This is a genomic window from Hyphomicrobium sp., assembly GCF_003987855.1.
Classification (GTDB): Bacteria; Pseudomonadota; Alphaproteobacteria; order Rhizobiales; family Hyphomicrobiaceae; genus Hyphomicrobium_B.
In genome coordinates, this window is the sequence record NZ_RXIZ01000007.1 from 194,477 (window position 1) to 306,576 (window position 112,100).

The following is a 112,100-nucleotide window of genomic DNA, read 5'->3' on the forward strand; positions in this document are numbered from 1 at the left end:
GGCGCTGCTCCATCGGGAAATAAGAGCCCCAATCCCAGGCCGCCACAGCAAGGTGAATTTTCGCATTCTGGGCGGAAACGCCCATCTGCTCGCTGCCGCGCCAGGCAACAGGCCGGACATAGCAATCGGTCAGTTTATTGGCCGCGACGACCTCACGGCACGCCTGATCGATTTCAGCGACAGTGTACGGGATTTCGAAGTCGAGAATGCGTGCGCTTTCGACGAGACGCTCGGAGTGTTCGGTAAGCTTGAAGATCTCGCCATCGTAAGCGCGCTCCCCCTCGAAGACCGAGCTGGCGTAATGCAATGCATGGGTGAGGATATGGACCTTCGCATCGCGCCAAGGGATGAGTGCCCCATCCATCCAAATGAGCCCGTCGCGGTCGTGAAAGGGGATAAGGTCGGCCATCCCAGTGTTATCCTTCCTGGTCTTTCTTATTGGCGAAACAGAAGCGCCGGTGTATGTCGCGCGATCCGATAAGGATACGCTGGGCACCTTGAAACGTCATTGAAAACCAGCGTTTCAGTGAGCCGAGTGCATGGCGAGGGACCGGCGCGACAGCCAGCAATTTGGCTTGCAACAGAATACAATCGAGGCCAATAAGTCAACATGGCTGACATAACGTCAGAAAGCCCTTCGGAAAAACTAGCGGCATCGGGACGCCCCCCGCACGCCGCGGACGATGATCGTCGCTCAACGAGCGACCTGCTCGCCTGCATCGAACTTTTTTATTTTGCTTACCGGGGCTTCACGTGTGAGGCCGACAGCATCCTCGAACAATATGGTTTTGGTCGCGCACACCACCGGGTACTGCACTTCGTCAATCGCAATCCGGGCCTGAAAGTCGCGGAATTGCTGGATATTCTTCGCATAACGAAGCAGTCGCTTGCGCGTGTTCTGAAGCAACTCGTCGACGAGGGCTTCATTATCCAGAAGGCCGGTCATGAAGACCGGCGGGAACGGCGGCTTTATCTCTCGGCGAAAGGCGCACGCCTGACCGATAAACTGACACAAATCCAGGCGAAACGGATCGAGGGGGCGCTCGCTGGCCTGGGATCTGGAGCGGACGCCATGACACGGAACTTCCTTTTTGCGATGGTGGCCGAGAAGGACAAGCCCCGTGTCGAAGCCCTTCTGAGAAGCCAGCGGGGCGGCTCGCCGATCGAGGAATCCGAAGATTGCAACCTATGAGAACCGCGATGGCGCAGGATAGAAGCGAGCCTTTGGCCGACAATGCCCCGCACATCCTCGTGGTTGATGACGACCAGAAGATCAGAGGCTTGCTCGGCCGCTTCTTGTCGAGCAACGGCTTCCGCGTCACGGAGGCTTCCGACGCCGGCGCGGCGCGCGCATATATGCGCGGCTTGGCGTTTGATCTCGTCCTGCTCGACGTGATGATGCCGGGAGAAAGCGGCCTCTCTCTCGCACGTGACCTGAAACTTACGCGACCGGTCCCCATCTGCATGTTGACGGCGCTGGCGGAGGCCGAGGATCGGATTTCCGGCCTCGAAGCTGGCGTTGACGACTATGTCTCCAAGCCATTCGAGCCCCGCGAACTGCTATTACGGATTCGCAACATCCTGCGCCGCGGCCAAACCCAGTCGGCTCCCCGCGATGAAATCCGTATGGGCGGCTGCGTCTTCAACATCACGCGCGGCGAACTCAAACGCGATGAGGAGGCGATCAAGCTGACCGAACGCGAACGCGATCTTCTGCGGCTTTTCTCTCAGCGTATTGGTGTCGCCGTTCCGCGCCATGAATTGTCGAGCGATGATAGCACCGGAAGCGAGCGCGCCATCGACGTCCAGATCAACCGCCTGCGTCGTAAAATCGAAGCCGATCCGTCGAACCCCGTCTATCTCCAGACTGTGCGGGGCAAAGGCTACATCCTCTACACGGATTGAGAAAACAGCGGCGCTATCCCGCGACGTGACTCGGACAACTATTTCATGGCGGTTCTGCCCGAAACGACACCGGAAGCCGGCAGCCTGAGCTCTCGGTACCGACGCTTTCGCGAGCACCCTATCGTGCTGCGGATCCTGAGCCTGGGCGGCGAAATGCTGCCGAAAGGCCTTTATGCGCGTGCACTTCTCATCATCATCACCCCCATCGTCGTCCTCGAGGGCGTCATCGCCTTTGCATTCATGGAACGTCACTGGCAGGCCGTTACGCGGAGGCTGTCGGAAGCGACCGCGCGCGATATCGCCGCTGTCATCGAAATTTACGGCGACATGGCGAAGTCGGAAGGGCCGCAAAAGATCATCGATCTCGCTCGCGAACGCTTGAACCTGCAAATGGAAGTGCTGCCCAATGGCGACCTGCCGCCGCCGGGCCCGAAGCCGTTTTTTCGCTTACTCGATCGAGCGCTCTCGAATGAGTTGCGCAAGCATGTCCAGCTGCCGTTCTGGATCAATACCGTCGGCGATGGAAACGTCGAAATTCGTGTGAAGCTAGATGACGCCATCCTGCGCTTCGTGGCGACCCGCAGTCAGACCTATGCTTCCAACTCACACATCTTCCTTCTTTGGATGGTCGGCTCGTCCGTCATTCTTTTGACGGTCGCCATCCTGTTCTTGCGAAATCAAATCCGACCGATCTTGCGCCTCGCCGACGCAGCTGATGCCTTCGGCAAAGGTCGCGGCATCCCTGAAGATTTTAGGCCTCGCGGCGCTCGCGAAGTGCGCCAAGCTGCGCTCGCGTTCCTGCAGATGCGCGACCGCATCAAGCAGCATGTCGAGCAGCGCACGACAATGCTAGCCGGCGTCAGCCACGATCTTCGCACCGTCTTGACGCGCTTCAAGCTTGAACTCGCTCTTCTCGAAGATACGCCCGAGACGCGCGCCCTCTCGAGTGACGTCGACGAGATGCAGCACATGCTTGAGGACTACCTTGCATTTGCGAAGGGCGATGGCGGCGAGGAAGCCAGACCCACAAATCTGAAAGAACTTCTCGAAGAGATCGTCGACGATGCATCGATCTACGGATGCTCGATCGAACTGAAGATCCGCAAGAGCAAAGGCGACATCGTTCTTCCTTTGAAACGCGCCGCGCTGAAGCGCGCCATCATGAACCTGGTCACCAACGCGGCACGGTTTGGCGACCGCATCATCATACGCGTCGCGCCGGAAGGCCGCTGGGTCCGGATCGAGGTTGACGACGACGGCCCCGGCATTCCGGAAAATGAGCGAGAGAATGTCTTCCGTCCGTTCTACCGGCTCGATCACGCGCGCAATCAGGACGAAGGGAATAGCGGTCTTGGGCTTGTCATCGCCCGCGACATTGCCAAGAGCCACGGCGGCGAGATCGCTCTGGGTGAAAGTTCGATGGGCGGCCTGCGCGCGATTATTTCTCTGCCCAAGTGATCTCAGATACCCATACGCGGTGACGAAGCTGGGAGCGCAAGGCCGCCGCCAAAAATCCCTTTCGTTATCAGAGCTCTGGCAGATCACACGGCGTTGTGAATTGACTGTTATGTTATGAAGTTACATCCTGCCCGCATCGGTGCCGGGGCGATCTCCCGTCCGACGATGGCGAAGGTGTCCTCCAAGCCTGCAGTCACCGGGACCGAAGTTTCGCGTTTGGGTCGCAAACCCTTCGAACGCGATCATGACCGCGAGCCTCGGCCGAGATCGGATCCCAGCCCCGATCAACGTCCGAGCTCGCGGCCTCGCTTTTGCGCCGCTTGCACAGCCTCCAACATCAACTCACGAAGGCCATCCCCGTCGCGCATCAAGACATTGAGCGCTGCCGCAGTGGTTCCGCCGGGCGAAGTGACGTTCTGTCGAAGAGTCGTGGGTTCTATTCCCGATTGATGCATAAGCTCGCCCGCCCCAGAAACGGTCGCAATCGCGAGCCGCTTAGCTGTGGCCGGATCGAGGCCGACGGCAACACCGGCTTCGGCTAGCGCCTCAGCGAGCAAAAACACGTAAGCAGGTCCTGACCCGGAAACGGCAGTCACCGCGTCGATCAGATCTTCGCTGGGCACCCAGACCACTTCGCCGACAGCCCCGAGCAACGCTTCGCAATTGGCTCTCTGCGCCGCCGACGTGTGCGAATTGGCGACGGCTCCGGTGATGCCTCGGCCGATGGCCGCTGGTGTATTGGGCATCGCACGCACGACGGCTGCGCCCGCCGGCAGGTAGCGTTCAAAGCTCGCGATAGTCTTTCCGGCGGCGATCGATACGACAACGGTTTCCGGTCCCGCGAGCTTAGCGAGTGCCGGAAAAACCTCGTCGATCACCTGGGGCTTAACCGCAACCACGATAACAGCGGGCGGCGGCGTTTCAGAGCCGAAGGTCGCACGAGCAACGATCCCTCGGCGCTGTGCGAGTTCAAGCGCTGAGCCGGTGAGGTGCGGCTCCTGAATGAGCACCTGTGACGGGAGAAGGCCGCGGTCGAGCCAGCCTGCCAGCATCGCCCCGCCCATTTTGCCCGCTCCAGCGAGCACGACGGAACCATTCAAATTCAGAGACATAGCCCGACACCTTGGGAAGATGCCGGGCGCTGAAACGAGCCCGGCCCTAAGCTTGCCCCTGGGTCTCGAACATCGTCGAAACCAGGGCTTCGCGGCTTTCCTTACCTGCCCAAACGACGAACTGGAAGGCCTGGTAATAGCGCTCGCAGCCTTCGAGCGCGGCCTTCAACATCGCCTCACACTGCCGCACGGTCGCGACCGCGCCGTTAAGAAGGAGCGCGTGGCGGAACATCACGAGGCCTTCCTGCGTCCAAAGATCGAAATGGCCGAGCCAAAGCTGCTCGTTGATCTGCGCAATCAATCGATACATTTCGGTGAGACGATTTTCCGGAACCCGGAAGTCGAAGGCGCACGCCAAGTGCAGCGCTTCGAGATCGTCACGCCAGTTGATTGACACGTGATAGTCGGCCCAGGTGCCCGCCACGATGAGAGTCATTTCTTCATCGCTCGCGCGATCGCAAGGCCAGTCATGACCGTGCGCGAGTTGCTCGATGAGATCGATTGGATTGAGAACGCGGTCAGAACCCTGTTCCGCAACTGCCATTTGTTATCGCTCTCCAGTCTGCCGCGCACGGGTGATCAAAACGAAGCGCGAGACAGTTCGAATACTTGCGCCGCTTTGTACTGGGCCGGACCAAACCAGACCCCCCTGCGAGTCGCAAGCTGACGAGATCAGCCCTCAGGCCTTGTCCACGATCAAAGTGGCAAAGCACAGGCGGAAGAGGCAGTTGCGCCACTTCCGCCTCTTAATGCTGGTGAAAAGCGGCGTTATCTGTGGATGTCTCTCAGACGTGGGTTCCACCCTGAGGAAGAAGCGTTGCGATCTGCGCTTCGAGCTGTGCGACGCGCAGGGAAAGCGCCTCGTTTTCCAACCGTGCTTTCTGAGCCATTTCACGAACGGCCTCGAAGTCCTCCCGCGTGACGACGTTCATGTCGCGGAGGAACTTCTCAGCCTGGCCACGAAAAAGCGCTTCGGTTTCCTTCTTGAATCCGTCGGCTGCTCCGGCCGCATCCGTCATGAGCTTGGCAAAGTCGTCGAAGAGTCTGTTCGTTGTTTGGGTCATATCACATCTCAGATTGGAGTTCTGACCAACTATGGGGGCTGGCGACCAGAGCGGCAAGATCAGGGCGGTGGACGCCGTAAACCCCTCCGCCGTTGGGGTCGCATGTCTGCTTGACATTGCGAGGGGGTTCCCAAACAACGCAGCCCGACCGGCCTTGCCTGGTACGGCGATCCGGCCGGTCGTGAAATCTCGCCCGGAGTGCCGATGACGCCCCTCGCCCTTCTCACCTATCCCCAAATCGATCCCGTGGCGGTTCAACTCGGGCCCGTGGCGGTCAAATGGTACGGCCTGTCCTACATGGCCGGGCTTCTGCTCGGCTGGTACTACATACGCAAGCTCGTCTCGACCCCGCGCCTGTGGGCCGGAGACAAGCCGCCGTTGACCCTGGAGCGCATCGACGACCTTCTTCTCTACATGACGGGCGCGGTCATCATCGGCGGCCGCCTCGGCCAGGTGCTGCTCTATGATCCCGAATTCTACTTCGCCAATCCCTCCGAGATCTTCAAAGTCTGGAAAGGCGGAATGAGTTTCCACGGGGGGGTCATCGCCTGCGCTATTCTGATCATTCTCTTTGCCAACATTTATAAGGTTTCGGCTCGATCGGTAGCTGACCTTGTTTGCGCGTCATCGCCTTTCGGGCTTTTCTTCGGCCGCATCGCGAACTTTATAAATTCTGAGCACTGGGGACGCGTCACCGACGCGTGGGTAGGTATGGTCTTCCCCAACGGCGGCGAGAACCCGCGGCATCCGAGCCAGCTCTACGAAGCTGCGCTCGAGGGCATCGTGATGTTTGCCATCACCCGCTTTGCCACCCATCATCTCATGACGCTGAAGCGTCCCGGCGTCACGACGGCGATCTGGATGATCTGGTACGCAATCGCTCGAATAATCGCTGAGTTCTTCCGCGAGCCCGAACCCGACCACTTCCTGAACATTGGACCGTTCACGGCGGGCCAGGTCTATTGCCTGCCGATGATACTCCTGGGACTTTATCTGCTGTGGACCGCCCGCAGGACGGCCGAGCCTGGAAAGGCAACGGTGTGATCGAAAACGGACTGCGTCGCGATACTCCGCTCGCTCGGCGGATCAAGGACCGCATTCGCCGCGACGGGCCGATGACGATCGACAGCTTTATGTCTGCCTGTCTGTGGGATGCGGACTACGGCTACTATCGCCGCCAGCGCATCTTCGGCGCATCTGGCGATTTCATCACCGCAGCCGACATCTCCCAGGTCTTTGGCGAACTTCTAGGCGTCTGGGCTGGCGTGGTTTGGCAAGGCGTTCTCGGCGCCCCCAATCCAATCACCATCGTCGAATACGGTCCGGGACGAGGCACGATGATGCGCGACGTACTGCGTGCATCCCGCATCATTCCCGGATTCTCGGATGTCGCCCGAGTCCATCTCGTCGAGGCGAGCAACGCGCTCGTGGAATTGCAGACTGCAACCCTTGCAGATTTTCGCAGTCTATTGAGCTGGGGTCGCGAACTCGATGAGTTCAATCCGCCGGCGATCATCTTTGCCAACGAATTTCTGGATTCTTGGCCCGTGGCGCAATGGATCAAGACGCCGGTCGGATGGCACATCAGAGGCGTCGTCGTCGACGGCGAAGACAATCTGCAATTCGCACCCATCAACGGCGATTGCCCGCGCGAAGCGTTTGAGGCGCTACGTCCCAATGCGCCGCCCGGGACGGTAGTCGAGAGCCAAAGACTGGACCAGCTTGCCGATGCCTTGAAGGCGCTGGCAGACCGTGGCCCCATCGCCGTTCTGATGATCGATTACGGTCACACCACCCCCGCTGCCGGCGATACCCTTCAAGCCGTCCGCGAGCACAAGTACGAGTCCCCGCTGACCTCGCCGGGTGAAGCTGACCTCACCGTCCATGTGAATTTCTATGATCTTGCGTCGACGCTGCACCGCTCCGGATTGGCGCTCGATGGCCCGGTGACGCAAGCTGAATTCCTGGGATCCCTCGGCATCGTCGAGCGCGCTTCCCGCCTCATGGCCGCAAATCCGGCGCGCGCCACCGAAATCGAAACTGGAGCGGCGCGCCTGCTCGCGGCCAATGGCATGGGATCGCGCTTCAAGGTGCTTGCGGCGCGCTCGCCCGGATTGCCCTCTCTCCCGGGCTTCGGCGCCTCTCGCGTATCAAGTGCTGCGCCCGGGCCCACCTGACGAAAGCTGGCGAGCTATGACCCCCAAACCCGTCGAAGCGCAAAACTTGGCTGCATTGTCTGGCATCCGCCACGGCTTCTTTACCCGCCACGGGGGCGTTTCCAGCGGTCTCTACGAGAGCCTGAACTGTGGGCTGGGTTCAGGTGACGATCAGAGCCTTGTTCTTGAAAACCGCCGCAGGATTGGCGCGCACCTTGGTGGCAATGATCGGTTCGGCGGCGGTGTCGTCACCCTGTACCAGGAGCACGGAACCACCGCGCTTGCCGTTTCCACCCCTCCCTCCCGCGAAGCATTGCCCCATGCCGACGCGGTCATCTCCGCAACCCCGGGATTGGTGATCGGCGTTCTCACAGCCGATTGTGCGCCGGTCCTGATGGCTGATGCGGAAGCCGGCGTGGTCGCCGCGGCCCACGCCGGCTGGCGCGGCGCTTTTAACGACATCATCGGAAGCGCTGTCCGGGAGATGGAGCGGTTGGGAGCCAAACGCGAGCGCATCGCGGCGGCCGTCGGGCCCTGCATTAGTCAGGCAGCCTACGAAGTCGGTCCCGAGTTCGAGGCGACCTTCATTGAGCGCGATCCCCTCTTCGCCTCGTTTTTCGCCCGGCGGAAACCAAAAGATCGAGCACATTTCGATCTACCGGGGTTCGTCATCAAACGGCTCGAAGGCGCCCGGGTCGGCAGTATCGAAGATCTGGCGCTCTGCACCTTCGAGAACGAATCGCTTTTTTTCAGCTACCGGCGTAAAACTCATCGCGGGGAACCCGATTATGGCCGTCAAATCTCCGCCATCGTGGTGGCTTAACGGCATAATCCACAGGGAATACCGAGGCTGTGCCTACGTTTACACCGGTCGATAACAGTTTCGCCGAGCCCACGTCTGGACGTGGCGTTCCGGCCTGATCTAGAGGGATATGGGTCAGTTCCGGTAGTAGAGATAGGAGTTCAGGCCGCGGGGGTAGCGTTTCCGGCCGCCGGGAAGTCGCGGTTGGATAAGGGGGGACGTCGAGTGACGACCTTTTGCTCTGCTCAGGCGCGCACGCGCCGGACACGTCGATGGACGCTTGAACCACGTCGGCTCGGCGTTCTAGGACCGCTCATCATGGCTTCGCTTATTGCCGTGGGGATGGGCGGCTGCGAGTCCTCATCGAACCTGCTCGGCGGCGGCAATTCGCCGGCGCAAACGTCTCTGGCAATCCCGACGACGCCGGCTCCGGCGACACAGAGCGCAAAGATTCAGATCGCGCCAGTCATCGGCTCGCCTGAAAACGTCGCTCACGACCTGCAGTCTCAGCTTGCTTCCGCCATCGGTCGAGAGGGCTTGACGGTCGTCACGGCAAACAACGCGACGGGCGAATACGTGGTCCGCGGCTACATCGTCGCCGCGCGCGAAAAAACGAAATCCAAGATCTCCTATATCTGGGATGTGACCGATCAGAGCGGCAAACGGGTCCACCGCGTGACCGGCGAGGAGGTCATTGCGAGCTCTGGCAAAGACCCCTGGTCGGCAGTGACGCCAGCCGTCGTTCAGAAGATTTCCGATAAGACCTCAAAGCAGATTGCCAGCTGGGTCGCGGGCGGCGGTGCTGTGCCTGTCGCGTCCAACATCAAGACCCAGTCGACGAACGTTGCGAGCGACTCCGCAAGTACGCCTGCGTCGTCAGCCAAGTACGCGTCAGCCGCGAGCACGCCCGCACCGACGACGGGTAGCATCACGCCATCCGGGCCCGTGACCGCGGTAGTGCCAATGGTCACCGGCGCGCCGGGCGACGGCAGTAGCACCCTGACCACCGCGATCCAGCGTGAGCTGACGAAAAGCGGCCTGAAGCTCGCGACCGGACCTGATTCCCAAGCCTATCGGGTTGAGGGCAAGGTCGCGCTCGGGGCAAGCAGTGACGGTAAGCAACCGATCCAGATTGACTGGAACGTCCTCGATCCGACCGGCAAAAAGCTCGGCACCGTGTCGCAGAAGAACGAGGTTCCGACGGGCTCTCTGGATGGTGCATGGGGCAAGACCGCCGACGCGGCGGCAGCAGCCGCGGCGCAAGGCATTATCAAGCTCTTACCGGCTAAAGCGGTCGATTAATCAATCCCGCCTCGGGCGCTCCCACAGCAGACCGATAGACCTTTGGGCCCGGACGGTTGAATCGTCCGGGCCCAATTGCTACAAGCCCGCGAATGATAAGGTTCTGGAGCGCATATGCCTTTTGATGCCAAGGGTGACTCGCGGAACGCGGACGGCCGAGGGAAACAAGGCGTGAAGATTATCGCGGGCAACAGCAATCGACCCCTCGCAGAGTCCATCTGCTCCTACCTCAAGCTTCCCATGGCAAAGGCTCAGGTGAAGCGCTTCGCCGACATGGAGATCTTCGTCGAAATCCAGGAGAACGTTCGCGGCCAGGACGTCTTCGTTATCCAATCGACATCGTTTCCAGCCAACGACAACATGATGGAATTGCTGATCCTCATCGATGCGCTGAAGCGCTCGTCGGCTCGGCGGATCACGGCCGTCCTTCCCTACTTTGGCTACGCTCGCCAGGATCGTAAACCCGGTCCGCGCACGCCCATTTCGGCGAAGCTTGTCGCCAACCTCATCGAACGCGCAGGGGCCGACCGCGTGTTGACGCTCGATCTCCACGCCGGACAGATCCAGGGCTTTTTCGACATTCCGACTGACAACCTCTTCGCTGCGCCCGTCATGACCCGCGACATCGAAGAGCAATACGGCAATACCGATGACATCGTCGTCGTATCGCCTGACGTCGGCGGCGTTGTCCGGGCTCGCGCCCTCGCCAAACGCATCAGTGCTCCCATCGCCATCTGCGACAAGCGTCGCGAACGGCCAGGCGAGAGCGAAGTCATGAACGTCATCGGCGAAGTCGATGGCAAGCGCTGCATCCTGATCGACGACATCATCGACTCGGGTGGCACGCTGGTGAATGCCGCTGAAGCACTCCTCAAAAACGGCGCGACCGAAGTCTCGGCTTACATCTCTCATGCCGTCTTATCGGGAGGCGCAGTGAGCCGCATTCAAAACTCGAGGCTGACCTCTCTCGTCATCACCGATTCAATCTTGCCGACAGAGGCCGTGAAGGCAGCGCGCAACATTCGCGTCATCTCTATCGCCACCCTGATCGGCGAAGCCATTCTGCGCACCAGCCGCGAAGAGAGCGTTTCCAGCCTTTTCTACTGAGTACCTGTACGCGCCGCACGACCCCATTCCTTGCGTAGAATCGCGTACTGCATCGTGTTCTCGAATATCGGAACACCATTGCTATCCTCAACGAAGGATATGAACTCCTTGAAGACCCCTTCCCTTCTCATGCCCAATCGGTCGCACAAACGCTGCGATGCAACATTATTCTCTTCCACGTAAGCGTACAGCCGCCGAGCGTTCTTCTTTGCGAACAGGTAGTCGAAGAGGGCTTGAGCCGCCTCCGTGGCAAACCCCGCGCCCGAGAAGCGCGCATTGAAATTCCACCCGACCGAATATGTGTCGGGTGGCTCCGGGCTGCAGAAAAGATCACCGATCACTTATCGGAGCTGCGCAAGCAAACCGCGATATGCTCATCGCTCTTGCTGCGCTCTTCCGCTTCTTTTTCAGCCGCGTTGAGATCGTCTAGCTTCAGCGACAGGAAGCAAGGCGCTCCTGGTTCGTGCAAATACGCGAACAGATCGCTGGCATCTCCCAACCTGAAATTCCGAAGGACGAGTCGATCGGTCTGGATAACGTCCATGTCTTCGCGTTTGGGCTGTTAGCTGAGGTGATGCGAGAAACCCAGATCAGCATCTTTCGATGCCGCTCCCTGCATCTGCCGCAACACTAATCCTGGCTGCCTGTGCAATCGCCGCATCGGCCGCGAAGCTCCATCGTCATGGAGCGGATGTGAAAATCGTTTTTGCCGGCCCACGTCTGTAGGCCTTTGACGGCCACCGGACTGTCGAATTCCTTCACCGTCCCGCACGAGTCGCAGATCGCGAACACAGCCCGCCCGGAGTGATGCGGGTGATCGCAAGCCACGAACGCGTTAAGGCTTTCGAGACGATGGGCAAGGCCATCGTCAATCAAGCGCTGCAAGGCGCGGTAAACGGTGGGCGGCGCGCTGACGCCCTTCCCCCTGACCTGCTCGATCAGTTCGTAGGCGCTGACCGGCCGCCCCACGCCCCTTAGGGCCTCGACGATGATCTTATCCTGATCGGCGGCGCTGCGGCGCTTCGTTGGCTTTTTAATCATTCCTGCGGGCATCTCCACGACCGATAATTGCACCGCGTCCAGGGGCCCGGGCAAGTCCGCCCCGAATATGCTGATCTTCTGTCAAACTTTCCAGTCCGGACCGCTATTCTCAAGCATTAAGGCTGCCCAGGGCGTTGCGTATCAGGGCAACCCCAGGTATACACCCGCCATCTCAAGAAGATCTTCCTGAGACGCCGCCCGGCACCCTTGGAGGCCGACTCGCGGCTTTTGGCTCTTCTGATTGGCAGGAGAGCCGTCAACACTCGGAGACGATGCCATGGCTGAGCTCATTACGCTCAAGGCTACGGCGCGCCCGCGTGCCGGCAAGGGGGCCGCACGCCAAGCACGCCGCGACGGAAATGTACCCGCCGTTATCTACGGCAACCAAGAAACCCCCGAGACGATCAATCTCGAATACAACGAGCTGTGGAAGCAGGTCCTTCGTGGCCATTTCACCTCGACCGCGATTGAACTCGACGTCGAAGGCAAGAAGCACATCGTGCTCGCTCGCGACGTCCAGGTCGACCCCGTCCGTGATACGCCTCTGCACGTCGACTTCCAGCGCGTCGGCAAGGATGGCGTGATCCGCGTTTCGATCCCAGTGCACTTCACGAACGAAACGCAGTCTCCTGGCCTGAAGCGCGGTGGCGTTCTCAACATCGTGCGCCACGACGTCGAGGTCTATTGCCCTTACGACAAGATCCCGCGTTTCTTCGAGGTCAGCCTCGAGGGCATGGAGATCGGACGCTCGATCCACATCTCGGCCGTCACGATGCCGGAAGGCGTTTCGCCGGTCATCAAGAACCGCGACTTCACCATCGCGACGATCGCTGGCGCTCTGAAGGGTGACGACGAGGCTGCTGCCACGTCGGCGGAAGCTGCTCCGGCCGCGGACGCGAAGGGCGCCGCCCCGGCTGCTGGCGCGAAGGCTGCTCCGGCCGCTGGCGGCAAGGCTGCTCCGGCTGCAAAGGCGGCAGCTCCTGCCGCGAAACCGGCCGCCAAGAAGTAATAGCGCTGGACCGGCGAATGCGCGCAGCTACGCCGGTCCATTGCTTTCGAAATCGACAATCCCGTGCCTTCCGGCCGGCTCTCCGGAGGCCAGTCGGAAGGCACAATCGTAATGAAGCTCTTCGTTGGCCTTGGTAATCCAGGCGAAAAATATCGCGCCAACCGCCACAACGTTGGCTTCATGGCGCTGGACCGCATCGCGGACCGCTTTGGCTTCGGTCCGTGGCGAAAGAAGTTCCAGGGCCTCATCTCCGAAGGCTCGATCGGCGATGAACGCGTTACGCTGCTGAAGCCCGAAACCTACATGAACGAAAGCGGCCGCGCCGTGGGTGAGGCCATGCGATTTCTCAAAATTCCGCTCGCCGACATTTACGTCTTCCACGATGAACTCGACCTCGCCCCGGGCAAAGTGAAGGTCAAGGCGGGCGGCGGCAACGCCGGTCACAACGGCCTGCGCTCGATCTCCGCTCATATCGAAAATGATTACAAGCGCGTGCGCCTAGGCATTGGCCATCCAGGCTCCAAGGACGCGGTCGTTTATTACGTCTTGAATGATTTTGCGAAATCGGACCGCGAATGGCTGCCTCCGCTCCTCGACGCCGTCGCCGACGCCGCGCCATATCTCGCGAAAGGAGATGACGCACGGTTCCTCAGCGACATCGCCCGCGTCACGCTCGACGAACCGGAAACACCGCCTCGCAAGTCGGGACGCTCCTCGGGGGATCAGCCGAAAGCGCCAAAGGCTTCTGGGCCACACCCAGCGGGCGAACGCGCCTCAAAACGTCAGTCAGCACTCGCCGAGAACTTGAAAAAGTGGCTCAGCTCGCGAAAATCCGGCGACGATAGCGCTTGAGTGATCGCTCAGCTTCACTGGTGGGGACCGTCGATGACTGAGTATCAGGACGAAGCCTATGGGGAACCTCGCAAGCGTTCCTATCCAAATACCATCGTCGGTGCGCTCATCCTTCTTTTTACGATGGGCGTTTTTGGCAGCGTAGCCTGGGACGCGTACCTCTCCAGCGACAAGGACAAAACCGGCGTCAGGCGCATTTTCGCCAAACGCTGGAACGATCGCACGCTCGTCTTCCCCATCGATGGCGTAGACCGGCAGGGACGGCGCGCACTATTTGATGTGGTCGTGCTGACGAAGAATTACGGCTGGGTCCGCGGCTCGACGACAGAGCTTGCAAAGGATGACCGCCGTCTCTCACCTGATCAGATCCAGGACGAGATCCTCGCCCCTCAGCTTCGCGAAGGCCTCGGGTCGGCGCGCGGCCTGATCGCTGTCGGGCTTGCAAGCCAGGAAGGAGAGGTTGCCCGCGAAGAGCAACGAGGCGGCCTGCGCGCCGTTCGCATCGCCCAGTTGGTGCAGGACGCTGTCGGCAACAATATTCCGATGTGGACGCTCAATCTTGGCCGCTATGTCGATCCCTGCGCCGAATGCGAGGACACGGATACGAGCTGGCAGCGCCCGTTCATCGTTATCGCCGTTAGGCAAGCCGATGAAGGGACCCACATTTCAGAAGCGCTCGCCGACGCGATGTCGGGCACGACCAACCTGCCCGCGCCATCGCGCTACTCGGCATTCGCATTTACGAAATTCCAGCGGTGAGCCATAGGGCCGCAGATTACGCCAATAAGGCTTCACATTGTGCGCCCGGTCGCTTAACCCACGGGCCACAACCTCAACGGATATTCCCCAACCATGGGCTTTAAATGCGGCATCGTCGGCTTGCCGAACGTCGGCAAGTCAACCCTCTTCAATGCGCTGACGCAAACCGCGCAAGCCGAGGCGGCCAACTATCCTTTCTGCACCATCGAGCCGAACGTCGGCGAGGTCGCGGTCCCCGACGATCGCCTCGAGACGCTCGCCAAGATCGCCGGCAGCAAGGAAATCATTCCGACTCGGTTGACGTTCGTCGATATCGCCGGTCTCGTGCGCGGCGCATCGAAGGGCGAAGGCTTGGGCAACAAGTTTCTCTCTCACATCCGCGAGGTCGACGCAGTTGCCTATGTGCTCCGGTGTTTCGTGGATGAAGACATCACGCACGTGGAAAACCGCATAGACCCGCTGGCTGATGCCGATGTGGTCGAAACCGAGCTGATGCTCGCCGATCTTGAAAGCCTGGAAAAGCGCATTTCGCAGATCGAGAAGAAAGCCAAGTCTGGCGACAAGGACGCAAAAGCGCAATTCGCGGTTATGGAGAAGCCTTTGCAGCTTCTTCGCGAGGGCAAGCCTGCCCGGCTTGCCAAGATGACCGCTGAGGAGATGCCGGCCTTTCGCGCACTCCAGCTGCTGACATCGAAGCCCGTCGTCTACGTTTGTAACGTGGAAGAAGGTTCCGCAGCCAACGGCAACGAATATTCAAAGCAGGTCGAGGAACGCGCGAAGACTGAGGGCGCCGCCGTGGTCATCATCTCTGCAAAAATCGAAAGCGAATTCTCAGGTCTAGCCCCTGAGGACCGCGACGCCTTCCTGGGCGAGATGGGCCTGGAGGAGCCGGGCCTCAACCGCCTTATCCGCGCAGGCTACGGGCTTCTCGATCTCGTCACCTACTTTACCGTCGGCCCCAAAGAAGCCCGAGCCTGGACGATCACACGCGGCACCAAGGCACCGCAGGCCGCAGGCGTGATCCACACGGACTTCGAAAAAGGCTTCATTCGCGCCGAAACCATCGCGTTCGCCGACTACGTTGCCGGGAACGGCGAAACAGGTGCTAAGGAAGCCGGAAAAATGCGGTTAGAAGGCAAGGAGTACGTCGTCCAGGACGGCGACGTCATGCACTTCCGTTTCGCAAACTGAATGAGCGTCCCAATGTCAGACGAATTCCCCGACCGCCTGTGCAACGATCCCAAAAGCCCCTTCTTCAACGAAGATCTGCTGAAGCGCGACATTGGCATTCGCTTCAACGGCGTCGAGAAGAATAACGTCGAGGAATACTGCATCAGCGAGGGATGGATTCGCGTCGCGGCAGGCAACGCCAAGGACAGGCTAGGCCGTCCCATGACGCTGAAGCTGAAGGGCAAAGTCGAGCCGTATTTCAGAGGCGCCTAGATCTCACGGCGCCTCACCTCCAACTAAGAACCGCGCCGTTTGCGCGTCGCTGCTGCCTTACGGGCCGAGGCGCTACGAGCTGCTGCAGGCCGCGCGGCAGAAGAGCGTCCGCCGATCTTCCCCCCGCGTTTGGAAGAGACGTGCGTTTCTTTCTTGCCGCGTCCTGAGCCGGTCTTCTTGCCGCCGCCGCTCTCCTTGTTCACGGTCGCCCATGCTCGCCGCTCAGCCTCTGCTTTACCGACGCCGCGCTTCTCGTATCCTTCCTCGATATGTTGCGCTTTGCGCTTCTGCTTACCCGTGTAGCTTGACTTGTCACCTCTCGGCATGACGCTCTCCTACTGATGGCTGTACAGTGCGAGCAACGCGCGATGACTTCACAAGTTGCACAAACAGCATCCAGCAGGCAGCACGAGCGAGTGTGAAATAGAAAAGGCCCCGCTGTTGCGAGGCCCTCTCGTTAACACCTCGTCAAATTCCTCATTCGGCTGCTTCAGCGCCCTGAGGCATCTTCTGTTGCTGTGCGGTCTCCGACGCTTTCTGGCGCGTCATGGATTCGCGAGCCGCACGCACGCCAGCCTCATAGTCAGGATGCACCTTCTTGAAGTGCGCCAGCTGACGCTCAGCGATGAAGTCCGGTACGCCCCACATCGCTTCGGCAAGGTTGGAGAAGAGGCGGGCCTTCTGATCCTTGTTGAAGAGATTGAAGAGCGCCGTTACCTGCCGATAGTCATCGTTACCGTCGCGATGGTTGTACTTGGCCGCATCGCCGCTGATCTTGAGCGGTGGCTCCGCAGCCGACTTGTCTTCCGCAGCGCCGCCGAATGAGTTGGGCTCGTAGTACGCGTCGACGTTGCCCGTTTCCGGCGCAAAGAAGCGCATCGGGCCATCTTTGTGGTAGTTATGGACGGGGCAGCGCGCGGCGTTAACCGGCAGATGCTCGTAATGCGTGCCGAGCCGGTAACGGTGTGCGTCGGCGTACGAGAAAATTCGAGCCTGCAGCATCTTGTCGGGTGAGAAGCCGATCCCCGGTACGATGTTCGACGGCGAGAACGCCGCCTGCTCGATTTCCGCGAAGTAGTTCTCCGGATTGCGGTTGAGCTCCAGAACGCCGACGTCGATCGGCGGATAATCGCCGTGCGGCCACACCTTCGTAAGATCGAACGGATTGTACCAATGCTTGTCGGCATCGGCCTCCGGCATCACCTGAACTTGCATCTTCCACTTCGGGAATTCGCCGCGTTCGATCGAGGTGAAAAGATCTTCCTGCGTCGACTCGCGCGTTCGCCCGACGATCTCGGTGGCTTCCTTGTTGGTCCAGTGCTTGTGACCCTGGAGCGTCTTGAAGTGAAACTTCACCCAAAAGCGCTCGTTGTTGGCATTGATGAACGAGAAGGTATGCGATCCGTAGCCATTCATATGGCGCACGCTGATCGGCAGCCCGCGATCCGACATCAGGATCGTTACCTGGTGCAAACTCTCTGGGGAAAGCGACCAGAAATCCCACATCGCGGTGGGCGAGCGCAAATTCGTTTTCGGATGCCGCTTCTGCGTATGGATGAAGTCGGGAAACTTCATCGGATCGCGAACAAAGAAGACGGGCGTGTTGTTGCCGACGAGGTCCCAATTGCCTTCGCTGGTGTAGAACTTCAGCGCGAAGCCGCGAACGTCGCGCTCGGCATCGGCCGCTCCAAGCTCGCCGGCGACCGTCGAGAAGCGCGCGAGCATCTCTGTCTTCGCGCCGGGCTGGAGCGCCTTTGCCTTGGTGTATTTCGAGATGTCGCCCGTTATCGTCAGCGTGCCGAACGCACCCCAACCCTTGGCATGAACGGTGCGCTCGGGAATGCGCTCGCGGTTCTGATGCGCAAGTTTTTCGAGAAGCTGATAATCCTGCATGAGCAAAGGCCCACGCGGTCCCGCCGAGAGCGAATTCTGGTTATCCGCGACCGGTGCGCCGGCGGTGGTCGTCAGTTTGGTGGTGTCGGTCATCTGATCGTCCTTCCTGGAGGGAACGGATGAGACCTAAGATCAGAAAAACTTCTTATTCCAATCGAATCTTCGAGAAAGTCTTATAAGACATTCTTATTGGACGAGCGCTCGATAGTTCGTTGGCCTTTACCGTTTTTTCTGATTGGGCTCTGCGTTCCTACCATACGCTTTGAATAGCTGGGCAATCTTGAGCATCTCGGCGTCATCCAGAAGGTTCACGGCGCCGAGCGTGAGTACTTTGTAGTACTGCTCGGCCAGAACTTCCACCTCATGCGCAATCTCGAGCGCATGTGACAGCGAAACCCCGCACGCGATCTGGCCGTGATTGGCCATCAGACAGGCGTCACGTTCGCGAAGTCCCGCCGCAACGTTGCGAGCGAGTTCTTCCGTTCCGAACGTCGCGTAAGGCACGCAAGGGATGTCTTTGCCGCCAACGGCACCAACCATGTAGTGGAACGGCGGTATCGGCTTATGTGCGCAGGCGAGAACCGTTGCGTGCATGGAATGCGCGTGGACGAGCGCGTTGCGATCGGGGCGCGCCCCATAGGCAGCGAGATGGAATTGCCATTCGCTCGATGGCTTCAGCTGGCCTTCAGAGACACTGCCGTCCGCCGCGACGAAAACAATGTCGTCGGGCTCGGTATCTTCGTATCGTTTACCCGTGGGCGTGATCAGCATCCCCGTCTCAAAACGGCACGAGACGTTACCCGATCGTCCCGGCGAGAGACCCGATCTGCTCATGGCAAGAGCCGTCGAGATGATCTCTTTCCTCAGGGATTTTTCGCTGAGCTGCTTCACGGTCAGGCCGCCGCGCTGCTTTTTTCCGGATAGAGGGATAGGAGCCCCTCCCGCGAAGCGGCGCAAATTCCGCGCTCCGTAATGAAGCCCGTGACGAGCCGTGCGGGTGTCACGTCGAACGCCGGATTACGCGCGTGCGTGCCCTCCGCTGAAATGAGCACCGAGCCCACGTCTCCATTCGGTAACCGGCCCTGCACCCGCAGCACTTCCTCCTCGCTCCGCTCTTCGATGGGAATATCGCTTCCTTTGGATGTTCGCCAATCGATGGTCGAATAAGGAAGCGCCACGTAGAACGGCACGCGGGTATCGTGTGCCGCAAGCGCTTTGAGGTACGTGCCGATCTTGTTGGCCACGTCGCCATTGGCGGTGACGCGATCCGTTCCCACGATAACGAGATCGACGCTGCCCTGCTGCATGAAATGCCCACCGGCATTGTCTGAGATGAGACTATGCGGCACGCCATGTTGAAGAAGCTCGAACGCTGTTAGCGCCGCCCCCTGATTGCGCGGTCGCGTTTCATCAACCCAGACATGGACGCGAATACCCGCATCGTGCGCGTGATAGATCGGCGAAGTCGCCGTACCCCAGTCGACGCAAGCGAGCCAGCCGGCATTGCAATGCGTGAGAACATTTACGGGCTGACCACCCTTTTTGAGTGAGATCTCCTGGATGAGCTTGAGCCCGTTGACACCGATCAGACGGCAGGTCTCGATATCTTCCTCGGCAAGCTCAGCGGCGCGCGCATACGCGGCCACGGCGCGAAGGCTCGGCGCGAGCGGCAGCAAGGTCATCCGCAGATCTTCGAGCGCCCAGCGCAAATTGACTGCCGTCGGCCGCTGTTCGGCGAGATAGGATACGGCTCTTTCCAGGCTGGCGTCCGAAGCATCAACGCGCATCGCCAGCGCCACTCCATATGCGGCCGTCACTCCGATCAACGGTGCGCCGCGCACCTGCATAGACTTGATGGCCCGCGCAGCATCTTCGACCGTCCGCAGCGGTAGACGGACAATCCGATGTGGCAACAGCGTCTGATCGATAATCCCGATCGACCATCCATCCGGCTCGAGCCAGATCGTTCGCGATGGCACTCCGTCAAGCTTCATAACGAGCCTCTGCAGTTGATCTTACAAAATGGATGATCTCGGCCGCCGCCTCGGCGGCGCGGGTTTGAAGCAGCATATGCGCTCCCGGTATGATGATCATGCGTGCACGACCCTTATCGCATACCGCGCTCTGGATCAGCGACTTTCGCACCAGCCAGTCACTGCGGCCGTGCAGCACAAGAACCGGACAGCTGAGTTTTTGAAACTCGCTCCGCACATCGACATCCGCTATGGCGCGAAGCCGGGCGGTACGCACGGCACGCGGCAGAGTCCTGACAATCTCGTCGACCTTGGCTTCGAGTTCGGCATCGCCGTATTGACCCATGAGGATGGCGTTGCGAATGTGCGGAGGCGTCGTCTGCGGATCGACGCGCGCGGCCCGCCGGATCAGCCAGCGCGGCCAGGGATTTTTGACGAACGTCGCCGCGAGCACCACGCCCCTGACTTGCTTGCGCAGCTGGCTCGCCACCCGGACGGCGACCGGCCCTGAAAAGGACTCCCCAACTAAAAACACCTGGCCGCTACCGACTTCTCTGCGGGCGATCTCGGTGTAGCCGCCGTACCCCAGGGATGCGTCCTGCGGATAGCGAACCACCTTCACCTCAAGGCTGGGCTGAAGCTGGGGTACGAGCCTATCGAACAAGTCCCCCGTGCCGTCCAGGCCTGGGAGGAGCACGATCTCTGGCGCACCGCTGGCCATCTCAATAATTCGTAGGGCCGGGCAGAGGTATCTGGATCGCGGCGTCCAGGCCGCAAGCTTTGCAATTCAGCGCATACCACTCCGAGTAAGGCCGCGCTGACCGATCGATGATCTCTAGTCCCGGCGCATGGCAGGCGGGGCACGTTTGGCGCACGCCAGCGTCGGTTCGCCAAGCTGCGATCCGATCGAGCGCGTCAGAGAGATGTTCGCCTGCAAGGTCCAAATCTGATCTCTAATGCCCGCCGAAAGCGATAAGCGCGTGGCTCATTATGCCAAGATCGTCGAGCCGCTTCATGCCTCCGAGATCCGGCAGATCGACGATGAAAGTTGCGCCAGCCACCTTCCCGCCGGAACGTTGAATGAGCTTTACCGCCGCCTCCGCGGTACCGCCGGTCGCGATAAGATCGTCGACCACCAGCACGCGAGACCCTTTCTCGAAGGCGTCCTCGTGTACTTCAATGACGTCGACGCCGTACTCGAGCGTATATTCCTGCCCGATCGTCTTCCACGGCAGCTTGCCTTTTTTCCGGATCGGAATGAAGCCACATTCGAGGCGGTCTGCGATTGCACCCCCGAGAATGAAGCCGCGCGCTTCGATGCCGGCAACGGCGTCGATCTTCATGTCCTCGAACGGCTTGGTCATGCCTTTGATCGCCTTTTTCAGCCCTTTCGGGTCGGAAAGAAGCGTCGTGATATCTCGAAACATGATGCCGGGCTTAGGGTAATCAGGGATCGTACGGATAAGATCTGCGAGGCCGTCCAGGTTCTTCACGTGCTCCACTCCCGCCAAATTGACGGCGCAAAATAGCAATATCCCTGACTTCTAGGTAGATTTTGAGCAACGCTGTCGTGCTGAATCATTTAGCACCTTCAGAACGTCTTTTTGCTCGAGGGACAACGCGATGGCAGCGCAAGTAAGCTCCGCTGTGACCGGATCAGACTTCGACCCCCTGTCCGATGAGACCGAGGACCTCCCAAGAACGTTGAGGCGCGAAAAGGAAGCCCGGGCTCGCGAGGCGCGCGAACGGGCAGCCCAGGAGCGGGCCGCCGCGCCCACGCTTTCAATGGGAACCGACGAACGCCCGCGTCCGCAACCTCAGATCTACGCCTCTGCCGACTTCAGCCCCGACCCGGCCGCCGGTCCTGCCCAAAATTTGATGCCGGCGACGGTGCGAAACATCGACGTGCCTTTTCAGCACCTGGTTTTGTTTTTCCTGAAGGCTGTCTTTGCCAGCATCCCGGCCCTGATCTTGCTCACGGTGGTGCTGTGGACGCTCGGCGCGTTGCTCGAACTCGCCTTTCCCTGGCTGATCAAGATGAAGATCCTGATCAGCTTCCCCAACTAGCCGCGCTTTTTACAGCAGCACGCGGCCGGCGATGGCATCCAGCTTCTTCATGAGCTCGGGGTCCCGCGCCTCCGCCGGCGTGATGAGGGCAACCTCCAGCGCACGATCCGAACCGATCGGGCATGCGGGATGCTCGCGCGGGAAGTCACGCGCCAAATGGGCGACGAGCCGCTGCGCCTTCTCGGTATTCTGGTGCATGACGGCGATGATGGACGCCACGTCGACGTCTGCATGGTCGCTGTGCCAGCAATCGTAATCCGTGACCATCGCCACGCTCGCGTAGCAAATTTCAGCCTCGCGGGCGAGCTTGGCTTCCGGCATGTTGGTCATGCCGATGACATCGCAGCCCCAGGAACGATAAAGGTTGCTCTCCGCCCGAGTGGAAAACTGCGGTCCTTCCATGGCGAGATAGATGCCGCCCTTGTGCACCTTGATCTTCTCTGCTTTCGCGGATTTCTCCAGCGCCTTGGTCAGCAGGGGACTGATCGGATCGCCCATAGCCACATGCGCGACGCAGCCATTCCCGAAGAACGACTTCTCCCGCGCGAACGTTCGGTCGATGAACTGGTCCGGCAGCACGAAATCGCCGGGCTTATATTTCTTCTTGAGCGAGCCGCACGCCGATACCGAAATCAGGTCGGTAACGCCTGCACGCTTCAACGCGTCGATGTTTGCACGGTAATTGATGCCCGTCGGCGACAGCTTATGGCCGCGTCCATGGCGCGGCAGGAATCGGATCGGTAGCCCGTCGATGTCGGCGAAGAGAATTTCATCTGACGGCGCCCCCCATGGGCTCTCGATCGCCTTCCACTCCGCATTGGCAAGACCTGGCAGATGATAAAAGCCGCTGCCGCCGACGATCCCCAAAACCGATGCCGTCATTTCCGTGTACTCCGTCTGCCAGCGCACATCCCCAAAAAAGAAAGAAGGCCACGCACGCGTGACCTTCCAGTTTGCAAATCGTCACAAGTGCTCTGGGTCAGTGCTTGATGCCGGCCCAGATGCGCTTCTTGCCCAAATAGAGCAAGCCGGTGGTGACGATCAGATAAAGAATGACCTGCCACCCGATCCGCTTGCGCGTATCGAGCGAGGGGTCAGCCGCCCATGACAGAAATGCGACAACGTCCTTCGCATAATTGTCGACCGTGGACGGGGTCCCGTCCTGGTAAGCGACCACGCCATCGGACAGGGGTGGCGGCATGCTGATTTGATGACCCGGGAAGACCTTGTTGTAGTATTTGCCGTCCGTGAGCTTGAAGTCAGCCGGTGGATCGGCAAATCCCGTCAGCAGGCCATAGACATAATCGGCCCCGCCCTCCTGGTACGCCTCGGCAATATCGCCCAGCATCAGGAACGGATGGACCCACCAGCTCGGATTGCGCTCGACGTTGCGGGCGCGAGCGATCAACGAAAGGTCAGGCGGCAGGGCTCCGTTCTGAGCCGCCCGCGCTTCCTTGTCGTTGTGATAGGGCCCCCGGATCGGATCGGATAAAAGCGGCGGCCGCTCGAACATCTTGCCTTCGTCGTTAGGCCCATCGGTGATCTGGTTGGGCCAAGTCTTAGCGAGTTCCTTCACGGCATCCTGTGGGAATTCCGGACCGCCCGGCTGCACGAGGTTACGGAAGGCGATGTGCTTTAGGCCATGACAGGCCGAGCAGACTTCCTTGTAGACCTGGAAGCCGCGCTGGAGCTGCGCTTTGTCGAATTGGCCGGTAAATCCCGAGAAGACCCACTTTTGCCGGGCAACCTCGGCGTGACCGCCCTCTTCTGCCGACACGGAGGCGGCGGCGAGAACGACGGACAATGCGAACATGAGCGTGAGCGAGATGCGATGTTTCATGGTGCCCTCCCTCACCGCTTTTCTGGCGCGGCGGCAGCGCCAGATGGCAGCCCTCCGCCACCTTCGCCAAGTACGGCCTCAGTTATCGAGCGCGGCATCCGGCGGGGCGTTTCGATCAGGCCGACGATCGGCATCACGGCCAGAAAGAAGAGGAAATAGCAAACCGTGAAGATCTGCGCCGCGAAGACATAGACGCCCTCCGCAGGCTTCGATCCGAGGTAGCCCAGCGCCACGCAGGTGAAGACGAAGAACCAGAAGAACCACTTGAAGATCGGCCGGTACTTCGCCGACCGGATGCGCGACGTGTCGAGCCACGGCGCGAACGCGATGATGATTACGGCTGAAAACATCGCGATCACGCCACACAGCTTCGCGTATTGGCCGAGCGGTATTCCCAGGAACGAACTCGTGAATGCCCGAAGTATCGCGTAGAACGGCAGGAAGTACCATTCAGGCACGATATGCGGCGGCGTCACCAGCGGATTGGCTTCGATGTAGTTGTCCGCGTGTCCAAGGTAATCCGGCACGAAGAAAACGAACCACGCGTAAATCAGCAGGAAGGCAAATATACCGACCGCGTCCTTCGACGTCGCGTAGGGATGCATCGGAACCGTGTCGCTCGGCTCCTTGAGGTCGAGGCCTGTCGGATTGTTCTGGCCAGCGATGTGCAACGCCCAGATATGGAGCCCCACCACCGCAGTCAGGATGAAGGGCAAGAGGTAGTGCAGCGAAAAGAAGCGATTGAGCGTCACGCCAGAGACGGCGTACCCGCCCCAAAGCCATTCGACGATCGCCGTCCCGAGCCCATTGTAGATCGTGTCGAGCGCCGAGAAGAGGTTGGTGATGACCGTCACGCCCCAGAAGCTCATCTGCCCCCATGGCAGCGTGTAGCCCATGAACGCGGTTGCCATCATCAACAGCATGATGAGCACGCCGAGAATCCAGAGAACTTCACGCGGGGCCTTGTATGACCCGTAGTACATGCCGCGGAAGATATGAATGAAGACGGCTAGGAAGAACATCGACGCGCCGACCGAATGGAAGTCGCGTAGCATCCACCCGTAGTTTACGTCGCGGCGAATTTGTTCGATGGAATCGAACGCGGCTGTTGCGCTCGGCTGGTAGTGCATCGCAAGCACGACCCCCGTCGCGATCTGGCCGACCAGGATCAACGTCAGAATTCCGCCGAACGTCCAAAGATAATTGAGATTGCGCGGCGTCGGATAGTCGATGAACTGGTTCTTCATCATCCGCGCGATGGGGAGGCGCTCGTCCATCCACTTCCCCCAGCGCGACGTCGGCACGTAATTCGAGGTATGGCCACCCATTGTGCTCTCTCCCCCTAGCCGATCTTGATCTTGCTATCGGTCATGAACGCGTAGGGCGGCACCTCTAAGTTTCTTGGCGCGGGACCTTTACGAATTCGTCCGGACGTATCGTATTGCGAGCCATGGCATGGGCAGAACCAGCCGCCGAACTCGCCGCGCTCGTCTCCGAAAGCCTGACCTTTTGGAATGCACCCTAGATGCGTGCAGATGCCGATCAGCACGATCCAGTTTTCGTGCCCTTTGATCGTACGATTGGCGTCGGTCGCTAGATCATCCTGAGGCAGGTTCTCGTTGCGGGCGAGATCATCGGGCAGCGTCTTCACGTTGACGTTTTCCGCGGCCTCGACCTCCGACTTCGTCCTGTTACGGATGAAGATCGGCTTGCCGCGCCACATCACCGTCAGCGCCTGCCCCTCTTTCACAGGAGCTAGATCGACCTCTACAGACGACAGCGCCATCGTGCTGGCGTCTGGGTTCATTTGTTGGATGAACGGCCACAGGAGAGACGCGGCGCCGATCGCGGCGAACGCGTTGCCGGCGACCACCAGGAAATCCCGGCGGCCCGGCTCCAAGGCATCAGTGCTCAACGCAGCCTCCAGCATTGGGGAACCAAGCCCGCAGACTTTGCTGGCACGCTCGAGGTGTCCTCTCGCTGGCCTAACTGCCTGATTATTGGGCTGTAGTTCGTTCGTTTTCTTCCCTTGCCGATGCTTTTGCCAGCGTTTGACATCTCAAGCAACGGATTCCGCGACATAAAGCGAGAGGCAATTTAGCGCATCGGTCGTAGTGGACACAAACCCAACTTGAGAAGCAGACCAAACGCTGATGCGCATCGCTCTCTATCAGCCTGACATCGCCCAGAATACCGGGACGATTCTTCGCCTCGCCGCGTGCTTCGGCATCCCCGCCGACGTCATCGGCCCAACTGGGTTCGACATGAGCGACCGGTCGCTGAAGCGAGCGGCGCTCGACTATCTGCCCTTCGTTGATCTGACGCGGCACACGAGCTTCGAAACGTACCTTGCCAATCGCATGGGATCTTCGCCCGGGCGAATCGTGCTCCTGACGACGAAGGCCACGTTGGCCCACACGGCATTCTCATTCCGCCCCGATGACACGCTCATGCTCGGCCGCGAAAGTGCCGGCGTTCCGGACCACGTGCACGAGCTTGCAGATGCCCGCGTCACCATCCCGATGCGGCCCGGCCTGCGATCCCTCAACGTGGCCGTCGCTACGGCGATGGTGCTAGGTGAGGCGCTCCGGCAAACGAACGGCTTTCCCGACAGTCCCTGACGCCGACCCTGTCGCACACGTGACACGTGGATAGCGCAAGTCTGACGGATCGCATTGCCTGTCCGCAGACGTTCATGCCGATCGATCGAATTTTGACCATAGCCGGCGCGATGTCTGCGCTGCTGCTGATTGCGGGAATGATCGCCGGCAGAACCAATAGTGCCTGGCGGATCTGGCCGGCCCCGCCTGTCGGATCGGTGAAGAGCTTTATATTCTGGACGCTCTTTCGTACCGCGAACATAGCTGCGCTCGTCATCGCTGTAGAACGGGTGGTATCGGCGCCTTTCAATGCACTGACACCATTTCGAGTCGGTCTCGCAGGCATCGCGTTCCTTGCGGGTATAGCCTACGTCTACACGCTCTGGTCGCTCGGCCGCAAAGCAACCTATTGCCAGGCGAGCGGACTAGCGACCGAAGGCGTCTACCGATGGACGCGCAATCCGCAGTACTCAACAGCGATCTTGGCCTTCACGACGCTAGGACTTGCCGCGTGGAGTTTGGACGCAACCGGGCTCGCCGGCGCGGTGGTCCTTGTCTACGCGATGATGGCGCGTACGGAGGAACCCTGGCTCGAAGCGCGATACGGCACAGCGTATCTTAAGTATAAGGCCGACGTGCCCCGCTTCTTCAACGCACGTCACGCAGTAAGCGAGGTGCGGGCACTGCTGTCTGAAAAAGTGCCCGCCTTCGCAGGCGGACACCGCAACAAGCGTTAGCTCGAGATTTCCCGAACCCGGGCCGGCGCTACTCTGCAGCTTCGCGCGCGAGGAAGCCCCCAGATTGGCGCAGCCAGAGCTGGGCGTAGATGCCTCCGCGCTTCAAGAGCTCGGCGTGCGTACCCTCTTCGACGATGCGACCGTCCTCCATCACAACGAGCCTGTCCATCGCGGCGATGGTCGATAGCCGATGCGCAATCGCAATCACGGTCTTGCCACGCATCAGAGTCTCGAAGCTGGTCTGGATCGCAGACTCGACCTCCGAATCGAGCGCGCTTGTCGCCTCGTCGAGCACGAGGATCGGCGCATTCTTCAACAGAACGCGTGCGATTGCGATCCGCTGGCGCTGTCCGCCCGAAAGTTTGACGCCCCGCTCGCCGACGTGTGCATCATAGCCCTTGCGACCCTTCAGGTCCTCAAGGTTCATGATGAACTCGTGAGCCTCCGCCTGCTTCGCTGCGGCGATAACCTCGGCCTCGGTCGCGTTCAGACGTCCGTAAAGAATATTGTCCCGCACCGAACGGTGCAGCAGAGACGTGTCCTGCGTGACCAATCCGATTTCAGCGCGCAGACTATCCTGCGTCACATGCGCGATATCGCGCCCATCGATGAGAATGCGGCCGCCCTCCAGATCGTAGAACCGGAGAAGCAGGTTGACGAGCGTCGACTTGCCCGCGCCGGACCGCCCGACCAAGCCCACCTTTTCGCCAGGACGTACAGTTAGCGACAACGACTCGATCACGCGCGGCGGCACATCGTCGGACGCAGCCCGTCCGGCGCCGTAATGGAAATGGATGTGATCGAACTTGATCTCGCCGCGCGGCACCGTGAGCGGCTTGGCATCCGGCACGTCGACGAGCAAGTTTGGACGCGAGATCGTCTCCATGCCTTCATGCACGACGCCGATATTTTCGAACACGTCAGCGATCGTCCACATCACCCATCCCGACATCGTTACGATGCGGATCACGAGGCCGCCCACGACGGCGATGTCGCCGACGGATACGTGGTGCATCGTCCAAAGCCATATGGCCAATCCGGTCGTGGCGACGAGCAGTAGCCCGTTCAGCAGGTACAGGGTGATTTCCATCCCCGTTATCAGCCTGAGCGATACCTGCCACTTCTGCATCTGCTCGGTCAGCGCTTCTCGCGCATACGTGTCTTCCCGCTCCGTATGAGCGAAAAGCTTCACCGTCATGATGTTCGTGTAGCTGTCGACGATACGGCCGACGAGCATTGAGCGGGCCTCCGACGCTTCCGTCGAGCGCTCCTTGATCCGCGGCACGAAATAGCGCAGCGCTACCGTATAGGCGACGAGCCAAATGAGCAGCGGGATGGTCAACCGCCAATCGGACGCCGCGAACAAGAGCGCTGAACCGACGAACTGGACGCTCGCATACCAGAGCGCATCGATCAGCTGGACGACGCTTTCGCGCAGCGACGCGCCCGTTTGCATGATCTTGTTGGCGACCCGGCCCGCGAAATCGTTCTGGAAGAAGCCCAGGCTCTGGCGCAGCACATAGCGATGCGTCTGCCAGCGCACGCGCGACGTGCATCCCGGCGACAGCATCTGGTTCTTGATGAAATCGTGAGCCGCCGAAACCAGAGGACGTATCACCAGCGCGACGAACGCCATGCCCGTCAGCATCCAACCATAGGTCGATAGGAAGGTTGATGGATCGCCGTGCGTGCGCATCCTGTCGACGATGGCGCCGATGAACCCCATCAGTGCCACTTCGATGGTTGATCCGAGGCACCCCGCAATCAGCAAAAGCAGGAAGAATGGCCAGAGCGGCTTAATGAAAAACCAGTAGAAAGCCCAAAGCGTATCCGGCGGGCGCACGACTGCGCGCTCATCGAATGGCTTGATGCGGGTCTCACCCCAGCTCATAAGTCGGCGCAGCATGACCTATCGCAAAGACAGTAAACGGCGCCAAATCGCAAAAGTCGGCTGGATCCGACTGGCGACGGCGACCGGATGATGTTGATCGTTGATACGAGTTGGAGCTAAGGGTCTTTTCAGTCGAAAACAAGACATGGCGCATAATATTCAATGAACGCCCCTGATATGCCTCTCGAGCAGAAAAAAGCCACCGCGCGCGCTTGGTTCGAGAAATTGCGCGACGACATTTGCGCGTCCTTCGAAAAGCTGGAAACTCAGCTTCCCGAAACGGCGCCGCACGGCAAGGACGCAGCAGGTGCCTTCGTCCGCACTCCGTGGAACCGCGCCAAGGACGGCGAGGTCGAGGCGGGCGGCGGCGTCATGAGCCTCATGCATGGCCGAGTCTTCGAAAAGGTCGGCGTCCACACATCCACTGTGTACGGAGAATTTGCTCCCGAGTTCCGCAAGCAGATCCCCGGCGCCGAGGAAAATCCGGCGTTCTGGGCTTCCGGAATTTCGCTCATCGGCCACCCGGTCAATCCGAATGTTCCCGCTGTTCATATGAACACGCGCATGATTGTAACCAACAAGTGGTGGTTCGGCGGCGGGGCTGATCTCACGCCGGTTCTCGACAATCGCCGCACCCAATCAGATGCTGATACGCTCGCCTTCCACGCAGCCATGCACGGCGCCTGCGCGCCCCACAAGATCGTCGACTACACGAAGCTCAAGGCCTGGTGCGACGAGTATTTTTTCCTTCCGCACCGAAACGAGTCGCGCGGGATCGGCGGCATTTTCTATGACTATCTGACGCCCGCCGATAGCGACGGCGGATGGGACGCCGCCTTCGCGTTCACGCAGGACGTTGGACGTGCATTCCTGAATGTCTATCCAATGCTCGTGCGCGGCAATTACCAGCTGCCCTATACGGAAGCCCAGCGGGAAGAGCAGTTGATCCGTCGTGGCCGCTACGTCGAATACAATCTGCTCTACGATCGCGGCACGACATTCGGCCTGAAAACCGGCGGCAACGTCGAATCGATCTTGTCGTCCATGCCGCCGGTTGTGAAGTGGCCGTAAAATAGCGGCCGTCTGCCGAACCTTGTGTCCGTTTCGCCAACGATATGATGCTGATTGGACGCCGCCGCGGTGAGCGGTTTACCGCGCCGCATATCGCCGTATAACTGCTCCCGGTCAACCGGGCCTTATGCCCTTGGGGAGCAGTTCCATGCGCGTGACGCATCACGCCATGCGGCCTTTTTCGAAAGCCTTTGAAGGCACGGCGATATGAAACGGATCGTCTGCTCTCTCGACGGTACGTGGAACGATGACGACGGCGCCGCGCCGCTGACCAACGTTGCTAAGCTCACCCGCGCTATTCCGTTTGTTGACGCATCCGGCGTCCACCAGCTCGTTCGATATGTTGTCGGCATCGCGTCGTCTGAGGATCATAGCCTTGCGTTTCTGAAGGGCGCTCTCGGATTAGAAGTCAGCGAACGGATCAAGGCGGGATATCAATTCCTGAGCAACGTCTACGACCCTGGCGACGAGATCTATCTTTTTGGATTTTCCCGAGGTGCCTACGAAGCTCGAAGCCTCGCGAGCTTCATCACGCTGTTCGGCTTGGCGCGACGGTCGGGCAATTTCGATTTGGAAAAAGCATGGGCGATTTATCGTCAACCCGAACGCAAGCGCGACTTTGATGCCGTCGCCGAGGCAAGCGCCGAATGCCACTACCCAGTCCGCATTTGCTGTCTCGGCCTGTGGGACACGGTCGGCAACATCGGCAACCCAATCTGGTCCTGGGGCTGGCTCAGTCGCAAATTCGATTACCACGACACCCGCCTTCACGACACGATCGACGTCGCTTTGCATGCACTGTCGATCGACGAGGCGCGCAGCCCTTTCCGGCCGTCGCTCTTCACCTACCCGGAAAATGTGCAGCCACCCTCGCGCCAACACATCGAGCAGGTCTGGTTCGCCGGAAGTCACGCCGATGTCGGGGGTGGTTGGCCCGAATCCGAACTCTCCGATATCGCGCTGCTCTGGATGGCCGAACGCGTGCGCGCAACAACCGCTCTCGCAGTCGACATCGAGAAGCTGAAGCACGAGAGCTCGCCCGATCCCCTTGGTCTTCAGCACGCATCATCGACGGGCTCACTCTACACCTTGAGCCGCATCTCGCCCTTCGTGCGCCTCATACAGCAAAGTTTGGAGAACGCTGCCCCTGCCCGTCGCTGGCGCACAAGCAAGCTCGCCCGAGGCCTCGTCTCTCTCAACGAACAGATCCACGAAAGCGCGCTGCTGCGCTTAGGTCAGACCGTAAGGGAGGCCCGCGGCCGCCGCCTCCGGGAAATGATCTATGAACCCGGAACGCTCGCCGCCAGACCGGCTTCATCAGTGCGGCTGGAGGAAACGGCCGCGATAGCGGAACCCATTGAGAACAAAGCGGCTTAGCTCCATCTAGCGGATTGGAGCGGTCGAAAGCCGCAGTTGTCAGCCGGATAAGGCTCGCCACATGTTCGGCAGTTCCGAGTTATCGAACTGATCTATTGATCGCCGCTCCTCCCTCTCAAATCCGGATTCCATCATGACAACTTTGCAAGATCCGTTGAAAGCCGGCGCTTTCACGCTGAAGAACCGCGTGGTCCTCGCGCCGCTGACCCGCTGCCGGGCGAGTGCAGGTCGCGTGCCCAACGACATGATGCGTGAATATTACGTACAGCGCGCCTCCGCCGGAATGATCCTCACGGAGGCGACGTCGGTGACCCCGATGGGTGTCGGCTATCCCGACACGCCGGGCATCTGGTCGGACGAGCAGGTTGCAGGTTGGAAGAAGATCACCGATGCCGTGCATGCAGCCGGCGGCACGATCCTGCTGCAACTCTGGCATGTCGGACGTATCTCCGATCCACTCTATCTCGACGGCGCCCTTCCGGTTGCGCCGAGCGCGGTAAAGCCAAGCGGCACCGTAAGTCTGGTTCGGCCGAAGAAGGAGTTTGTCACCCCGCGCGCTTTGGAACTGAGCGAAATTCCAGGTGTCGTGGCAGCCTACCGTCGCGGCGCGGAAAATGCCAAGCGCGCCGGCTTTGACGGCGTCGAAGTTCACGGTGCGAACGGCTACTTGCTCGATCAATTTCTTCAGGATTCGAGCAATAAGCGGACTGATCAGTATGGCGGTTCCATCGAAAATCGCGCACGGCTCATGCTCCAAGTCGTCGACGCCTGCATCGAAGTCTGGGGAGCCGACCGTGTCGGCCTGCATCTCGCGCCTCGCGGCGATTCCCATGACATGGGCGACAGCAACCGGCTCGAAACGTTCGGCTACGTCGCAAGCGAAGTTGGCAAGCGCAAGATCGCTTTCATCTGCACGCGTGAGTACCCCAGTGACGATGCGATCAGCCCTGAGCTCAAAAAGCGGTTCGGCGGCGTTCTGATCGGCAACGAGAAGTACACGAAAGAAACAGCCGAAGCTGCGATCAACGCCGGGCAGGTCGACGCTGTCGCTTTCGGCAAGACGTTCATCGCCAATCCCGACCTGCCGTTGCGTTTCAAGCTGAATGCGCCGCTCAACACGCCTGATCCGAACTCATTCTACGGCGGAACGGAGAAGGGCTATGTCGATTATCCAGCGCTTGCGGCCGAAAGCGCCTGAGCATCGCGCGCTATGATGTGATGCCGGGCCCTATCGCTCGGCATCTCTTCTGAGCGACACTTCATCGAACGCCGCCGCAAACTCCTGCGAACCGGGCGAGAGGATCGCCTGCGCCATTCGCCGGTCGAGTTCCGCGCGAAGCTGCGTTCCCGTTAGCCCCGACACCATTTTATTCACGTAGTAAGCGCGCCGCGCGAAAAAGTTGGGCGTAGGCGCGTTCGCTCCCGGACCATCTAGCATCTCGAGCCCCGTAACCGGCCCCGCCAGATTCATGAGCTCGAGTTCAGCGCCGCTCAGCGAATACCGGCCACTTTTTTCCGCGACGTCCAATAGCGTCTTCAGCTTCATCGCTTGCAGCATCGGACCGATATCGCCATCGATGTTCAGTGTATGAATGCCCATGCCCGGCGCCGTCTTGGCGTACGCCTGTTGAACCGTCCATTCGAACGGCTGATGTTTGACGTTCGCGTACATTTTCTTCAGCACGGCGAGCTTGTGTTTGAGAAGCGCTGTCCGGGCTGGCGTGTTGCGCGGATCCCGCAGCTTCACCGTAAGACGGCTGATGAATGTCGGGCCGCTGCGAGCAAGCTCGTTGACGGAGTTCGCATCGAGAAGCTGCGCGTAACCGAGTGCGCTCGAAATCGGCTTGCCCGATTTTCGGCTCGGATGGATGCCCGCCTGCATGTCATAGGTGCCGACGCCGCCAGTTTCGAGCGCATACACGCGCACCACTTGTTCCTTGGACAGGCCGAGAGCCGCAGCTTCTGTCGCGTAGCGCAGCTTGAATTCCTTCTCCGACACCCGCTCTGGAACGAAGTTGTAGACACGCTTGGCAGCCGCGAGGTAATCCGGGATGGTTGCAAGTTCCTTCGGTGGAGTAGGACTTGCTTGGTTCTGTGCCACAACGAAACGTTCGTATTTCTGAGCGAGGTCGCCCGACAGCGATGGTCCCTTGTACTTCGGCGGAAAGCTCATCACGTAATCGCTGGCGTCGAACGGAATTTTCTTCGCGCGCTTTTTCCGGCGCAGCTCCCGTTTACGCTCCACCGCATCCCAATAGGTATCGAGCTGATCTTCGAACGTGTTGCGCGCGCTCTTCCAGGCTTGGAAAGCTTCGACCTCCGCATCCGACAGCGACGTCAGAAAATCGATGGTCGACATGGCATGCGCGCGCGGCGCAATCGCAAGGCACATCAGCGCGAGGCAGAGCGCGGATATCCACGTTCCCAATCCTCGCACAGGGTCCGGCGCTGTCGTGCTGGCGTATGCCACCCGCAATTCCTTCGACCTCTCAGCTTCGGCTCGACGCGAAACGACGAATCAAGCGTAGCGTGATTCAGCGGCGCCCGGCCACCAACTGGGCTATCATCAAAGCTAAACGGCGAAATGAACCCGATTTCCGCCTCCAATAAGGCAATCGAAGATCTGGATGCGGCCACATTCGAGCGGTTGGCCCGCGCGCGATTGCTTGCAGATCCGCCACAGCTTGATGAGCCACTCGGCCCGGGAGACGACGATCTCAATCCGGACATGCACCGGATACCGGCCGAACTTCGCCACGCGGCGGTGCTGGTACCCGTGGTGGCGCGCTCTCCCCTCACCGTCCTGCTGACTGCGCGAACGGAGCACCTGCCCTCGCACGCTGGCCAAATAGCCTTTCCCGGCGGCAAGATAGAAGCTGACGATGACGGCCCCCTTGCCGCTGCCCTCCGCGAAGCATGGGAAGAAATCGCGCTCAGCCGGAAATTCGTCGCGCCCCTCGGCTATCTCTCGCCGTACCGCACCGGGACAGGCTACATCATCACACCGTCCGTGGCCCTTGTTCGCCCCGGCTTTGAGCTTTCCGCCAATCCCGGAGAAGTCGCCGACGTGTTCGAGGTGCCGCTCGACTTCCTGATGAACGAAGCCAATCACCAAGTTCATAGCCGGACGTACGGCGGCGCTGAACGCCGGTTCTATGCGATGCCCTATGGAGAACGCTATATTTGGGGAGCAACGGCGGGAATAATCCGCACGCTCTACCGGAGACTGTTCAGCACATGATCCGCATCGTTCTGGAGAATATCTTTTTCTTTCTGCTTCCGACCCTTCTTTACATCATGTGGATCGCGTTCTCGGAGGATGAATGGGCCGGTCTCGGCACCGTGATCAAGGAGGCGCCGCTTGTCCGCCTGTTCTTCGCGGGTGCCGCACTGATGCTGGCAACCTTGCTCGTTTTCTCGTCCCACACCTATAACAGCCCGAACGACGTTTATGTACCTGCATCGGTCGTGGACGGTAAGCTTGAACCGGGACACAGCGTCCACAACTCCGACAAGCCTGCGCCACAAGATGTGAAGCCCTGACCATGTCCGAAGCCCAGCTCAGATGGCCGCGCATCAACGCTGCGTGGCTTCACTCTCCCGCGCTTGCCAAGGTATTCGCCGCCTTGACGAACGAGGGCGCCGAAGCGCGGGTCGTCGGCGGCGCCGTCCGCAACGCGCTGATCAATCGGACGGTCAAAGATGTCGATGTCGCCACGACTGCGCGTCCCGACGAAGTCATTCGCCTGGCCACGCAGGCAGGTCTTGGCGCGCATCCCACCGGCATCGAACACGGCACGATCACAGTGGTCGCCGACAACCACCCTTTTGAAGTCACGACGCTTCGGCGCGACGTGGAAACCGATGGTCGCCACGCCGTCGTGACATTCACGACATCGTGGGAGGAAGACGCCGCCCGCCGCGATTTCACGATCAACGCGCTCTCATGTACGCCGGACGGTACGATTTACGATTATGCCGGCGGCCTCGACGACCTGAGAAATCGGCGTGTGCGTTTCATTGGCGACGCGCGCGCCCGGATCCACGAGGACTACCTCCGCATCCTGCGCTTTTTCCGTTTCGCAGCGGAGTACGGGAACGGCAATCTCGACCCGCAAGGATTAGCAGCGGCTGACGCCATGAAGGAAGGGCTATCCCTTCTCTCTGCCGAGCGCGTCCGTGCCGAGGTTCTCAAATTGTTGGCGGCTCCCAGCGCCGTCGATGTCGTCAACGCGATGTACAAGAGCGGCATCATCCAACTCATCCTACGAACGAGGCTCGAACCGGATTGCTTCGCGCGTCTGGCCGCAATCGAGTCCCAACTCGGTGAACCGCCCGACGCCCTCGCTCGGCTTACGGCACTCGCCGCCCACGATGCCGACGATGCCGCAACGCTCGCGCAAGAGCTTCGTCTCTCGAATGCGGAAGCGGCGCGCATCGCCGTTGCGTCGGCCGGTGATCCTGCGATCGACCCGGTGGCGCCGGATGCTTCCGCACGCGCGGCACTTTATAAGCTAGGGGCCGAAAATTTCACGCGGGCGGCGCGAATTGCCTGGGCCCGCTCGGGCGCTCCAATCGACAGTTCGCGATGGCGCGCGCGGACCTTCCTGCCCGACCGATGGAAAGCGCCGGTAATGCCCTTCTCGGGCGCCGACGTACTTGCACTAGGTCTCGCGCCCGGTCCGAAAATCGGCGTGGTTCTCGCTGCCTTTGAGCGCTGGTGGATCGGGAATGACTTCCCAGCTGATGCCGAACGGCAAGGCACCGTGCTTAAAGAACTGGCGCGTGAGGCGCTTAATTAACAAAGCATTAAATTTCGCTTCACCTTCCCTTGTGCTCAGACTAGGTTTCGCGCCGCGGGGTACGTCATGTGTATGCGTCGAGGATATTCCCTGATGGACAGTATCGGCCATGAGCGCGAACGTTCGCTCAAGTTCGTTCAAATCGTCTTCGCCGTTCTTGCTCTTGTCAGTCTTGTTGCCGCGCTAGCCGTCGCAACGCGAGGAACGGATCTCGGACTTCCCGAAACCTCAACCTATCCGATCGCGCTGGCATTCCTGCTCGTTGGCGCCGTCGACACGGCCTTGCTCTACGCCTGGGAGCTCATCTTCCAGCGCACTGAGCTTTAAGCAAAGCGCGCTGCCGCGATGTCGTGGCAGCGCTCGCCATCCGTCAGATGACGGATTTATAGCGGCATCCGCTGCCGTTTATTTATCCAAACTGTTGGTAAATCGCGCAAACGAACGCGGCTCCGGCGCATCTGGAGCCGGTCGCAAGCGTTCGTCATACGCGTGTTACATGAATCCGGTCCTACGTTTTACATCAAATGCAAAGACGCATTTATGGGAAGCGCACTGACTGGGGGCCGACCTTGAGCGCACCGAATCCGGAATTGAACTATCGGACCGTATTCATTTCCGACGTCCATCTTGGAATGCGCAATTGCCAATCGACCGCGCTCCTCGATTTCTTGAAATACGTCGAATGCGAGCATCTTTATCTGGTCGGCGACATCGTCGACTTCTGGAAAGTTCGGCGCGGACCATACTGGCCGCAAAGCCATAATGACGTGCTGCAGAAGCTGCTGAGGAAATCGCGCAAGGGAACACGCGTCGTCTTCATCCCAGGCAACCACGACGATGGTTTGCGCGACTACACGGGCATGAACTTCGGCGACATCGAAATCCGTCGCGATGCCATTCACGAAGCGGCCGACGGCAAGCGCTACCTCATTCTTCACGGCGATGAATTCGACGTTGTGGTTCGTTACGCCCGCTGGCTCGCGTTCCTTGGCGATCGCTCCTACGACGCCGCGCTCGCCCTCAATGTACCGCTGAACTTCGCCCGCCGGCTGCTGGGTCTTGGTCATTGGTCTCTATCCGCGTTCCTGAAACACAAAGTGAAAAGCGCCGTGAATTACATCGGCGAATTCGAGGAAGCGTTGGCAGGCGAAGCGCGACGGCGCGATGCACAGGGCTTGATTTGCGGGCATATCCATCATGCCAACGAACGCATGATCGACGGAATCCATTACCTCAATTGCGGCGATTGGGTCGAAAGCTGCACGGCGATCGCCGAACGCTTCGACGGCAAGTTCGAAATCATTCGCTGGAAGGAACATCTGGCCGCACGCGCCTCGCAAGCGCCTTCTGGCCGGTGGTTTATCGAAGCCGCCTGAAGCGGCGCTGAGCCGGCACGCATACTAGCCGGCGAACGGAGTGTCCCAAGTGAACGCGACCAAAGTCTTTGAGCCGACGAGTGCCGACCTGTTGAGCGAAGCGGTCCACCAGAACCGCGCGCTGAGCGTTGCCGGCATTCTTGAGCGCACCTTCACCTTCGCCTTCCGCTCCATGGTCTATCCGCAGATATGGGAAGACCCGCGGGCCGATATGGAGGCGCTCGAGATCACGCCCCAGACGCGCATCATGACGATTGCTTCCGGAGGCTGCAATGTCATGAGCTACCTGTCGGCCAACCCGGCACGCATCTACGCGATCGACCTAAACGCCACCCACATTGCACTTTTGAAGCTGAAGCTGGCAGCAGCCCAGCATCTGCCGAACCACGCGACATTCTACCGGTTCTTCGGCGCGGCCAACGATCGCCGCAACGTCGCCCTCTATAAGGACCTGATCGCTCCCCATCTGGACGCCGACACGCGCGCCTATTGGGAAGGCCGCGAATTGACGGGCCGCCGCCGCATCACACGCTTCGCGCGCAACTTCTATCACTTCGGTCTATTAGGCCGCTTCATCGCGACCGGCCATCTCGCCGCCCGCGTATTCGGAGCGAACCCGAAACGCCTTCTCGCTGCAAACTCGGTCGAGGAGCAGCGCGAGATCTTCGACCGCGAGATTGCGCCAGCCTTCAACCACCCCGTACTCCGCTGGATCACGTCGAGCCGCGCCTCTCTTTTCGGCCTCGGCATTCCCCCGGTACAGTACGATGCGCTCTCCGGCGGCGGCGCTCGCCCAATGGCGCAAGTCCTGAAGGAGCGCGCCGAGCGCCTCGCTACCGGCTTTGACCTGAAGGACAATTACTTCGCCTGGCAGGCTTTCGGCCGAAGCTACGCCGCGCAGGGCGATGGGCCATGTCCGCCATATCTTGAAAAATCGAACTTTATGGCGATCAAGGCGCGCGCCAACCGCGTCAACGTCGTCCATGACAACATGATCCGCTTCCTTTCCGGCGAGTCGGCCGAGAGCCTCGACCGCTATATCCTGCTCGACGCGCAGGATTGGATGGACGATGCCGCTCTCAATTCGCTGTGGCGTGAGATTACGCGCACGGCGCGGCCGGGCGCGCGCGTCATCTTCAGAACGGCAGGCGAAGAAAGCATCCTGCCGGGACGCGTGGCCGACTCGATCCTCGGCCAATGGACGTACGACGCCGCAAAGTCGGCAGAGATCCACGCCAAAGACCGCTCCGCGATCTACGGCGGCTTCCATCTCTACATCAAGACCGCTTGACCGGCCCGATGAGCCAGAGTGCGGCAAGCGCAATGGATGGTATGTATCGGCATCAGCGCTACATCTACGATATCACGCGCCGCTATTACCTCATCGGCCGGGATCAAATGATCGCCGACCTCAATCCGCCTGCTGGCGGCTCGGTCCTTGAGATCGGCTGCGGCACGGCGCGCAATTTGTTGCATGCGGCCCGCCGTTACCCCACTTCGAGGTTCTACGGCCTCGACGTTTCCGAAGAGATGTTGAAAACGGCGCGTGCCTCCATCTCGCGCAGCCCGCATCGCGACATCATCACGTTGGCGCAGGCCGACGCGACGAACTTCTCGCCTTCCGCGCTTTTCAATATCGAGAGCTTCGACCGCATTTTTATTTCCTATGCGCTCTCGATGATCCCGCCCTGGCAAGCCGTCGTCGACCGCGCCGCCTCCCAACTTGCCGTGAACGGCGAACTGCACATCGTCGATTTCGGCACGATGGCCTCCATGCCGGCGTTAGGCAGAAACGCGATGCGCGCCTGGCTGACGAAGTTCAGCGTGACGCCGCGCCTCGACCTCGAGCAAGTCGTATACGAAACCGCGGCTCGTCAGGGGCGACGCGCGAGCTTCCAACACGGGCGGCTCGACTACGCGGCTTTGGCGCGCATCGGCGCGAAGGTGAGCTGATCGAGACCCTAGCGCTCAGCTGACGTGGGGTCCGTGCAATTGCCGCAACGCCAGCTCGATGCGCCGCCAATCCTGCGCCGAGCGCTCGTCCCCAGTCTTCTCGTAGCGGCGAACCATCTGCGCGGCTTCCGCCAATGCCTTCGAACCTTGCGACGTGTAAAGCTTGCGGGCGTGATCATGGACTTCAACAGCATTCATGACGAAACCTCCCTGCGCTTTTTGGTTTTGGCTCATCTGATTTAGGGCACCGCCTCACCGGTCCCAAGTCACAAATCCGGAACAAGCCTGTGAGTTTCATCTTCGCGCCGCACACAAAAGCCCCGGCTTTTCGCCGGGGCTTCCGAAGTCCCATTGCTGCATCAGCGGAGGATCTATTCGGCTGGAGGCGCGGCCGGGGTTTCCATGGCGTGCGCCGCCCCGTTCGCGACGATCGCGGGCGGGACAGCCTCTTCCTCTGCAGGCGCTTCGGCAGCTTCCTCAGCCACTTCAATCGCCTGCACAGGTGCAGGCTCTGAAGCCGCTTCCGCGGCAGCGGGAGCTTCCTCCAGCGCGGCCTCCGCAGCCGGCGCTTCGGGTTCGGCCGCAGCCTCCGCCTCGGGTTCCGCAGCTTCAGGAGCCGCAGCCTCCGCAGCAGGAGCCTCAGCCTCGACGACCGGGGCCTCTGCAGATGCTTCCGAGGTCTCGGTGACGTCGGCCGACGGCGCGTCAGCGACAGCTTCGGCAACAGCCTCAGCAGCAACTTCGGGCTCAGCCGTCGGTACTTCCGCAGCGGACTCAGCGCTGGCCTCCGCCGTTTCTGCCACGGCGGCTTCGACCACCTCTTCGACGGTGGGCTCGGCGGCCTCTTCGGCGGCAGCAGCGACTTCTGGTGCGGCTTCCGGAGCCATAGGGGCCTCGGAGGCGGCCTCCTCAATCGCCGGGGTCTCAACCACCTCTGACATAGCTTCGCTTTCTATCGCGTCGCTGTTCGCGGCTACGGGCACTGCGAGAATCGCATCAAGCTCGCCAATGGCGCGCTCGACCGCTTTCATCGCTTTGAAGTCCGGCGTCGCCTCAATGCGCGCACGAACCTCCTCGTGTAAGGTCTTGAGCTTGGACAGGATATCGGCCGACATCTATTCTTCCTTTTTCTTGGTATTCAGAGAATAAGTTTCCGCTTCGCCTGCGCATGACTGAACATGCGGACGCTCTTCTTCAAATTTTTCAGTAATGCGCAGTAATAAAAGTACAGGAATTCGCTACGCCGCGAATGCCTGCGACAGATTGTGCACAGCTATAAATTGCGGACGCCAGCGCGCCGGCTATTTGGTTTTCGCTTCCGGCGTTCGCAGATACGTCAGCCATTCCCGCGCGCGACCCGAGACATAACCAAGGGGCGATGCGCGCCAGTAAAAGCGTTGCCGACCAAATCTGGGTATCGATGATCCCAAGTCCGACGCTTGGCGCGCGGGCGGTGGGTAGATGCCGAAGCCGTCGAGCCCCATCTCCCATCCGTACCGGATATCGACGTCGACGGGCCTCAGCCTGCGGCGGGGCACCAGAAGCTTTTCGGCACCCGAACGGCTCAGAACGTAGGCAGCGGTAACTTTTGGAAAGCGCGAATAGCGAACCAGCTTGCGCGAACCCAAGCACGCGATGGCACGGTTGGGCAGTTGCTTGGCCCCGGACAGGCAGATGACATCCCACACAGAAAGATGATCGACCGCTGCTTCGATCGCCGCCCAGGCGTCGGGCTCGACAACAGCGTCGTCCTCCAGGATCACGGCGTAAGGCAGATCGCGTTCGACGATGGTACGCGCGGCGACGAGGTGACTGGCATAACAGCCGACTTCGCCAGAAGTGATGCAGCTTCCGAATTGTCCCTGGAGAAAGTCGGGAATGTTACTGCCGCAAACGGCTTCAATCCGCTCGAACCCGTCGCCGAGCTGGGAGCGCATGAACGCGAGGCGTTCCGTCGAATGCTTCAGGTTGATGACGAAAATCTGCACGCGCGTCCCCATCCCCACTCCACCCATTGCAGGCAAATATCAGCGAGCGGACGAATTCATGGCCATTGTCCCACACTTCGATAACAAAAAGCCCCGCATCGCTGCGGGGCTTTTGATTTGGTGGAACTGGGCGTTGGAGGAATGACGGCGCCTTCCGGCCGGCTCCGCAGAGCGGAGTCGGAAGGCGCCAGCCAAGACTTCCGTTAGAAGTCCATACCGCCCATGCCGCCCATACCGCCCGGCGCGCCGTGCGAGTGGCCAGAGTCCTTCTTCGGCACGTCGGCGATCATGGCTTCCGTCGTGATCAGGAGGCCAGATACCGAAGCAGCATCCTGCAGCGCGCAACGCACGACCTTCGTCGGGTCGATGACGCCCTGCGCGTACAGATCGCCGTACTCGTGAGACTGAGCGTTGTAGCCGAAGGCATACGTGCTGTTCTCGAGGATCTTGCCGACGATGACCGAGCCATCCTCACCAGCGTTCGCAGCGATCTGGCGGGCCGGAGCCTGCAGCGCCTTACGAACGATGTTGATGCCGACCTTCTGGTCGTCGTTCTCGGGCTTCAGCTTGTCGAGAGCCTTCGCAGCGCGCAGCAGCGCAACACCGCCACCCGGTACGATGCCTTCTTCGACGGCTGCGCGCGTTGCGTGCAGGGCGTCGTCGACGCGATCCTTGCGCTCCTTGACTTCGACTTCCGTCGCGCCGCCAACCTTGATGACGGCAACGCCGCCGGCGAGCTTGGCAAGACGCTCCTGGAGCTTTTCACGGTCGTAGTCAGAGGACGTTTCCTCGATCTGCGCCTTGATCTGCTTAACGCGAGCCTCGATGTCCGGCTTCTTGCCCGAACCGTCGACGATCGTGGTGTTTTCCTTATCGATCGTCACCTTCTTGGCGCGGCCGAGCATTTGCAGCGTCACGGTCTCGAGCTTGATGCCGAGATCTTCCGAGATCACCGTACCGCCCGTGAGGACAGCGATGTCTTCCAGCATGGCCTTGCGGCGATCGCCGAAGCCCGGAGCCTTAACGGCAGCAACCTTGAGGCCGCCGCGCAGCTTGTTGACGACGAGCGTCGCAAGGGCTTCGCCTTCGACGTCTTCAGCGATGATGAGAAGCGGCTTGCCCGACTGGACGACGGCTTCCAGAACCGGAAGCATCGCCTGAAGACCCGAAAGCTTCTTCTCGTGAATGAGAATGTAGGGGCTCTCGAGCTCTGCGATCATCTTGTCGGCATTGGTGATGAAGTACGGCGAGAGATAGCCGCGGTCGAACTGCATGCCTTCGACGACATCGAGTTCGAAATCGAGGGTCTTGGACTCTTCGACGGTGATGACGCCTTCCGAGCCGACCTTGTCCATCGCTTCGGCGATCTTCTTGCCGACAACTTCGTCGCCGTTGGCCGAGATCGTGCCGACCTGGGCGATCTGGTCCTTCGTGACCTTCTTGGAGTTCGTCTTGAGGTCATCGACGATGGCCTGAACGGCGAGATCGACGCCCCGCTTCAGATCCATCGGGTTCGAGCCGGCAGCAACCGATTTCGCACCCTCGCGAACGATGGCCTGGGCAAGAACCGTTGCAGTGGTTGTGCCGTCGCCGGCGAGGTCAGCCGTTTTCGAAGCGACTTCGCGCAGCATCTGCGCGCCCATGTTCTCGAACTTGTCTTCGAGCTCGATTTCCTTCGCAACCGTCACACCGTCCTTGGTGATGCGCGGAGCGCCGAACGACTTCTCGATCACGACGTTGCGGCCCTTGGGGCCCAGCGTAACTTTTACGGCGTTGGCAAGAATGTCGACGCCCCGGAGCATGCGCTCGCGAGCGTCTTGGGAAAACTTGACGTCTTTAGCTGCCATGTTGAGCAACTCCTAAGCTTTGAATGGGGAATGGAATTAAGCGGCGGCCTTGGCCTTCGACGACGGGGAGAGAACACCGAGGATGTCGCTCTCCTTCATGATCAGAAGATCTTCGCCATCGATCTTCACTTCGCTGCCCGACCATTTGCCGAACAGAACGCGGTCGCCAACCTTGACATCGAGCGGCACCACTTTGCCGGCCTCATCTCGGGCACCCGGGCCAACGGCGACGACTTCGCCCTGCTGCGGCTTCTCTTTTGCGGTGTCGGGGATGATGATTCCGCCTGCAGTCTTTGCTTCTTCCTCAACGCGTTTCACGACGACGCGGTCGTGGAGAGGACGGAACGCCATGGGTTAACCTCATGATTTTAGAGACGATTTTCTGATTTCGCGGACTCATTGGTCCTGGGGCCGCGACGATGGAGCGAGATGGCGCCATCGCTTCGCTACGGCCAGGATCGCTGATGAGCCCGAACGCACCGCTTATATGCTTCGCGCTGTTAGCACTGTCAATAGTTGAGTGCTAAAAGTCTGCCTCCACAGCGGAACATTTTGCGATCCACTTGGATGGACAGCTCTGCGCGGCATCAAAGTTGAGCAAAACGCGTTGCATCAACAATGAACCATGGATGCAAATAGCGGCGAAAATCACGCCGCTATCTCATTTCAACGTTCGATTGTGCAATTTGTCTATTTAAGAGACGGAAATAGAGGTAGCCAATTCCGTTTAACTAAGAAGCTCAAATAAGCTGCAGCTTCAAATTGCGAAGTCAGACAGCTTCGCGCCTTTTCTCAGTCGCTCAACCAGCCAGTTCGGCTTGCGACCGCGGCCGGTCCAAGTATCCGATTTGTTTTCCGGATTGGCGTATTTGGCAACGCCAAGCGACTTGCCTTTCGCGGCTCCTCGTCCACGTGCCCCACCGAACAATTCCGATACGGAAAAGCCGTGGGTTTCGGCGAGATCGGCCATCTTCTTTTTCAGCTCGTTCCGCTCGCGATCACGAACGAGAGCGATAGCTTTTTGCACCTTCGCCTCAAGATCAAGCAGCTCCTTGAGGGAAAGCTTGTCGACATTAACCGACGACATTGTTTTTACTTTGCGCATCGCGAACGAGAACCTCTACTGAATTTTACTAAGCCGATTTAGTCGCACGGAGAAACCTGCGCAGCAGGAATCTCTGAGATGTGGCACCGTGTCAACGCAAGCTCGTCAAGAGTCGTGAATAATCGGCAAACGACAATCACACCTGATGATTTTTTCTTTTTTACTTCGACAGCTTATTGGTCGGCTTCGCCAGAGCTGAATGGCCACAAACGCTCATTCTGAGAAATAGCATTAGCACTCCTGACACAGTGATTAAAGCGTTCCAGTTCCTTCTTTCGTCGTACACTGATCAATCGATCTCTATTCCACGTTTCTGCACCGAAAGAGAGAAAAAGCAATTAGACCATTCATTCGTGATCACCCACCGGCGCAAATCGGCTTTCGATAATCCGAACGAATATTGTCGAGAACGTTCCACAATTTTTGATCGTTGTGCAGCTTCGCATTGAGGGGGGCGTCGCACGCAGATGGAACCCTTGTCGCGGACGAAGGTTCAGGCTTCGTCTTGTGTAAGCCGCCTTCCAAAGTTACTTTCCCGCGGCTTTCAACCCACCCCGCAATGAAATGAGTGGCCGTCTATGACGCTGAAACTCCCCGATCTCCCCTACGCCTACGATGCTCTCTCGCCGTTCATGTCGGCCGAGACGCTCGAATTCCATCACGACAAGCATCACTTGGCGTATGTCGAAAACGGCAACAAGCTTCTCGCTGGCTCCAAGTACGAGGGTCAGTCGCTCGAAGACATCGTCAAGAACGCTTACGCCGACAAGGCGCAGGCCATCATCAACAACGTTGGCCAGCACTACAATCATCTCCACTTCTGGCAGTGGATGAAGAAGGGCGGCGGCGGCAAGAAGCTCCCCGGCAACGTCCAGAAGCTCGTTGACGAATACGGCGGCTACGACAAGGTCCGCACCGATTTCATCGAGGCCGGTAAAGGTCAATTCGGTTCGGGTTGGGCCTGGCTCGCCATCAAGGACGGCAAGCTCGAAGTCGTGAAGACGCCCAATGGCGAGAACCCGCTGATGTATGGCTCCAAGCCGATCCTCGGCGTCGATGTTTGGGAGCACAGCTATTACATCGACTATCGCAATGCGCGGCCGAAATATCTCGAAGCCTGGTTCGACAACCTCGTGAACTGGGAACACGTCGAGGCTCTTGCCGGCTGAGTTCGCGCGCGACTGATCCAAGGCATTCGCGGCGTCGCCTACTCGGGCGGCGCCGTTTTTTTACGCTTCGGACGCGCGCAGTAGATCCCCGTGGCTTCTTTAATTTTGCCGCTTTCCTGTGGTGCGCCGAGGTCACTAAGTTATTGCGACACCGGAAAACCCTCAGTTCGCCGAGCATCCTCATTGCTCCGTCCGCGACCGTGCACTAAATCCGGTGGGGGACTAGGTTTCGCGACCAGGGGGATAGGGTCGTTGCCAAAGCTGCATGCAGCGCTCGTGATGATTTTCGTGTTCGCGCTGACTGGCTGCGCGGCCGTGATGACGCGCAACGGCATCTCTAGCGCGAAACTGGCCGAGACGGCTGAAATCCCTGGTATGCCTGGGGTCCGCTTCTGGGGCGATGAAGTCCCGACCGATCCGCTCAGCGAGATACGGCGCCGTACAGAGCACATGCCGGCCGTAGGCCGTTACGCCAAGACAATAGGCGGCCGTAAAGTCATTGATACTCTCGCGCTCTCCGGTGGAGGGTCCGACGGCGCATTCGGCGCAGGCGTACTGGCGGGATGGACGCGCCGCGGCGATCGCCCGGAATTTGAGATTGTGACCGGCGTCAGCGCGGGCGCCATCATCGCGCCGTTCGCTTATCTCGGCCCTTCCGAGGACGACAAGCTTCACACCATCTGGACACAGTACAAACAGGATCAGGTCGCAACGCCCGAGATCCTGTCAGGCCTGTTTGGCGGGCCCGCACTGACCAGCACCGCGCCGCTGCAAAATCTCATCGCCGATTATGTCGATCGCAAATTTCTCGATCGCATCGCCGCACAGTACAAACGCGGCCGCATCCTTCTGGTCTTGACGACGAACCTCGACGCTCAAAGACCCGTCGTCTGGAATATGGGAGAGATCGCACTCAACCGCTCGCCGCAGGCCATCGAACTGTTCCGCAAAGTCATCTTGGCATCGGCCGCCATTCCCGCTGCATTCCCACCGGTCAAGATCGAGGTTGAGGCCGGCGGAAAGGACTACGACGAACTCCATGTCGACGGTGGCACAACGCGCGAAGTCTTCGTAAGCCCGGTTGATGCGCCGTTCAAAGCGTTCGACGTCCTGTACGACAAGCCGCCAATCCGTCGCTTCTTCATCATCAAGAACGGCAAGGCGACGCCGGTTCAGGAAGTCGTGAAGCCAACGACTCTTCAAATCGCGGGGCGCTCGATTTCGACGCTCATCAAGAGCCAGAATATGGGCGAGGTCTATCATATCTATCGCGTCGCGCTTGATGCCGGCGCTGACTTCAATTTCCTCGCCGTCCCGCCGTCATTCGATTTCACGACGAAAGAAATCTACGATCCGAAGTATCAGGCAGCCCTTTATGCTCAGGGCGTCTCTGTCGGCCGCAAAGGCATCTGGCTGAAGCATCCGCCTGGTGGCGCGCCGATCAACGTCAACGGCGACCAGCCCCGGCCGCAGCTGCCCGAGCAGGTCGGCGTCAATACCAACGGCTGACGCAAACCTTTAGTCACACGAGGAATGAAAAAGGCGCCGGCAATCAGCCAGCGCCCTTTGCTTTCCAGGCTGCCCCTCTCAGAACCAGCGCGGCTGCCACCAGTGCAGCAAGGCATGCACCGTGGTCGGCGAGATCAGGTAGGCGATACCGACAATCGCCGCGACGGCGACGAGCAGCATGAACAGCGTAATGCTGAGCGGCGTACGATAGCTGAGCCCTGTTCCGGGGATGCCGAGCGTCACCTGCTCGCCCTGCTTTCCAACGTTCAGCGTCGCGCCGTTCCCGCCGAGGCTGCCGGACACGCCCGTCTTGCTGAGATTGATGCGCACGCCGGGAAGGATCGTGAATGTCTTGCGAAACCGGAAGTAACCCATCTTAGTCTCCTGGTCGGCGGCGGCCGCCGGTTAGAACAGTCGGTTCACTCGTCACGCCGCGAGAACTGCCGCGAATCCGCGAAAAGCCTAATCCCCCACATTGGGACTTTCAACGGATTAGAGATCTCTCAGCTTTTGCCGCGGAGGATATTGGAGAAAGACGACAGCCGCTGCTTCAACTGGCCGACCATCGTGTTTCTCGACTGCAGCCTCTCGTGCGCCGATTCGCGATCGAGTGACGACCCATATTTCTTCTGGTTGGTGGCGTCGGCAGCAACGATCGCTTTCCGTTCGTCCGCCTTCAGCGGGCCTACGCGTGACATGGGCGGACGGATGAGCGTCCGCTGAACCATCGACGGCTCGCCCTTGTTGTGCAGCAACGAAACAAGTGCTTCGCCGACGCGCAATTCCTGAATGGTTCGTTCCGTATCGATATCGGGGTTTGGACGGAACGTCTGTGCCGCCGCGCGAATGGCCTTCTGCTCTCTTGGCGTGAAGGCACGCAACGCATGCTGGATGCGATTGCCGAGCTGAGCCGAAACGCGGTCCGGCACGTCGCTCGGGCTTTGGGTCACGTAGTAAACGCCGACGCCTTTGGACCGAATGAGACGCGTCACGCGCTCGACCTGTTCGAGCACGGCCTTCGGTGCCTCGTTGAAGAGAAGGTGCGCTTCATCGAACAAAAACACAAGCTTCGGCTTATCGAGATCCCCAACCTCCGGCAGCTTGTCGAACAATTCTGTCAGCAGCCAAAGCAGGAACGTCGAGTAAAGGCGCGGCGTGTTCATCAGCTTTTCTGCCGCGAGCACGTTGACGACGCCGCGGCCATCCTTGTCCACCTTGAGGAAGTCGAGAATATCGAGCGCCGGCTCGCCGAAGAACTTGGCGGCACCTTGCTCTTCCAGAACCAAGAGACGCCGTTGAATGACGCCGACCGTCGCCGGCGCGATATGCCCGTACTTGCTGCGAAGGGTCGAAGCCTTCTTACCCATTTCATCGATGACCGAACGCAGATCCTGCAGATCCAGGATCGTCATCTTGGAGTCGCCGGCTTGGCGCTCGTCCTCGGCCCAACGGAACGCGATGTTGAGCACGCCCTCCTGCGGCTCGGTTAATTCCATGAGCCGAGAGAGAAGGAGTGCGCCCATCTCCTGCACAGTGGCGCGCACCGGATGCCCGTCGACCCCGAAGATGTCCCAAAACACCGTGGGGAATGCCGTGTTGCCGTACCGGGTAAGCCCTATCTCTTCCGCCCGCTCGACGAGCTTCGGCGAGGGCGCGCCTTTGGCGGCGATCCCCGACAGGTCGCCTTTGATGTCGGCCGCGAATACCGGAACACCCGCCGCGGAAAAACCTTCGGCGAGAACCTGCAGCGTCACCGTCTTGCCCGTACCGGTCGCGCCGGTGACGAGACCGTGCCGGTTGGCAAGCCCAAGCTCGATACATTCCGGCGAAAGATCCTGGCCCGACTTGCTGACCCCAATGAGGATGAGCCCGTCTTGGACATAGTCGCGAGGATCGGCGACGCCTTCGCCCGTCTCCCCGGGGCCATGCTTTCCAGTCATTTCGCCTCCTCGACTATCCCGGCGGCGACTCGGAGCCGCCTGCCAAACCTGATGCCACGCTGGCCCGGTGGACGCAAACGCGGCGGGCTCCCCCAAGGTGCGCGGCAATTGGGCCTTCAGCAAAGGAAATTTCAGGCTCGCAAGGGGCTCCGAAGGGGGTATATCGGGGACATCGGCCTTCCAAACAGTCTTCCGCTTGGGAACAAAGTTGTATGACGACCCCGTCGCAGGAATTGCACTTCGCCCAGGATTTTCCGGCAGCCCGCATCGATGAGTGGCGCGCGCTCGTGGAGAAGGCGTTGAAAGGCGCGGACTTCGACAAGAGGCTTGTCAGCCGGACCGCCGATGGGCTGAAAATCAATCCGCTGTACACGCGCGGGGACGCCCTCCAGAGCACTGTTAATTCCCTCCCCGGCAAACCACCCCTCACGCGGGGCCGCAAAGCCGTTCGCGATGGCCTCGGATGGGATATCCGCACATTCCATAGCGAGAGCGATCCGCACGCGCTGAACGCTGCGATCCTCGCAGATCTCGAAGGCGGCGTGACCTCGATCGCCTTGCACGTGGGCGAGACGGCACTTCCACTGACGAAGGACGCATTCCACGCGGCGCTTGCAGGCGTTCTTCTCGACGTCTGCCCGATCGTGCTCATCGCCGGCGAAAACTTTTTCGATGCTGCCCTGGCGCTGATGGCGGAGTGGGACGCGACCGGCATCAAGATTGCCGACCGCCGCGGTTCTTTCGGCGCCGATCCTCTAGGCACGCTGGCGGCGATGGGCCGCCTTTCGGAGCCCGTTGAAACCGCACTGGCACGCGCCGTTGCCCTGATGAAGACGACAGCGGCATCACCCCATGTTCAGGTGATGACCGCCGATGGTGTCGTCGCCCACTCGGCCGGAGCCAGCGAGGCCCAGGAACTCGCATTCATGCTGTCGGCGCTGGTCGCTTACCTGCGCGCGGCCGAGATGGGCGGCGTTGCCCCCTTGGACGCCCTTCCGAAAATCAACGTCGCGCTCGCCGCCGATATCGACGAATTCGCTACGATTGCGAAGCTACGCGCCGCCCGCCACCTGATCTGGCGCGTTGCCGACGCCTGCGGTGCTGGCGATGCCGCGACGGCGGTCACGATCAACTGCCCGACGTCTTATCGCATCATGGCCAAGCGCGATCCGTGGACGAATATTCTGCGCACCACGATCGCCTGTGCCGGAGCGGCACTCGGCGGTGCCGACGCCATCCTCGTTCTTCCATTCACGTTCGCACTCGGCAAACCCGATAACTTCGCCCGCCGCGTTGCGCGCAACATCCAGATCGTCTGCCAGGAGGAAAGCCACCTCGGTCGCGTCAACGATCCTGCCGGCGGATCCTGGTACGTCGAAAATCTCACCGATGACCTCGCCAAAAAGGCCTGGGAGATCTTCCAGGACATCGAGGCCCGCGGCGGATTGCTTGCGTGCCTGCAGTCCGGCTTCATCCAGGAAACGATCGCGAAAACGGCAGAAGCGCGCGCAAAGTCGGTGGCAAGCATCCGCCAGGAATTAACCGGCGTGAACGCCTTCCCGCTGCTCGGCGATGACGGCGTTCATGCTGAGCCTTGGCCGCGTGGATCGGCGCCAAAGGGGGAGCCGGCGATAACCGTGGCGCCCCTGAAGGCGCATCGCCTTGGCGAAGCCTTCGAAGCGCTTCGTGATGCGGCCGATGCGCATGGCGGCTACAAGGTCTTCATAGCGAGCCTTGGCGAAATTGCCGATCACAACATCCGCACCACGTGGACGAAGAACTACCTCGCTGCTGGCGGCATTACAGCTCTCGTCAGCGACGGCTACAAGACGCCCGAGGACGCTGCCGAAGCGTTCCGCAATTCCGGCGCGTCCGCCGCCTGCATCTGCTCGTCCGACGCAATCAACGCTTCGCTCGCAGAACCCACAGCAAAAGCGCTGAAAGAGGCCGGCGCTCGATTGGTCCTGATGGCCGGACGGCCAGGTGAAAACGAAGCCGCACTGAAATCGGCTGGCGTCGATCAATTCCTTTTTGCCGGCGCCGACGCGGTTGCCACGCTTGGCGATCTCCAGAAGAAACTCAGCTAAGCGCCAACCCGAAGGGTCGTTCGTGGACTCGAAGATAACACCCGTCCGCGGGAAGGTGACCCGGCGTCATAGGCGAATGCGCCGCTACCGTTACGTCGGCCTCTCGCGACGCGTCTGGCAACGGCGTGGTGTTTTTCTCTTGGGTGCGGTCATTATCGGACTGGCCGCCGTCGGCTTCGCCAAGATCGCCGACCAGTCGCAGTCGGCGTACGCTCATCTGCTGAAAAATTGGCCGTGGCTGCCGTTCATTATAACGCCACTCGGCTTTGCCGTGCTCGCCCACGTCACGGCGCGCTGGTTCCCCGCCGCCGCCGGAAGCGGCATCCCTCAGGTCATCGCCGCACGCCGGAGCAAGAACAGCGCATTCCGTCAGCGCCTCCTCGGCGCCAAAACCATGGTCGCCAAGATTGTGATGACGTCTCTTGCGCTCGTCGTCGGCGGCTCAGTGGGCCGCGAGGGGCCGACCGTGCAGATCGGCGCATCCGTTATGTACGCCGTCGCTGGCTCCGCCGGTATCGGACGCCACAATGGTTTGGTGCTGGCAGGCTCCGCCGCCGGCATCGCGGCTGCGTTCAATGCGCCGATTGCCGGCATTCTCTTCGCGATCGAGGAAGTGGCGAAATCCTACACTGGCCGCATCAACGAGCTGGTCATTGCCTCCGTCGCCATCGCCGGCGGCGTCAGCTGGCTCCTGCTCGGCAACTACGCCTACTTCGGCGAAGTCTCGGCAAGCATGACATCAGCGACGGACTGGGTCGCTATTCCTGTGTGCGCCATCATCGGCGGCATCCTTGGCGGAATATTCTCTCGCGCGCTCGTCGTACTGACGCGCCGACCGCCCGCAATGATCGCTAAGCTCCGCCGCACCCCGGCTCTATTCGCCGCCGTGTGCGGCTTGATCGTCGCCGTCATGAGCGTCTCAACCGGCGGATATGCCTCGGGCAATGGCTACGCCGAAACGCACGCCGGCCTCGTCACTGGCGTACACATCCCGGTTTGGTATGGACCGTTCAAGCTCGTTTCGACGCTGCTCTCGTCGGCAAGCGGCATTCCCGGCGGGCTTTTTTCGCCGTCGCTGGCAGTGGGCGCTGGCCTCGGCTCTATGGTAACGCCGTTATTCACCTTCATTGAGCCGAGAGCGTTGATGCTGCTGATGACAGTCGGTTATTTCGCGGCCGTCGTGCAGTCGCCGCTCACCGCGGTCGTTATCGTGATGGAAATGACGAGCGACCGGAACATGGTCATTCCCTTGATGGCGACGGCGCTGCTCGGGGCGGGCATATCTCGTCTCATCCAGCGCGAACCGCTCTATCACGCGCTCTCGCGAGGCTTCCTTCCGACCGCCGCCGAGATGAAGTCCGGATGATCCGCTAGATCAGCATCCGCAGAAGAACTTCCCCTCGCACGCGCGCTTGACCTTGGCGCACGTCGAGATGAAGGGCTCCATGGACTGCCCCGGAACACCGACCTGAAAACTGTCGTCGACAACGCCATCTGAGCGGGACGCAACTTTACCCGGCGAGGGCTCGGAAGCCGCGAGCTTCGCGTTTTTCGGCGGCGCTATTCGGCGCTTCGCGACGAGACCGTCACTTTTCTTTTTTTTTGCGTCATCGAGGAGATCGGCGGAGCGTCTTCTGCTGACTCAATGACCATCCCGAGCCCCATGGCCGGCTCGAACATCTTCTCGACGCGATCGCGGCTTGCCGCCGCTTCCTTCTTCTCGCGCTTGGAACGCTTTGCCGGACGATCCTCAACCCTGACAGCTGTGGCAACTTTTACAGGGTCGGCGAGAGCGAGCGCCGGGCGGCCCGGATCCGGAACGGCCGGCAGGCTGGGTTCACTCTCGGCCGCAGATGGACTGACCTCCGTCTTATCCGGAACGCTCGCGGTCACGACAGGCCGTGTCACGATGGCGGCGACTTCCGGATGAAGTTCGATCTTCTGCGGCTCGGAATTCGCGATGAACTTGGCGCTCAGCTGTTCCGCAGCCAGACGCCCGGAGTTCGGGTTCTCGGCCGCGAATTTTTCCATGGCGAGCACGAATTGGCTGAAATTCACCACCGGCACGAATTCGGGGACCTTGATGGCGTCGCTGGCCGGCATCGCGGTCACGTCGGCGGCATCGGCCTGGCCACCTGAGCCCAACTGCATTGGCGTTGCAAATGACGACGCTATGAACGCGCCAAACAGCACCGTAATGGCTTTGAATCTCACGACGCACACCCCACGCGATACCCGATGGGACTGCCAGCCAGCTCCGGACGCAACCGGTGCCGCGGCACCCCCAACCAACAGCACGTCAAAGGGTAGCTTGTTCCCCTAACCCCCCGTGCCCCAACTCTTAATGAGCCGTTAAGAAAGGCAGGAGAATGGCATCACGCGTACTCCAAGGGAGTGCATCTCACTCCCGTCCGGAGGCCGCCAGCACCGCCATGATGCCGAGCATGGGCAGCGAAGCGAAAATCGAAAGAGCCGAGACCGCGTACTCGTTGCCGCCGTCCGTCAAAGGGGAGAGCAAGGCTTGAGCGTCGGGAAGCGATGCTACGACAACGGTAGCAGCGGTGGCGATAGCGGCAGCAGCAGAACCGGCGACAATACCCGACATGGCGTCTCTCCTCTCAAGCGCGTTGCGGCCAAAGCGGCCTTACGCCAGAGAGAATGCGCGTACGTCACCCGTCCCGCTGTCACGCTCGAAACAATCCGAACGCGAACTCGCGACAAATGAGATTACTGACCAATTTTCTCGATCTTGGCAGCCATGTTCGGGATGACCGTCATGCGGAAGGTATCGTTCTCGCACTGCAGAACCCAAACCTTCTCGTTTGGCTTGGACTGCGACGCATCGAACTTGGCGTTCTGCGGCTTGTCGCACTTGAAGCCCTGATCGCGGATTTGCGAAGCCAGAAGATCCATCGGCGGTTCGAGACCATTGTCGGCCACGGCGCTCGAGGCCGCGCCGGCAAGTACGACTGCGAAGGTTGCAAGCAATGAGTTGCGCATGAGACTGTTCCGCGAAAAGGGAGAACGGGATCCGGCGAAATCAACCGATACCCGCCAAGCCCGCCACATTCGCCACGAAGCTTATTCGCTAATCCTCAATCTTCATTGAACGCGGACGGTTCAAAGCAGCAACAAGCGTATACGAAATCAACATCAGCAAGAACCACGAGCCAAGCTTGCCGACGCTAACGAGCTGCCATCCGTGCCGCTGATTGGGATAGGCCCACGCGGCGGTAAATGTTCCGATGTTCTCGGCAAACCAGATGAAGAGGGCCACGAGCGCCAACCCCAAAAGAAGGGGCATGTGGCGGTGCGTCTTCCAAATTTTATAATAGATCGTGCAGGGCCCGATGAGCACGATTGCCGCCGCAAAGAGCAGCGGCCGAATATCCCAGACATAATGGTGCGCGAAGAAGTTGAGGTAGATCGCACCGCTCAAAATGCCCAGCACCCAAACGGGTGGATGGCGCGTGAAACGAAAGTCGAAAAGCCGCCAGCATCGCGCGATGTAGGACCCGATCGCGGCATACATGAATCCCGTAAAGAGCGGCACACCGGCGATGCGCAAGATGCTCGCTTCCGGATAAATCCACGACCCGACCGATGTCTTGAAAACCTCCATCGCCGTTCCGACGACATGGAAGACAAGGATGACTTTCGCTTCCTCGATCGTCTCGAGCTTGAACACCAGCATGACGATCTGGATCACGACCGCGGCGATGACGAGAAAGTCATAGCGCGCCAGCGCAGCACCCTTCGGATAGAAAAAATGCGTCCCGATAAGCAGCGCAAGCAGCAGCGCCCCGAACAGACAAGCCCAGGCTTGCTTCACCCCGAAGCGGACGAACTCATAGATAAAGTGGGCTGCGGGACCGCGAGCCTCTGCGCGTTCACCAAGCTCTGCTTCCCAATCGATGAAGCGCGCCAGCGGCTGCCATATTCGCGCCGCGCTCTGGCTTCGGGCGTCTTCGGGCACCTTGCGTTGCATGCGTGACTCTGGATGAGGAGCAGGGCGGCGGGTCGCGTTATCTTTGCAAGGTTTGTGGCTTATTGATCGCAGCTTCGCGAGCAAACGTGGAATTCAGGTTCCAAACGCTCGCGTGTGCCACGGCTCTCCGCGTCAGAGGATTGACCCATGACAGATCCGGCTTCAACGAACACGCTCGCGAGCCATTCGCTTCTGCGTTTGATGCTGATGGGCCTACTGAGCGGCATCATCTCGGCGCTCATCGCAGCATCGACCTTGTTGGCGCTTTCGGATTTCACACCTTCTGAGGCCACGGCGACATCTTCGGCGAAAACATATGCGGGCGATTTACCGACGGCCGTCATCGCCGCTTTCCTGTGGTTCCTACCCGTCGGGATATTCACCTTCCCACCCGCGGCCAAGTTGCTCGGAGCCGCATCGAGCGCGGGAACACTTCGTCTTCTGAAATTCGCACTCCTGGCCGCATGTCTCTGGCTCCTGCTGGCGGAAACGATTTACCTTGTGCTCAGCCCGCTGGCCCCAGCACCGCCCGGCGTTCAGACCCACGACCTGATAATGGCAGCCATGAGCGGCGTCCTTTTTGCGATCGTTTTCGACCTCCTCCTCCGTCGAAGGGACTACCTGCTCGACCGCTGATTGAGGGCTTCCGTCGAGCCCGGCGACGCAGCCCGGAAAGCTGGCGCCTGGATACGTTTTGCCTTACCGTGCCACTGAGCCAACCCCAACTTGACCGGATCAGCCCGCGAATGACTTCGATCCCGAATTTTTCTCAGATTTCCCTTGATCCGGACACCCCGGCAAAGCCGTCCACAGGGGGCCAGGTTCCCGAGGCCCCGGTCTGGGAAACGCCAGAAGGAATTCCCGTCAAGCCGGTCTTCACCGACGCGGATACGGCAGGGCTCGACTTCATCGACGGCCTGCCCGGCATCGCGCCGTACGTCCGCGGCCCCTATCCGGCGATGTATGCCCTCCAGCCCTGGACCATCCGCCAGTACGCGGGCTTCTCGACGGCAGAAGATTCCAACGCCTTTTATCGCCGCAACATCGCCGCCGGTCAGAAGGGTCTCTCGATCGCTTTCGACCTCGCGACGCATCGCGGTTACGATTCCGATCATCCGCGCGTGAAGGGTGACGTCGGCATGGCTGGCGTCGCGATCGACTCGATCTACGACATGCGCGTTCTCTTCGACGGCATCCCGCTGCAGGACATGACCGTGTCGATGACGATGAACGGCGCCGTGCTGCCCGTCCTCGCGCTTTTCATCGTGGCGGGCGAAGAACAAGGCGTGCCGCCGCAGAAGCTCGCCGGAACCATTCAGAACGACATTCTGAAAGAGTTCATGGTGCGCAATACCTACATCTATCCGCCCGCACCCTCGATGCGCATCGTCTCCGACATCTTCGCCTACACCTCCGCGAACATGCCGAAGTTCAACTCGATCTCGATTTCCGGCTACCACATGCAGGAAGCCGGGGCGACGGCCGACTTGGAACTCGGCTACACCATCGCTGACGGCATCGAGTACGCCCGCGCCGGCGTTGCCGCAGGACTCGACATCGACGCCTTCGCTCCGCGTCTGTCCTTCTTCTGGGCGATCGGCATGAACTACTTCATGGAAATCGCCAAGATGCGCGCCGCGCGTCTGCTCTGGGCGAAGTTGATCAAGGAAGAGTTCAAGCCGAAGGACAGCCGCTCGCTCTCGCTGCGCACCCATTCGCAAACGTCAGGGTGGTCGCTCACCGCCCAGGACATCTTCAACAACGCGACGCGCACCTGCCTCGAAGCGATGGCTGCAACGCAAGGGCACACACAGTCGCTGCATACGAACGGCCTCGACGAAGCGATCGCCCTGCCGACAGACTTTTCCGCACGCATCGCCCGTAACACGCAGCTTCTGCTTCAGCAGGAATCGGGCACCTGCCGCACGATCGATCCCTGGGGCGGCAGCCATTACGTCGAACGGCTGACGTACGAACTCGCCAAGAAGGCGATGACCCACATCCAGGAAGTCGAAGAGCAGGGGGGAATGGCGAAGGCGATCGCCGCCGGCATCCCGAAGCTGCGCATCGAAGAAGCCGCAGCACGAACGCAGGCGCGCATCGACAGTGGCCGCCAGACGATCACCGGCGTCAACAAATATCAGATCAAGGGCGACAAGGAGATCAACTTCCTTAAGGTCGATAACCACGCCGTCCGGGAAGCCCAGCTCGCCAAGCTCGTGCGCCTTCGCGCCGAACGTAACGAGACGGACGTTCAAGCCGCACTCGACGCCCTCACCGAAGGCGCGAAAGGCAACGCCAATCTGCTTGACCTCGCTGTCCAGGCCGCACGCCAGAAAGCGACGGTCGGCGAAATCTCATACGCGCTCGAAAAGGTGTTCTCGCGTCACAAAGCGGAAATCCGCGCCATCAGCGGCGTCTACAAGAAGGAAGCGGCGATGAATCCGAGCCTCGAGCGCGTCCGCAAGCTTGTCGAGCAGTTCGACAAGAACGACGGCCGCCGCCCGCGCATCCTGATCGCCAAGCTCGGCCAGGACGGTCACGATCGCGGCCAGAAGGTCATCGCATCAGCCTTCGCAGACCTGGGCTTCGACGTCGACATCGGACCGCTTTTCGCGACTGCCGACGAAGCGGCACGCCAGGCGGTTGAGAACGACGTCCACGTCGTCGGCGTCTCGACTATGACCGCAGGTCACTTGACGCTGGTGCCGGAGCTCAAGGCCGCACTCGATAAGGAAGGCCGCGGCGACATCATGATCGTGGTCGGCGGCGTTATCCCGCCCTCCGATTACGAAGCCCTCTATGCGTCCGGCGCCAAAGCCGTGTTCGGCCCAGGCACCAACATTCCAGAAGCCGCAGGCGATCTCATCGAAAAGCTCAACGCTCAGCTCGGCTACGTCGACAAGCAGGCGGCGGAATAAGCCTGCATCCAACCCCTTTTGAGGAAGACACCAAGATGACGTTCGACCAGATCAAGCTTGAGATTTCGCAGCTCTTGACCGAGATGCAAAACCAGCCCGAAGACAAGCACGAGATCTATCTCTCACTCGTCGAGAAGCTCAATCAAATTCGGGCGACGGGCATGCCGCTGCCGGAAGACCTCGTGCGTCTTGAAAAGGAACTCGAAGCCGACTTCGCGAGCGATCAATCCGGAACGGAGTAATCGCCGCTCCCGCGCCGTTCTCGCGTTACCGATAGATCGGCTCTTATCATCCTCGGGCTTGGCCCGAGGATCCATGGATCACCAAAGACTGACAGCGCAATCATCCCCGGCCGAAAAACCGGGGATGAGAATTGAGAGCATGCGAAGCGACGATCACTCGTCGCTGTCGCTTCCTTCGCCCATGAACTTTTCGCTGGCCGTGAAAAGTCCCATCTCGGGATGCTCGACACAATAGGTCGTGATCTTCTCGACGCTGGCCCCGAACTTATCCATGTCGATGATCGTGCTCTTGGCGACACTCGCGTGATATCCCGCAAGCCACATCAGGATCTGGCCAAGACCTTCAGTCTCGTTTTCCTTCGTCGAATTGACGGCTTCGCACTTGAGAATTGACAGATCGATCGCCTTCGGCGTCGCATCTTCCGCGTTCTCGCCCATGAATTTCGCGGTCGCGCTCATCACGCCGACGCCGGGGTTCTTGCTGCAGAAATCTGTCGTTGCTTCGAATTCCTTGGCGACATTGTCGAAGTCGACGACTGTGCCCTGGTCTTCCGTCGCCTGATAGCCTTCCATCCAATAAAGGATGACGCTCGCGCCGTAGACCGCAGACTTGTTGGAAGACGCGGCTTTTTCCGTCAGCTCGCGGCAGGAAAGGGTGGATGCGTCAAGCTGCTCCGCCGAGGCCGACGGAATGGCACAGGCCAACAGAAATGCAGTGGTGATCGCGCTCAGCACGATGCGAAGCATGAACAGTCTCCGGATAGATTTGGAAGGAGCGTCATGATCGCCGGGGTACCTCTTCGTACACCACTGAGACGGCATGTCTCCGAGCACGAATCGGCGATTGAGGAAATATAGCCCCAAAATCGATAAAGTTCGTGTGCGAATTAGTCCGGCTTCGAAGCAAGTTGGTAACCGGAGCTCAACGTCCGGTCACCGCAAATCGAACTAACGATCCCTCAAGCAAAAACTCAATACTTCCGCAGGCGGAAGAACGCCGTTCCGGCCTCGCCTGCAAGGCTGACCGATCCCGTTGAGCCCGAGATCGTCACCTTGATCGAGCCGCCCGTATTGTATTGCTGATTGAAGAAGCTGCCGACGTAGCTGTTCGCGCCGACCTTCGTCAGCTGGGCCGTCTGATCGACCTTTGCGGAAGGCGTGGCGCAAGACGCCGACATCTCATAGCTGCGCTCGCCCGTCTTGGCGAAATGCGCCCGGCACCTGGCCGATTCTTTCGACCCTGAAGAAAAGTTGATGTTGCCGTTTCCGACCCAAGTTCCAACGAGCATCGCGGATTCTGCGCGCGCTGCTGTAACGCCTCCGAAGCCGAATGCGAGTCCTGCCGATAGCAGGGCGGCGACGACCAAACTGCGGTGCGCTGTCGAGGAAGGGCTCTGGATCATCGTGTCTTTCTCCATTGGGGCCGGCGCTCGCCAAGTATAGCGCACCACGTCAAAAGTTGCAGCGGGGGGCACGTAGGAATGGGCGGGGATTTCGTCAATTGCCGTACAAGCAAACTCAGGGTTCTCGTTTCTGTGTCATGAGCCAAGTTCGAACGTTTGTCAGTCGTGAGCTCATCATTTGGTTGCAAGGGTCTTAGCAGCTGAACTTGTCGTTTAACGAAAACCATGCTCAGCAGAGAGAATGAAGACCCTCCCGGAATCGTTCCGCCCTTTTGACGCCCGCATGCTGGCTGTGGGCGACGGTCACTGGATCTACGTTGAGGAGGTCGGAAAAAAGGGAGGGCGACCAATCGTCTTCCTGCACGGGGGACCTGGAAGCGGAGCCCAGGCGCTGCATCGGACGCTGTTCGATCCGGCGCGAGACCATGTCTTTCTGATTGATCAGCGTGGCGCCGGTCGGAGTCACCCCTACCTCTCCTGCCACGCGAACACGACTGCGCACCTCATTGCCGATCTCGAAACTGTCCGCGAACATTTCAACGTCGCCCGCTGGATGGTCGTTGGCGGATCGTGGGGATCGACGTTGGCGCTGGCCTATGCCGAACGATTTCCGGAACGAGTCAACGCACTGGTGCTCCGCGCCCTCTTCCTGGGCACCGATGAGGAAGTGGCTTGGGCTTTCGTCGAAGGCCCGCAGATCTTCCGGCCGGAACTCTACCAGGCATTCTGCGCCCCCCTCCCCGAGGCTGACCGCCACGATCCGCTCGCTTCATATGTCAGTCTGCTGACAGGTCCAGAGCGCTCTGAGCGCACGCGCGCCGCTCATGCCTGGAACGCCTACGAGCGTGCCCTCTCCGAGCTGGCGCCCAGGCACGCCTCCATTCCGCAATCCGTCGACGCAGGTGCACGACTGCCGCCTACGCCGATCATCGAAGCGCATTACATCAAACACAGCTTCTTCCTGAGGCCCGGCGAATTACTGGCCAACGCCCACAGGCTGCATGACATCCCGGGCACGATCGTCCAAGGCCGCTACGATCTCCTGTGCCCTCCCAGAAGCGCTTTCGCGCTTGCATCCGTTTGGCCCTCGGCTCACCTCGAAATCATCGATCACGCCGGGCACTCGATGACCGAACAAGGCGTCATGGAGGCCATGCGTCGGGCTGTGACCGCCCTGGGCGATGCCGCGCATCAGCACGCTTAACGCGCTCCTAATTTCTGGTTAGCTGTTCATCCAGCGTAAATTTTTCCGCGTCGGAGCGACACAGGTGATAGACCGGCGGACGATCATCCTTGACTTTCAAAGCGAATATCGGCACTAGCACCACATTGCTCTTCGATGGCGCTCGGGTCCTCGTGCCACTCAAAAGCGGTTCAATCACCGCGCTCGACCCTGCATTGAGATCAATCCTTATAGACAAGGCCGCACCCCGAAAGCGCCGGTGTGGGCCATGGGACGAAACCCCGGCACAGGCGTGCGCGGGCATCGAAGCCCTTGGGACTTTTTCACTTTGACAACCGAATCTTTCGAGGCTTTCGCATTCGCAGAGCCTCTTGCGCGTGCCCTGACGCAGTGCGGGTATACCACCCCCACTCCGATCCAGTCGCAAGCGCTTCCACCACAGCTTCAAGGCCGTGACCTGCTCGGCATGGCCGAGACGGGTTCTGGCAAGACAGCGACATTCCTCCTGCCGATCCTGAACAAGATCGCAGCCGAGAACACCGATCCGCAATGGAAGCAGGTTTCTGCTCTTATCCTTGCGCCGACGCGCGAACTCGCCGTGCAGATCGACCAGGAAGTCGCCAAGCTGGCCCGCAACATGAACCTTCGCCGCGCCGTCGTTCTCGGCGGCGTCAGCAAAGGCCCGCAGATCAACGCGCTCAAACGCGGCGTGCACATCCTTGTCGCGACGCCGGGCCGCCTGCTTGACCACGTCAACATGCGCAGCTGCGATCTTTCCGGCGTGCAGACGCTCGTCATTGACGAAGCCGATCGCATGTTCGACATGGGCTTCATTCGCGACATCAAGAAGATCGTTTCGCTCATCCCGCAGAAGCGCCGTACAGCGCTTTTCTCGGCGACGATGCCCGAAGAGATCAAGAAGTTCGCCTACGACATCCTTCACGATCCCTATCGCGTCGATCTGTCTTCCAAGAAGATCGTCGTCGATCGTATCGATCAGAAGATCATGGTCGTGCGGACACCAGAGAAGCAAAGCCGCCTGCACACGATCCTGAACGACGAAGCGGCCTCGCGGGTCATCGTTTTCACGCGCACCAAGCGTGGCGCGGATCGCGTGGCTGATCGCCTCGGCATGGCAGGCATTTCGGCGAGCGCCTTCCACGGCAACAAAGCTCAGAACGCCCGCCAGCGTGCGCTCAACGATTTCACGATGGGCCACATCCGCGTGCTCGTTGCGACTGACATTGCTGCCCGTGGCATCGACGTCTCGAACATCACGCACGTCATCAACTTCGACATGCCGCTTGATCCCGAGACGTACGTGCACCGCGTCGGCCGCACGGCGCGCAAAGGCACGAACGGCATCGCGATCTCGCTGTGCGATCCGTCCGAGCGCCAGGAAGTTCGCGCCATTGAGCGCATGATGAAGCAGCCGATCGAAGTGATCGACGACGTCGGCGGGGAAACCCTCCCACCGCTCCCGCGTCATCGGGCATCCGGTGACGGCGAAGCCCAGCATCGCGAAGGCAGAGGCGCTGGCCGCGGCGGCGAACATCGCCATCGCGACGGCGCTGCACGCAGCGAGCGTCAAGCCGGGCAGGAACGCCGTCCTGCTCACGGACGTCCGTCGGGCGAGCGCAACGCGGAGCGTCGCGACGATCGGCAGCGCAGCCCGGCTCGCGGACGCAATCATCCTCCGCAGCACGCTGAGGGTGGCGTCGAAGGCAAGGCCACGTTTGGTGTCGCTGAACATCGCGAGCGTGCACCGCAAGGAGAACGCCGCCCGCGTCCCGATCGCGCTCCCCGTGCTGAACGCCCGCAACAACGCGACGAACGCGGCCCGCGCGACCAGCACGGACGCTCACACGAGGCCAACGGCGAACGCCGCCGGGATCATGGTTCCAACGACCACCACCGCCCGAATGGCCATCGCGGCGAGCACCGCGCCGATCATCGCGGTGAAAATGGCCACGATCATCGCCACCCGCAGCGGCAGGCAGAAGGCCGCCATCGTCAAGATGCCAGCGGCGCCAGCCGTGATCGTGAGGGCGGAAACGCACCGCGCAAGGCCCAGCGCGGCGGCGGCGACAGCGCTCCCTGGAACAAGAGCGGCGGCGCTCCAAAGTTCATGAAGCGTCGCGACGATGATCGCAATCGCGCCCGTCCGGCGCGTTAAGCTCAGGCGATAACGAGACGAGATTCCGCCCGGCCCATAAAAAAGGCCGGGCGTTTTCATGCCCGGCCAAGTTCGATGCGAGAAGTGAGTGAGGTAGGGGAAGCGTGCCTTTAGCCCTTCTTGTCGGGCTCCGCTGGGCTCTGCTGCTCCTGTGCCGGACCGCCGTCGTTGTCGTCATTGTCCTGCATCTGCGGGCCGCCGCGATCCATCTGGCCGTGATGTCCGAACCAGCCGCCATGCTCGCGACCGCCCGGACCCCATCCGTCAGCGAAGCGATGCCCAGGATGATGTCCGAAGCCTGGGGCTAGCTGACGCATCAACGGACGCAACACATCTTTCTGTTCGTCGGACAGCGATGCATAGAACGGCGAGAACGCGCTGGAGAACGCCTTCAGCCGGTCGGCGCGCTCGCCCATCCGCTTGCTCATCTTCTCGAAGCGAGCCGCGAGATCGGGACGCTTTTCGGCATCGGCTTTGTCGCCCTCCGCCTTTCGCTCTTCGCGCTTCTTCTTCCACTCTTCAATGCGAGCCTCGCGCGACTTGAACGCGTCGCGGACTTGCGCTTCGACAGGAGCCCAAAGCTTTTCCTGATCCGGCGTGAGTTGAAGGGCCGTCTTCACCATGGCGATACGGCCGTCCTCGAGACGCGAACGCGTCTCCGGCGTCATCGATCGCCAGCCACCGCCGTCGGTTGTCTTTGCGATTGCTACGGTTGCCGGAACTGCCGCGATGGCAGCAAGCGCGATCCATGTGCCGCGCGATAGGTTTTTCATGAGTGTCTCCTTCGGGGCCGGGGAAGGCAATGAGGGTCGTTGCCCGGCCATCGGAGATCAGAACGCGAGACGTCCGCGCGATCCGTCGTTTGTCGCGCACCCAATCGCGGGATGAACGAGATGAATGAACATCAAGGAAAACCGGCCGTTTTCCCGTCACAATATGGCCTGAAGCGCGGCGCCGAAACGCGATCAGTTCGTCCGGTTGACGCTCGCCTGATTGCGCGGCTCGGCCGCAGCCGAGCGGTTCGGTTTACCGGTCGGAACGGCTTCAGCCGTACGGGCTGGAATCGTCGTCGGCTGAGCATAGACGACGCGATCGCGCGCGCTGTAGCAGCCCGCGATGCAGATCACGAGATCTTCCTTGGAGCGGGTGGCCAGCAGCCGCTTCACCCACGGGCTGTCCGGCATGTCGACGCTACGGACGCTCGCACCATCCTCAGGCACGGTATTGAGATTGTTGGCGCCAGGAACGAAGGGTGGGGTGCCCTCAGGCGAGAGCTGCGAGCCGTCAGCCATGCCGTTCTCAACCTCGCCATCTTCCGCGAAGGCGCCCATGACCGGCGTCAGGGCTAGGAAGGCCAAAAGCGCAGCGGGAATGGCGGACCGCAGCGAGCTACGCATGACAGCAGGCTCCGAAAATTAAATGAATTCGGAATGACTGTGCCGCACCGGGGTTAAAGAACACTTACGGCCCGATACCATTGGCGCGGAGAGGGAGGCCTACTCCGCGATCGCCACCTCGAAGGACCGCGTCACGGTCTCACCGCTCGCAAGTTTTGCCGTAATCGAGAAGCGGTCGACGCCCTGGGCGGCCACCCACGCTGTGTAATAGACCGCCGTTCCCGTAGCCTTCTGGCCCAGGCACGTACCCTTGGCGGAATATTGGATCGTGGTTTCCTGCCCGGGAACGAAGGCGATATCGCCTTTTGAGGGCGGTACGACAATGCTCACTTCAGGCGCCGGCAGCTGCTCGCACTTGTCGCCCAGCCCCGCGAAGATGAATACGCGGGCTCGTCTCCCCGGCACCACGGGCTCGGAACGCACGGCCGTATCCGTTGCCCCGGCTGCCGGCTGCAGCGCCGCGAGGTTTGGCGTCTGTCCAGAACAGCCTTCAAGGGTCAACAACATCACGGCCGCAAGGCAACCCCCGGCCAATCTTTTGACCGAGGCGAAAAGTTCGCAGGCTTGTCCGATCCTTGAGGTAGTTTGGTAGAACTGCATCGTGCGAAACCCTCAGCGCTTCCCTGGGGTCGTTATACACTGGGCATCGCAAATTCCGAGCAGGGTCTATGCCCCGATACCTGTGGAAGCCGGGCAAGCCGTTTGGCATCGCCAGCGGACATAAACTTTCATTTGGAATTGCGAATGTTGATGAGCTTCCTGCAGCCGCGAAGCGGCATGCCGCAGCGAAATCATGACGGGCACCTCCTCAGTTAAAAATGCTCAAAGAGGTGCCCGGCCGCCAGGCCTGGTGTTTGTGAAGACAAGCGATGGTGGCACACGCTTGTCTGCCAGAAAAATCCTAAGAAGCGTGTAACCAGCGGCACTGCGAAGGACCTTAAGAGCGCTTTTTCACGTCCCTGTTGGTGAAACGCGCGTTACCAAGTCCGGTACCGATCGTGAGCACTGCCCAATGTTCGCGATCTTGCATCCGCGGCAGTTCGCTTAGACCTTGCACCACGGCGTCGTTGTGCATCACGATCATCGTTTCCGATCCCCCAATCTCAGGGATCGCCGCCTTGATCGCTCCGGGCAGATGGAAGCTGCGGCTCTCCCAGTTACCTGGCAGGTTCTGTCCGCCACGATCTATCGAGCCGTCCTCGCGAATGATGCCAGGGCAGCCGATGCCGATCAGCGGCGCCAAGGCGCACTTGTCCTTCTCGTTCGCCTTGATCTGGCCTTCAAGCATCTTGACGAGATGCGCCACCGCCTCCGTGCGATTGGTTTCCGCATCGGCATGGCACCAGATTTCTGAGTTCAATATTTTGCTCTTCTTCAGATCTGATGATTTTTTGAGATTGAACTCTACCGTTCCGACCCGAATGTTCGTCCCGCCGATATCGACGGCGAGCATCGTGTCGTGTCCCTTCAGCATCCACGCTGGCAAAAGGTGGGCTGAGCCGAGTAGCCCTGCATCATCCGGGTTATTGTCGATGAGTTCGAGATCGACCTTGATATTCTCAGCCTTCAATATCAGGCCGGTGCGCCCCACGACCAACTCGCCTAAGCGGCTGCCGCGAAAGCCGCCGCCGACCACGATTGCTTCCGTGTCGCGCCATTCCTTGGTCTTGATGAAGCGACGAATGACTTGGGCGAATTGCTGAGAAAATTCCTCGACAGCACTCTGCACGAGGCCAGCAGCCTCAGGGTCGCCCTCCTTGAGCTCTTCGGCAAGCTCGTCCTTCTTGAGCTTATCGGTGCTCCTATCGCCGAACGGATCTTCGCCGATCTTGCGAAGCGGCTTTCGCCATTTCTCGACGATTTCCCAGAACGCGCCTTTGCTGGCTTTGTCGCCAACGAAACCGTCGTCGTCACGGAGTTCTAGGTTGTAGCTATCGACCGTCACGCTCGGCAAAACGACCGCGCCGTGCGTCGGTAAATCGGATCGGGAGGCTGTTGGCTTATCCATCGAGCCAACGACGCAGACCGCCCAAATTTGTTCCCGATGGAACCAACTAATTCAGACGGGACTTGGCTTACGGGAGATTAGTGAAGAGGAAAACCCATGGCCCAACGTCCCGCGCCCAGAACCCCTGGAACACACCCCGCTGAAGACAAGTCACAGCAGCCGCGCCAAGACGAAAGCCCGACGCCAACCGAGCGAGCTTCGGTCGCCAGGGAAGATCGCACCCAACAGCGCGAAAATCTGGTTTCGGAACAACGGCGATCCAAAGAGGAGGACACCGCCAAAACCGATAACGCCTCCTCATCGTAAGTTCTCGCGATCGAAAGCAGCCATGCATTCAATCATGAACTCGCAAAGCGGCCGCCCCGGCAACCCGCACGATCCAGGATCCGATCCAGACTTCGATCCTAACGTCGAGCCCAATACACCGGACAATGCGCCGGAGGAACCGGTCGCTCCTCCGCCGCCCGACCAACCGCCGGAAGAGCCCGACATCCTACCCGCGATCAACCCCGGATAGGGTGTTGACGGTCGCGAAAAATGCGTGCCACGGTCTCGCCTAACGAGACCGGTACGCGACCGTCGTGAAACTCAATCTTTCAGAACTTAACCAGCGCTATGTGCGCGAAGGCCGCCCGCTCGATAAGAGCATCGAGGACGCGCTGAAACTGGATACGCGCGCCGGAGCGAAAGCCATTCTGGATGCGGTAGACCGTCGACGCTTCGAGAACCGGTCAGAAGGTCAGCGCCTCCGGAAGCTGTTGCGGTTCGAAACGGCACTGTGGGACGCCGGTACATTGCGTGTCGCCGGCGTCGACGAAGCTGGGATGAGCCCGCTCGCTGGCCCCGTCTGTGCGGCGGCGGTGATATTCGCGCCCGGCACGCGCATTCCCGGCGTCGACGATTCCAAGAAGCTCGATGCTGCAGAACGCGACCGCCTTGCCGTCGAAATCAAAGCCACAGCGTTGGCATGGTCCGTCGGCTGGGCGGAAGTCGAAGAGATCGATCAGATCAACATCTATTGGGCGGGCATTCTCGCCATGCGCCGTGCCGTCGAAGGCCTTGCGCATGCCCCGCAGCATATCCTGATCGACGCCCGCCGCCTGAAGGATGTCGACCTGCCCCAGCAGGCGATCATTCAAGGCGACGCCAAAAGCCTATCTATCGCCGCCGCCTCCATCCTCGCCAAGACCTCACGCGATCGGCTGATGTGCGAGCTCGACGTTCAGTATCCCGGCTATGGCCTGCGATCACACAAGGGCTATCCGGTGCGGGAACATGTTTCAGCGTTGAACGCGCTTGGCGCCACGCCCATCCATCGCCGATCGTTTGCGATTGTTAGAACCGTTCTCGGTTTACCGCCTCTGCCGCCATGGCCGACGCAAGCAACTGCCTGACACGCATCGCGAAGCTCTTGGCTGCAATGCTAAAATGTTTATAGCAATTATGACAGTTGCGGAATTCGGTCTTTTCTGGGAATCCAATATCCGGAAAACGTCCGAACGAGCGCAACTCTTCGCCTGAACTTGCGCGCACGAGAGTGGGGTGAGTGATGATGACGGAAAGCGACCTCGAGGAAGCCCGGTCCGAAGCACAGCTCATTATGACGCTTCAGGACGATGACGTGGCGCGGATCTTCTTTCAGCAAACGATGCACCGCAACCTGTCCCGCACGGTCCGCCACTTGGATCGGCTGGTGAAAACCGGTGGCAGCGATCGCACACTCGGCGAAAGCGCGCTGCAAAGATTGGGCTTCAGCCCTCTGCACTGAGCGCTGCGAACAGGCGAACCTAGGCCGGGAACTTCAACGTCGCGCGCGTGCCCTGCGCACTGCCCGTTAGATCGAGCGTCCCGCCGATGCTCGACGTCATTGACGTCATGACCCGCGTACCTAGACGCGTCCCGCCCGACGTCTGCGCGTTTTCGAGGCCCACGCCATCATCCTCGACCGTCAGAATGGCCTGACCATCGCGCACGTCGACATCGACGCGGATATCACCGTCCGTGCGGTGGGGATACGCGTACTTATAGGCGTTCGTCACGAGCTCGGTCACGATTATGCCGACGGACACCGCCCGATCGGTCGTGATCGACAACGGCGCGCAATTGAGATGAAGCGGATGGCTTCGGCCGGCATCTCCCATCGCGGTCTTGATGTCGGCGATGAGGCTCGTGAGATACTCCTTGAGATCGACCATCGTCACGTCATGCGACGTGTAAAGGCGGCGGTGCACACCGGCGATGGCCATGATGCGGGCGCTCATCTGATCGAGCAGATGCTGCGCGCTGCTATCCGTCAGCGAATGCCGCTGCAGGGTCAGCAGCCCGGCGACGATGGCAAGCGAATTGGCCACGCGATGGTTGACTTCCTTCAGCAGCAATTCGGCCCGGTCACGCGCCGCGCGGATTTCGGCGTCGGCCGCCTCCATGTCGCGTCGGAGACGCTCCTGCTCGAGTGAAGTCTGAACCGACTTCGCCAGCAGTTCGCGAAAGTGGCCTTGCACATCTTTCCAGACGTAATCGATGGCGCCGGCTTTCAGCGCGGCAACTGCGATGTGGCTGTCCTCTGAACCCGTCACGTAGATCACCGGCGGCGGGTTATCGAGCGCGCGGATCTCCTTGATCACCTGCAATCCGGTCTTGCCCGGCATGTGGTGATCGAGCGCGACAATATCGAAGTGCTTCTCGCGGATAAGCTGGAGGCCGTTGTCGCCTGACTGAGCGAGCTCGACCTCGAACCCGCCCGCTTGCAAGGTCTTTTGTACCAAGCGCCCGATGCCCGGATCGTCATCGATGTAGAGCACCCGTGGCGACATCGTCACTTCGTTTCCGGAACCTGAATGACCGAGAAGAATAGGCCCAATTGCCGGATCGCATTGGCGAAGTTCTCGTAGTCGACGGGCTTGGTAATGTAGACGTTGGCGCCCAGATCATAGCAGCGCTGGATTTCGCGCTCGTCATCGGTGGTCGTCAGAACGACAACCGGAGTGCGCCTGGTATGTTCGTTCGCCTTGATCTTCTCCAGGATGCTGACGCCCGTCATGTCCGGAAGATTGAGATCCAGAAGCACGAGCAGATGTTTCCTCGCGCTGCTTTCGCCGCTGCCGTCTGGACCGAAGAGGAACGCGAGCGCCTCCGTCCCATTCGCATACGCGAGGATATCGTTGTTCACGCCTGCCCGGCGAATGTTCTTTTCGATGAGACGGGCATGCCCGGCATCATCTTCGATCATGACGATCTGAACCGCCTTGCCTTCGCTATTGCTCATTCCGCTTCTCCGGCAGCTTACGGGGCAGCATAACCCGGAAGGTCGTGCCTTTACCCAGCTCTGAAGTCATGACGATGTCGCCCCCGAGGCGTCGGACCAGGGTTCGAACGTGCGCCAAGCCAATACCTTCGCCCTGCTTATCCTGCACACCCGCGCGGCGGAACAGGTCAAACACACGTTCAGCATCTTCTGCCGCGATACCTCGTCCGTTATCCTCGACCTCGATCACGACGGCGCCCCAAAGGCTGGGGCGCTGACGGATCGTGATCTTCGGCTTGCGATCGCGAACGGTGTATTTGATAGCATTATCTAGAAGGTTACCGAACACTTGTTCAAGCGCAAGCCGATCGCTCTCAATGACCGGTAGCTGACCGACGATCTCCGCCTGGCCCTCGGATTCATTCAGCCGATGCTGGACCGCCGCGATAGAAGATTGGAAGAATTCCTGCAGATCAATCGGCTCAGGCCGCAGCACGCGTTGCCCTTCGCGTGACAGCTTCAGGATCGCCTTGATCAAGCCATCCATCTTATGCGTCGACGTTCGGATGAATCCGATGGACTCCGGCAAGTCCTCGCGAATGGCAGCACGCGCGCCGGGCCCCGAAGCCAACTCATCCAGTTTGGGATCGTCGCAAAGGGCGCTCAAAGTGCCAAGGCCCGCCTCAAGCTCCGCCGTATATCCCATGACGTTGACAAGCGGCGCCCTGAGGTCGTGGCTAACGATGTAGGCAAACCGCTGAATTTCGTCGTTGGCCCGCTGAAGATCGGCCGTTCGTTCCTTGACCCGCGACTCAAGACCCGCGTTCAGCTGCTCCATCTCTGCGCGGGCCGCCACCAGCTCGCGCGTATATCGCAGGATCGTTAACGTCGCGCCGAGGGCCGCCAGCAGAATGACGAGGCCCGCCCCTAAGGTAAACCAGCGAGCCAGCGCGGCATTCTCTCTTTGCGCCGCGGCGCTCACCGCCAATTGGGCTTCAACATCGTCAATCCGCTCGGAGATATGGCGTCGTATGACGTCCATAATATCTTTGCCGCGATCTGACTTCACGATCGCAAGCGCATCCGCAATTTTGCCGTCTCTTTGCAACTGAACTGTTTGCGCCAGCTCCTCGAGCTTCTGATTAACTTCGACCGCAATTTGCTCGATCGCCGCCTTAGCCGCCGGCGAATCCGCGAAAGTATTACGAACTTCGCCGAGCCGCAGGGGCACGTTCTGAACGGCCGAGAGATACGGCGATAGGTACCGCTGCTCGCCGGTCAGCAGGTAACCCCTTTGGCCCGTTTCCGCATCTTGGACAGCCGACAGGAGGCGCGTCAGCGAGGTCCGCTGCTGACGACGCTTTAAGACGTCTTCTGTCGATGAGCTCGTTTTCTCAAGAAGCCAGAAGGAGACGGCGACCAGAACAACCAGCGTTAAGAATGCTGCTGCCGCGAACGCATAGGTCACGCGCAGGAGGTGAGGAGAATTTCCGCTCATTAATTGTCCGGTAGCCCGTATCTACCCGTCTCGATACGGTAGTTTCTGACAAAGCGCCATACGGCAAGGGCAGGGTCGCCAGAAACGTCCTAAATGGCAAAAGGTTCCATCCCCGCGTCAATAAGGTGGAGCGCGTTTCGCCCGCTGAGTCCTTGCTGCTTCTGTCCACCACGCAAGGTCATCCGCAAACCTTGGAAAGGACCGTTCGAGCGCCTTCCCGCCCTCGCCGGTCGGCTCGCCCTTTTCATCGAGCGTTTGCGCGATCGGACCTGCGGCGAGCGTGCTCGAAATGATGATCATGCCCATCTCAGACAGCGTCCCGTGCCAGGCCATGGCCGATCTCACGCCGGAAAATCGCCCAGCGGAATAGCTCGCGATCGCCGCCGGCCGCCAGAACCATTCTTCCAGGAAGTGATCGGTGAGATTTTTCAGCCCGGGCTGAACGCCCCAATTATATTCGCCGACGACAAACAGGAACGCGTCCGCTGCTTTGATTTTCTGCGCAAGCGCCTCCAGCGCTTCAGGCGCGGTTCCCGGCTTATATTCCTTGTACATCCGGTCGAGCATCGGGAGATTCACCGCTTTCGCATCGATGAATTCGACGTCCGCACCCCTTTGCTTCATTCTCGTGACAATAAAATCGGCGAGCCGAATGCCCATGCGGTCGCTGCGATACGAGCCATAGAACACTAAAACTTTATCGGACACCGGACGCTCCTTTTAAGCTCGCGCGCATACATTTGCAGCGCATGGCAGACATTGCTCTATTTCGCGCGACGTCGCCTTGCTAATCGCAAATGCGCACGGTGGCATTTGCGTTGCGTAATTTGCGCCGCTCGCAATAATGACCGCAATTCAACAGGAGCACGAGATTTTTATGGCGTCGGAACCTCAGTCCACCATCGCGAAGCGGCGCGAGCAGATGTTTCCTTTGCTCGAACCGCACGAGGTCGAGCGCGTCCGCCGTTTCGGCGAGACCAAGACGTTCCACCGCGGCGACTATCTCGCCAAGATCGACGAAGTGGGTGCCGGTCTCATTATCGTGTTGAGCGGCCACGTCGATATTTCCCAACGCGACATGCTTGGCGCCAGCAAACATATCGTCACCCACGGCCCCGGCTCATTCATGGGTGAACTCGCGCAGATGTCGGGCCGCCCTTCGCTTGTCGATGCGATCGCGACCGACGACGTCGAAGCGGTCGTGATTGCGCCAAGCAAACTGCGCTCGCTGCTCATTGCCGAGGCCGAACTCGGCGAACGCATCATGCGCGCACTGATCTTGCGCCGCGTTGGCCTTCTCGAGACGGGAGCAGGTCCCGTCATCATCGGCCCAGCCGGAGACAGTGATGTTCTGCGCCTGCAGAACTTCCTTTCTCGCAACGGCCATCCCCACACCGACCTCGATCCCGAAACCGATGTCGAAGCCCGCGCTTTGATCGAGCGGTTCCACGTCGACAAGTCCGCGCTGCCGATCGTTTTGTGTCCGAGCGGCGAGTTTCTGCAAAATCCGCCCGAGCTGAAGCTCGCCCGCTGCATCGGCCTCGTTGGGCCGCTCGATGGCGACCGCCTCTATGACGTTGCGATTGTCGGCGCTGGCCCTGCCGGCATGGCGGCAGCCGTTTACGCCGCCTCCGAAGGCCTCTCCGTCCTTGTGCTCGATTGCCGTTCGTTCGGCGGTCAGGCAGGCGCATCATCGCGCATCGAGAACTATCTAGGCTTTCCTACCGGCATCACCGGCATGGCCCTCATGGCGCGCGCATTCAACCAGGCGCAGAAGTTCGGCGCGGAATTCGCGATCCCATCGCAAGTGGTCGCCCTCGAAACGCGTCGCGATAGCGGCAGAGACACCTTCACGTTGCGCCTCTCCGACGATCAGACCGTACGCGCACGCAGCGTCGTTGTCGCCAGTGGCGTCCGCTATCGCCAGCTCTCCGTCGACAACCTGAAAGATTTCGAGGGGAGCAGCGTGCACTATTGGGCATCCCCTCTTGAGGGCAAACTGTGCTCGCATCAGGAAGTTGTGTTGGTCGGCGCTGGAAACTCTGCCGGACAAGCCACCGTCTATCTTGCGGGCCGAGCCGAGAAGGTTTGGCTGCTCGCGCGCGGCGGCGATATCTCGGCAAGCATGTCGCAATATCTGGTCGATCGCATTCGCGGACTTCCCAACGTTGAAATTCTCACGCAATGCGAGGTTACGCGCCTCGACGGCTCGGACGGCATCCTCGATTGCATCTCCTGGCGAAGGGCGTCCGGCGAAGAGGTCGAGCGGAAGATCCGCCACCTCTTCCTCTTCATCGGCGCTGATCCGGAAACTGGGTGGCTATCGAACACTGGCGTCAAGCTCGATCCCAAAGGTTTCGTTCTTACCGGCGTCGGTGCTGGCGAGGATTGTGCTTCCCTGGAATCGAGCGTGCCCGGCATCTTCGCGATTGGTGACGTTCGCGCCGGATCAATCAAGCGCGTTGCCGCGGGCGTCGGCGAAGGCGCGCAGGTGGTTGCCGCTCTGCACACGTTTCTCGCCTCCAGCCCAGCCGCTCAGCCCGTGTCTTGACCCCGTTCGGTCCGGTTCATCGGCCGGCCTCATGTCCGCCCCTCGATTGGTCTAGGCGACGCCCGATCGTGCGCGAGCTACAGTGCCACCAGGAAAGAGTTCGAAGGAGAAAGAGCAGATGGCCGCTTGGCGGATGCAATCGTTGATCGTGATCGGAGCGCTCGCCATCGCCTCGCCTTGCCATGCTGACCCATGCGACGCGCTTGCTGCCACGCTGGTCGAGAAAGTTTCCAAGCTGACGATCATCGATCGCTCGACGAACGATCAGGCCGTGGTGATCAATCTCAAGCACCCCGACGCCGAGCAACTCGCACTCGTCTGTCCGACGGTCAGCGAGACCCCTTCGCCCCGCCTCTCTGCCCAATGGAATGCGGCTTGGCCGCCGTCGCGCTTCTACGACCTTCTGGCATCGGTCGGCGCCATCGTCGTCTCCAGCAGCGAGCCCGCCGTCCGCAGCGGTTCGATCATTTGCGCGCAGCGCGCGATGCAGGAAAACGGCCACAACGTCTTCGACGTCAATGATGCGCGGTTCGTGTGCGCATCATCCGAGGGTGCCAACGGTTCGACGCACATCATCATTTCCCGTCTTGCACCGCCTCCTCCGCAATGACGGCGGGCTGACCCCAGCGTCAGTGCTTGCACGTCGTCCGACTGTCGCCGCGCGTCAGCGTTGCATCGTTGCCCTTGATCCAGAACTCTGTATTTCCAGAAGCGTAACGGCCGCCGTCGGCTGACAATGCCTGCGGCAGCGTCAAGTGTTCGCTGCTGCCCGCGAATACGAGATCCGCAAATCCCGGATCGGAGTGAAATGTCGCCGTCAGCTCCGTGTTGTCGGCGCAAACGTATCGGACGCCCTCCGCCGTAGCAGGCGACACCATCAGCAGCGCCGCTATTACAGCCACGATCGAAATTCGAACTTGCATGGCGTCCCTCTCCTCGCTCGCTTGCACTGGTCTTATACTGGTACCGGCGCACGAATGCGACGCGCAGCTCGTTGGCTGAACCGCTGATCGCAGCGGACCGCCGTACGCACGCGGCGGTGGCGAGCATTTAGAACTTTGAAACCATCCTCGGAGCATCCTCTCGCCCAGGCTGATCCGGGCGGGATAACGGCTCATCTACGCACCTATGAGAATCCGAGACCGACACTTCGTGCCGGTCCCGGTACGGTGCTGGTTGACTGCTCCCCGCTGCATGACCAGCGCCGGGCGGCGAGGCGGTGGTCGCCTCGCCCGCTGCGTAGGCCAGTTTAACCTGCTGTCCTTGAGAAACCGTTTGCCCCTTCGCAACAATGCCGCCGAGCCTGTGTTTGCGGCCTGAAATGCGGGCAACGAAGAAGGGGCGCCGAAGCGCCCCTGTTTGATTGATCAATCCGCCTGGATCTTTACGCCGCCGGCGTCCACCCTGACCTGACTGCGCGTACTGTCGTAATAGAAATAGCCGCCCGCGAGCAGCGCTACGATCAACGCGCCGATCAGAAACGATTTCGCATCCATCCGGAAACCTCCTTTGGTATCGGGCAACAAAACGCCCGGCACGATGCGGCGGTTCCCGATGGCCCCGGTATGTTCGAAACGCAAACGTTTCGGCCCGATGCCCCGAGATCGAGTTGCACGAGCCTCTTCGCATCGACCGGCCATGAAGGAGGTTGACCGATTGATCCTATAAGATCCGCTTGCGCGGGCCGGAGCGTTACCCTTGTGGCAACCTCCAACGCGTCGCGCGAGCGTCTCGAGTTCAAGCCGGCGCGCCGTGTAAAAGAGACCAGCCGACGGGATGCCATGCGCTTCGGACACTTTCGAACTGGCAAGCATCGCGGAACTCCTTTGCACCGAACAGGCGGCCAGACGCAGCTGAGATCAATTGCGTCCGGCCGGGACTAGGCCGTATCAGGTTTGGCCCAGATCATTTGTGTTCAGTGACTGGCGGTGCGCCCCGAAACGACGTCGGAACGTTCTTTACGCCCATCGACGCCAGCCGGGGATTCGCAACTTGGCCATTCGTTGGGTGATACGCGCTCGACACGGTTGCAGCAGCCGTCATCAACGCAACGATTGCGAAGATGTTGTAACCTATCTTGCGGGCTGCACTCTTGTGGTCTTCGTTGCTGCCGACTGCCGGCCGTCCGATGTATGCTAAGCTTTGATATGCCATGGCACATCTCCTTTCGAGACGGTGACATAGCGATTGCGATATTTAGATTCGAGACGAAGTCAGGGCTGGCGATATAGGAAAGACATAAGGCTTGAGGGCATGTTTTTCGTGCCCGCCGGGCGAGGTACCGCGTGGTGTGACCTGCCCCCAACCCGCGCGTTAAACTGCGATTTGTGTTCCCATCTCAACGACGCGATCCGTAGGGATCTGAAAATATGTCGTTGCGTCCTCGGCTCCGTGGGTCAAGGCGATGAAAAGCATCTCCTGCCACCGGGGCATTTCCGACTTTGAGGTGGGTCGCAGCACCCGTCGCGAAACAAAAAACGACGTGGCGCCCAAGTCGACGTTGAGGGCCTTTCTCCGACATTGGTTGAAAATCTTTGGGATCGACGGCGTCTCCATGAATCCATAGTGCGCGGTGATTTTTACAAATGTTTCATTGGGGCGCTCTATTTCGAGTCGCGCTCGACTTGGCACGCGCGGCACATCATTCGTCTTTATCGACAGCACGATATTGCGTTCGTGCAAGATACGATTGTGCTTCAAGTTATGCATCAGCGAAGTCGGCGCGGAATTGACGTCAGGGGTCAGAAAGACTGCCGTTCCCGAAACCCGGAAAGGTGGCTTTGCCTCGAGCTTTTTGATGAGCCAATCGAGCTCGGCCTCGTTCTTTCGCATTTGCTTTTCGACGATGCGCGCGCCCCTGAGCCATGTCAGCATGACCAGTCCAACACTGGCGGCTAGCGCCAAGGGCAGCCATCCGCCATCAACGATCTTCAGGATGTTGGCCATAAAAAACGCTAGCTCGATAAGCGCAAGCGGAAGAATGAGTGCAGCCGCTCGCCAGATGCTCCAGCCCCACAGCCTCCAGATAATGAAAAATGCCATGCATGACGTGATGACCATCGTCGCGGTAACGGATACGCCATAAGCAGAGGCGAGATGGCTTGAATCTCTAAATACGATGACGACGAGGAGCACGCTTACGAGCAAAAGCCAATTTATGCGAGGCAAGTAAATTTGACCTGCCATGGCCTCGGACGTGTGATGGATCGCAAGCCGGGGCACTAATCCAAGTTGAACGGCCTGCCGGGTCAAAGAGAAGGCGCCGGTGATCACGGCCTGACTTGCAATGACGGTCGCCAACGTCGCAAGAACGATCATCGGGAAAAGAGCCCAATGCGGATAAAGCCTGAAGAACGGATTTTCCAGCGCCGCCGGATTTGAAAGTATGAGCGCCCCTTGCCCGAGATAATTGAGCGCGAGCGAAGGAAATACGAGCCATATCCAGGCAAAGGAAATGGGCCTGCGCCCAAAATGACCGAGGTCCGCGTAAAGAGCCTCCGCTCCTGTAACGGATAGGAACACGAGCCCCATGACGGTGAGGCCGATGACACCATGGCTTGCCGCAAACTCGATGCCCGGCAACGGATTGAGAGCCGCAAGCACACTTGGATTATCGACTAAGTGGATCAGGCCGCCGGCGGCAATCGCTACGAACCAAATGGCGGTAATGGGCCCGAACACATTGGCGACCTTGGCCGTTCCATGCGATTGCATGGAAAAAAGGGCAACCAGAATTAGCAGCGAGATTGGCAGAACAAACTTCTCTAATGCGGGCGTGATGAGGTTGAGACCCTCCACTGCTGACAGCACAGAAATAGCAGGAGTGATAACGGCATCGCCGTAGAAAAACGCAGCGCCTGCAATCCCAAGCCCTAAGACGATCGGTGCGCTTCTTTTGGCGACCGACTGGCCCAGTGACATGAGAGCGAACGTTCCGCCCTCGCCCTTATTGTCGATGCGAAGAAGGACCATGACGTACTTGATCGTCACGATCAAAGTCAGTGCCCACAGGATCATGGAAAGAACGCCCACAACCGCTTCGCGGTTCGAAATTCCTACGCCCTGGGCCGAGTTAACAGCTTCGCGAAGAGCGTAGAGTGGGCTGGTTCCTATATCACCGAAAACAACGCCAATAGACCCGATGACGAGAGGCCAGAAGTGCTGGCGGTGCTCCGCGACGCCCGCTTCGTCCTGCTCGGCAGCCTTACCTTGTCGCACGCAGCCCCCCTTAGATTGCCGCATCGCAGCAGCTATCAGGGCTTATACGACCGGAGTCGGTCGGCTCAAAGCCCCAGAGTAGGGCAGCTGCATAGTGCTTCTTCGCGATAACGGTCTGCTATCTCGCAGCGAAATTGAGCGACGCCCATTCAGCCAGAACGCTTAAAAGGAATTTGGTTCGCATGCGTCGTTTTTAGTAGCCGCCGAGCGTAACTGAACCAAGCAAACTGCATTCGACTCACGCGCTCAGTGAGAGTGATCAGATTGAACCTGGGCTCGCAGATGCCCGAGCACGGTGTGCGCCTGTCGCGGCCATGAAATCGCTTTGGGCCAGGATTGGGAGACCATCGACTTTCAACTCGACGACTGCGCGCTTGAACGGGGAGAAGCCACGACGCTGAACCTAGTCAGACGATATGGTCCCGTTTGGACCGAGGTGTTTGGCGGAGAGAGTGGGATTCGAACCCACGAGACCCTTACGAGCCTACACGCGTTCCAGGCGAGCGCCTTCAACCACTCGGCCATCTCTCCGTCCGGCCTGGAAGCGGCGCACTATACGCATCCGCGCTCCGAGCGCAACGTCACCCTGAAATGATTCTTGGGAACTTGACCGCCGCCCCGGCGCCCCTCAAAAAGGTCCATGGACCAATCGGACGAGCGCCGTTCATGACCAGTTCCACGCTGCTCAAGGTGTTTGCCGCCCTGGCGGTTTTGTCCGCAACAGCCTACTTTTGGCTATGGTACGAGATGGGCGAGGCTCCCCACGGGATGCTGCTGCAGGTTTCTGCCGGTTCCCTGTTGATCGCCCTGGTCGCGAGTCTCGTGAACCCCGACACCCGGCCCCGGCTGATGCTGCGGTTTCTCGCCGCGCTCTTTGCGCTGTTTACGCTCATATCGTTCGCCGCCGACGTTTCCCGCCCGCGCTCGGATGGCGAGGGCGCGATATCGTTGCTGCAACACCTGCAGAACCTGGCGCCAGCCTTTCTCTCCGCGCTCGAGCATACCGTCTCCCACCAGATCTCGCCGATCCTCTGGGACCCGGTGCTGACCACGTTTCTGTCGTTGCCGGCGACAATGATCTTTCTGCTGATCGCGGTCGGCTGTGGCTTCATGGGCCGGCCGCGTCGTCGCGTCCGGATTTTCGCCAACGACTATTGATCGCTCCCGATTTTCGCTCCCCGCATGGGCGAAAGCAGCGCGAATTGCAACGCTGCGCACGATCCTAGAACCGAGCGGCGGCCACCGTCATTTCGGATCGGCAGTCGCCGACTTGTGCAGGTGCGGCCGCAGAGCGGGGCTCCTGGCGAGTTGCGCCCCCGTTCCCTTTGCGGCCGTAGCCGTGGAAGCTTTGGCAAGCGCCAGATTGACCGCCGCAGCCTTGGCGAGCGCCTTCTTCACCTGCGCTGTGGTCATCAGCGCTTCAGGCGGAATTTTCACTGCGTCCGGTCCAGCCGCCAGCACCGCCTGACACTCCTTCGGCAGCTCCGCCAGCATCAACGGCGGACGTGGAGCTTTCGGCGGACCCGAAGGCTGCGGAATGGGTGCCGGCGTTGTCTTCGCAGGAATGACCTTCGCAAGCCACGCGTCCACTTCCTTGCCGCAACCATCATCTCCCGTTGGCGGCGGCTGCGGCGAACACACAGTCATGCCAGCCGGGCATTTGATGCGCATGTGAAAGTGATAGTAGTGGCCGTACCAGGGCCGCACCTTGCCGAGCCACGCATGGTCCGTGCCCGCCGCCTTGCAAAGCGCTTTCTTGATCGCCGGATGCACGAAGATCCGCTCGACCTCGGGATAGGACGCGGCGCGCTTGATGAGCGCGACCTGCTTCGCCGTGAAAACTTTCGGATCGACCGCCAGCGAAGTGCTGTCGAGCATGGACGTGGCTTCCAGCGTCTCGCGCTCTTTGCGGCTCAAGCGATTCTTCGGCATCGGCGTCAGCCAGATGTCGGCATCGAGTCCGATCTGGTGGCTCGCATGCCCGGTGATCATCGGCCCGCCGCGCGGCTGCGCGATATCGCCGACGAGGAGACCGGGCCAACCATCGAGCTTCTGCGCATCGTTCGCGAACTTCTCGACAAGCGAGATAAGCTGCGGATGCCCCCAGTTGCGGTTGCGGGACAGGCGCATTTCCTGCCACGCCGGTCCATCAATCGGCAGCGGCACCGCGCCTGCGAGGCAGCCGCGCGAATAGCTGCCGATAGCGCGCGCTTCCATCGGTGCCGGCTTCTTGGCTTCTCCGAACAGGTTCTTCGCGCCGATGAACTTCGGCCAAACCGGCGCCTTGGCCGGAGCCATTCCCGGAATAGGTTCGACTTTGATCTCGACCGCTCGAGCAGATGACGCCGACTCGGCAGGTGCCGCGGAGGCGGCCGAATCGGATGAAACCGACCCGGTCGTTGTGTCGGCAGGCGCCGCCGCTGGCGTATCCGTAGGCGGCGTCGGACCTTCCGGATCCTCGGCCGATTGCGCGCTGTTGTCGGTCCGCGTCAGAGCGTGTGGCTGCGGCACGAAATCGGGAAGCGGCGCAACCTTGGCTGGCTCCGGGCGAGCGGGATCGGGAGACGAGGGAACATCGACGGCGTTTTCGCTTTTTGCCGGCTCGGCGACGGCGACCGAGAACGCGGTCAGAAAGGCAAGCGGCGCATCGGGGCGCTGGAATAGGACGCCGCCCCCCGCCGCCAATAAACAGGCGGCCGTGAGCGCCAAAACCTTCACGGCTCTCATGCTTCGTCCCCGTTTCAATTCACGAATTCCCATCTTAGCCTATTCTCAGGCGAAATTCAGACGAGAGGTGCAATTCCAGGCTGCGGTGTTGCCAACTGTCACAGCCCGGCCGCCGCGATTCCCGTATCGTTTGCACTTTCCGCAATGTATCAGCCCGCACCAATCCAATTGTGACCACCATGACTCCTGTTCAAAACCGGTCCGGCCCTAAACCGGCCCCGCCCTCGACCTTCATGATCGAGCGCGGACCGTCAGATACCGTCACGAGATTGATTTTAGCTCACGGCGCGGGAGCGGGGATAAGTTCTTCGTTTTTTGATGCGATAACCGCTCTTCTTGCCGAGCGGCAGATCGCGCTCACGCTTTTCGAGTTCGCTTATATGGCCGGCCGCCGCACGGGCGGGTCGAAGCGCCCGCCGCCCCGCGCCGAAGCCCTCGTTGATGAATATCGCGCCGCCGTCGCCGAAGTTGCGAAGGCTCATCCCGATCAAACGCTGGTGATCGGCGGGAAGTCGCTCGGGGGTAGGGTCGCGAGCCTTGTGGCCGATTCGCTTTTCTCCGAAGGCGCGATCGCGGGCCTCGTGTGCCTGGGCTACCCGTTTCATCCACCCGGAAGACCTGAGCAGCTCAGAACCGAGCACCTCTTCAAACTTCGTTGCCCGACCCTCATCGTCCAAGGCGAACGTGACCCATTTGGCAATCGCGCCGAAGTCGAAGCGCTTAAGCTATCGCGCAAAATAGCCTTCGCGTGGATGGACGATGGCGACCATGATTTCGGCCCGCGCGGTCGATCCGGTTTCACGCGCAAAGCCAATCTCGCGGCCGCTGCCGACGCCGTTGCGGCATTTGTCGCGAAGCGGTCTGAGGCGCGTTGACGCTGCCCGCCCGGCCACCTACGGTGCGCGCCTTCTGTCCCCTGCAATCTCCGGCAAAACCATAACAGCAAACCGATGACCGCACTCGTTTACACGCCTCAGCAGTCCGCCGCCGCTACCGACTCCAAGGCCTGGCCGTTCGAAGAAGCGCGCCGCCTGATCAAGCGGCTCGAAAGCCTGCCCGATGGCGCGACGAAAACCGTCCTGTTCGAGACGGGTTACGGTCCTTCGGGATTGCCGCACATCGGCACGTTCGGTGAAGTCGCGCGCACGACGATGGTGCGCCACGCCTTCGAAACGCTGACGGAAGGCAAGCGCAAGACGCGCCTTCTCTGCTTCTCCGACGACATGGACGGAATGCGAAAGATTCCGGAGAACGTGCCGGATCGCAAGGCGCTCGAACCCTATCTGCAGATGCCGCTCACTTCGGTGCCCAATCCGTTCGGAGGCGACTTCAAGAGCTTCGGCGACCACAACAACGCCATGCTCCGCCGGTTTCTCGATACCTTCGGCTTCGAATACGAGTTCGCGAGCGCCACCGAGTACTACAAGGCTGGCCGCTTCGATGAGATGCTGTTGCGCGCCACCGAGCGCTACGACGCCATCATGAACGTCATGCTGCCGACGCTCGGCGCCGAGCGCCAGGCGACGTACAGCCCGTTCCTGCCGATCTCGCCGAAGAGCGGCCGTGTGCTCTATGTTCCGATGAAAGAGGTCAATCCGAAGGACGGCACGATCACGTTCGCGGACGAAGATGGCCGCGACGTCACGCTCCCCGTCACCGGAGGCCGCGTGAAGCTGCAATGGAAGCCGGACTTCGGCATGCGGTGGGTCGCGCTTGGCGTCGACTTCGAGATGTTCGGCAAGGATCATCAGACGAATGCGCCGGTGTACGACAAAATCTGCGAGATCCTCGGCGGCGTGCCGCCTCAGCATTACGTCTACGAACTCTTCCTCGACGACAAGGGCGAGAAGATTTCGAAGTCGCGCGGCAACGGCCTCACGATCGACGAGTGGCTGACGTACGCCTCGCCCGAAAGCCTCGCGCTTTTCATGTTCCAGAAGCCGCGCACCGCCAAGCGTCTCTATTTCGATGTCATTCCGCGCGCCGTCGATGAGTACTTGCAGTTCCTGTCGTCATTTCCGAAGCAGGAGGCCAAGCAGCAGATCGACAACCCCGTCTGGCACATCCACGCTGGCGAGCCGCCGAAGCCAGAAATTCCGGTGACATTCGGATTGCTGCTGAACCTCGTCTCCGTTTCGCATGCTCACACCAAGGACGTGCTCTGGGGCTTCCTGCGCCGCTACGCTCCGGGTGCTGAACCGGACAACGCGCCCATCCTCGATAAGCTCGCGGGCTACGCCATCCGCTATTACGAGGACTTCGTAAAGCCGACGAAGAAGTTCCGCGCGCCGGACGAGGTTGAGATCGAAGCGCTGAAGAACCTCGACAAGGCACTCGCTGCCCTGCCTGCCGGCTCCGATGGAGATACGATCCAGAACACTTTGCTCGATGTCGGCCGCGCCATTCCGCGTTATCAGGATTTGACAAAGACGAGCCCGAGCGGCGGTCCTGGCGTGAAGCTCGATTGGTTCCAGGCAATCTACGAGATTCTGCTGGGACAAGAACGCGGGCCACGCCTCGGCACGTTCGTTGCGCTCTATGGCATCCAGGAGACGCGCGGATTGATCGCCAAAGCACTTGCCGGTGAACTTGCGGCTGCCTGAGGACGCGTTCGACGTGTCCTAAGCGAGACGCCGCATCGGCTCCTCAGGTTCTTCTACGGGTTTCACCGCGCCGCGCGCGCCTTGCCTCGGCGCGAGAAGATCGATGCGCCAGAGCTTTTCGACGAGTTGCAGGAGACGCATTTCCCGTGCCTCGATCTGGGCCTTGCGCCACTCGGACTCGCCCAGAACATCCCGTGTGATCGCGAGCACAGGCGCCTTGGCGGAACCCTTCGCGTAGATGGCTTTCTTTTCGTCCCACGTCGCATTGCGGGCGCGATCGTTCTCCTGCTGCGTGATCAGCACGAGATTGCCGAGGCTTTCGACCAGCTGCGAACGCTCCTCGGTGCTGGCGAAGACCTGCCGCCAGGGGCTCGTGGCCGACGGTCGCTGAGGAAGCACATGCTCGATCGTGTAGAGATCAGGATCGACCGCATCCATCCCACTCTCGAGTTCATCGCCGAGCCTCAGCAACAGCAGCTTGCACACTTTCGGATTTCGCTTGTGGAAATCCTTGAGGTGGAAAGCGATGCCGCGAACTTCCTCCCGCGACAACTGCAAGATCGGATGCGACTCGTCGATGGGCTCGTCATTTCGCATCGCCTTGATTAGTTCGGAGAAGCGGCGCACGCGCTTTCCGGACCCGGCGCAGAGCAGCCGCGTCAGCATCGCAAGCCGTTCAATTTCGCGAAGCAACAGTGCCGAGCGGCCTGGATCGCGCTTCCAGTCCTTCAGCGCCATCATCGCCGCCGGCGCCCAGTCCCCTTCCGGCAGCCGGTTCAGATAAATGAGCGTCCGCTGCATGTCGGGGGCGAGCACGTTGGCGCCGTTGCTGCGAACCAGCACGTACGCCTTGGCCAACGGCAAGAAGACGTCGCGAAAAAATGCCTCCGAGCCACCGCAGTCGCGAATAACCTGACGAACGCCGGAAACAATCTGCAACCGCCCGTGGCCATAGATCGTTCGTACGTGTCCGAAGAACGCTTCGAAGCCTTCGCCAAGCGCCAGCGCCATCTCATCCCATACGTCGGCCGCCCATTTGCCGTTGCCCGTCGCCATGCGAGAGAGGATGTCCGACTTCAGGATGTCGTTGCGCTGCAGTTTCTTTCCGCGCTCGTTCAAGACGACGAACATCTGGTGCGACCGGTCGATGTCGCTGCCAACGATCACCACGACATAGCAGCAGTCGGCGACGAAGTCGGCGAGCGTCCGGCGCGCGGTGTTCGTCATCTCCGACAACACCGCAGTGAAGCGGTCGCGCACTTCAAGAAGCGTCGCTTCCGCCACCGACGGCAGCGCAAGATAAGCGGGCTGCACCGAACTGCCGGGCAGCAGAATATTGTCTTCGAAAACCGCCCGTTCGCGCGTCGACAAATGCATGCGGAACCGCTCGGTTCGGAAAAATCGCGTGCCGAGTTGCGCGACGAGCATGCTGGAAACGCGTTTGCCGACAGGCTTCTTCGCGTCGCTTTCGAGATCGCGCAGCACCGCGAGCAAGGTCATAAGAGTGACTATACGCTGCTGACCGTCGATCACGCCGAACTCGCGCGGCGTCATCTTCGCCGAGAGCCTCACCGTCTCCGCGCCCGGTGCATCCATGAGCACGACTGCGCCGAGAAAGTAGGTCTGCTCGCTTTCGCTGCTGCCGCCCACGCCCGCAGCTTCCATCAAGTCGTCAAGCAATTGCTCGGCCTGCTCGCGCCCCCACGAGTACGGCCGCTGGAACAACGGAATGTTCAACAGATAAGGTCCGGAGAACAGCTCTGCGATGCTAAGAGATGCCGTCGGATACACGGGTACCTGAACCTTTATGACTGCGTTCGGCCCAATCATCTTGAGCCATCTGCGACGTAAGTAAGAACGAAGCTATGCAAGATGGGTTGCAAGAGCGGACTGCCGTGATAGCAACGGCAATGCGTCCGCGCCACACCTCATCGGCGGATGCGGCTTAATGATACTTGCTTGCGGCAAACGACACAGCTCAATTCGATGCAAGAAAAAACTGTATTCAAAATCGCCACCGTAGAAGAATGGTCCAAATCGACCATGAGCGGAACATTTGAAGGGTCGCCGGATGATCGCCGTGATGGGTTCATCCATCTGTCGGCCAAGCATCAGCTGCAGGGAACATTAGAAAAGCATTTCAAAGGCAAAGGCGATCTCGTTCTCATCGCATTCGAGGCTGCCAAGCTAGGCCCCGCCCTCAAATGGGAACAATCCCGCGGAGGTGAGCTGTTCCCCCACCTCTACGCAAGTATAACAGTTTCGGATGCGCTATGGCAGCGGCAATTGCCGAGCGATGAAACCGGTGTTGCAGAAATCAACGAGGAATGGTTCGCGTGCTAAAAAATTTCTATCGGCTGGCGCGCCCTGCACTCTTCGCGTTGAGCCCTGAAGAAGCGCACGAAGCTTCGCTGAAGGCATTGGAATGCGGCATCTATCCGCGCGAACTCACCACCGACGATCGTATCCTGTCGCAATCCGTCTTCGGACTTGAATTCAAAAATCCTCTCGGCATCGCAGCAGGCTACGACAAGGACGCGCGCGTGCCGGACGCCATCCTCGGCATGGGCTGTGGCTTTGCCGAAATCGGTACGATCACGCCCAAGCCGCAAAGCGGTAATCCCAAGCCGCGCGTGTTCCGGCTCCTCGAAGACGACGCCTTGATCAATCGGTTGGGCTTCAACAACGGCGGTCACGAAGCCGCGCTACGACGGCTCGAAGCGCGACAGGAACGCGGCGGGATCGTCGGCGTCAACATCGGTGCCAACAAAGACAGTGTCGATCGCGGAGAAGATTACGTCTTGGGTCTGATACGTTTCAACCCGGTCGCGAGCTACTTCACGGTCAACATTTCATCCCCGAACACGCCGGGACTGCGCGATCTTCAGGCACCCGAAGCGCTTGACGAACTTCTGACCAGGATCATGTCCGCGCGAAGGCGGCTCGTCAGCGACGGCGCGCCGCGCCGACCAATCATCGTCAAGATCGCGCCCGACATCGCGGAAGCTGACATCGCGCCGATCATCGAACGCCTCAGCGCCCATGCGGTGGATGGCATCGCAGTTTCCAACACCACACTGACACGCAACGGTGTGAAATCGACGTTCGCCAAAGAGGCCGGCGGGCTATCAGGCAAACCACTGTTTGCCAGATCGACGGCCATGCTTGCGCGCATCTACCGGGCGACCGACGGCAAGATACCGCTCATTGGCATTGGCGGCATCGGCAGCGGTAAACAGGCGCTGGAAAAAATCGAGGCCGGCGCCACATTGTTGCAGCTCTATACCGGTCTTGTATACGAGGGCCCGGGCCTCATCGGTGAAATCAAATCCCATCTCGCCGACGCGCTGAGAAGCGCTGGCCAGTCTAGCCTCGCGGCCGTTCGTGGGCGTCACGCCGATTACTGGGCGAAGCAACCGCTCTAAAGGTATAAGCCGACGCTCGGATGGCGCTGTCGCCACCGAACGAAACGAAGTTTGGGACGTGCCGCGTAAAGCCACCGACAAGCCGCCGCAAAAGCTTCGCCAGACCAAAGCCAGGGCGAAAGAGAAACCGCGCAACGCTGCCCTCGTCGCGCCAACGCCGGAGAAGAAATCCCGCACTTCGAAAGCCGTTCCTGCCTCTCAACTGCCGCCTGAGATCGCCGCATGGTTCGCGCGTCGCGGATGGACCCCACGCCCGCATCAGTTGGCGCTGCTGGAAGCATCGCGCCAACGCCAGTCGACGCTGCTCATCGCCCCGACCGGCGCGGGTAAGACGCTAGCCGGATTTCTTCCAAGCCTCATCTCGATCCATGAGGGCAAGCGCAAGAAAACGGGTGCGGGCCTCTACACACTCTACGTCTCGCCGCTGAAAGCGCTTGCGGCCGACGTTGAACGCAACCTCACGCACCCGATCGACGAGATGGGCCTTAAGGTGCGAACCGAAACCCGCACGGGCGATACGTCCGTCGCGCGCCGCCAACGCCAACGCGTAAAGCCGCCGCACATTTTGCTGACGACGCCCGAGCAGGTCGCGCTGCTGTTGAGCCATCCTGATGCGGGCTATCTTTTCGCCGATCTCGACACGATCATCCTCGACGAACTTCACGCCCTTGCGGCGTCGAAGCGTGGCGATCTCCTGGCGCTGGATATCGCGCGACTGCGCAAGCTCGCACCGACCGTCATGACGATCGGGCTTTCGGCCACCGTCGCTCACCCCAGCGAATTGCGCGGCTACCTCGTCCCGCAAACCGAACCCGAGACGACGACCCATCTCGCAAACGTCGTCACCGTTAAAGGCGGCGCCAAACCCAACATCAAAATCCTGGAAGCAGAGAACGAAATTCCGTGGACGGGGCACACGGCGCGCTACGCCATGCACGAAGTCTACGATGCGATCCGCGCACACAAGCTCTCGCTCGTGTTCGTCAACACGCGCATGCAGGCGGAATTCGCGTTCCAGGAACTTTGGCGCATCAACGACGACAGTCTTCCGATCGGCCTCCATCACGGTTCGCTCGACGCAGCCCAGCGCAAGAAAGTCGAAGCCGCCATGGCTGCCGGCCGCTTGCGCGCGGTCGTCGCCACCTCAACGCTCGATCTCGGCATCGACTGGGGCGACGTTGATCTCGTCATCCATCTCGGCGCTCCCAAGGGCGCGAGCCGATTGCTTCAGCGCATCGGCCGTGCCAACCACCGCCTCGACGAACCCTCCGAAGCTCTCCTCGTGCCCGGCAATCGTTTCGAGGTTCTCGAATGCCGTGCAGCGCAACAGGCCGCGGAAGCGGGAGACCAGGACGCGCAGCTCTCGCGCAGCGGCGCGCTCGACGTTCTCGCCCAGCACGTGCTCGGCATGGCGTGCGAGGCCCCCTTCGATCCAGACGCGCTTTTCGATGAAGTTCGTTCCGCGCTTCCCTATGCGGGCCTGACGCGAAATCAGTTCGACCGCACGGTCGACTTCGTCTCCACCGGCGGCTACGCGCTGAGATCATACGAACGGTTCGCCAAGCTTCGCGCCGACGAGGATGGCAGGCTCCGCGTCGCCAACCCGCGGATCGCTCAACAGTATCGCCTGAACCTCGGCACGATTGTCGATGCGCCTCACTTGAAGGTCCGTCTGATTTCCTATCGCGGCGCCAAGAGCGGTGCGCACGCGGGTGGACGCGTGTTGGGCGAGGTCGAAGAATACTTTGCCGAGCAGCTGACGCCCGGCGATACCTTCGTATTCTCCGGGCAGATTCTTCGCTTCGAGGGCATCCGCGACACAGAAGTTTTCGTCACCCGCTCGAATTCCCAAGATCCGACCGTGCCAAGTTACGACGGCGGCAAGTTTCCTCTATCAACGCATTTGGCGCGGCGCGTCCGCGACATGCTTGCGGATCCCAAGGTTTGGTCCGGGCTTCCGAATCCAGTCGCCAACTGGCTTGAGCTGCAGACGGAGCGTTCCGTCATGCCCGCTCCGGACGAAGTGCTGATCGAAACGTTCCCGCGCGGCAACCGCCACTTTCTCGTCGCCTATCCGTTCGAAGGCCGCCTGGCCCACCAGACACTCGGGATGCTGTTGACGCGCCGTCTCGATCGGATCGGCGCCCACCCCATTGGCTTCGTCGCCAACGACTACGCGCTCGCGGTCTGGACTCATGGCGACATCTCTTCACTCATTCAGAACGGCCGCCTGTCGCTCGCCCAACTCTTCGACGAGGACATGCTGGGAGACGATCTCGACGCCTGGTTGGCCGAAAGCGCCCTGATGAAACGAACGTTTCGTCTCGCCGCCGTCATCGCCGGTTTGATCGAGCGTCGCCATCCCGGTAAAGTGAAATCCGGCCGCCAGGTGACGATCTCGACGGACCTGATCTACGACGTGCTCCGCCGCCATGACCCGCATCACCTTCTGCTCGAAGCCGCCTGGGCCGACGCCGCCACGGGGATGCTCGATATCAAGCGTCTCGGCGCGTTTCTCGCTCGCATAAAAGACCGAATCAGGCACCAAATTCTCGACCGGGTTTCGCCGCTCGCCGTGCCGGTGCTGTTGGAGATCGGGGTGGAGCTGGTCTACGGTCGGGATCGTGATGCAGTCTTGCGCGCGGCAGCGGACGAGTTGATACGTGAAGCGACGGGGGACGAGCAGCAATGAACATGCTGAAGCCGGAACGCATCGGCCTTGAGGATTTTGCCGATCAGCCCGTCAACATCTGCGGCAAGGCTTTCATCGCTCACAAATTCGGCGCGCTTTACTGGCCGAGCGAGCGGGCGCTCCTCGTCTCTGATCTCCATCTCGAAAAGGGATCGGCATTCGCTTCGCGCGGTCAGATGCTTCCCCCGTACGACACCCGCGACACCTTGCGGAAGCTCGCGATCCTGATCGATCGCTATCAGCCCGAAACGGTCATCTCGCTCGGCGACAGCCTGCACGATTCCGCCGGCGCGGCACGGATGGATCCCGTCGACATCGAAAGCCTTCATATCCTGCAGGAAGATCGCGACTGGATCTGGATCACGGGCAATCATGATCCCAAGATCGATCGCGCCCTCGCGGGCTACGTCATGGAAGAAGTCGTCATCGGCGGCATCACCTTGCGGCACGAACCAAAGACCGGCGCCGCAACGCATGAGATCGCCGGCCACTATCACCCCGCCGCGCGCCTCGTATTCCACGGCACCTCGCTCCGTCGCCCGTGCTTCGTCGGCAATCGGCTGCGCCTCGTCATGCCGGCGTTCGGCGCCTATGCCGGCGGCCTCAACATTCTCGACACTGCCTTCGAGCCCCTGTTCGGCAGCGACGGCCTCGACGTCTGGATGCTCGGCCACGAAGGGCTTTATCCCGTCGCGCCGCGTCTCCTGCGCGACGATTGACGTTCACGCCGGCCTACGGAAGGCGAACGCGGCAGTAAGTCCGAACCCTGCTGCCATCAGAACGGTGAAGACGCCATAGAGCAACGGACGCGTCATCGCCGTCTCGTGAATATACCGCTCGATCCCCTCCCGCTGCAGCATCACGCGGCTATCGTATTGGCCGAGCAGCTTTCCGTCCTTGAACAGAAACACGTGCGCCGTCAGCGGCGCGACCGGCACGTTGGGAGGCAGTGCGATCGTCGCGCGAAACAGACTGCGCCCGACGAACGACACGCCGAAATCCGATTGAACGTAAACGTGCTCATCCTTTTTCAGACCGATGAGCGCTTGCCGGAAAGCCTGCATCTCGGCGGGATCGGTTGCATCGGTCCGGCTTTGCGACGTCCGCACCATACGCACGTGGTCGAAGCCTATGCCATGCGCGTCGAGCACCGCGCGGTCGGCGATCTCGTCGACTGGCCGCGTCGAAGCGATCGCATAGTAGCTTGGCACCGACGCAAAGCGCATCGATTGGGTATTGACCCAAATGCCGCCAACGCGCGATTTCATGCGCACCGTAACGGGCGCCGAAATCCCCTCGACGACCACGATGATGTCGTAGGTTCCGGCTTCCGGCGTCGGCTGCGTGCTATTGCTCACCGCTCCGAACACCAGAATTTCGGTCCCGGTAAAGCTCGACGTGATTGCGACCTGCCGCGTCGACGCATCCGCTTCGATGCTCTCGTTCGGCACATCAGCGAGGGCCGGGACGCTCAACGCCATCAACATCGATAAGCTCAGGCGGAGGAGCGGCCTCATCATGATGCTCCCGTCGCAGTCGCCAGCGAAAAGACATTCGCGGGCGGCAAGACAAGATCGATCGCCATGCGCGCAGCGACAAGCAGGATCAAGCCGCCGAGCAGAATCCGGAGATGCTCGCCGCGAAGTTTCTCTCCGACCGCGGTCCCGAACTGCGCCCCGACGACTCCGCCCACGATGAGAATGAGAGCGAGAACGATATCGACCGTCTTGTTCTCTACCGCATGCAGCACCGTCGCCAGCGCCGCGACGAACACGATCTGGAATAGCGACGTGCCGATCACGAGCCCGGTCGGCATCCGCAGGAGATAGATCATCGCCGGTATCAAGACGAAGCCGCCACCGATGCCCATGATTGCCGACATGCAGCCGATGAACATCCCGATGATCAGCGGCGGCACGATGCTGATGTATAGCTTCGAGCGAGGGAACCGCATCTTGAGCGGCAAGCCTTCCATCCAGCTATGCTGCCCGGATCGACGCGTAGCGTGGCCGCCGGTTGCCCGAACGTGCCGCGCAGCGTTGACGCCTTCCACCAGAATGAGCGTGCCGACCACGCCGAGAAACACCACGTACATCAGGGAGACGGTGAGATCGAAGTAGCCGAGGTTGCGCAAAAGCTTGACCGCAGCCACGCCCACGTACGTTCCCGTGAGCCCCCCGGCGAGCAAAACGATGCCCATCTTGATGTCGACATTGCCGCGCCGGTAGTGCGTGATCGCACCCGACACCGAAGACGCAACGACATGCGATGAGCTGGTCGCCACCGCAACCGCCGACGGCACGCCAAGGAATGTCAGGAGCGGCATCAGCAGGAAACCGCCGCCAACGCCGAAAAGCCCGGACAAAAACCCGATGCTCAAGCCGAGTGCCACGTAAACGACAATCGACACCGACATCTCGGCGATCGGCAGATAAAGGGTCATTCTCGCGTCCGAGGCGGCGGGCAGGTCATGGGCGGGAAGTTACTACGAGCCATTTCACCTGCAGGGGACACCAATCGCAGCCTTGTCGCAACCCTACTTCGCGATGTAGGCGTGCCTAGCCGCTTACCCCATTTTTGGGGTTTTTCTTCCAGAGTTCGCCCGCGACGACCGCGTCGTTGACCGCCCTGTCGGTTGGAACGAGACGCCAGTTCGAAATCATCGCCTCAGTCTCGGCAATGTCCTGCGCGGAGAGCTTGCCACGCAGGATGTCACGACGCCGGATAGCATCCGCGTCCCCCCCGCGCGCCGCAAGCGACAGCCACATGAACGCCTGCTTCACGTCACGATCGACGCCAAGACCGTTCTCATAGAGGATCGCGAGATTGAACTGGCTGTCCGGAAGACCGCGCTTGGCAGCCTCGCTGAACCAATGCGCTGCCGAAGCGTAGTCCGGCGAGCGATCCGTCTGGTTGGCGCTCAGCACCGCCAAGTTGTGCATCGACTTGATGTTGCCCTGAGCTGCTGCGCGCTCATAGAGCGCTGCCGCCTGCTCGCGGTCCGGCTTCAAGCCAAGACCACGCTCGTACAATGTCGCGAGCCGGTACTGCGCTTGCGCGAAGCCCTGATCTGCCGATCGCTGATACCATTTGGCGGCGTCCTTGAAGCTCTGCTTCACGCCATGACCTTCGGCAAAGCGCGCGCCGACTTCGAACTGCGCTGAGGCATCGCCGTTTGCGGCTGCCAGTCGAAGCGACAGCGGCCCGACCGTCGCAGCCGGCATGTCGAGAGGCGCGGAACGGCTGAGACCCGCTTCGGGCTGCTCTCCAGCGCCTTCCTGTTGCTTTGGCGCCGTGCCTTCCGTCTCAGCTTCGGATGGGACCATCGAAGCCGGAAGCGAAGCCGTCTCCTGCGGGCGTCCCGCGGCGCTACCCAGCTGGCCGGACATCGCGGCCATCGCCTGATGCCGCCGCGCTTGCTCGAGTTCGGCCTGCGTCACGGGTTGATCGAGATCGACCGCCACTCCGGTCATCGGCAATGCCGTCCTTGGCTCCGGTGCAGCATCGTCGTTGGCCGCCGTCTTTTCGCCGTCCGTGGTTCTTACCGGCGCAATGTCGCCGCGCGGGCCACCCGCATCGGGAGCTGCAGTTTTCCCGTCACCGCCTGGAGAATCCGGCGGCGACGATCTCACAGCATCCGACGCGCCGCCCAAGGAACCTTTGCTGCTCGACACCGAACCCGGCGTCATGAGCAGTTCGGCGCTGCGCTTGCCGCCAAAACCAAAGGTGTACCAAAGCGCGGCGAGCGCCAGGAGCACGAGAGCTGCAACGATCATCAGGCGCGGTGACGGCGCCGAGGGGCCGAAAGAGTTTTTCGACGTTCCCGATGCCGGACGGATGGGCCGGCTGGGGACCGGTGGCGCGGTCGATGGTCCGGAGATGAACTCATCGCCTTCCTTGGCGAGACGCGCCTTGGCCCGGCGAATGTCGGCAACGTAGTCCTGCCGCATCTTCTCGCTGCGCTGCGTCAAGTCTTGCGCCAGCGTATCTGACCCGAAAGAAGTCGAAATCGGTGGCGGCGAGACTGGATTGCCGGGCGAAGAGTAGTTCGTGTTGCCAAAATCATGCGCGAACGGCGGAGGGTTCGCCGCCCCGCCGTAAGACTGTTCACTGGGATACATCGACCTTGGCGCGTCGCCGAAGCCCGCGTGTCCCATGTCCAAATCCGACATGAGCGGCGACGGCGAAAGATCAACCGCATCGATGCGATCGAGAAGGCGAACCATCGCCTGCTGCATGGTGTCGAGGATTGCCGCGGTGTGTTCTCCACCTTGGCGGTGCTCCATCATCAACTGCTCAATGAGCGGACGGAGTTCGTCCGCGGCAGCGCTCCTGTCGTCCCCACGTTGGCGCGAGAACCGCTGCGCCGTTTCGTCGGCGACGGCGCGCGCGATCGCATCGATGTCTGGCGAATTTGTATTCTGGACCGATGCCGCCTGCATGTCCGCTAGTGTTTTTGAAACGGTCGCAAGCTGCGCCTCCAGCGTGTTGAGGCGATCGAGCTGGTCATTCGTCTTTTCGAGATGATGTACCACCGCTTCCATATGCGCCTCGATCTGGCGCACGGCGGCAAGATCGTCGTGGGTCGCGACGCCCGCAAAAACTTTCGTGAACTGCCGCTCGAACTGGTCGATGCGCTGACCGAGCACCGAAATCTCGGTTTCGGGTCTGACGTGCGCGAGGGAATGCTCGATGCCTCGTGCGATCTCGGCGAACCGGCTTTCCAGCCACGCTTCATCGATCGCCGGAGTGCTTTCGCCGTCGTTGCCCGGCGCGGGGCGGTAGACACCTGCGAGGGCATCGGCCGATTGCCGGTCCCACGGCTCGTAGAGGTCCTCGGCGGCGGCCGAACCGTGCGAATGCACGCGAGGTCCGCGCGCGACCGGATCGCTGCCGTAGGCTTGCGGCGCGGCTGCGTCACCAAAATCATCGTTGCTGGCGTCCGCCAACCGATGCGCGAGCGCTCCGATCCCCGCTTCGATCTGAGCAAACGCGGGAGCGAATTGGGAAGGCACGCGCGGACGCATGAAATCGGCTTCGCGGCTGATCCCGGAAATTCGATCCTGCATCTCATTGAGTGCGGCCGTGTGGCGGCGGTCGGCGTCCTCGAGCTGCGCCGCAATCGTGTCGAGCATGGATTTGAGTTCGTCACGCCCGTCGCCGGCCGAGGGTTGTTGACCCTCACCGCGATAGTCGGCGCTCATTCCAGAATTCGACATCTTCCCCTCGAGACGGCGACTTGCTGAGGGTCCGGAGGAACGCACGTTGGGCGGCCGGGACATCGCAAGGGGTCCGTACCGCGCAAGGCAATGCGATCATGGCGGACGCGGCACAAATCAGCTCAAGAGGAACAATCGGGGCGGGCGAGTAAACGGCGGGTTAAAACACGTGCCAAATTCTTAAAAATTTCGCTTTCTCAGTGTCTTATTCGAATTAAACTCCGCTTTCTTGCTTCGCCCCGGGTAACGATCGCAACGGCATGATTCGATTTCGCTGCCGCATCGGCACCCCTGCCACACTTCACCGCTAAGGCCTGGCGTACCGCGCCATCCCTGGAGGACATCCAATGCGCCCCACTGCCAAGCGATCCGCATTCTTCGGTCTCCTCAGCCTTCCTGTGCTGGCCACGGTTGCGGTTGCAGATCCCGCGAACGACGGCGGCCGTTTTACGATGTCTCCGGTCGAAGGCGGTTTCCTTCGCCTCGATAAGCAGACGGGCGCAGTCGCGATGTGCGCGAAATCCGCGAGCCAGTGGGCCTGCAAGCCCGTCGATGACCAGACGGCAGACGGCTCGCTCAGGCGGTCCGGTATCGAGGTGGAAAACCGCGCGCTAAGGGACCGCGTGAAAGAGTTGGAAGATCAGCTCGCATCGCGACCGCCCGGACCGCCGCACCTCGACGGACCACCGGGCGATGGTCCGGCAGGCTCTCAGCTTCCGTCGGAGGAAGAAGTCGACCAGGCGCTGGATTACATGTCGCGCGTCTACAAGAAAATTCGCGATCACATCCGCGAACTGGACAAACCCATTCCGCCGAACGAACCGCCTGTGCCGCCGCCGGGAGCGCAACCAGGACCGCCGCCGCCACCACCACCCGCACCAAAGGGTTCGCTTTAGGCGCTCGCGAACTTTCGCGTTGCGCGGATGAGCTCGTGCACGATGCCGGGCTCGGTCATCGCATGGCCGGCGTCGGCGACAATACGCAGGTCCGCCGGCCAGACCTTGCTCAGCATCACGGCGTTCTTTACCGGCGTCACGACGTCGTAGCGGCCGTGAACGATGACGCCAGGAATATCTTTCAACCGTTGCGCCTCGAGAAGAAGCTCGCCATCGCGGCGGAAAAAGCCGCCATTGACGAAATAGTGGCTTTCGATCCGCGCGAACGCCAGGGCGTACGTGTCGGCACCAAAGCGCGCGACCCGATCCGCCTCGGGAAGCAGTGAGAGCGTCGTGCCCTCCCAGATGCTCCAAGCCCGAGCTGCATTGAGCCGCAGACTGAGATCGCTCGCTGTGAGACGCCGATAGTAGGCGCCGATCATGTCGTCGCGCTCGGCCGGCGGAATGATGCGCTGGAACTCGGCGAATGCTTCCGGAAACAACCAGCTGCAGCCCTCCTGGTAGAACCAGCGAAGCTCGGCCTGCGTTAGCAGGAAAATGCCCCGCAGCACCATTGCGCTGACGCGTTCGGGGAAAGCTTCGGCGTAAGCGAGCGCCAACGTCGATCCCCATGAGCCTCCGAAAACCTGCCAGCGGTTGATGCCCAGCTCGGTACGGATGCGCTCGATGTCGGCAACGAGGTCGTGCGTCGTATTGTTCTCAAGCGACGCGTTCGGAGTTGACCGGCCGCAACCGCGCTGATCGAACAGAACGATGCGGTAGCGCTCGGGATCATGAAATCGGCGCATGGTCGGATTGCAGCCGCCCCCAGGCCCACCATGCAGAATGACGACCGGCGCTCCGTTCGGATTTCCGCACTCCTCGACGTAGAGCGTGTGTCCGCCGCCCACGGGAAGCCGGTACTCGCGGAACGGCGTAAGGGGCGGATAAAGATCGAGGCGATCACGGATGGTCATGGGAGTGCTCTTTATAGCGCCCCGGCCAAACGAGCAATCACGGCACGAAGTAACACCGGTCTATTGGCCCGAGTTGCGGGCCTGCTTCCTGAGCTGCAGCCGCTGCATCTCGCGGTCATAAATGATCTCGCCTCCCGGAACCCGGATATCTCGGATCACCTCAAGGCCGCGTCGACTGGCTTCAGGCCGCATCAGGCTGGTCATGATCGCAAGCGCAAGCGACAGCGGCAGCCCCAGAATGCCCGCGATCGGACTGGGCGTCGACAGCGTTCCCATCTCGCCCATGAGAATGGCGAACGAGGCCGCGACGAAGCCGGACAGCACGCCGACGGTCGCGCCCCCGACGGTCAGCCTCTTCCACCATATCGAGAGCACCATAATGGGGAAAAGACTCGCGCCGGTGATCGACAATGCCCAAAGGACGAGCCGCAACGGATCCGATGGCGCGACGATCGACAACACCGCTCCAGCGAACGCAACGACGATGATGAAGCCCCGCACGACCCAGATCCGACTCTGTCCCGACGGCGGTTCCCAGGACATGCCCTGCACCACATCCTCGCCGAGGACCGCCGCTAGGGAAACCGTCGTTGCACTCGCGGTGACGAGCGCGGCCGCAACAGCTCCTGCCATGAGCAGATAGGAAAACGCCGACGGCAATCCGATCGCCAGTGGCAACGCGAAGAGCACACCGTCGCGATCGAACTTCAAGCCGGCAAAGCCAAGGTTCGTCGCGGCCGGATCAAAGGAAACGATGTTGGCCGACGCCGCGCGCGCCAGCCACTGCGGCAAGGGTCCGAGCCGCTCGCTCATGACGGCATCAAGCGTGAAGTCACGCATGAACACGGCAACGGACGATATCGTGAGCAGAGCCAGACCCGAAAACACCGTGGCCCAACCGAGCGATTTGCGTGCTTCATATACGCCCGGCGTCGCCGCCACGCGCGGGAGCAGCCATGGCGATGCGCAGATCCCGGTGGCGATCGCGAACGTCCCGATGATGAAGGCCAGCGGCCCGATGGCGCCGAACGGTTGGGTATAGGGCTTCGTCAATACGGCGAACCCCTCGCCCGGTAACTGGAACGCCATCGGCCAGACATTGACGAGCTGTAGTCCCTCGTTGACCTCGTTGCGGACGAGACCTCGAACCATTGGGCCATTGGCGAGCTGCGGCACCGGCAGGCTCGTGACCATGACGCTCACCGTCGTCGCGACGGCCAGCAGCGCCATGAACAGTGCGATCGATTGCGCGACGCCCGACCAAGTGAACGAGCGCTTGCCACCGGCTGCCGTCGACACCGCGATGGTCAGCGCTAGGAGGAGAATGAGGTTGTCGGCGCTGCCGCCGACGAGGCGCTGCGCGACAGCCCCTCCAATGCGAAGCTCGGCGGACAGGACGAGCAGCATCGGCACGGCTGCAACTGCGGCCGTCACCACGCGAAGACCCTGGCTTTCAAAACGCCGGCCAAGGTAGCTTGGCACCGTGAACGCGCCGAACTTGCGGTAGAACGGCGCCAAGGCGATCGCCATCATGACGAAGCCGGTAAGCGTCCCGATCAGCAGGATCAGCGCGTCGAACCCGGAGAAGAAGAATGCGCCCGTCCCGGCGACGACAAACGTCCCGCCGAGCGAACAGGCGCCGAGCAAGCCTCCGGTGTAAGCCGCAGGCACGCGCCGTCCGGCCGCGAAGAAGCCTAGGATCTCGTTCGTCCCTACGCTCAATCCGATCGCGGCATAGATGATGATGGGGCCTGCGAGAAAGAACACCCGCAGCAGCTCTTCATTGAATTTCAGCTGCTCGAAAATGAGGATGAGGAGAAAGAGCGCCGTGTAGAGAGCCGCGAAGATGCTGAAATACGTGCCGAGGCGCGGATTGATCATCCTTGCCCGTGCGCCTACCGCCATGCTCGCCTCACATATCCTCGTGCGCGCCGTGCCAGTGGTCTATGGCATTCTGACGATTGACGTAACTCGCGACCGTTACCAATGCGATGACGAAGAACCCGTGGGCTGCAAGGAAATACCCAAGTGGGAAGCCCAGGAACCTATTGGAGTTCAACTGCTCGGCATAGAGCGGCAAAACGATGACAAGGGCCAGGAACGGCACGATGCTGGCAATGACCTGCCATTTCGTATGACGCCAGTATGGCTTGCGTTCCTTGCGTTCGATCATCGTCCCACCCCGTAAATGCTCGGCCAAAACAAAATGCGCCCGTAGCGGCCTTATTATGCCCGCCGCCCTGGACGTTTGTCCAATGGCAGCCGCGGCCCACCGGAAAGACGGCGTTGTCGGACCCGGTTTCATCCCCTAAAATTTTTGCAGCGGGGAATCGGGGCTGAGCTCAACGAGCTTGGGGGCATCCGCGGACAGGCACGCCAACGCATCATTTCGAAAGGCATTCTTCATGGGCATAATCGACGACTTCAAGGAATTCGCCGTCCGCGGCAACGTCATCGATCTCGCCGTCGGCGTGATCATGGGCGCGGCGTTTGCTCCGATCGTGTCGTCTCTGGTCGACAACGTCGTTATGCCGCCGATCGGTTACATGCTGGCCGGTATCGATTTTTCGAGCCTTGCAGTCAACATCCCGACGCCGACCAACCCGGTATCGATCAAGTACGGCATCTTCCTGAACGCGATTATCAAGTTTCTCATCACGGCTTTTGCCATTTTCCTGCTCGTCAAGGCGGTCAACACGATGAAGCGGCCGAAGGCGGCTGCTGCCCCGCCCCTCACGCGCTCGGAAGAATATCTGAAGGAAATCCGCGACCTGCTCGCCCAAAAAACTTAAAGTCGCGAGAGACCCAAACTTGCGGCCGAGGCGTCCGTTGGCCGGACGTGCTCGGCCCGAAATCGCCTCGCCGGGCGCACCCAGGAGGCGCGTTACTGCTTCCCGGTCATCATCACCTGCTGATCGACCCATCCACTAACGCTGAGACTGACGGCAGCGGGCTTTTTCTGATCGAGACTCGAGCGCGTCGCCTCGAGTTCGTCGACGCGCGCGTTGAGATCCGAGGTCGATGAGCCGTCAGCCGCGCCGGAGGTGGCGGCTTGATCAATCTGCTGGTTCAACTTCGATGAAAGCGAAGACTTTGTCGACGAATCTTCGGCCTTCGCGGAGCCCGTAAGGATCCAACCAGCCACAACCGCGGCGATCCAAAGTGTTGTAGCGGCGATTCTCAACTGCGCCTCCCCCGAAGCGATGCGGTCGTGTCATTTGAATATGACAGCACCATACCAGGGACACGCAAAGATGGCGATACGGCGGAAACCTGTCCTGCCATCCAGCCTAGGCTCGAGGCGAACACTTTGCCCTGCCGGGGGGAGTACAGGGCACTCCCACGCTATGGGCGGACAAGCTTGCGGTCACCCGTGAAAAGTGCCAAATCCATCGACGGCCGGCGGGCGTAGTTCAATGGTAGAACGGCAGCTTCCCAAGCTGCATACGAGGGTTCGATTCCCTTCGCCCGCTCCAAACGGCGCGTCGCCGATAAAAAAAGGAGAGGACATCGTCCCCTCCTCATAAGTAGCAGTGACCGATCCGATCGAAATCTAAGCGGCTATCTTCTCGCGCATGCTGGCCTTCGCATTCTGCTCCCGAGCCGGGGCCGTTCGCTGACCGTTCCAGCTCTTCCAGCTCATCGCGTTGTACCCGAGCGCGCACGCGAACACTGCGAAAGCCGCCAGGCAGAGCATCAGATAGTAAGATTCAATCGCCGTCATTGCTGCCTCCTCCCAAGATGAGGAGGCAAAGCTAAATCCGCTGGCCCCTTGGAAATTGACGCTCGTCAATCTCACCGGAGCAGCCGCCCGCAATCATCTGCGCCAGATCAGAAACAGCATGCTCGCCCGCTCAGACCGCTTTTCCGGCCGGACCCACCTTGCGCGTTTGGTTTGCGTGCTGACTGAGGAACCGCACGAAGCTGCGGACAAGCTGACGGTCGCCATCGCTTTTGCGATAAGCCGCAAAATGGCTCGACACGAATTGATAGGTCTGCGGTCTGATCTCGCGCATTGCACCTTGCTTCGACCAGCTCTCGCCGATGTGGCGCGGCAGGAAACCGATGAAGGTCCCCGATAGAATCAGCATGACTTGCGCCTCCATCTGCACGACGTGTCCGGACGCCCGCGGATGATCGGCGCGATAGAGGTCGTCGAACTGCCGATAGCCGCGCACCGAGAACAGCGCCTTCTCGATGGCATCCTTGGTGATCGCTGAAGTCGGCGCATCGAACAACGAATGGCCCTTACCGCAGTAGAGCCCGTGCGGCTCCCTATGCAGCGAAACATAGGTGACACCCGGCGCCTTTTGCGAAAACGGCCCGATCACCACATCGCGGCGGCCGTCGGCTATCGCCTGCTCCAGGTACTGAGGCGTGCCAAGCTCCAGATCGATGAAAACGTTGGCCGCGTTCTCCATGAAGCGGCCGACGACGTGCTGGAGCCCGAGCGCCGAATTGGTGACGATACCGTCGACGATCCCGATGCGCAGCCGCCCGACGAGCTGGCCGTTGTACTGGCCGACCCGCTCCTCGAATGAATTGATTTCAGCAAAGAGCTTCTGCGCCGCGATGTATGTCGCTTCGCCGAAGGGGGTGAGGCGAAATCCCCGCCGCCCGCGAACGCACAGCTGCGCCCCAAGCCTGCGCTCAAGCGCCGCAAGGTGCGTGCTCAGCGTGGGTTGGGAGAGGTTGAGGGCGATCTGCGCATCGGCAAAGCTCCGCGCCTCCACCAGCGTCATAAACACCCGTAACAGGCGGATATCGATGTTGTCGAGCCGGCGCATCTACGTGCCTCGCACAAAGGAGCATCAGAATACATCGGCAGTTTTCAATGTATCATTCCAATAATCAATATTTTCATGGATGTTATTTTGCCCAACTCTCTCATCTGGAGTTGTGTCGTTAGCGAGGGGTTATGACCATGCATTCAGGAACAGGTTTCCGCCGGCTCGCCGGTGTCGGTCTCGCTTTAGTCGTATGGGCGGGGGCGTCGCTCTCGGCGCGAGCGGACGAAAAGATCCGCATTCTCTGTCCGACGTGGAGCGGTTACGCGCCGGTATTCGTGGCCCAGGACCTCGGCTACTTCAAAGCCCTGGGCATCGACGTCGAAATCAAGTTCGAGGACGAACGCGCCAACGTCATGGCCGCGATGGATCGCAAGGACATCGAGGTCGACATGCGTACCGTCGGCGAATACCAGGGCAAGCCGCGTGACGCCAAGACGCCGGGGATTATCATCGGCACGATTGACGAATCCCTGGGCGGCGACGGGGTCATCGCGCCCGGAGACATTACCTCGGTCGAGCAGCTGAAAGGCAAGACCGTCGCTTCCGAGCCCAACATTCCAGGCCGGCTTCTCCTCCAGATGGCGCTGAAGAAAAAAGGCCTGACGTTATCCGACCTCGACGTCAAGCAGATCGCGACGGCCGACACGGTGGCGGTGTTCGCCGACCCTTCGATCTCCGCGGTCGTGTCCTATCAGCCGAACCTTTCCCAAGCCCTCGACAAGATCAAGCAGCGCAACCCGCACGTACTCCTGTCGTCGGCGCAATATCCCGGCATCATTGTCGACGTCATCATCGCGCGTCAGGATGATCTCAAGGCCAACCCTGAGAAGTACAAGAAATTCCTGATCGGCATCTTCAAGGCGATCGATTACTTCAAGACGAATAAGGCAGACTTCATCAAGCTCTCGGCGCCTCACTTCAACCTGACGCCGGAAGAGTTCGGCGCTTCGATCGAAGGCAGCCTAGAGTACACGGGCTACAAGCAGACCTCCGGATATTTCGGCAAGGCCGGCGCGCCTGGTTCGCTCTACAAAGTCTTCGACGAGGTGATGCAGTTGAACCTCGAGAATGGCGCTGCGGACCATAACCTCAAGTCGGCAGAGCAGATCGACAATGGGGTCGTATCGTCTATCACTGAAGCCGACCTCAAATAGCAAAGCGACGAGCCAAGCTGGACGATCACGTGACAACAAAAATGACAGCGACGCAGGCGATCGAAGTGGACGGCGAAGGGGCTGCAATGTCGGATGAGCAGCCCCAGCGCATCGCGCGGCGGCCACGCAACCAGTTCTTTGTGTTCCGCGGCACGATGTCGAAGCGTGCGCAGGTCGCGACCTCGATTACCGCAAGCGTTGTTGTCATTGCCGTGTGGGAAGTCGCCACCCGGCTCGGCTGGATCAATTCCCTCTTCTTGCCGCCACCCAGCGTCACCGTCGAGACGCTGTGGACGATGATCACCCAGAAGCACCTTCTCTGGAATGCGGGAATTTCGACGCTGCGGGTCTGGGTTGCCTTCGCGCTCTCCGTCGTCATGGCCGTGCCGATCGGGATTGCAATGTCCAGTTTTCGCGGTGTCGGCGCGGCGCTCGAACCGATCGTCGATTTCATTCGCTATCTTCCCGTGCCCGCACTCGTGCCGCTCAGCATCATTTGGTTCGGAGTTGGCGAGACGACGAAAATCTTTCTTCTTTGGCTCGGCACCTTTTTCCAGCTCGTCCTGCTGGTCGCCGACGATATGCGGCGTGTCCCTCAGGAATACGTGGAAATCGCCTACACCGTTGGCGCCCGCCCCTTCCAGATGCTCTCCGACGTCGCCTTCCGAGCCATGCAGCCGAGCCTATTCGACAATCTGCGCATCACGCTCGGCTGGTGCTGGACGTACCTGATCATCGCCGAGATCGTCGCCGCCGATAACGGCCTGGGCTTCGTCATCTGGGCAGCGCGGCGTTACATGAACACGTCGGAAGTCATGGCCGGGGTCGTCACCATCGGTCTCATCGGCCTGCTGACCGATCAGATCCTCCGCCTCGTCCACAAGCGTCTTTTCCGATATCTCTGAGAGGCGCGATGGCACCGGCTCCATATCTGGTGTTCGACGGCGTCACCAAGTATTTCGGCGATCTCGAAGTCGTCGCGCCGAGCTTCAATCTCGACATCGCACGCAACGAGTTCATCGTATTCTTGGGTCCCTCGGGCTCCGGCAAGACGACGCTGATGCGCATGGTGGGAGGGCTTGAAACCCCGAGCAGCGGCGAAATCCGCCTCCGCGGCCAAGCGATCCGCGAGCCCGATCGCGACCGCGGCATGGTCTTCCAATCCTATTCGTCCTTCCCCTGGCTTACGGTCGCGCAGAACGTTGCCTTCGGCATGAAGTATCGCCTCGACCTCACACCCGATAGGAAGAAGGCGCGGCTCGACCACTATCTGAAACTCGTCGGCCTCAGCGATTTCTCCGACGCCTATCCGAATAAGGTATCCGGTGGCATGCGTCAGCGAATTGCGATCGCGCGCACGCTGGCAGCCGGCTCCGATGTTCTTCTGATGGACGAGCCTTTCGGCGCGCTTGATGCACAGCGGCGGGAAGATCTCCAAATCGAGTTGCGCCGCATTCAGCAGCAGGACGCCAAGACCATCATTTTCGTGACGCACGATGTCGACGAAGCCGTATTCCTGGCCGATCGCATCATCGTGTTCTCGAAGCGCCCGGCCCGAATGCTTGAAGAAGTCGATATCGCCGCCGAGCTGGGCCCCGATCGCACGCTCGAACTTCGCGATAGCGAGCGCTTCTTCAAGCTGCGAACGCAGGTTTTGAAATTCGTCCGCGCTGCCGCAGGCCACGACAATTAGAGCGCGAAGCGCCGCAGGAACAGAAATGTCGATCAACCTCGAAAACAAGCGAGTGCTCGTAACCGGCGCCAGCCGCGGCATTGGCTTCGGCATTGCGGAGGGGTTCGCCGAAGCCGGAGCGGATTTGGCGATCCTCGCTGACGACGACACGATCCATGACGCTGCTTCGGAATTATCGAAAGCCTATAGACGACCGGTTCGATCGTTTGTCGCCGACATCACGGACAAAGCGGCTGTCGCAACGGCTCTCGCCGAGATCTCGGGCCTCGATGTGCTCGTCAACAATGCCGGCCTAGAACTGATCACACCATTGACCGATCCGAGCGAGGAAATCGACGCCACGTTTGCTCGCATCATCGACATCAACATTCGCGGCACTTGGAATGTTACGCGCGCAGCCCTACCGCTTCTCGATCGCGGCGCGCGCATCATCAATACGGCATCCGTCTGGTCGAAAAGCGCGGTCGGCGAATTTGCGGCCTACATCGCGTCAAAGCACGCAGTCGTCGGCCTCACCCGAACCTTCGCCCGGGAACTCGGACCGCGAGGCATAACTGTGAACGCCGTCTGCCCCGGATGGGTGCGCACCGTCGCTTCCGTTCGCTCCGCAAATGTGATGGCGACGCGATCGAACCGGAGCGAAGCCGACATCTTCGCCGATGTCGTCGCCGCTCAGTGCCTCCCGGGCCTGATGGAACCGCAGGACGTTGCCGGCCTCTACCTCTTCCTCGCGAGCGATCTCGCAGTCAACATCACCGGCCAAGCGATTGGCGTCGACCGCGGAGAGTTTCTCGGATGAATCCGGAATTCAAAGACCTCAAGGTCGTGGTCGTCGGCGCAGCAAGCGGCATCGGACTTGCGACTGCAAACCTTTTTGAGGAAAAGGGCGCCCGCGTCGCTAGGCTCGATCACACCCCCATCACCGGCGACCTGGCGTTCAAGGTCGACGTAACGGACGAACTTCAGGTCGCCGAGGCCATATCTGCCGCAGACAACGCGCTCGGCCGCATCGACGTGATGATCAACACCGCCGCGATCTTTCGTTACGGACCGCTGCTCGATACTTCCGTTTCCGATGTCCGGCGCGTGTTCGACGTCAATCTCGTCGGCTCATTTCTCGTCACGCGCGAAGCCGTCCGCGCAATGAAAAGCCGCGGCAAAGGCGGCAGGATCATCCTGTTCAGCTCCGAGCTTGCCCAACTCGGTCGCGAGCATCACGCCGCCTATTGCGCATCGAAAGCCGGCATTAGCGCGATGGTACGCTGTTGGGCAAAGGAATTCGGACCGGACATCCTCGTCAACGCCGTCGCGCCCGGTCCGACGGATACACCGCTTCTTGATTTCGAAAATCTGCCTGACGCCTGGAAGCGCCTGGAGACATCCAACCCGCTTAGCCGGATTGGGCGGCCGCAAGAAGTGGCTGAGGCCGTCCTTTTTCTCGCTGGACCCGGCTCGAGTTTCATCACCGGACAAGTCTTAGGCGTCAACGGCGGCGCATCGATGGTTTGAGGGAAGAGATAATGACCGATCGCATCTTCATGAATGAGATGAGCTGGACGACGTACCAAAAGCGCGTCGAAGCCGGCGCACTCATCTTGCTACCCACCGGCGCCACAGAACAACACGGGCCGCATCTGCCAATGGGCACCGACGCGATGCTCGCGACCGCCGTCTCAGCCGATGTCGCAAAGCGGATCGACGCCATCGTCGCGCCTGTTCTTTCCTTCGGATACAAGTCGCAACCCAAAATGGGCGGCGGCAATCATTTCTGCGGCACGACCAGTCTCGATGCAGACACGCTCGCGCACGTTCTGCGTGACGTGATCAAGGAGTTCGCTCGTCACGGCGTGCGGCGGCTCGTGCTCATCAATGGGCACTACGAGAACATGATGTTCACGATCGAGGGCGTCGACCTCGCCCGCCGTGAACTAGCGTATATGGGCATCCATGATTTCGAGGTCATGCGGCTCGAGTACTGGGACTTTACCAGGCGCGAGACGATCGAGAAGATCTTCCCCGAAAGCTTTCCAGGCTTCGACCTTGAACACGCGGCGGTGATGGAAACATCGCTGATGCTTCATCATCATCCCCATCTCGTCGACATGGACGCACTTCCCGACGACAAGCCTGCGAGTTTCCCGCCATACGACATGTATCCGACCCGCACGGGTTGGGTGCCATGCTCCGGCGTCCTGTCGCCCGCGCACGGATGCTCCGCCGAAAAAGGCAAGCTGCTCGCCGACGACTACGCGAGCGGCGTGACGGCCGCGATCCTCAAGGAATTCCCGACCGTGAAGGAGAAATCATGAGCGAGGTGCATGTCGTGCCCGCGCGGCAGGGTCGTGCTGTCGCGCTTAAGGCTGGACAGTCGATCAAGATCATCAACACGCACGGTCATCAGGTCGTGGACACGTGGGCATTCAACGCTCATGACCTCGATGAATTCCTGTCGATGGAGCACATGCGCGCTGCCATCAACCGGATCCGACCCCAGCCGGGCGACAAGCTCGTCACCAACAAGCGCCGTCCGATCCTGACGCTCGTGGAGGACACGTCTCCCGGCGTGCATGACACGTTCATCGCCGCCTGTGACGTTTATCGGTACCAGGGGCTCGGCGTTGCCGATTACCACGAAAATTGCGCCGATAATCTTCGCGCCGGCATGTCGGGACTAGGGCTTGAACCGCCGGGAGTGCCTTCACCTCTCAATCTTTGGATGAACATTCCCGTAAAGGCCGATGGCAGCATCGGCTGGGAAGAGCCGGTCTCCAAGCCGGGCGACTACGTCGTTCTGAAAGCCGAGATGGATTGCATCGTGGCTATGTCCGCGTGCCCGCAGGACATCATCTGCATCAACAAGGGCGCGCCGACTGATGCCCACTACGAGGTTCTTGCATGATCACGACGACTGCCACCACGACAATTCCGTGGGGTCTTGATTCCGAAACCGGCGTGTTGCGCCACGTGCTTCTCGGCAAGCCCGATCATTTTGAATGGCGACCCGTCGGCGCCGTGTCGCGCCAGACAATCGCGCTCGGCCTTCACTTCGATGCACAGGCCGCGATGGCCCAGCATCGTGAAATGGTAGACGTCTTCGAACAGGCCGGAGTGACGTGCCATTGGCTCGATGCCCGGCCGGAGCTGAAATACGGCGTGTTCGCCCGCGACTCGAGCGTCATGACGCCGTTTGGCGCTGTCATCACGATGCTGCAGACGCGCTATCGCCGTGGCGACTACGCGCTCACCTTCAAATTCTACGAAGAAGCTGGCATCCCGATCTGGAACATGATCACCGCCGGACACTTTGAAGGCGGCGACTTCATGGTCGTGGAACCGGGCTTCGTGCTCTGCGGCTATGGCGGCGAACGTTCCGAAAAGGAAGGCGCGGAACAGATGTGTTCCTGGTTCGCCGCGAAAGGCTGGGAAGCGTACACTGTTCCCTTCCCCTCACATTTCGTCCATCTCGATGTTTCGGTCGGTTTCATCAACCGCAAGCTCGTCGCTGTCGCGCCTGATGCGCACCAACCGTGGTTTCTCGATCTCCTGAAGTCGAAGGGCTATGAGATCCTGCCGGTGTCGTATCATGACGCCACGCAACTCGGGACCAACATCGTGGCTCTTGGCAACGATCGGGTTCTTTCGACCGCCGCCAACAAAGATTTAAACGCCCGCATGCGCGCGCACGGCATCGAAGTCTTCGATCCTGACTTGCGCATGTTCACACTAGGCGGCGGCGGCCCGCACTGCTTGTGCCAAGCCCTGCAGCGAGACCCGCTTTAAGCCGTCTGTTTACGTTGCGCTTACCATCGATCGATATTCGAGAAATTTTCCCGATCCGTTGCCGAACTTGCGCCCGCCGCCCGCGATACCTCGGGGCGGCCCCATTTTGTGTGGACGGCGGCGGGAGTTAAGACATTGAGGTCATTTTCGGCAAAGGATTTGCCGCTAGCGTGCCGGCATGATTCTCCTCGACTATAAATCGTTGCTGATGGCACTCAGCTTTTGCAGCGCCGGCGTGGCGCTGACGTTCTTCGTAAGCTGGCTCGTCTCGCAATCCGACCGCTATCTGATGATCTGGGGTATGGGCTCGACCTCGCTGGTCGTGAGTATCCTGGCGTACTGGAACTTTGTCGCAAACTACTCGCCCGTGATGGGCATGATCGCCTTCTCGGCTCTTGAGATCGGATTGATCCTCCTGTTCGGAGCCGCTCATCAGTTTCGAACGGGAGTCCTGCCGGTTCGTGAAATGCTGATCGCCGCTGTGGTTGCGAACGCCGCCACCGCTATACCGATGGCGCTCGGATACGACGGGGTCTGCTACATCATCTTCAACTTTGTCGCTCTTGTCCTGCTGTGTGCGACGGGTCTCGAATATTGGCGCTGCCGCTCTGAGTCCCCACTCCTCATCGGAACACTGGCCGGCCTTTATGTCATAGGTGGGCTATCGTTTGGCCTTTGCGCGTTTGCGCTGGCTTGGGATCAAAGTTGGATCATCAACGGGCCGCCGAATGATTGGGCTGAGAACCTGAACCTCGTCATTTGCCTCATCGATACGGCCGCCATCGGCGCTCTGTCCCTGGGCCTCAATCAGATAAGGCTGACCCGGCGCCACAAGAAGGAAGCCGAAACGGACGCGCTAACCGGGCTCTTCAACCGCCGTGCCTTCTTCGATCAGGCAAACCTGTCGCAAAGCACTGCAAGCGTCGTGGTCGTGGTTTTCGATATCGATCATTTCAAGCTGGTCAACGACAGTCACGGCCATCAGATCGGCGACAACGTGTTGCGGACGTTCGCCCTGACCGTCAGCGATGCCATCAGGGATGAAGATGTTGCCGCCCGCCTCGGCGGCGAGGAGTTTGGTTTGGTTTTGCCGAACGCGTCCCTGCAGACGGCCCTTCTTGTATCTGAGCGAATTCGAAAAAGATTTTCCGAGCGTCGCTTCCTGTCCGAAGGGCGACTTTTCGGCTGCACGGTGAGCGCCGGAATCTCCAAAGCCGGCAGAATCGGCGATCTGGAAGCTATGATGGTGCAAGCGGATGCGGCGCTCTACGTGGCGAAGCGCTCGGGCCGGGATCGCGTCATTCTGTTTTCCAGCCGCGATGATCTGCGGATCTCATCGTCTCGGGGCGAACGGATCGAGCCAGCAGACAGCACGATGGGAACGACCGTCGATATCGCGCCGCGGATCGCGCAGCGCAAAGCGCGACTGACGCGCCCGCACTAATTTCGATGAACTCTCAGTAGCAGCGGAGGAGCGGCGCAGGCCCCGGCGGATGCCGAAAAGACCGTCTGACAAAAGGGGACCGGCGTTCACGAACAGCCGGTCCGACAGCGATTACATCAAGGCTGCCAAGGCGAGTTGTTGGCCATCATACAATCCGCCACCACCGGATTGGCCGGCGTGTTGGTCCGCCTGCTGAACACGATATTGGTACGGCAAGTCCGTGCAATAATAAGCACCTGCCCGATCAGCGTCTTCCCGCGTGTCGAATGCCTCGCCGATCACTTCCGAGGTGCCCCCGAAGCAGCCCTCGTCGTCGCCCCGGCATGCTTCGCACCAGACAACGACCTGAAACCTTCCCATGACGCACCCCTCGTGAAATCCCGTGAAAGAGCATTTTTAGCTGCATCGCAGCATGACCGTACTCTGCGGCTTTTTCGATGAATTCATGGTGAATGGCCTATTCAGGCCCAGTCGAGAGTTGGGGACGAATTGCGGCGCAGCAATTTTCATGAGGCGGCCGCTGGGCTTAGCTAGGACCTGCGGCGCGGCGCCCCCGGCCTATGCGAAAATGCAGTCCAGCAATACCCGGGCTTTGCTTGTATGTGCTGGGGAAGAGCCTTATGTCGCGCGCTTCATTTTTCGGAAGGCTGTTCCACTTGGGTTCCAGTATGCAAAAGCATGCCGCAAAAGTCCGCGTTTGTGAGAGTAATGATCCCGCATCCGACGGCTATTATGTCTTCGTATCGTTGATCTGCACCGTCCTTGTCATGATCTGCGCCATTCTTTTGGCGTTTGGCATCGAGATGCTGGCCTGACGATCATCATGGACGAAGGGGGAGGATACTATCGAGTACTTGAACATCCCGTCCACTCCGCGCAGTGCTGAGATGGACCGTGACTCGTAGCTCGCATCCTCTGGAACACCCGTGTCGAAAGCCTCAAAAAGAGGGCCGCAGCCCCCTTCGAAAACCAACCGCATTCTGACCGGCATAGCGGCAGGCGGAGTCGCCGGTCTCATTCGTGCCGTTCGGTCGACTTCCTCGCCTATCCACGAGCCGGCGCACTTCCTCGATCATCTTCGCGCGCAGGTGCCGTTTATCATGGCGATGTGGCACGGCCAGTTCATGATGCTGGCCGACATCAACACGCGCGAGTACCCGGTAGAAGCGATGGTTGCCCGCCATGGCGATGCCGAGCTTGTCGCCCGCGTATTGGCGCACTTCGGCATCACTTCTATCCGCGGTGCCGGAGCTGCTGGCCGGCGTAGGGATCGCGGTGGCGCCTACGCGCTTCGAGCGGCGGTGAAAGCCCTTGAGAGCGGCTCCATCGTCGCCATGACGGCCGACGTCCCCCCGCGCAACCCGCGAAAAGCGGGCGACGGAATCGTTACACTTGCGCGCATGTCCGGACGGCCGATCATCCCCGTCGCCGCCGCGACGTCGAGGTTCGTCGTGCTCAACACTTGGAGCAAAATGACGATCAATCTACCGTTTTCGAAACTGGTTTGGGTCGCGGCTGACCCGATCTTTGTTCCTGCCGACGCCGATGAAACGAAGATGGAAGAAATGCGCATCAAGGTGCAGGACTCCTTGAACGCCATCACTGCGCGCGCCTACGACCTGGCGCAAGCAAGCGACCGGCAGCCCCTCAGGATCGTGCCCGGCGAACCCTCAACAGGCCAAAGTTCCTAATGCTGTTGTTCCGGCCGCACCTATTCGGCCGCAACGCTGCGGTTGGCTAGGGCTGCCTCGTGGCTCCGAAGACGCTCTTCCTCCGCACGGATGTAATCGCGAGTGATCGGCACCGTGTCGATTTTCTTCGCGAGCTGAACTTGAAAAACCATAAGGCCGCCGTACCGGAAGCCAGCTTCGCCAGCCGCGAGATAGAACTCCCACATTCGACAGAAGCGCTCGCCGAGCAGTGCCGCAGCCTCGGAACGGCGCGTCATGAACCTGCATCGCCAAGCTCTGAGCGTTTCCGCATAATGAAGCCGAAGGATCTCGATGTCGGTAACGATGAGCCCTGCACTTTCAATGGCCGGAAAAACCTCCGCGAGCGATGGGACGTAGCTCCCGGGGAAAATATACTTCGCGAACCACGGGTTCATGGCGCTTCGACCGTCGAGACGCCCGATGGAGTGGATCACTGCGATCCCATCCTCCTCGAGGCTCTCGCGAACGACATTGAAATAGGTCTCGTAGTCCCTGAGCCCGACATGCTCGAACATCCCGACCGAGACGATGCGATCGAAACGCTCGGTCAAAGCCCGGTAGTCCTGAAGGCGAAAGCGGACGCGCGATGACAGGCCCCTCTCGCCCGCGCGGCGCTGCGCGACTTTGAGTTGCTCCGGCGAGAGCGTGAGACCCGTCACATCTGCGCCCGCCACGTCCGCGAGATAGAGCGCAAGGCCGCCCCATCCACTGCCGATATCGAGAACTTTCGCACCTGGCTTGATGAGAAGCTTGGCCGTGACGTGCCGTTTCTTCGCCAGCTGCGCTGCATCGAGGCTCTCTCCTGGCGTCTCGAAGTACCCGCATGAATACTGGCGATCGGAATCTAGAAAGAGTTCGTAAATGCGATCGTCGATATCGTAGTGATGATGCACGTTGTGGCGCGACAGGCGCTCAGAATTGCGCCGCGTCCAGCGATCGAACACG

The 112,100-nt window shown here is 60.5% G+C and carries 117 protein-coding genes and 2 tRNA genes (1 of these 119 cut by a window edge); 61 read left to right on the forward strand and 58 right to left on the reverse strand.

Annotation, left to right across the window (positions count from 1 at the left end; all coding sequences use genetic code 11):
* Positions 1-409, reverse strand: a 409-nt coding sequence (locus EKK30_RS06255) for an aminotransferase class IV (RefSeq protein WP_290981868.1), incomplete at its 3' end; no start/stop codon positions are given.
* A 201-nt stretch (positions 410-610) separates the two neighbouring features.
* On the opposite strand from EKK30_RS06255, the gene EKK30_RS06260 reads away from it, so the two are divergent.
* The 3 genes from EKK30_RS06260 to EKK30_RS06270 are packed head-to-tail and all read left to right on the forward strand — an operon-like array spanning position 611 to position 3,363.
* Positions 611-1,192 carry a MarR family transcriptional regulator gene (locus EKK30_RS06260; protein ID WP_290981872.1) on the forward strand — a complete coding sequence of 194 codons (582 nt, stop codon included), beginning with the start codon at positions 611-613 and terminating at the stop codon, positions 1,190-1,192.
* Between the two features lie 8 nt (positions 1,193-1,200).
* Positions 1,201-1,905: a response regulator transcription factor gene (locus EKK30_RS06265; RefSeq protein WP_290981875.1), complete on the forward strand. Its 705-nt coding sequence runs from the start codon at positions 1,201-1,203 to the stop codon at positions 1,903-1,905.
* 45 nt (positions 1,906-1,950) lie between these two features.
* Positions 1,951-3,363, forward strand: a complete 1,413-nt coding sequence (locus EKK30_RS06270) for an ATP-binding protein (protein WP_290981916.1) — start codon at positions 1,951-1,953, stop codon at positions 3,361-3,363.
* A 284-nt stretch (positions 3,364-3,647) separates the two neighbouring features.
* Here the strand turns inward: EKK30_RS06270 and proC are convergent, their stop codons facing one another.
* The 3 genes from proC to EKK30_RS06285 all read right to left on the reverse strand — a co-directional run bounded on the left by proC (position 3,648) and on the right by EKK30_RS06285 (position 5,539).
* Complete coding sequence (gene proC / locus EKK30_RS06275; RefSeq protein ID WP_290981920.1) at positions 3,648-4,475, reverse strand: pyrroline-5-carboxylate reductase; 828 nt, start codon at positions 4,473-4,475, stop codon at positions 3,648-3,650.
* Positions 4,476-4,521: 46 nt separating this feature from the next.
* Entirely contained in the window at positions 4,522-5,019 is a 498-nt protein-coding gene (locus EKK30_RS06280) for a YbjN domain-containing protein (protein ID WP_290981923.1), read from the reverse strand.
* A 241-nt stretch (positions 5,020-5,260) separates the two neighbouring features.
* Entirely contained in the window at positions 5,261-5,539 is a 279-nt protein-coding gene (locus tag EKK30_RS06285) for an accessory factor UbiK family protein (protein ID WP_290981925.1), read from the reverse strand.
* A gap of 204 nt (positions 5,540-5,743) precedes the next feature.
* Here EKK30_RS06285 and lgt point away from each other — a divergent pair, with 204 nt between their 5' ends.
* From lgt to EKK30_RS06310, 5 genes are all read left to right on the forward strand, one after another.
* The gene (gene lgt, locus EKK30_RS06290; RefSeq protein ID WP_290981928.1) at positions 5,744-6,583 is read left to right on the forward strand and encodes a prolipoprotein diacylglyceryl transferase; all 840 of its coding nucleotides are present in this window, start codon (positions 5,744-5,746) and stop codon (positions 6,581-6,583) included.
* Positions 6,580-7,716 carry an SAM-dependent methyltransferase gene (locus EKK30_RS06295; protein WP_290981931.1) on the forward strand — a complete coding sequence of 379 codons (1,137 nt, stop codon included), beginning with the start codon at positions 6,580-6,582 and terminating at the stop codon, positions 7,714-7,716. The genes lgt and EKK30_RS06295 overlap by 4 nt, the downstream gene beginning before the upstream one ends.
* A gap of 16 nt (positions 7,717-7,732) precedes the next feature.
* Positions 7,733-8,518: a peptidoglycan editing factor PgeF gene (gene pgeF, locus EKK30_RS06300; RefSeq protein WP_290982515.1), complete on the forward strand. Its 786-nt coding sequence runs from the start codon at positions 7,733-7,735 to the stop codon at positions 8,516-8,518.
* Positions 8,519-8,815: 297 nt separating this feature from the next.
* A complete protein-coding gene (locus tag EKK30_RS06305) occupies positions 8,816-9,799 on the forward strand; it encodes a hypothetical protein (protein ID WP_290981934.1) in 984 nt (327 codons plus the stop codon).
* Positions 9,800-9,970: 171 nt separating this feature from the next.
* A complete protein-coding gene (locus EKK30_RS06310; protein WP_290981937.1) occupies positions 9,971-10,906 on the forward strand; it encodes a ribose-phosphate pyrophosphokinase in 936 nt (311 codons plus the stop codon).
* On the opposite strand, the gene EKK30_RS06315 is transcribed toward EKK30_RS06310, so the two are convergent.
* Both EKK30_RS06315 and EKK30_RS06320 read right to left on the reverse strand, forming a co-directional pair.
* Positions 10,900-11,247, reverse strand: a complete 348-nt coding sequence (locus tag EKK30_RS06315; RefSeq protein ID WP_290981940.1) for a GNAT family protein — start codon at positions 11,245-11,247, stop codon at positions 10,900-10,902. The genes EKK30_RS06310 and EKK30_RS06315 overlap by 7 nt on opposite strands.
* 289 nt (positions 11,248-11,536) lie before the next feature.
* The gene (locus EKK30_RS06320) at positions 11,537-11,947 is read right to left on the reverse strand and encodes a Fur family transcriptional regulator (RefSeq protein ID WP_290981943.1); all 411 of its coding nucleotides are present in this window, start codon (positions 11,945-11,947) and stop codon (positions 11,537-11,539) included.
* 277 nt (positions 11,948-12,224) lie between these two features.
* Between EKK30_RS06320 and EKK30_RS06325 the strand changes: the two genes are divergently transcribed.
* The 5 genes from EKK30_RS06325 (at position 12,225) to EKK30_RS06345 (ending at position 16,010) form a co-directional block, all read left to right on the forward strand.
* Positions 12,225-12,956 (forward strand): 50S ribosomal protein L25/general stress protein Ctc, encoded by a 732-nt coding sequence (locus tag EKK30_RS06325; protein ID WP_290981946.1) that lies wholly within the window; start codon positions 12,225-12,227, stop codon positions 12,954-12,956.
* A gap of 111 nt (positions 12,957-13,067) precedes the next feature.
* On the forward strand, positions 13,068-13,808 hold the full coding sequence (gene pth / locus EKK30_RS06330; RefSeq protein ID WP_290981949.1) for an aminoacyl-tRNA hydrolase: 741 nt from the start codon (positions 13,068-13,070) through the stop codon (positions 13,806-13,808).
* A gap of 33 nt (positions 13,809-13,841) precedes the next feature.
* Entirely contained in the window at positions 13,842-14,567 is a 726-nt protein-coding gene (locus tag EKK30_RS06335; RefSeq protein WP_290981952.1) for a hypothetical protein, read from the forward strand.
* A gap of 93 nt (positions 14,568-14,660) precedes the next feature.
* Positions 14,661-15,758, forward strand: a complete 1,098-nt coding sequence (gene ychF / locus EKK30_RS06340) for a redox-regulated ATPase YchF (RefSeq protein WP_290981955.1) — start codon at positions 14,661-14,663, stop codon at positions 15,756-15,758.
* A gap of 12 nt (positions 15,759-15,770) precedes the next feature.
* The gene (locus EKK30_RS06345) at positions 15,771-16,010 is read left to right on the forward strand and encodes a DUF3297 family protein (RefSeq protein ID WP_290981958.1); all 240 of its coding nucleotides are present in this window, start codon (positions 15,771-15,773) and stop codon (positions 16,008-16,010) included.
* 23 nt (positions 16,011-16,033) lie between these two features.
* Here the strand turns inward: EKK30_RS06345 and EKK30_RS06350 are convergent, their stop codons facing one another.
* From EKK30_RS06350 to EKK30_RS06375, 6 genes are all read right to left on the reverse strand, one after another.
* Entirely contained in the window at positions 16,034-16,336 is a 303-nt protein-coding gene (locus EKK30_RS06350) for a plasmid stabilization protein (protein ID WP_290981961.1), read from the reverse strand.
* A 151-nt stretch (positions 16,337-16,487) separates the two neighbouring features.
* On the reverse strand, positions 16,488-17,996 hold the full coding sequence (locus EKK30_RS06355; RefSeq protein ID WP_290981964.1) for a catalase: 1,509 nt from the start codon (positions 17,994-17,996) through the stop codon (positions 16,488-16,490).
* A 126-nt stretch (positions 17,997-18,122) separates the two neighbouring features.
* The gene (locus tag EKK30_RS06360; RefSeq protein WP_290981967.1) at positions 18,123-18,794 is read right to left on the reverse strand and encodes a class II aldolase/adducin family protein; all 672 of its coding nucleotides are present in this window, start codon (positions 18,792-18,794) and stop codon (positions 18,123-18,125) included.
* Between the two features lie 2 nt (positions 18,795-18,796).
* On the reverse strand, positions 18,797-19,897 hold the full coding sequence (gene mtnA / locus EKK30_RS06365; RefSeq protein WP_290981971.1) for an S-methyl-5-thioribose-1-phosphate isomerase: 1,101 nt from the start codon (positions 19,895-19,897) through the stop codon (positions 18,797-18,799).
* Entirely contained in the window at positions 19,887-20,597 is a 711-nt protein-coding gene (locus EKK30_RS06370) for an alpha/beta hydrolase (protein ID WP_290981974.1), read from the reverse strand. Before EKK30_RS06370 ends, mtnA begins: the two co-directional genes overlap by 11 nt.
* Before the next feature lie 232 nt (positions 20,598-20,829).
* A complete protein-coding gene (locus EKK30_RS06375) occupies positions 20,830-21,360 on the reverse strand; it encodes an adenine phosphoribosyltransferase (protein WP_290982517.1) in 531 nt (176 codons plus the stop codon).
* A 163-nt stretch (positions 21,361-21,523) separates the two neighbouring features.
* On the opposite strand from EKK30_RS06375, the gene EKK30_RS06380 reads away from it, so the two are divergent.
* On the forward strand, positions 21,524-21,943 hold the full coding sequence (locus EKK30_RS06380) for a hypothetical protein (protein WP_290981977.1): 420 nt from the start codon (positions 21,524-21,526) through the stop codon (positions 21,941-21,943).
* A 9-nt stretch (positions 21,944-21,952) separates the two neighbouring features.
* On the opposite strand, the gene EKK30_RS06385 is transcribed toward EKK30_RS06380, so the two are convergent.
* The 4 genes from EKK30_RS06385 to petA form a co-directional block, all read right to left on the reverse strand.
* Complete coding sequence (locus tag EKK30_RS06385) at positions 21,953-22,825, reverse strand: S-methyl-5'-thioadenosine phosphorylase (protein WP_290981981.1); 873 nt, start codon at positions 22,823-22,825, stop codon at positions 21,953-21,955.
* A gap of 97 nt (positions 22,826-22,922) precedes the next feature.
* Positions 22,923-23,783, reverse strand: coding sequence for a cytochrome c1 (locus EKK30_RS06390; protein WP_290981984.1), 861 nt, complete (start codon positions 23,781-23,783; stop codon positions 22,923-22,925).
* 11 nt (positions 23,784-23,794) lie between these two features.
* Positions 23,795-25,111 carry a cytochrome b N-terminal domain-containing protein gene (locus tag EKK30_RS06395; RefSeq protein WP_290981987.1) on the reverse strand — a complete coding sequence of 439 codons (1,317 nt, stop codon included), beginning with the start codon at positions 25,109-25,111 and terminating at the stop codon, positions 23,795-23,797.
* 14 nt (positions 25,112-25,125) lie between these two features.
* Positions 25,126-25,698 (reverse strand): ubiquinol-cytochrome c reductase iron-sulfur subunit, encoded by a 573-nt coding sequence (gene petA / locus EKK30_RS06400; RefSeq protein WP_290981990.1) that lies wholly within the window; start codon positions 25,696-25,698, stop codon positions 25,126-25,128.
* Positions 25,699-25,936: 238 nt separating this feature from the next.
* Between petA and EKK30_RS06405 the strand changes: the two genes are divergently transcribed.
* Both EKK30_RS06405 and EKK30_RS06410 read left to right on the forward strand, forming a co-directional pair.
* Positions 25,937-26,404: a tRNA (cytidine(34)-2'-O)-methyltransferase gene (locus tag EKK30_RS06405; RefSeq protein WP_290981993.1), complete on the forward strand. Its 468-nt coding sequence runs from the start codon at positions 25,937-25,939 to the stop codon at positions 26,402-26,404.
* Between the two features lie 26 nt (positions 26,405-26,430).
* Positions 26,431-27,120: an isoprenylcysteine carboxylmethyltransferase family protein gene (locus EKK30_RS06410; protein ID WP_290981996.1), complete on the forward strand. Its 690-nt coding sequence runs from the start codon at positions 26,431-26,433 to the stop codon at positions 27,118-27,120.
* Between the two features lie 28 nt (positions 27,121-27,148).
* Here EKK30_RS06410 and EKK30_RS06415 read toward each other — a convergent pair whose 3' ends face one another.
* On the reverse strand, positions 27,149-29,026 hold the full coding sequence (locus EKK30_RS06415) for an ABC transporter ATP-binding protein (RefSeq protein WP_290981999.1): 1,878 nt from the start codon (positions 29,024-29,026) through the stop codon (positions 27,149-27,151).
* Positions 29,027-29,173: 147 nt separating this feature from the next.
* On the opposite strand from EKK30_RS06415, the gene hemF reads away from it, so the two are divergent.
* The 3 genes from hemF (at position 29,174) to EKK30_RS06430 (ending at position 32,657) form a co-directional block, all read left to right on the forward strand.
* On the forward strand, positions 29,174-30,082 hold the full coding sequence (gene hemF, locus EKK30_RS06420; RefSeq protein WP_290982001.1) for an oxygen-dependent coproporphyrinogen oxidase: 909 nt from the start codon (positions 29,174-29,176) through the stop codon (positions 30,080-30,082).
* 207 nt (positions 30,083-30,289) lie between these two features.
* Positions 30,290-31,459, forward strand: a complete 1,170-nt coding sequence (locus tag EKK30_RS06425) for a DUF2235 domain-containing protein (RefSeq protein ID WP_290982003.1) — start codon at positions 30,290-30,292, stop codon at positions 31,457-31,459.
* Positions 31,460-31,592: 133 nt separating this feature from the next.
* Positions 31,593-32,657: an alkene reductase gene (locus tag EKK30_RS06430; protein ID WP_290982006.1), complete on the forward strand. Its 1,065-nt coding sequence runs from the start codon at positions 31,593-31,595 to the stop codon at positions 32,655-32,657.
* Between the two features lie 30 nt (positions 32,658-32,687).
* Here the strand turns inward: EKK30_RS06430 and EKK30_RS06435 are convergent, their stop codons facing one another.
* Positions 32,688-33,929 carry a hypothetical protein gene (locus tag EKK30_RS06435; protein WP_290982009.1) on the reverse strand — a complete coding sequence of 414 codons (1,242 nt, stop codon included), beginning with the start codon at positions 33,927-33,929 and terminating at the stop codon, positions 32,688-32,690.
* A 114-nt stretch (positions 33,930-34,043) separates the two neighbouring features.
* On the opposite strand from EKK30_RS06435, the gene EKK30_RS06440 reads away from it, so the two are divergent.
* From EKK30_RS06440 to EKK30_RS06470, 7 genes are all read left to right on the forward strand, one after another.
* Positions 34,044-34,700, forward strand: coding sequence for a CoA pyrophosphatase (locus tag EKK30_RS06440; protein WP_290982012.1), 657 nt, complete (start codon positions 34,044-34,046; stop codon positions 34,698-34,700).
* Complete coding sequence (locus tag EKK30_RS06445; RefSeq protein ID WP_290982015.1) at positions 34,697-35,002, forward strand: DUF6111 family protein; 306 nt, start codon at positions 34,697-34,699, stop codon at positions 35,000-35,002. The genes EKK30_RS06440 and EKK30_RS06445 overlap by 4 nt, the downstream gene beginning before the upstream one ends.
* Before the next feature lie 2 nt (positions 35,003-35,004).
* Positions 35,005-36,261 (forward strand): CCA tRNA nucleotidyltransferase, encoded by a 1,257-nt coding sequence (locus EKK30_RS06450; RefSeq protein WP_290982018.1) that lies wholly within the window; start codon positions 35,005-35,007, stop codon positions 36,259-36,261.
* Positions 36,262-36,354: 93 nt separating this feature from the next.
* Positions 36,355-36,588, forward strand: a complete 234-nt coding sequence (locus EKK30_RS06455; protein WP_290982021.1) for a hypothetical protein — start codon at positions 36,355-36,357, stop codon at positions 36,586-36,588.
* 197 nt (positions 36,589-36,785) lie between these two features.
* Positions 36,786-37,637, forward strand: a complete 852-nt coding sequence (locus tag EKK30_RS06460; protein WP_290982024.1) for a UDP-2,3-diacylglucosamine diphosphatase — start codon at positions 36,786-36,788, stop codon at positions 37,635-37,637.
* 49 nt (positions 37,638-37,686) lie between these two features.
* A complete protein-coding gene (locus EKK30_RS06465; RefSeq protein ID WP_290982026.1) occupies positions 37,687-38,928 on the forward strand; it encodes a DUF3419 family protein in 1,242 nt (413 codons plus the stop codon).
* Between the two features lie 32 nt (positions 38,929-38,960).
* Positions 38,961-39,590, forward strand: a complete 630-nt coding sequence (locus EKK30_RS06470; protein WP_290982029.1) for a class I SAM-dependent methyltransferase — start codon at positions 38,961-38,963, stop codon at positions 39,588-39,590.
* Positions 39,591-39,605: 15 nt separating this feature from the next.
* On the opposite strand, the gene EKK30_RS06475 is transcribed toward EKK30_RS06470, so the two are convergent.
* The 6 genes from EKK30_RS06475 to EKK30_RS06500 all read right to left on the reverse strand — a co-directional run bounded on the left by EKK30_RS06475 (position 39,606) and on the right by EKK30_RS06500 (position 44,512).
* On the reverse strand, positions 39,606-39,788 hold the full coding sequence (locus tag EKK30_RS06475) for a hypothetical protein (RefSeq protein ID WP_290982031.1): 183 nt from the start codon (positions 39,786-39,788) through the stop codon (positions 39,606-39,608).
* Positions 39,789-39,961: 173 nt separating this feature from the next.
* Complete coding sequence (locus tag EKK30_RS06480) at positions 39,962-40,705, reverse strand: hypothetical protein (RefSeq protein ID WP_290982034.1); 744 nt, start codon at positions 40,703-40,705, stop codon at positions 39,962-39,964.
* A gap of 186 nt (positions 40,706-40,891) precedes the next feature.
* Complete coding sequence (locus EKK30_RS06485) at positions 40,892-41,590, reverse strand: glycosyltransferase family 25 protein (RefSeq protein WP_290982037.1); 699 nt, start codon at positions 41,588-41,590, stop codon at positions 40,892-40,894.
* 191 nt (positions 41,591-41,781) lie between these two features.
* Entirely contained in the window at positions 41,782-43,425 is a 1,644-nt protein-coding gene (groL, locus tag EKK30_RS06490; RefSeq protein WP_290982040.1) for a chaperonin GroEL, read from the reverse strand.
* Between the two features lie 36 nt (positions 43,426-43,461).
* Entirely contained in the window at positions 43,462-43,776 is a 315-nt protein-coding gene (gene groES / locus EKK30_RS06495) for a co-chaperone GroES (RefSeq protein WP_290982042.1), read from the reverse strand.
* Positions 43,777-44,182: 406 nt separating this feature from the next.
* Complete coding sequence (locus EKK30_RS06500; RefSeq protein ID WP_290982045.1) at positions 44,183-44,512, reverse strand: H-NS histone family protein; 330 nt, start codon at positions 44,510-44,512, stop codon at positions 44,183-44,185.
* A gap of 596 nt (positions 44,513-45,108) precedes the next feature.
* Between EKK30_RS06500 and EKK30_RS06505 the strand changes: the two genes are divergently transcribed.
* Both EKK30_RS06505 and EKK30_RS06510 read left to right on the forward strand, forming a co-directional pair.
* The gene (locus EKK30_RS06505; protein WP_290982048.1) at positions 45,109-45,699 is read left to right on the forward strand and encodes a superoxide dismutase; all 591 of its coding nucleotides are present in this window, start codon (positions 45,109-45,111) and stop codon (positions 45,697-45,699) included.
* 252 nt (positions 45,700-45,951) lie between these two features.
* Positions 45,952-47,208 carry a patatin-like phospholipase family protein gene (locus EKK30_RS06510; RefSeq protein ID WP_290982051.1) on the forward strand — a complete coding sequence of 419 codons (1,257 nt, stop codon included), beginning with the start codon at positions 45,952-45,954 and terminating at the stop codon, positions 47,206-47,208.
* 78 nt (positions 47,209-47,286) lie between these two features.
* Here EKK30_RS06510 and EKK30_RS06515 read toward each other — a convergent pair whose 3' ends face one another.
* Together EKK30_RS06515 and EKK30_RS06520 are read right to left on the reverse strand one after the other, a co-directional pair.
* A complete protein-coding gene (locus tag EKK30_RS06515) occupies positions 47,287-47,583 on the reverse strand; it encodes a DUF4236 domain-containing protein (protein ID WP_290982054.1) in 297 nt (98 codons plus the stop codon).
* 128 nt (positions 47,584-47,711) lie between these two features.
* Positions 47,712-49,148, reverse strand: coding sequence for a helicase HerA-like domain-containing protein (locus tag EKK30_RS06520; RefSeq protein WP_290982057.1), 1,437 nt, complete (start codon positions 49,146-49,148; stop codon positions 47,712-47,714).
* Positions 49,149-49,360: 212 nt separating this feature from the next.
* On the opposite strand from EKK30_RS06520, the gene EKK30_RS06525 reads away from it, so the two are divergent.
* Positions 49,361-51,235: a methylmalonyl-CoA mutase family protein gene (locus tag EKK30_RS06525; protein ID WP_290982060.1), complete on the forward strand. Its 1,875-nt coding sequence runs from the start codon at positions 49,361-49,363 to the stop codon at positions 51,233-51,235.
* 22 nt (positions 51,236-51,257) lie between these two features.
* Positions 51,258-52,601: a chloride channel protein gene (locus tag EKK30_RS06530; protein ID WP_290982063.1), complete on the forward strand. Its 1,344-nt coding sequence runs from the start codon at positions 51,258-51,260 to the stop codon at positions 52,599-52,601.
* Between the two features lie 194 nt (positions 52,602-52,795).
* On the opposite strand, the gene EKK30_RS06535 is transcribed toward EKK30_RS06530, so the two are convergent.
* From EKK30_RS06535 to EKK30_RS06550, 4 genes are all read right to left on the reverse strand, one after another.
* Positions 52,796-53,449: a hypothetical protein gene (locus EKK30_RS06535; RefSeq protein ID WP_290982065.1), complete on the reverse strand. Its 654-nt coding sequence runs from the start codon at positions 53,447-53,449 to the stop codon at positions 52,796-52,798.
* 187 nt (positions 53,450-53,636) lie between these two features.
* Positions 53,637-53,840 (reverse strand): hypothetical protein, encoded by a 204-nt coding sequence (locus EKK30_RS06540; protein WP_290982067.1) that lies wholly within the window; start codon positions 53,838-53,840, stop codon positions 53,637-53,639.
* 122 nt (positions 53,841-53,962) lie between these two features.
* On the reverse strand, positions 53,963-54,235 hold the full coding sequence (locus EKK30_RS06545; protein WP_290982069.1) for a hypothetical protein: 273 nt from the start codon (positions 54,233-54,235) through the stop codon (positions 53,963-53,965).
* An 88-nt stretch (positions 54,236-54,323) separates the two neighbouring features.
* Positions 54,324-55,223 carry a DUF817 domain-containing protein gene (locus EKK30_RS06550; RefSeq protein ID WP_290982071.1) on the reverse strand — a complete coding sequence of 300 codons (900 nt, stop codon included), beginning with the start codon at positions 55,221-55,223 and terminating at the stop codon, positions 54,324-54,326.
* A gap of 147 nt (positions 55,224-55,370) precedes the next feature.
* Between EKK30_RS06550 and EKK30_RS06555 the strand changes: the two genes are divergently transcribed.
* The 3 genes from EKK30_RS06555 to EKK30_RS06565 all read left to right on the forward strand — a co-directional run bounded on the left by EKK30_RS06555 (position 55,371) and on the right by EKK30_RS06565 (position 58,386).
* Positions 55,371-55,859: a hypothetical protein gene (locus EKK30_RS06555; protein WP_290982074.1), complete on the forward strand. Its 489-nt coding sequence runs from the start codon at positions 55,371-55,373 to the stop codon at positions 55,857-55,859.
* 110 nt (positions 55,860-55,969) lie between these two features.
* Positions 55,970-58,144: a methylmalonyl-CoA mutase gene (gene scpA / locus EKK30_RS06560; RefSeq protein ID WP_290982077.1), complete on the forward strand. Its 2,175-nt coding sequence runs from the start codon at positions 55,970-55,972 to the stop codon at positions 58,142-58,144.
* Between the two features lie 35 nt (positions 58,145-58,179).
* Positions 58,180-58,386 carry a hypothetical protein gene (locus EKK30_RS06565; protein WP_290982080.1) on the forward strand — a complete coding sequence of 69 codons (207 nt, stop codon included), beginning with the start codon at positions 58,180-58,182 and terminating at the stop codon, positions 58,384-58,386.
* 153 nt (positions 58,387-58,539) lie between these two features.
* Here EKK30_RS06565 and EKK30_RS06570 read toward each other — a convergent pair whose 3' ends face one another.
* Together EKK30_RS06570 and EKK30_RS06575 are read right to left on the reverse strand one after the other, a co-directional pair.
* Positions 58,540-59,133 (reverse strand): HdeA/HdeB family chaperone, encoded by a 594-nt coding sequence (locus tag EKK30_RS06570; RefSeq protein WP_290982083.1) that lies wholly within the window; start codon positions 59,131-59,133, stop codon positions 58,540-58,542.
* A 224-nt stretch (positions 59,134-59,357) separates the two neighbouring features.
* On the reverse strand, positions 59,358-59,789 hold the full coding sequence (locus tag EKK30_RS06575) for a hypothetical protein (RefSeq protein WP_290982086.1): 432 nt from the start codon (positions 59,787-59,789) through the stop codon (positions 59,358-59,360).
* A 241-nt stretch (positions 59,790-60,030) separates the two neighbouring features.
* On the opposite strand from EKK30_RS06575, the gene pip (EKK30_RS06580) reads away from it, so the two are divergent.
* A complete protein-coding gene (gene pip / locus EKK30_RS06580; protein WP_290982089.1) occupies positions 60,031-60,993 on the forward strand; it encodes a prolyl aminopeptidase in 963 nt (320 codons plus the stop codon).
* 307 nt (positions 60,994-61,300) lie between these two features.
* On the forward strand, positions 61,301-63,148 hold the full coding sequence (locus EKK30_RS06585; protein ID WP_290982092.1) for a DEAD/DEAH box helicase: 1,848 nt from the start codon (positions 61,301-61,303) through the stop codon (positions 63,146-63,148).
* A 110-nt stretch (positions 63,149-63,258) separates the two neighbouring features.
* Here the strand turns inward: EKK30_RS06585 and EKK30_RS06590 are convergent, their stop codons facing one another.
* The 4 genes from EKK30_RS06590 to EKK30_RS06605 form a co-directional block, all read right to left on the reverse strand.
* The gene (locus EKK30_RS06590; RefSeq protein ID WP_290982095.1) at positions 63,259-63,921 is read right to left on the reverse strand and encodes a Spy/CpxP family protein refolding chaperone; all 663 of its coding nucleotides are present in this window, start codon (positions 63,919-63,921) and stop codon (positions 63,259-63,261) included.
* A 192-nt stretch (positions 63,922-64,113) separates the two neighbouring features.
* Entirely contained in the window at positions 64,114-64,545 is a 432-nt protein-coding gene (locus tag EKK30_RS06595) for a hypothetical protein (protein ID WP_290982098.1), read from the reverse strand.
* Between the two features lie 99 nt (positions 64,546-64,644).
* Positions 64,645-65,052, reverse strand: a complete 408-nt coding sequence (locus EKK30_RS06600; RefSeq protein ID WP_290982101.1) for a hypothetical protein — start codon at positions 65,050-65,052, stop codon at positions 64,645-64,647.
* A 430-nt stretch (positions 65,053-65,482) separates the two neighbouring features.
* The gene (locus EKK30_RS06605) at positions 65,483-66,553 is read right to left on the reverse strand and encodes an ROK family protein (protein ID WP_290982104.1); all 1,071 of its coding nucleotides are present in this window, start codon (positions 66,551-66,553) and stop codon (positions 65,483-65,485) included.
* 328 nt (positions 66,554-66,881) lie between these two features.
* Between EKK30_RS06605 and EKK30_RS06610 the strand changes: the two genes are divergently transcribed.
* From EKK30_RS06610 to EKK30_RS06620, 3 genes are all read left to right on the forward strand, one after another.
* Entirely contained in the window at positions 66,882-67,070 is a 189-nt protein-coding gene (locus tag EKK30_RS06610) for a hypothetical protein (RefSeq protein ID WP_290982107.1), read from the forward strand.
* Positions 67,071-67,134: 64 nt separating this feature from the next.
* Entirely contained in the window at positions 67,135-67,947 is an 813-nt protein-coding gene (locus tag EKK30_RS06615; RefSeq protein WP_290982110.1) for a ribonuclease HII, read from the forward strand.
* Positions 67,948-68,102: 155 nt separating this feature from the next.
* Positions 68,103-68,321 (forward strand): hypothetical protein, encoded by a 219-nt coding sequence (locus tag EKK30_RS06620; RefSeq protein ID WP_290982113.1) that lies wholly within the window; start codon positions 68,103-68,105, stop codon positions 68,319-68,321.
* A 19-nt stretch (positions 68,322-68,340) separates the two neighbouring features.
* On the opposite strand, the gene EKK30_RS06625 is transcribed toward EKK30_RS06620, so the two are convergent.
* The 4 genes from EKK30_RS06625 to EKK30_RS06640 all read right to left on the reverse strand — a co-directional run bounded on the left by EKK30_RS06625 (position 68,341) and on the right by EKK30_RS06640 (position 72,003).
* The gene (locus EKK30_RS06625; RefSeq protein ID WP_290982116.1) at positions 68,341-69,366 is read right to left on the reverse strand and encodes a response regulator; all 1,026 of its coding nucleotides are present in this window, start codon (positions 69,364-69,366) and stop codon (positions 68,341-68,343) included.
* Positions 69,367-69,368: 2 nt separating this feature from the next.
* Positions 69,369-69,818 carry a response regulator gene (locus EKK30_RS06630; RefSeq protein ID WP_290982119.1) on the reverse strand — a complete coding sequence of 150 codons (450 nt, stop codon included), beginning with the start codon at positions 69,816-69,818 and terminating at the stop codon, positions 69,369-69,371.
* Positions 69,808-71,295: a CHASE3 domain-containing protein gene (locus EKK30_RS06635; RefSeq protein ID WP_290982122.1), complete on the reverse strand. Its 1,488-nt coding sequence runs from the start codon at positions 71,293-71,295 to the stop codon at positions 69,808-69,810. The genes EKK30_RS06630 and EKK30_RS06635 overlap by 11 nt, the downstream gene beginning before the upstream one ends.
* Before the next feature lie 117 nt (positions 71,296-71,412).
* Positions 71,413-72,003, reverse strand: coding sequence for an NAD(P)H-dependent oxidoreductase (locus tag EKK30_RS06640; protein WP_290982124.1), 591 nt, complete (start codon positions 72,001-72,003; stop codon positions 71,413-71,415).
* Positions 72,004-72,172: 169 nt separating this feature from the next.
* Here EKK30_RS06640 and EKK30_RS06645 point away from each other — a divergent pair, with 169 nt between their 5' ends.
* On the forward strand, positions 72,173-73,846 hold the full coding sequence (locus tag EKK30_RS06645; RefSeq protein WP_290982127.1) for an FAD-dependent oxidoreductase: 1,674 nt from the start codon (positions 72,173-72,175) through the stop codon (positions 73,844-73,846).
* 118 nt (positions 73,847-73,964) lie between these two features.
* A complete protein-coding gene (locus tag EKK30_RS06650) occupies positions 73,965-74,456 on the forward strand; it encodes a hypothetical protein (RefSeq protein WP_290982130.1) in 492 nt (163 codons plus the stop codon).
* Positions 74,457-74,475: 19 nt separating this feature from the next.
* Here EKK30_RS06650 and EKK30_RS06655 read toward each other — a convergent pair whose 3' ends face one another.
* From EKK30_RS06655 to EKK30_RS06675, 5 genes are all read right to left on the reverse strand, one after another.
* Positions 74,476-74,769 (reverse strand): MliC family protein, encoded by a 294-nt coding sequence (locus EKK30_RS06655; protein WP_290982132.1) that lies wholly within the window; start codon positions 74,767-74,769, stop codon positions 74,476-74,478.
* Between the two features lie 444 nt (positions 74,770-75,213).
* Positions 75,214-75,342, reverse strand: coding sequence for a hypothetical protein (locus tag EKK30_RS06660; protein WP_290982135.1), 129 nt, complete (start codon positions 75,340-75,342; stop codon positions 75,214-75,216).
* 409 nt (positions 75,343-75,751) lie between these two features.
* Positions 75,752-76,000: a hypothetical protein gene (locus EKK30_RS06665; protein WP_290982137.1), complete on the reverse strand. Its 249-nt coding sequence runs from the start codon at positions 75,998-76,000 to the stop codon at positions 75,752-75,754.
* Positions 76,001-76,159: 159 nt separating this feature from the next.
* Positions 76,160-78,064 (reverse strand): potassium transporter Kup, encoded by a 1,905-nt coding sequence (locus EKK30_RS06670; RefSeq protein ID WP_290982140.1) that lies wholly within the window; start codon positions 78,062-78,064, stop codon positions 76,160-76,162.
* Between the two features lie 441 nt (positions 78,065-78,505).
* Positions 78,506-78,595, reverse strand: a tRNA-Ser gene (locus EKK30_RS06675).
* Between the two features lie 135 nt (positions 78,596-78,730).
* Here EKK30_RS06675 and EKK30_RS06680 point away from each other — a divergent pair.
* Positions 78,731-79,222, forward strand: coding sequence for a hypothetical protein (locus EKK30_RS06680; RefSeq protein ID WP_290982143.1), 492 nt, complete (start codon positions 78,731-78,733; stop codon positions 79,220-79,222).
* A gap of 87 nt (positions 79,223-79,309) precedes the next feature.
* On the opposite strand, the gene mepA is transcribed toward EKK30_RS06680, so the two are convergent.
* Entirely contained in the window at positions 79,310-80,791 is a 1,482-nt protein-coding gene (mepA, locus tag EKK30_RS06685; protein ID WP_366927323.1) for a penicillin-insensitive murein endopeptidase, read from the reverse strand.
* A 179-nt stretch (positions 80,792-80,970) separates the two neighbouring features.
* Here mepA and EKK30_RS06690 point away from each other — a divergent pair, with 179 nt between their 5' ends.
* Both EKK30_RS06690 and EKK30_RS06695 read left to right on the forward strand, forming a co-directional pair.
* Positions 80,971-81,666: an alpha/beta family hydrolase gene (locus tag EKK30_RS06690; RefSeq protein WP_290982146.1), complete on the forward strand. Its 696-nt coding sequence runs from the start codon at positions 80,971-80,973 to the stop codon at positions 81,664-81,666.
* Between the two features lie 75 nt (positions 81,667-81,741).
* Complete coding sequence (locus EKK30_RS06695) at positions 81,742-83,394, forward strand: lysine--tRNA ligase (protein WP_290982149.1); 1,653 nt, start codon at positions 81,742-81,744, stop codon at positions 83,392-83,394.
* An 18-nt stretch (positions 83,395-83,412) separates the two neighbouring features.
* On the opposite strand, the gene EKK30_RS06700 is transcribed toward EKK30_RS06695, so the two are convergent.
* The gene (locus tag EKK30_RS06700; protein ID WP_290982152.1) at positions 83,413-85,224 is read right to left on the reverse strand and encodes a DUF262 domain-containing HNH endonuclease family protein; all 1,812 of its coding nucleotides are present in this window, start codon (positions 85,222-85,224) and stop codon (positions 83,413-83,415) included.
* Between the two features lie 156 nt (positions 85,225-85,380).
* Between EKK30_RS06700 and EKK30_RS06705 the strand changes: the two genes are divergently transcribed.
* The 4 genes from EKK30_RS06705 (at position 85,381) to pdeM (ending at position 90,230) form a co-directional block, all read left to right on the forward strand.
* The gene (locus tag EKK30_RS06705) at positions 85,381-85,737 is read left to right on the forward strand and encodes a DUF952 domain-containing protein (protein WP_290982155.1); all 357 of its coding nucleotides are present in this window, start codon (positions 85,381-85,383) and stop codon (positions 85,735-85,737) included.
* On the forward strand, positions 85,722-86,819 hold the full coding sequence (locus EKK30_RS06710; RefSeq protein ID WP_290982157.1) for a quinone-dependent dihydroorotate dehydrogenase: 1,098 nt from the start codon (positions 85,722-85,724) through the stop codon (positions 86,817-86,819). Before EKK30_RS06705 ends, EKK30_RS06710 begins: the two co-directional genes overlap by 16 nt.
* Before the next feature lie 202 nt (positions 86,820-87,021).
* On the forward strand, positions 87,022-89,511 hold the full coding sequence (locus EKK30_RS06715) for a ligase-associated DNA damage response DEXH box helicase (protein WP_290982520.1): 2,490 nt from the start codon (positions 87,022-87,024) through the stop codon (positions 89,509-89,511).
* Positions 89,508-90,230: a ligase-associated DNA damage response endonuclease PdeM gene (pdeM, locus tag EKK30_RS06720; protein ID WP_290982160.1), complete on the forward strand. Its 723-nt coding sequence runs from the start codon at positions 89,508-89,510 to the stop codon at positions 90,228-90,230. The genes EKK30_RS06715 and pdeM overlap by 4 nt, the downstream gene beginning before the upstream one ends.
* A 3-nt stretch (positions 90,231-90,233) precedes the next feature.
* Here the strand turns inward: pdeM and EKK30_RS06725 are convergent, their stop codons facing one another.
* The 3 genes from EKK30_RS06725 to EKK30_RS06735 form a co-directional block, all read right to left on the reverse strand.
* Positions 90,234-91,031 carry a TIGR02186 family protein gene (locus EKK30_RS06725; RefSeq protein WP_290982163.1) on the reverse strand — a complete coding sequence of 266 codons (798 nt, stop codon included), beginning with the start codon at positions 91,029-91,031 and terminating at the stop codon, positions 90,234-90,236.
* Positions 91,028-91,954, reverse strand: a complete 927-nt coding sequence (locus EKK30_RS06730) for a sulfite exporter TauE/SafE family protein (RefSeq protein ID WP_290982166.1) — start codon at positions 91,952-91,954, stop codon at positions 91,028-91,030. The genes EKK30_RS06725 and EKK30_RS06730 overlap by 4 nt, the downstream gene beginning before the upstream one ends.
* 115 nt (positions 91,955-92,069) lie before the next feature.
* Positions 92,070-94,730 carry a tetratricopeptide repeat protein gene (locus EKK30_RS06735; RefSeq protein WP_290982169.1) on the reverse strand — a complete coding sequence of 887 codons (2,661 nt, stop codon included), beginning with the start codon at positions 94,728-94,730 and terminating at the stop codon, positions 92,070-92,072.
* Positions 94,731-95,077: 347 nt separating this feature from the next.
* Between EKK30_RS06735 and EKK30_RS06740 the strand changes: the two genes are divergently transcribed.
* Positions 95,078-95,626 carry a hypothetical protein gene (locus EKK30_RS06740; protein WP_290982171.1) on the forward strand — a complete coding sequence of 183 codons (549 nt, stop codon included), beginning with the start codon at positions 95,078-95,080 and terminating at the stop codon, positions 95,624-95,626.
* On the opposite strand, the gene pip (EKK30_RS06745) is transcribed toward EKK30_RS06740, so the two are convergent.
* The 3 genes from pip (EKK30_RS06745) to EKK30_RS06755 are packed head-to-tail and all read right to left on the reverse strand — an operon-like array spanning position 95,623 to position 98,755.
* Positions 95,623-96,582 (reverse strand): prolyl aminopeptidase, encoded by a 960-nt coding sequence (gene pip / locus EKK30_RS06745; RefSeq protein ID WP_290982174.1) that lies wholly within the window; start codon positions 96,580-96,582, stop codon positions 95,623-95,625. The genes EKK30_RS06740 and pip (EKK30_RS06745) overlap by 4 nt on opposite strands.
* A 60-nt stretch (positions 96,583-96,642) precedes the next feature.
* The gene (locus tag EKK30_RS06750) at positions 96,643-98,487 is read right to left on the reverse strand and encodes a sodium:solute symporter (RefSeq protein ID WP_290982177.1); all 1,845 of its coding nucleotides are present in this window, start codon (positions 98,485-98,487) and stop codon (positions 96,643-96,645) included.
* A 7-nt stretch (positions 98,488-98,494) separates the two neighbouring features.
* Positions 98,495-98,755, reverse strand: a complete 261-nt coding sequence (locus tag EKK30_RS06755; protein WP_290982180.1) for a DUF4212 domain-containing protein — start codon at positions 98,753-98,755, stop codon at positions 98,495-98,497.
* 232 nt (positions 98,756-98,987) lie between these two features.
* Between EKK30_RS06755 and mscL the strand changes: the two genes are divergently transcribed.
* On the forward strand, positions 98,988-99,374 hold the full coding sequence (gene mscL / locus EKK30_RS06760) for a large-conductance mechanosensitive channel protein MscL (protein ID WP_290982183.1): 387 nt from the start codon (positions 98,988-98,990) through the stop codon (positions 99,372-99,374).
* Positions 99,375-99,466: 92 nt separating this feature from the next.
* Here the strand turns inward: mscL and EKK30_RS06765 are convergent, their stop codons facing one another.
* Positions 99,467-99,766, reverse strand: coding sequence for a hypothetical protein (locus tag EKK30_RS06765; RefSeq protein WP_290982187.1), 300 nt, complete (start codon positions 99,764-99,766; stop codon positions 99,467-99,469).
* A 218-nt stretch (positions 99,767-99,984) separates the two neighbouring features.
* Between EKK30_RS06765 and EKK30_RS06770 the strand changes: the two genes are divergently transcribed.
* Positions 99,985-100,058: transfer RNA gene (locus EKK30_RS06770), tRNA-Gly, on the forward strand.
* Between the two features lie 77 nt (positions 100,059-100,135).
* On the opposite strand, the gene EKK30_RS06775 is transcribed toward EKK30_RS06770, so the two are convergent.
* Together EKK30_RS06775 and EKK30_RS06780 are read right to left on the reverse strand one after the other, a co-directional pair.
* On the reverse strand, positions 100,136-100,306 hold the full coding sequence (locus EKK30_RS06775) for a hypothetical protein (RefSeq protein ID WP_290982191.1): 171 nt from the start codon (positions 100,304-100,306) through the stop codon (positions 100,136-100,138).
* Between the two features lie 130 nt (positions 100,307-100,436).
* Complete coding sequence (locus tag EKK30_RS06780; protein ID WP_290982194.1) at positions 100,437-101,369, reverse strand: LysR family transcriptional regulator; 933 nt, start codon at positions 101,367-101,369, stop codon at positions 100,437-100,439.
* A gap of 131 nt (positions 101,370-101,500) precedes the next feature.
* On the opposite strand from EKK30_RS06780, the gene EKK30_RS06785 reads away from it, so the two are divergent.
* From EKK30_RS06785 to EKK30_RS06825, 9 genes are all read left to right on the forward strand, one after another.
* On the forward strand, positions 101,501-102,526 hold the full coding sequence (locus EKK30_RS06785; RefSeq protein ID WP_290982197.1) for an ABC transporter substrate-binding protein: 1,026 nt from the start codon (positions 101,501-101,503) through the stop codon (positions 102,524-102,526).
* 41 nt (positions 102,527-102,567) lie between these two features.
* On the forward strand, positions 102,568-103,431 hold the full coding sequence (locus EKK30_RS06790; protein WP_290982200.1) for an ABC transporter permease: 864 nt from the start codon (positions 102,568-102,570) through the stop codon (positions 103,429-103,431).
* Between the two features lie 8 nt (positions 103,432-103,439).
* Complete coding sequence (locus EKK30_RS06795) at positions 103,440-104,219, forward strand: ABC transporter ATP-binding protein (RefSeq protein WP_290982203.1); 780 nt, start codon at positions 103,440-103,442, stop codon at positions 104,217-104,219.
* Positions 104,220-104,244: 25 nt separating this feature from the next.
* Positions 104,245-105,018, forward strand: coding sequence for an SDR family NAD(P)-dependent oxidoreductase (locus EKK30_RS06800; protein WP_290982206.1), 774 nt, complete (start codon positions 104,245-104,247; stop codon positions 105,016-105,018).
* A complete protein-coding gene (locus EKK30_RS06805) occupies positions 105,015-105,728 on the forward strand; it encodes an SDR family oxidoreductase (protein ID WP_290982209.1) in 714 nt (237 codons plus the stop codon). Before EKK30_RS06800 ends, EKK30_RS06805 begins: the two co-directional genes overlap by 4 nt.
* A gap of 11 nt (positions 105,729-105,739) precedes the next feature.
* A complete protein-coding gene (locus EKK30_RS06810) occupies positions 105,740-106,528 on the forward strand; it encodes a creatininase (RefSeq protein ID WP_290982212.1) in 789 nt (262 codons plus the stop codon).
* Positions 106,525-107,118, forward strand: a complete 594-nt coding sequence (locus tag EKK30_RS06815) for an urea carboxylase-associated family protein (protein ID WP_290982215.1) — start codon at positions 106,525-106,527, stop codon at positions 107,116-107,118. The genes EKK30_RS06810 and EKK30_RS06815 overlap by 4 nt, the downstream gene beginning before the upstream one ends.
* Positions 107,115-107,999 carry a dimethylarginine dimethylaminohydrolase family protein gene (locus EKK30_RS06820; RefSeq protein ID WP_290982218.1) on the forward strand — a complete coding sequence of 295 codons (885 nt, stop codon included), beginning with the start codon at positions 107,115-107,117 and terminating at the stop codon, positions 107,997-107,999. The genes EKK30_RS06815 and EKK30_RS06820 overlap by 4 nt, the downstream gene beginning before the upstream one ends.
* Positions 108,000-108,177: 178 nt before the next feature.
* Positions 108,178-109,443, forward strand: coding sequence for a diguanylate cyclase (locus tag EKK30_RS06825; protein ID WP_290982222.1), 1,266 nt, complete (start codon positions 108,178-108,180; stop codon positions 109,441-109,443).
* A gap of 111 nt (positions 109,444-109,554) precedes the next feature.
* Here EKK30_RS06825 and EKK30_RS06830 read toward each other — a convergent pair whose 3' ends face one another.
* Positions 109,555-109,803: a hypothetical protein gene (locus tag EKK30_RS06830; protein WP_290982225.1), complete on the reverse strand. Its 249-nt coding sequence runs from the start codon at positions 109,801-109,803 to the stop codon at positions 109,555-109,557.
* A gap of 308 nt (positions 109,804-110,111) precedes the next feature.
* On the opposite strand from EKK30_RS06830, the gene EKK30_RS06835 reads away from it, so the two are divergent.
* Positions 110,112-110,258 (forward strand): hypothetical protein, encoded by a 147-nt coding sequence (locus tag EKK30_RS06835; protein ID WP_290982228.1) that lies wholly within the window; start codon positions 110,112-110,114, stop codon positions 110,256-110,258.
* Between the two features lie 111 nt (positions 110,259-110,369).
* A complete protein-coding gene (locus EKK30_RS06840) occupies positions 110,370-111,134 on the forward strand; it encodes a DUF374 domain-containing protein (protein WP_290982231.1) in 765 nt (254 codons plus the stop codon).
* Between the two features lie 20 nt (positions 111,135-111,154).
* Here EKK30_RS06840 and EKK30_RS06845 read toward each other — a convergent pair whose 3' ends face one another.
* Positions 111,155-112,100, reverse strand: the 3' portion of a protein-coding gene (locus EKK30_RS06845; protein ID WP_290982523.1) for a cyclopropane-fatty-acyl-phospholipid synthase family protein. It continues 308 nt past the right edge of the window; 946 of the gene's 1,254 nt are visible here — the last part of the coding sequence; its start codon lies beyond the right edge, outside the window; the stop codon is at positions 111,155-111,157.

Excerpts from the sequence above, each read along its gene's own strand:
- EKK30_RS06450 (WP_290982018.1), top strand. The coding sequence starts at position 35,005 with ATGTCCGAAGCCCAGCTCAGATGGCCGCGCATCAACGCTGCGTGGCTT.
- EKK30_RS06430 (WP_290982006.1), top strand. The coding sequence starts at position 31,593 with ATGACAACTTTGCAAGATCCGTTGAAAGCCGGCGCTTTCACGCTGAAG.
- EKK30_RS06755 (WP_290982180.1), bottom strand. The coding sequence starts at position 98,755 with ATGATCGAACGCAAGGAACGCAAGCCATACTGGCGTCATACGAAATGG.
- pip (WP_290982089.1), top strand. The coding sequence starts at position 60,031 with ATGAAGACCCTCCCGGAATCGTTCCGCCCTTTTGACGCCCGCATGCTG.
- EKK30_RS06455 (WP_290982021.1), top strand. The coding sequence starts at position 36,355 with ATGGACAGTATCGGCCATGAGCGCGAACGTTCGCTCAAGTTCGTTCAA.
- EKK30_RS06690 (WP_290982146.1), top strand. The coding sequence starts at position 80,971 with ATGACTCCTGTTCAAAACCGGTCCGGCCCTAAACCGGCCCCGCCCTCG.
- EKK30_RS06660 (WP_290982135.1), bottom strand. The coding sequence starts at position 75,342 with ATGGATGCGAAATCGTTTCTGATCGGCGCGTTGATCGTAGCGCTGCTC.
- EKK30_RS06405 (WP_290981993.1), top strand. The coding sequence starts at position 25,937 with ATGCGCATCGCTCTCTATCAGCCTGACATCGCCCAGAATACCGGGACG.
- EKK30_RS06475 (WP_290982031.1), bottom strand. The coding sequence starts at position 39,788 with ATGAATGCTGTTGAAGTCCATGATCACGCCCGCAAGCTTTACACGTCG.
- EKK30_RS06825 (WP_290982222.1), top strand. The coding sequence starts at position 108,178 with ATGATTCTCCTCGACTATAAATCGTTGCTGATGGCACTCAGCTTTTGC.
- EKK30_RS06345 (WP_290981958.1), top strand. The coding sequence starts at position 15,771 with ATGTCAGACGAATTCCCCGACCGCCTGTGCAACGATCCCAAAAGCCCC.
- EKK30_RS06790 (WP_290982200.1), top strand. The coding sequence starts at position 102,568 with ATGACAGCGACGCAGGCGATCGAAGTGGACGGCGAAGGGGCTGCAATG.
- EKK30_RS06555 (WP_290982074.1), top strand. The coding sequence starts at position 55,371 with ATGACAGATCCGGCTTCAACGAACACGCTCGCGAGCCATTCGCTTCTG.
- EKK30_RS06415 (WP_290981999.1), bottom strand. The coding sequence starts at position 29,026 with ATGCTGCGCCGACTTATGAGCTGGGGTGAGACCCGCATCAAGCCATTC.
- EKK30_RS06485 (WP_290982037.1), bottom strand. The coding sequence starts at position 41,590 with ATGGGGACGCGCGTGCAGATTTTCGTCATCAACCTGAAGCATTCGACG.
- EKK30_RS06710 (WP_290982157.1), top strand. The coding sequence starts at position 85,722 with ATGGTTCGCGTGCTAAAAAATTTCTATCGGCTGGCGCGCCCTGCACTC.
- EKK30_RS06780 (WP_290982194.1), bottom strand. The coding sequence starts at position 101,369 with ATGCGCCGGCTCGACAACATCGATATCCGCCTGTTACGGGTGTTTATG.
- EKK30_RS06800 (WP_290982206.1), top strand. The coding sequence starts at position 104,245 with ATGTCGATCAACCTCGAAAACAAGCGAGTGCTCGTAACCGGCGCCAGC.
- EKK30_RS06570 (WP_290982083.1), bottom strand. The coding sequence starts at position 59,133 with ATGCTTCGCATCGTGCTGAGCGCGATCACCACTGCATTTCTGTTGGCC.
- EKK30_RS06625 (WP_290982116.1), bottom strand. The coding sequence starts at position 69,366 with ATGTCGCCACGGGTGCTCTACATCGATGACGATCCGGGCATCGGGCGC.
- EKK30_RS06735 (WP_290982169.1), bottom strand. The coding sequence starts at position 94,730 with ATGTCGAATTCTGGAATGAGCGCCGACTATCGCGGTGAGGGTCAACAA.
- EKK30_RS06750 (WP_290982177.1), bottom strand. The coding sequence starts at position 98,487 with ATGGCGGTAGGCGCACGGGCAAGGATGATCAATCCGCGCCTCGGCACG.
- EKK30_RS06575 (WP_290982086.1), bottom strand. The coding sequence starts at position 59,789 with ATGATCCAGAGCCCTTCCTCGACAGCGCACCGCAGTTTGGTCGTCGCC.
- mepA (WP_366927323.1), bottom strand. The coding sequence starts at position 80,791 with ATGAGAGCCGTGAAGGTTTTGGCGCTCACGGCCGCCTGTTTATTGGCG.
- EKK30_RS06795 (WP_290982203.1), top strand. The coding sequence starts at position 103,440 with ATGGCACCGGCTCCATATCTGGTGTTCGACGGCGTCACCAAGTATTTC.
- EKK30_RS06480 (WP_290982034.1), bottom strand. The coding sequence starts at position 40,705 with ATGTCGGCCGATATCCTGTCCAAGCTCAAGACCTTACACGAGGAGGTT.
- EKK30_RS06355 (WP_290981964.1), bottom strand. The coding sequence starts at position 17,996 with ATGACCGACACCACCAAACTGACGACCACCGCCGGCGCACCGGTCGCG.
- EKK30_RS06730 (WP_290982166.1), bottom strand. The coding sequence starts at position 91,954 with ATGACCCTTTATCTGCCGATCGCCGAGATGTCGGTGTCGATTGTCGTT.
- hemF (WP_290982001.1), top strand. The coding sequence starts at position 29,174 with ATGAACGCCCCTGATATGCCTCTCGAGCAGAAAAAAGCCACCGCGCGC.
- EKK30_RS06630 (WP_290982119.1), bottom strand. The coding sequence starts at position 69,818 with ATGAGCAATAGCGAAGGCAAGGCGGTTCAGATCGTCATGATCGAAGAT.
- pgeF (WP_290982515.1), top strand. The coding sequence starts at position 7,733 with ATGACCCCCAAACCCGTCGAAGCGCAAAACTTGGCTGCATTGTCTGGC.
- EKK30_RS06265 (WP_290981875.1), top strand. The coding sequence starts at position 1,201 with ATGGCGCAGGATAGAAGCGAGCCTTTGGCCGACAATGCCCCGCACATC.
- EKK30_RS06305 (WP_290981934.1), top strand. The coding sequence starts at position 8,816 with ATGGCTTCGCTTATTGCCGTGGGGATGGGCGGCTGCGAGTCCTCATCG.
- EKK30_RS06370 (WP_290981974.1), bottom strand. The coding sequence starts at position 20,597 with ATGGCCAGCGGTGCGCCAGAGATCGTGCTCCTCCCAGGCCTGGACGGC.
- lgt (WP_290981928.1), top strand. The coding sequence starts at position 5,744 with ATGACGCCCCTCGCCCTTCTCACCTATCCCCAAATCGATCCCGTGGCG.
- pip (WP_290982174.1), bottom strand. The coding sequence starts at position 96,582 with ATGACCATCCGTGATCGCCTCGATCTTTATCCGCCCCTTACGCCGTTC.
- EKK30_RS06815 (WP_290982215.1), top strand. The coding sequence starts at position 106,525 with ATGAGCGAGGTGCATGTCGTGCCCGCGCGGCAGGGTCGTGCTGTCGCG.
- EKK30_RS06425 (WP_290982003.1), top strand. The coding sequence starts at position 30,290 with ATGAAACGGATCGTCTGCTCTCTCGACGGTACGTGGAACGATGACGAC.
- proC (WP_290981920.1), bottom strand. The coding sequence starts at position 4,475 with ATGTCTCTGAATTTGAATGGTTCCGTCGTGCTCGCTGGAGCGGGCAAA.
- EKK30_RS06830 (WP_290982225.1), bottom strand. The coding sequence starts at position 109,803 with ATGGGAAGGTTTCAGGTCGTTGTCTGGTGCGAAGCATGCCGGGGCGAC.
- EKK30_RS06470 (WP_290982029.1), top strand. The coding sequence starts at position 38,961 with ATGGATGGTATGTATCGGCATCAGCGCTACATCTACGATATCACGCGC.
- EKK30_RS06350 (WP_290981961.1), bottom strand. The coding sequence starts at position 16,336 with ATGCCGAGAGGTGACAAGTCAAGCTACACGGGTAAGCAGAAGCGCAAA.
- EKK30_RS06655 (WP_290982132.1), bottom strand. The coding sequence starts at position 74,769 with ATGCAAGTTCGAATTTCGATCGTGGCTGTAATAGCGGCGCTGCTGATG.
- EKK30_RS06705 (WP_290982155.1), top strand. The coding sequence starts at position 85,381 with ATGCAAGAAAAAACTGTATTCAAAATCGCCACCGTAGAAGAATGGTCC.
- EKK30_RS06695 (WP_290982149.1), top strand. The coding sequence starts at position 81,742 with ATGACCGCACTCGTTTACACGCCTCAGCAGTCCGCCGCCGCTACCGAC.
- EKK30_RS06650 (WP_290982130.1), top strand. The coding sequence starts at position 73,965 with ATGGCCGCTTGGCGGATGCAATCGTTGATCGTGATCGGAGCGCTCGCC.
- EKK30_RS06620 (WP_290982113.1), top strand. The coding sequence starts at position 68,103 with ATGATGACGGAAAGCGACCTCGAGGAAGCCCGGTCCGAAGCACAGCTC.
- EKK30_RS06725 (WP_290982163.1), bottom strand. The coding sequence starts at position 91,031 with ATGATGAGGCCGCTCCTCCGCCTGAGCTTATCGATGTTGATGGCGTTG.
- EKK30_RS06700 (WP_290982152.1), bottom strand. The coding sequence starts at position 85,224 with ATGATTGGGCCGAACGCAGTCATAAAGGTTCAGGTACCCGTGTATCCG.
- mtnA (WP_290981971.1), bottom strand. The coding sequence starts at position 19,897 with ATGAAGCTTGACGGAGTGCCATCGCGAACGATCTGGCTCGAGCCGGAT.
- EKK30_RS06390 (WP_290981984.1), bottom strand. The coding sequence starts at position 23,783 with ATGAAACATCGCATCTCGCTCACGCTCATGTTCGCATTGTCCGTCGTT.
- EKK30_RS06505 (WP_290982048.1), top strand. The coding sequence starts at position 45,109 with ATGACGCTGAAACTCCCCGATCTCCCCTACGCCTACGATGCTCTCTCG.
- EKK30_RS06610 (WP_290982107.1), top strand. The coding sequence starts at position 66,882 with ATGCATTCAATCATGAACTCGCAAAGCGGCCGCCCCGGCAACCCGCAC.
- EKK30_RS06785 (WP_290982197.1), top strand. The coding sequence starts at position 101,501 with ATGACCATGCATTCAGGAACAGGTTTCCGCCGGCTCGCCGGTGTCGGT.
- mscL (WP_290982183.1), top strand. The coding sequence starts at position 98,988 with ATGGGCATAATCGACGACTTCAAGGAATTCGCCGTCCGCGGCAACGTC.
- EKK30_RS06440 (WP_290982012.1), top strand. The coding sequence starts at position 34,044 with ATGAACCCGATTTCCGCCTCCAATAAGGCAATCGAAGATCTGGATGCG.
- EKK30_RS06260 (WP_290981872.1), top strand. The coding sequence starts at position 611 with ATGGCTGACATAACGTCAGAAAGCCCTTCGGAAAAACTAGCGGCATCG.
- EKK30_RS06335 (WP_290981952.1), top strand. The coding sequence starts at position 13,842 with ATGACTGAGTATCAGGACGAAGCCTATGGGGAACCTCGCAAGCGTTCC.
- scpA (WP_290982077.1), top strand. The coding sequence starts at position 55,970 with ATGACTTCGATCCCGAATTTTTCTCAGATTTCCCTTGATCCGGACACC.
- EKK30_RS06775 (WP_290982191.1), bottom strand. The coding sequence starts at position 100,306 with ATGACGGCGATTGAATCTTACTATCTGATGCTCTGCCTGGCGGCTTTC.
- EKK30_RS06270 (WP_290981916.1), top strand. The coding sequence starts at position 1,951 with ATGGCGGTTCTGCCCGAAACGACACCGGAAGCCGGCAGCCTGAGCTCT.
- EKK30_RS06285 (WP_290981925.1), bottom strand. The coding sequence starts at position 5,539 with ATGACCCAAACAACGAACAGACTCTTCGACGACTTTGCCAAGCTCATG.
- ychF (WP_290981955.1), top strand. The coding sequence starts at position 14,661 with ATGGGCTTTAAATGCGGCATCGTCGGCTTGCCGAACGTCGGCAAGTCA.
- EKK30_RS06460 (WP_290982024.1), top strand. The coding sequence starts at position 36,786 with ATGCAAAGACGCATTTATGGGAAGCGCACTGACTGGGGGCCGACCTTG.
- EKK30_RS06520 (WP_290982057.1), bottom strand. The coding sequence starts at position 49,148 with ATGACTGGAAAGCATGGCCCCGGGGAGACGGGCGAAGGCGTCGCCGAT.
- EKK30_RS06810 (WP_290982212.1), top strand. The coding sequence starts at position 105,740 with ATGACCGATCGCATCTTCATGAATGAGATGAGCTGGACGACGTACCAA.
- EKK30_RS06445 (WP_290982015.1), top strand. The coding sequence starts at position 34,697 with ATGATCCGCATCGTTCTGGAGAATATCTTTTTCTTTCTGCTTCCGACC.
- EKK30_RS06545 (WP_290982069.1), bottom strand. The coding sequence starts at position 54,235 with ATGCGCAACTCATTGCTTGCAACCTTCGCAGTCGTACTTGCCGGCGCG.
- EKK30_RS06500 (WP_290982045.1), bottom strand. The coding sequence starts at position 44,512 with ATGTCGTCGGTTAATGTCGACAAGCTTTCCCTCAAGGAGCTGCTTGAT.
- groES (WP_290982042.1), bottom strand. The coding sequence starts at position 43,776 with ATGGCGTTCCGTCCTCTCCACGACCGCGTCGTCGTGAAACGCGTTGAG.
- EKK30_RS06590 (WP_290982095.1), bottom strand. The coding sequence starts at position 63,921 with ATGAAAAACCTATCGCGCGGCACATGGATCGCGCTTGCTGCCATCGCG.
- EKK30_RS06515 (WP_290982054.1), bottom strand. The coding sequence starts at position 47,583 with ATGGGTTACTTCCGGTTTCGCAAGACATTCACGATCCTTCCCGGCGTG.
- EKK30_RS06635 (WP_290982122.1), bottom strand. The coding sequence starts at position 71,295 with ATGAGCGGAAATTCTCCTCACCTCCTGCGCGTGACCTATGCGTTCGCG.
- EKK30_RS06540 (WP_290982067.1), bottom strand. The coding sequence starts at position 53,840 with ATGTCGGGTATTGTCGCCGGTTCTGCTGCTGCCGCTATCGCCACCGCT.
- EKK30_RS06740 (WP_290982171.1), top strand. The coding sequence starts at position 95,078 with ATGCGCCCCACTGCCAAGCGATCCGCATTCTTCGGTCTCCTCAGCCTT.
- EKK30_RS06280 (WP_290981923.1), bottom strand. The coding sequence starts at position 5,019 with ATGGCAGTTGCGGAACAGGGTTCTGACCGCGTTCTCAATCCAATCGAT.
- pth (WP_290981949.1), top strand. The coding sequence starts at position 13,068 with ATGAAGCTCTTCGTTGGCCTTGGTAATCCAGGCGAAAAATATCGCGCC.
- EKK30_RS06600 (WP_290982101.1), bottom strand. The coding sequence starts at position 65,052 with ATGTTGTTGACCCTTGAAGGCTGTTCTGGACAGACGCCAAACCTCGCG.
- EKK30_RS06565 (WP_290982080.1), top strand. The coding sequence starts at position 58,180 with ATGACGTTCGACCAGATCAAGCTTGAGATTTCGCAGCTCTTGACCGAG.
- EKK30_RS06525 (WP_290982060.1), top strand. The coding sequence starts at position 49,361 with ATGACGACCCCGTCGCAGGAATTGCACTTCGCCCAGGATTTTCCGGCA.
- EKK30_RS06665 (WP_290982137.1), bottom strand. The coding sequence starts at position 76,000 with ATGGCATATCAAAGCTTAGCATACATCGGACGGCCGGCAGTCGGCAGC.
- EKK30_RS06805 (WP_290982209.1), top strand. The coding sequence starts at position 105,015 with ATGAATCCGGAATTCAAAGACCTCAAGGTCGTGGTCGTCGGCGCAGCA.
- EKK30_RS06835 (WP_290982228.1), top strand. The coding sequence starts at position 110,112 with ATGCAAAAGCATGCCGCAAAAGTCCGCGTTTGTGAGAGTAATGATCCC.
- EKK30_RS06395 (WP_290981987.1), bottom strand. The coding sequence starts at position 25,111 with ATGGGTGGCCATACCTCGAATTACGTGCCGACGTCGCGCTGGGGGAAG.
- EKK30_RS06325 (WP_290981946.1), top strand. The coding sequence starts at position 12,225 with ATGGCTGAGCTCATTACGCTCAAGGCTACGGCGCGCCCGCGTGCCGGC.
- EKK30_RS06320 (WP_290981943.1), bottom strand. The coding sequence starts at position 11,947 with ATGATTAAAAAGCCAACGAAGCGCCGCAGCGCCGCCGATCAGGATAAG.
- EKK30_RS06680 (WP_290982143.1), top strand. The coding sequence starts at position 78,731 with ATGACCAGTTCCACGCTGCTCAAGGTGTTTGCCGCCCTGGCGGTTTTG.
- EKK30_RS06820 (WP_290982218.1), top strand. The coding sequence starts at position 107,115 with ATGATCACGACGACTGCCACCACGACAATTCCGTGGGGTCTTGATTCC.
- groL (WP_290982040.1), bottom strand. The coding sequence starts at position 43,425 with ATGGCAGCTAAAGACGTCAAGTTTTCCCAAGACGCTCGCGAGCGCATG.
- pdeM (WP_290982160.1), top strand. The coding sequence starts at position 89,508 with ATGAACATGCTGAAGCCGGAACGCATCGGCCTTGAGGATTTTGCCGAT.
- EKK30_RS06550 (WP_290982071.1), bottom strand. The coding sequence starts at position 55,223 with ATGCAACGCAAGGTGCCCGAAGACGCCCGAAGCCAGAGCGCGGCGCGA.
- EKK30_RS06645 (WP_290982127.1), top strand. The coding sequence starts at position 72,173 with ATGGCGTCGGAACCTCAGTCCACCATCGCGAAGCGGCGCGAGCAGATG.
- EKK30_RS06595 (WP_290982098.1), bottom strand. The coding sequence starts at position 64,545 with ATGCGTAGCTCGCTGCGGTCCGCCATTCCCGCTGCGCTTTTGGCCTTC.
- EKK30_RS06605 (WP_290982104.1), bottom strand. The coding sequence starts at position 66,553 with ATGGATAAGCCAACAGCCTCCCGATCCGATTTACCGACGCACGGCGCG.
- EKK30_RS06385 (WP_290981981.1), bottom strand. The coding sequence starts at position 22,825 with ATGACGGCATCGGTTTTGGGGATCGTCGGCGGCAGCGGCTTTTATCAT.